The following is a 113,361-nucleotide window of genomic DNA, read 5'->3' as shown; positions in this document are numbered from 1 at the left end:
CTATCTTTCAAGCCATGACGACGAGCGAACAAAACCTGGCATCGGGGCAGGGCTGGCATGTGTCCGACGTGCTGTGCACGGCCGGCGCCGGCGACCGCCCGTTCGAGGAGGCGCACGACACCTTCTGCGTTGCCGCTGTCACCAGCGGCACCTTCCGCTACCGCACCAGGCAAGGCGCCGCCATGCTGGCGCCGGGCGCGATCCTGCTCGGCAATGTCGGCGCCTGCTATGAATGCGGGCATGAGCATGGCGCCGGCGACCGTTGCCTGTCCTTCCACTTCGCTCCGGCCTATCTCGACCGCATCGCCAGCGACGTGCCCGGCGCGAGCAAGCTCGCCTTCGGCGTGCCGCATATGCCGCCTTTGCCGGCGCTCGCATCGCTGCTGGCCGAGGCGGAAGCGGCGCGCGAGATGGTCGACATCGACGCCTTTGAGGAGCTTGGCCTGCGAATTGCCGGCGCAGCACTGGCTGTTGCCGGCGCAGCACTGCCTGTGGCCAGCGATGCGGTGCCGGGCGTCCGACCGCCGAGCCGCCGCGACCAGAAACGGGTTGCCGAGGCGGTGCGGCAGATCGAGCTCAATGCCGGCAGGCCGGTCTCGCTTTCCGAGCTTGCCTGCGCGACTGCGACCAGCCCGTATCATTTCCTGCGCACCTTCCGGCAGGTCGCCGGCATGACGCCCTATCAGTTTCTGCTGAGAACCCGGCTGCACCGCGCGGCGGTGCGGCTGCGCATGTCAGGCGATGCCATCTCGGAAATCGCCTTCGAGGCCGGTTTCAACGATTTGTCGACGTTCAATCGCCGTTTCCGGCGCGTCATGGGTGAGACGCCTGGCCACTATCGCTCCCGGCGGGTGGCTACCCGCTGACGCGTCTGTCTGCCTCCAGATACGCTCTTGACTTGGAAAACTGTCCTTCGCAGGCTTTTGCCCCTGGCGGCGGCGAATGCGTTATGGCCAAATCGTCGCAATCAGAGGTATCCATTTGAATTTACCGCTGAAATTGTCGTTGGAAAAGCACCACGAATATTGGAGTTTCGGCCGTGCTTCCTATATAAGCGGTCAATGATTCCTGATTAGATTGTGATCCGATTTGACCGACCAAAAACCCCCGCGCGGCGCCGACGGCGGCCCCACCGGCATCGAGCCCATCTCCATCATCGAGGAGATGCAGAGCTCCTACCTCTCTTATGCCATGAGCGTGATCGTCAGCCGTGCGCTGCCCGATGTGCGCGACGGCCTGAAGCCGGTGCACCGCCGCATTCTCTATGCGGCGCATGAGAGCGGTTACCACTGGAACCGCAAATATGTGAAGTCGGCCCGCCCGGTCGCCGACGTGATGGGCAAATACCATCCGCATGGCGACGCCTCGATCTACGACGCCTTGGTGCGCATGGCGCAGGACTGGTCGCTGCGCGTTCCGCTGATCGACGGGCAGGGTAATTTCGGCTCCATCGACGGCGATCCGCCGGCGGCGATGCGCTACACCGAATCGCGGCTGACCAAGGTCGCACATGAACTCTTGGAGGACATCGACAAGGAAACCGTCGATTTCCAGGAGACTTATGACGCATCCGACACCGAACCGAAGGTGCTGCCGGCCCGCTTCCCCAATCTTCTGGTCAACGGTTCCGGCGGCATCGCCGTCGGCATGGCCACCAACATCCCGCCGCACAATCTGGCCGAGATCTGCAACGGCGCCATCGCCATCATCGACAATCCGGCGATCGATTTGCCGGCGCTGATGGAGATCATTCCGGGTCCCGATTTCCCGACCGGCGGCATCGTGCTCGGCCGTTCCGGCATCTACAGCGCCTATGCGACTGGCCGTGGCTCTATCGTCATGCGCGGCAAGGTCAATGTCGAACAGCGCGGAAACGACCGTGAATCGATCATCATCACGGAAGTCCCGTACCAGGTGAACAAGGCCTCGATGATCGAGAAGATGGCCGAACTGGTGCGCGACAAGCGCATCGAAGGCATTTCCGACATTCGCGACGAAAGCGACCGCCAGGGCTACCGCGTCGTCATCGAGCTGAAGCGCGACGCCGTCGCCGACGTCATTCTCAACCAGCTTTATCGCTTCACGCCGCTGCAAACCTCCTTCGGCGCCAATATGGTGGCGCTGAACGGCGGCAAGCCGGAAGTGATGAACCTGACCGACATGCTAAAGGCATTTGTCGGCTTCCGCGAAGAGGTGATTAGCCGGCGCACGAAGTTCCTGCTGCGCAAGGCGCGTGACCGTGCCCATGTATTGGTCGGTCTCGCCATAGCCGTCGCCAACATCGACGAAGTGATCAAGCTGATCCGCACCGCGCCCGATCCGCAGACGGCGCGCGAGCAGTTGATGGAGCGGCGCTGGCCCTCCGGCGACGTCGAGTCATTGATTCTGCTGATCGACGATCCGCGCCATCGCATCAATGAGGATGGCACCTACAACCTGTCCGAGGAACAGGCGCGCGCCATCCTCGAACTGCGCCTGCAGCGCCTGACTGCGCTCGGCCGTGACGAAATAGCCGACGAGCTGAACACCATCGGCGACGAGATCAAGGATTACCTCGACATTCTGTCGTCCCGCGCCCGCATCCAGCAGATCGTCAAGGACGAGCTTGCCGCCGTGCGCGACGAGTTCGGCACGCCGCGCCGCACCGAGCTCACCGACGGCGGCGCCGACATGGAAGACGAGGATCTGATCCAGCGCGAGGACATGGTCGTCACCGTCAGCCATTCCGGCTACATCAAGCGCGTGCCGCTGTCGCTCTACCGGGCGCAACGCCGCGGCGGCAAGGGCCGCTCCGGCATGTCGACCAAGGAAGAGGATTTCGTCACCCGGCTGTTCGTCGCCAACACGCATACGCCGGTGCTGTTCTTCTCCTCGCGCGGCATCGTCTACAAGGAAAAGGTCTGGCGGCTGCCAATCGGCAATCCGCAGTCGCGCGGCAAGGCGCTGATCAACATGCTGCCGCTGGAGCAGGGCGAGCGCATCACCACCATCATGCCGCTGCCCGAGGACGAGACCAGCTGGGGCGAACTCGACGTCATGTTCGCCACCACGCGCGGCACCGTGCGCCGCAACAAGCTGTCCGAATTCGTCCAGGTCAACCGCAACGGCAAGATCGCCATGAAGCTGGAGGAGGAGGGCGACGAGATCCTCGGCGTCGAGACCTGCACAGACAATGACGATGTGCTTTTGACCGCCAGCTCCGGCCAGTGCATCCGCTTCCGCGTTGGCGATGTGCGCGTCTTCCAGAGCCGCAATTCGGTCGGCGTGCGCGGCATAAGCATGGCCGAGACCGACCGCATCATCTCCATGTCGGTGATCGAGCATGTCGATGCTTCGCCGGCGGAACGCTCCGCCTACCTCAAGCGGGCAGCACTGGAGCGGCGGCTTGCCGCCGAGGTGACCGGCGAGGAAGAAGAGATTGCACTCACCAATGAGGAGATTGGCGAGGAGACCGAGCTTTCCGACAGCCGTTACGAAGAGCTCAAGGCGCATGAGCAATTTGTGCTGACGGTGACCGAATATGGCTACGGCAAGCGCTCGTCATCCTACGATTTCCGCCTGACCGGACGCGGCGGCAAGGGCATCCGCGCCACCGACGTGTCGAAGGTGGCCGAGATCGGCCAGCTGGTGGCGACTTTCCCGGTCGGCAATGACGACCAGATCATGCTGGTTTCGGACGGCGGCACGGTCATCCGGGTGCCGGTCAACGGTATCCGTTTCGCCAGCCGCGCCACCAAGGGCGTGACCATCTTCAACACCGCCGAAGGCGAAAAGGTGGTTTCGGTCGAACGGATCTCGGAGCCGCAGGCCGACGAGGATGTCGAAGAGAGTGTCATTGAGGCCGTGGCCGGAGATGCCGTACCGGACAGCGCCGAATAGGTTTTGACCAACAACGCCGGCCCGATGGGCCGGCGCAAACAAGAAACTAGCAATAAATCAGGGGTGACGGTGGGGCCAGCGAGCGCCGAAACCTTCGAACCGCTTTGTCCGGACACGGACGCGCTCTGCCTCGCTATGCAATCCGAATGCGGTGGCGATCAGCATGACGACGGTCATTGCGGTGGCGAGCATGTAGATCAGCATGTGCGTGTTCTCCTGCGCCTATCCAACGGTTAGATCGGGTTTTGGTTTCATCTTCCGAAGTGCAAACTAGCGAACGCGGCGTGAAGTCTTCGTGATCAAGGCATTCATCTGTCGTTCATGTCTGCGAAAAGGTTCACGCAGATGTTCCCAATCGCATTTGCCTTCCGCCCAATGCCCCGCTAGAAGCACCTCCCATGACCGATCGCATCGCCCTTTATGCCGGCTCCTTCGACCCGCTGACCAACGGCCATCTCGATGTCCTGAAGGCATCGCTGGCTGTCGCCGACACGGTTTATGCGGCGATCGGCACTCACCCCGGCAAGACGCCGCTGTTTTCCTTCGACGAACGGGTGAAGCTGATCGAGGCCGCGACCAAGGCCGAATTTGGCCGCGACGGCGACCGTATCAAGGTCGTCGCCTTTGACGGGCTGGTCATCGACGCGGCCCGCAAGCATGGCGCCTCGATCATGATCCGCGGCCTGCGTGACGGCACCGATCTCGACTATGAGATGCAGATGGCTGGAATGAACGAGACGATGGCGCCGGAACTGCAGACGGTTTTTCTGCCCGCCAGCCCGTCGGTACGCACCATTACCGCCACACTTGTGCGCCAGATAGCCTCGATGGGCGGCGACATCCGTCCGTTCGTGCCGGCCGCCGTTGCCGGCGCGCTCACCGCCAAATTCGCGAAATAGTGCATGTCGCCCAAAAGTGGATGCCGGTTTTGGGGCAACGACATGCACCCTAACAAAGACCTTCGGAGATCCCTTATGCAGCTGAAAAAGCTCGCCTCGTTCCTCGTCGTGCTTGCCGGTCTCGTGACCGCATCCGTTTCGGCCTTCGCCGCCGAGCCGGAAAACACCATGATCATCACCTTGAAGAACGGCGACGTCACCATCGCGCTGCGCCCTGATCTGGCGCCCAAGCATGTCGCGCAGATCAAGAAGCTGGTGCGCGAAGGCGTTTACGACGATGTCGCCTTCCACCGCGTCATCAACGGCTTCATGGCGCAGACCGGCGACGTCAAGTTCGGCAACATGAAGAAGGGGTTCAGCCCCGAAGCCGTCGGCACCGGCGGTTCCGAGCTGCCTGATCTTCCGGCCGAATTCTCGCAGAGTGAGCATTTCAAGCGCGGCACGCTCGGCATGGCCCGCTCGCAGGATCCGAACTCCGCCAATTCACAGTTCTTCATCATGTTCGCGCCGGCGCCAAACCTCGATGGCCAGTACACCATCGTCGGCAATGTCGTCAGTGGCATGGAGCTGGTGGACAAGATCAAGAAGGGCGACGAGGCCGACAACGGCACGGTCAGCGACCCCGACCGCATGGTCAAGGTACGCATCGCCGCCGACAAGTAAACCTATCAAATCATTCTGTTTTCTGAGATAAAGGAGATCCGACATGGCTGAGATCAAGGACCGCGAAAACGCGCTCATCCTGGAAACGACCAAGGGCAAGGTCGTCATCGAACTGTTTCCCGACCTGGCCCCCGGCCACGTCGCCCGCATCAAGGAACTGGCCCGCGAAGGCGCCTATGACGGCGTGGTTTTCCACCGCGTCATCGAAGGCTTTATGGCGCAGACCGGTGACGTCAAGTTCGGCAATTCGACCAAGCCCACTTTTGCCCCCTCCCGCGCGGGCATGGGCGGTTCCGAGAAGCCTGACCTGAAGGCTGAATTCTCCAACGCCAACCATGGCCGCGGCACCTGCTCGATGGCCCGTTCGCAGAACCCGAACTCCGCCAATTCGCAGTTCTTCATCTGCTTCGACGATGCCGCTTTCCTCAACCGCCAGTACACGGTCTGGGGCCAGGTCATCGAAGGCATGGACAATGTCGACAAGATCAAGCGCGGCGAGCCGGTGGTCGATCCCGACAAGATCGTGTCGCTGAAGGTCGCGGCCGACGTCAAGTAAGGACAAACGACGATGATGGGCGTGGTCTGGTCGCTGCTCGGCATCCTGTCAGGCGCCTTCATCGCCGTCCAGGCGCCGATCAACTCGCAGCTGGCGCGCGGCCTGGGGCTCCCGGTCGCGGCTGCTGCGTTTTCGTTCCTGTCAGGCGCGATCGTGCTTGGTATCATCTCCATTGCCGTTGTGCGGCTGCAGGACATCTCGCTCGACTGGAAGGCGCCGGCGCCTTGGCTGTTCATCGCCGGCGGCATGCTCGGCGGTTTCTATGTTACCCTGTCAACCATTCTTACGCCGCGCATTGGTGCAGCCGCGTTGATGGCGTTCCTGGTTGCCGGCCAGTTGCTGGCCGGCATGCTGATCGATCGCGTCGGCTTTCTCGGCGTGGCGGTGCGCGAGATTTCGCTCGGCCGCATCGCCGGCGCGGTGCTGCTGTTGGCCGGAGCGCTGCTCGTCCGGCTCTACTGATGCGCGTCGATCTCTTCGACTTCGACCTGCCGGAGGAGCGCATCGCGCTGCGCCCGGCCGAGCCGCGCGACAGCGCCAGAATGCTGGTGGTCAGGCCAGGCGAAGACTTTGCGGACCGCGCGGTGCGCGACCTTCCGTCCTTGCTCAGAACGGGCGACGTGCTGGTCTTCAACGACACCAAGGTCATTCCTGCCCAGTTGAGAGGCATCAGGCGGCGCGGCGAAGCGCAGGCGCAGGTCGACGCCACGCTGCATATGCGCATGGCGCCGGACCGCTGGCTGGCCTTCATGCGGCCGGGCAAGCGCATCGCCGCCGGCGACCGCATCCATTTCGGCCATGACGGCAATTCCTGTTTCCTCGGCCAGCTCGACGCCACAGTGATCGAGAAGGGCGATGCCGGCGAGGTGCTGCTCGGTTTCGACCTGTCGGGGCCGTTTCTCGACGAGGCGCTGCATGCCGTCGGCCACATCCCGCTGCCGCCCTATATCGCCTCCAAGCGCGACGACGACGCGCGCGACCTGACGGATTACCAGACAATCTATGCCAAGGAGGAGGGCGCAGTCGCTGCCCCCACCGCAGGCCTGCATTTCACGCCGGAGCTGTTTGCCGCGCTGGATGCAAAAGGCATCGAACGCCGCTTCGTGACCTTGCATGTCGGCGCCGGCACCTTCCTGCCGGTCAAGGCGGACGACACCGCTCACCACAAGATGCATGCCGAGACCGGCTCGGTCAGCGAAGCAACAGCCGACGCTCTGAATGGCGCCAAGGCGCGGGGCGGGCGCATCATCGCTGTCGGCACCACCTCGCTGCGCTTGCTGGAGAGCGCGGCACGGCCTGATGGCTCGCTGACCGCCTGGTCCGGCCCGACCGACATCTTCATCACGCCGGGCTATCGGTTCAAGACCGCCGACCTGCTGATGACCAATTTCCATCTCCCGCGTTCGACGCTGTTCATGCTGGTTTCGGCCTTCAGCGGCCTAGACACGATGCGTGCGGCCTATGCTCATGCCATCGGGAACAATTACAGGTTCTATTCCTACGGAGATGCAAGCCTGCTTTATCGAGCGGAGATGAGCGATGGACGATGACCTGCAAGCCCTCGATCGCGAAAGCCTGATCGCCGAAGTGAAGAAATTGCGTGCCGGCATTCGCCAGCACCGAGATTCTACCGGCCATGATTTATGCTGGCATCATCCCAACCTGTGGGACCTGCTTGCCGGAAAAGACCGATCCGTCGATTGCCGTGCCGCCATGGCCGAAATTCATGCGCGGCTGCATCCAATACCGCCAGTCGCTCGACAGGCAGGCGCCACGCGCGCCTGTCCATGACAAGGAATTCAATGGCTGAAACATTCACCTTCAAGATCCTCGCCACTGACGGCAAGGCGCGGCGCGGTTCCATCACCATGCCGCGCGGCGAAATCCGCACGCCAGCCTTCATGCCGGTCGGCACCGGCGGCACGGTCAAGGCCATGTATATGGATCAGGTGCGCGGGGTCGGCGCCGATATCATCCTGGGCAACACCTACCATCTGATGCTGCGGCCCGGGGCCGAGCGCGTGGCGCGGCTTGGTGGCTTGCATGAATTCGCCCGCTGGCCGCAGCCGATCCTGACCGACAGTGGCGGTTTTCAGGTCATGTCGCTGTCGAAACTCAGGAAATTGACCGAGAAGGGCGTCACGTTTCGCTCGCACATTGACGGCGCTGCCTACGAGATGTCGCCGGAGCGCTCGATCGAGATCCAGGGCCTGCTCGATTCCGACATCCAGATGCAGCTCGACGAATGCACAGCGCTGCCGGCCGACCTCAAGCAGATCGAGCGCGCGATGGAGCTGTCGCTGCGCTGGGCCGAGCGCTGCAAGACAGCGTTCGGCGACCAGCCCGGCAAGGCCATGTTCGGCATCGTCCAGGGTGGCGACAACGCAGCACTCAGGGTGCGCTCGGCGCAGGCGCTGAGCGCGATGGAGCTGAAGGGCTATGCCGTCGGCGGCCTGGCCGTCGGCGAGCCGCAAGCGGTGATGCTGGATATGCTGGAGATCACCTGTCCGGAATTGCCTGACAACAAGCCTCGATATCTCATGGGCGTCGGCACGCCGGACGACATCGTGAAATCGGTGGCGCGCGGCATCGACATGTTCGACTGCGTGATGCCGACCCGCGCCGGCCGCCATGGCCTGGCCTATACCAGGCGCGGCAAGGTCAATCTCAGGAATGCCCGCCATGCGGACGATCCGCGGCCGCTGGACGAGGAGAGCGACTGCCCGGCGGCACGCGACTATTCACGCGCCTATCTGCATCATCTCGTGCGCTCGCAGGAGGCGCTGGGCGCGATGCTTCTGACCTGGAACAACCTGTCCTACTATCAGAAGCTGATGCAGGACATTCGCGCCGCGATCGAGGCCCGGGACTTTGAGGCGCGCACGGCTGAGATTTCCGAGGCATGGGCGAGGGGTGATATTCCGGTGCTGTAGCCGGGCCTCAGGTACTGAGCGAATTCGCTGCGCGCAAGCTGCAGCCGGTGATCTGAAAGCTGCCGTCGGGCTGCTGTTCCAGCGTGTAGACCGCCTCATAGTCCTTGCCGTCGGGCCCAACGATCAGCACTTGCTGGATTAGCGAAGTTGGCCCCATCTGCTCGACCTTGCCGAAGGAATAGCTCTGCGGCTGGCGCACCGGCGGATAGCCGTTGGTCACCATGTTCATGAAGGTGTCGACGGTCGGAAAGATGCGCTTCACATTTGGAGCGGCGAAACTGTACGCCTTGGCGCCATCATTGGCGATGAGCGCCTTCAACTGACCATCGATGACGGCCTGGCCGGCCTTGACTTCGGCGTCGCCGGCAAGGGCTGCCGACACGAACAACGCGAACAGCAATGAAACGACTGCGAATGCGGTGCGGCGCATGGCCTGTCTCCATTGTCCCCCAACAAAACCCGTCCCGGGACGCATCATACCATACGCTTTGCGGAGCCTCACGGTTTCAGCAACCGCAATATTCGCCACGCAAGTGCCACATGATCATGCTTAAGCCTCCTTTAACGCGGGGCGCGCATCGTAGGACGGGTGGGGACCCGTTCGCGCAACCAGGGGACAACCATGTTCAAGCAGCCGATCGACCGGCGCCTTTTGCTGAAGGGCGCGGCAAGCCTCGCAGTTTTGGCTCCCTTGCCCGCCTGGGCAAGCACCGGGCCGACCGTCACGGAAGTCGCCTTCGATCCCGCCATTCCAGCGCTCGGCAACCCCGATGGCGACGTCACCATCGCCGAATTCGTCGACTATCAGTGCCCGATCTGCAAGCTCGTCTTCGTCGAGCTGAAGAAGTTGATGGAAGAGGACAACGGCGTCCGGCTTGTGATGAAGGACTGGCCGATCTTCGGCGACGTGTCGCGCGACGCGGCGCGGGTGACGCTGCTGAGCGGCGAACACTATGGCGCGGCGGTCGATGCGCTGATGACCAACCAGCGCGGCCTTTCGGAACGCCGCACCAACGACATCCTTTCTTCCGTCGGTGTCGATGTGGCGATGGTGCGTGCCGACCTCGCCATCCGTGAACCCGACATCGACGCTGCCCTTGTCCGCACCGAAGTCCAGGCGACGGCGTTCAAGCTGCGCGGCACGCCAGCCCTGGTCATCGGCGGCAACTTGTATCGGCGCGGCATGCCGGTGTCCGAACTGAGACAAGCCGTCGCCAAGGCGCGCTCGGCCTGATGCTTGAAAGCCGGGCGGCAGTCTGCCACAAGGGCCGCTTGTGTGCTGAAGCTTGATCGGGACCGGCAATGAAGACGTTTTTCATGCAGATAAAGTGCGATCTGGGCAAATCCTACGAGGTCGCCAGCGCGCTCGCCGATGCCGAAATCGCCTCGGAAATCTACTCGACCGCCGGCAATTACGACCTGCTTGCCAAATTCTACGTCGACGACGAGGAAGATGTCGGCCACTTCGTCAACGAGAAGGTGCAGATTATTCCCGGAATCAAGGACACCTTCACGGTCGTCACTTTCCGCGCTTTCTAAAGCAATTCCAGGAAAAAAATGTGAAGCGGTTTTCCGTCCGGAATTGCGTCAAAGCACAAAGCCATGGCAGGTCGCCGTTTCCATGAAACGGTGAACTGCTATGGCCGCATCAGGCACTTGCCCGGCGACAAGGCAGAGCCTGATTAAGGTCCTGTTCCGACTGCCCGAATTTTGGGCAGTCGGAACATACTGGTCGCCGATATCCTCCAAATCACCGATTGCGCTTGATTTTCTCCCGCGACGCCAGTGAAATGGCGTCACAGGGGAGTATGCGATTGGCAGCGTTCGATGAAATGCTTCCGGAAGTTTCCGGGCTGAGACAACCGTATACGGCTTACGACCGCTGGCTGAAGGAGCAGGATCCGGCCAGGCTTACCGAAAAGATGCAGGACGCCGAGCGCGTCTTCCGCAAGACCGGCATTACCTTCGCCGTCTATGGCGAGCAGGAAGCCTCCGAGCGGCTGATCCCCTTCGACATCGTGCCGCGCATCATCTCCGGCAATGAATGGCGGAGGCTAACGCAAGGCATCGAGCAGCGCGTACAGGCGCTGAACGCTTTCCTCGACGACATTTACCACCGCCAGGAAATCCTGCGCGCCGGCCGCGTGCCGAGGGAGCTGATCGCCAGGAACGAGGCGTTCCTGCCGGAAATGATCGGAGTGCGGCCACCGGCCGGCGTCTACACCCACATTATCGGCGTCGACATCGTCCGGATCTCGGAGAACGAGTTCTACGTGCTGGAGGACAATGCGCGCACGCCGTCGGGGGTCTCCTACATGCTGGAGAACCGCGAGACGATGATGCAGCTCTTTCCCGAGCTGTTCCAGCGGATCAAGGTGCGGCCGGTGGAGAATTATCCGCAATTGCTGCGCCAGTCGCTGGCGGCAGTGCGGCCGCAAAGCACCAAGGGCGCACCGACCATTGCCGTGCTGACGCCGGGCAGCTTCAACTCCGCCTATTTCGAACATGCCTTCCTCGCCGACCAGATGGGCGTGCAGTTGGTCGAAGGCCAGGATCTGCGCGTTGTAGACGGCCACGTCGCCATGCGCACGACCGAAGGCTACAAGCAGATCGACGTGCTTTACCGGCGCGTCGACGATTCCTTCCTCGACCCGCTGACCTTCCGGCCGGACTCGGCCCTTGGCGTGCCCGGCATCATGGACGTCTACCGCGCCGGCAACATCACCATCGCCAACGCGCCGGGAACCGGCATCGCCGACGACAAGGCGATCTATTCCTACATGCCCGACATCGTCGAGTTCTACACCGGCCGCAAGGCCATCCTCGGCAACATCCCGACCTGGCGCTGCTCGGAGCCCGACAGCCTGAAATACGTGCTCGAACACATCCATGAGCTGGTCATCAAGGAAGTGCACGGCTCCGGCGGCTACGGCATGCTGGTCGGCCCGGCTGCGACCAAGAAGGAATGCCAGGATTTCGCCAAGAAGCTGCAGGCGAAGCCTTCCAACTACATCGCCCAGCCGACGCTGGCGCTGTCGACTTGCCCGATCCTGACCGAAAAAGGCCTGTCGCCGCGCCATGTCGATCTCAGGCCCTATGTTCTGGTCTCCGACCGAATCCAGATCGTTCCCGGCGGCTTGACGCGGGTGGCGCTGAAGGAGGGGTCGTTGGTCGTGAATTCCTCGCAAGGCGGCGGCACGAAGGATACGTGGGTGTTGGACGATTAGGTAGGGAATAGGGCAGTAGGCAGTAGGCAGTAGAGGGACAAGAAATGCCATATTCCACAGAGATTCAAATACTTACTAATCCCTACTCACTATTCCCTACTCACTAGCCCGAAGGGCCACTTCACATGCTTCTCGGCCGCACCGCCAACGGGCTCTACTGGATGAACCGCTATATCGAGCGGGCGGAAAACATGGCGCGTCTGGTCGATGCCGGCCTTCGCATGGCGCTGACCCGCACCCAGAGCGCGTCGGAAGAGTGGAATTCGGTGCTGCTCAGCGCCGGCTCCGACGTCACCTTCACGCAGAAATACAAGGACTATACCGCCGCCAACGTCGCCGACTTCCTGCTGCGCGACACCTCGAACCCGTCGAGCACGATGTCGGCGATCGAGACCGCTCGCAACAATGCCCGCATGGTGCGCACCGCGCTGACGCGCGAGACCTGGGAGAGCATCAACGAAGCCTGGATGGCCCTGAAGCGCATGCTGGCAAAGCCGATCGACGAGCGCGACCTGCCGAGTGTGCTCGACGCCATCAAACGCGAGACGGCGCTGATCCGCGGCTCGTTCTACGGCACGATGCTGCGCAACGAGATCTTCGACTTCTCGCAGCTCGGCACCTATGTCGAGCGGGCCGACAACACGGCACGCATCCTCGACGTGAAATACTACGTGCTGCTGCCGTCGATCTCCTGGGTCGGCTCGAGCCTCGACAACTACCAGTGGGAATCGATCCTGCGCTCGGTGTCGGCGCACCGTTCCTATCGCTGGGTCTATGAGGCCGACTACAAACCGACCAACATTGCCGACTATCTGATCCTCAATGTGCGCATGCCGCGCTCGCTGACCTTCTGTTATCGTTTTCTCGCCGAGCATCTGAAGTTCCTCGGCGACGATTATGGCGACCGTCATGCCTGCCACGCCACCGTCGACAGGACACAGGCGATGCTGCAGGCAGGGTCGATCAAGGACATATTCGACGCCGGCCTGCACGAATTCCTGGCCAGGTTCATTCAAGACAACACCAAGCTTGGTGAAGAGATCGCACAAGATTACCGGTTCAATTGAGCATGATCGCGAACCGGAGGACCGCGCTAGCGACAAGTGAGACCCGGTTTTCGGATAAGATCATGCTTGCAAACGGAAAATAGGGCATGCGGCTCAAGATCACCCACCGTACCGAATACCGCTACGACGCGCCGGTGCACTATCTGTTGCAGCGGCTGCGCCTGTTACCGGTCAGTGGCCCGACGCAGACCGTGCTGTCCTGGGCGCTGAAGATCGAGGGCGCGCGCGAGGAAGTCCGCTTTAACGACCATTTCGGCAACGATAACAGGCTGTTGAGCGTCGAGGGCGAGCGCGACTTCATCACCGTCGAGGCCTCCGGCGAGGTTGTCACGCGCGACACAGCGGGCGTCTCGGGTCCGCATCACGGCTTTGCGCCGCTGTGGCTGTTCAGCCAGGAGACAGCTTTGACCATCCCCGGCGAGGGCATAAGCGAGCTTGCCGCGGCGGTCGGCAAAGGTACCGACATCGAAAGGCTGCATCGGCTGATGGCGCTGATCGTCGAGCGCGTCGCCTACACGCCGGGCACCACCAGCGTGACGACCCCGGCGGAAGAGGCATTGGCGCTGAAGACCGGCGTTTGCCAGGATCACAGCCACATCTTTGTCACCGCAGCCCGCGTCATGGGTTTTCCGGCCCGCTATGTCAGTGGCTATCTGATGATGGATGCGGCCATCGAGCAGGCGGCGAGCCATGCCTGGGCCGAAGCCCATGTTCAGGGTCTCGGCTGGGTCGCCTTCGACGCCGCCAACGGCATTTCCCCCGATGAACGCTATGTCAGGGTAGCCACCGGCCGTGATTATCGCGACGCCTCGCCGGTGTCGGGAATTCGACTGGGACAGGCGGAGGAACAGCTTGCAGTCACCGTCACGGTAGAGCAGTAGTCTCCGGCAAGATTGCTGCCTGAAGAGATTCCATGACTTATTGCGTCGGCCTCAAGATCGATCGTGGGCTCGTGTTCATGTCGGACACGCGCACCAATGCCGGGATGGATTCGATCTCCACTTTCAAGAAGATGCATGTCTGGGAAGAGCCAGGCGAGCGCGTCATCGTGCTGATGTCGGCCGGCAATCTGGCCACGACGCAGGCCGTGGTCAGCCTGCTCGACGAGCGCACCAAAGCGGTGGCGGAACGCCACGCGACGCTGCTCGAGACCCCATCCATGTACCAGACGGTGCGGCTGGTCGGCGACACCGTCAAGGAAGTCATCGCCAGCTCGTCGCCTGCCGGCGAAAAGGCGGATTCCTATTTCAACGCCTCCTTCATCCTCGGCGGCCAGATCAAGGGCAGCCCGCCACGGCTGTTCATGATCTATCCCGAGGGCAATTTCATCGAATCCACCGACGACACGCCGTTCTTCCAGATCGGCGAGACCAAATACGGCAAGCCGATCATCATCCGTGCCTATGAAAGGACGATGAGCCTGGCTGAAACGGTCAAGCTCTTGCTGGTGTCGTTCGATTCGACGCTGAAATCGAACCTGTCCGTCGGCCTGCCTCTCGACCTGCTGTTCCTGGGGGAGGATACGTTCACGGTGGGTTTGAAAAAACGCATCGGCCAGGACGATCGATATTATCGTGCTATTTCCGAAGGCTGGTCGAACGCGTTGAAGACGGCCTTTGCCAGCCTGCCTGATTTTCCGGGGTAGCGCGGCAACCTTCGTCGCGGTTGCCTGTCTCTATTTAACATGTTAATCAAAAATTCAAACGGCTGGGCTGATCGGCACGTCGGGAGGATCCATGGACAACGAGCAATTCCGCGACTGGTCGAGGCGCGCCGCCGACTGGGGCGCTGATTACCGCGCCGGCCTTCGCGATCGGCCCGTGCGACCTGCCATAGCGCCGGGCGAGATCTTCAGGAGCATCGAAGCTTCTCCGCCGGAGGCCGCGGAATCGATGGAGACGATCTTCGCCGATTTCGAAGCCAAGATCGTGCCCGGCATGACGCATTGGCAGCATCCGCGTTTCTTTGCTTATTTCCCGGCCAATGCAGCACCCGTCTCGGTGGTTGCCGAATATCTGGTCTCTGCGATGGCCGCGCAGTGCATGCTGTGGCAGACTTCGCCGGCGGCGACAGAGCTTGAGACGCGCATCGTCGACTGGATGCGCCAGGCGCTCGGCCTGCCCGAAGGCTTTTCCGGCGTGATCCAGGACTCCGCATCATCGGCGACGCTGGCCGCCGTGTTGACCATGCGCGAGCGCACGCTCGACTGGCAGGGCAACAAGAAGGGTCTTTCCGGGCAGGGCAGGCTGCGCGTCTATTCCTCCGACCAGGTGCACACCTCGATCGACCGCGCCATCTGGGTCGCCGGCATTGGCGAGGAAAACCTCGTCCGCATTCCCGTCGCCGGCACCTACCGCGCCATGGATACCGCGGCTTTGGAAGCGGCGATTGTTGCCGACCGCGCGGCCGGCCTATTGCCGGCCGGCATCATCGCGTGCGTCGGCGGCACCAGCACCGGCGGCACCGACGACATCGCTGAAGTGGCCGCGGTGGCCAAACGCCAGGGGCTCTATCTGCATATCGACGCCGCCTGGGCCGGATCGGCCATGATCTGCCCGGAATACCGGCATTTCTGGACCGGTGTCGAGGGCGCGGACTCGATCGTCTTCAACCCGCACAAATGGCTGGGCGCGCAATTCGACTGCTCGATCCAGTTCGTCCGCCAGCCGGAGGATCTCGTGCGCACGCTGGCGATCAAGCCGGACTATCTGAAAACTCGCGGCCATGACGGCATCATCAACTACTCCGAATGGTCGGTGCCTCTCGGCCGTCGCTTCCGGGCGCTGAAGCTGTGGTTCCTGCTGCGCGCCCATGGCCTCGAGGCGCTGCGCACCATGATCCGCAATCACGTCGCCTGGAGCGAAGGCATAGCAGCGCGCCTGGCCGAGGAGGAGGATTTCGAGCTCGCCAGCCAGCCGATGCTGTCGCTGTTCTCGTTCCGGCATCGCGCCACATCCGGCGCTGACTGCGACGAGCACAATCTGCGTCTGGTCGACGCCATCAACAATGACGGCCGTATCTACCTGACGCAGACGCGTGTCGATGGGCGGGTCGCCATCCGCTTCCAGGCAGGCCAGTTCGAGACAACCGCGGCCGATGTCGATACCGCCTTCACTGTCATCTGCGAGTGTGCAAGATCCCCGAAGGACTGACAGGGATTGCCCGGGTGGTTGCCGCCGCCGGGGCAAGCCAGCAAGGACTTGCGAGCAAGCATATGGCCGGAAGGGCTGAAGGGGTTAGCCAGAATCTGACGGGCGTCTGGAGCGGGCGCTATTTCTATCCGCGCGAACTGCCGCCGGTTTCCTTCGTTGCAACGCTGATCGAGACGGCAACCAGCTTGACGGGGATGACCCACGAACCGGCGGCGACCAGCACGGCAAGATACGCAAGCCTGCAGGGGCAGCGAGAGGGCAACGCCGTCTCCTTTACCAAGACATACGACAAGGCCGAATTGAAGGCGCACCCGATTCACTACAGCGGCATCATCAACGGTGATGCAACCGAGATCAAAGGCACTTGGCGGATCCCGGGATACTGGTCCGGCAATTTCCTGATGATCCGCTCGCCAGGTAAAGTCGCGGCTGTCACCCGCAAGGTGGCGGAGCGGGTCTGAGCCGTATCTGCCCGGTTCGCCTTTGCAATCATCGATATTTCATTAGCCGGCGTCTCCCTTTTCATTGCTTTCGTTTTCAGCTACAAACAAGAAAAACGAAAACGGGAGGTTCTCAGTGTATTTGTCGCCGCGCCATGCCGAGATCATCCAGATGGCGAAGGACCATGGCCGTGTGCTGGTCGATGACCTCGCCACGCATTTCAACGTGACGCCACAGACCATCCGCAAGGACCTCAACGATCTCTGCGACCAGCGGCTGCTGACGCGCATCCATGGCGGGGCCCTGTTCCCGTCCGGCATCGAGAACATGGAGTATGAGGCGCGCCGCAAGATTGCCGCCGACGAGAAGGAGGCCATCGGCCGCGCGGCGGCCAGGCTGATACCCGACAACGCCTCCCTGTTCATCAACATCGGCACCACGACCGAGTCGGTCAGCAAGGCGCTGCTCGACCATACCGGGCTGATGGTCATCACCAATAATATCAATGTTGCCAACAGGATGCGCATCTATCCTTCGATCGAGGTGGTAATCGCCGGCGGCGTCGTGCGTGGCTCCGACGGCGGCGTTGTCGGCGAGGCCGCGGTCGATTTCATCAGGCAGTTCAAGGTCGACTATGCGGTGATCGGCGCCTCGGCCATCGACCATGACGGCGCGTTGCTCGATTTCGACTTTCGCGAAGTGAAAGTGGCGCAAGCCATTATCGCCAATGCCAGGCATGTCATCCTGGTCTCCGACCAGACCAAGTTCGAACGCACCGCGCCGGTTCGCATCGGCCATCTCTCGCAAGTCAACACCTTCATCACCGACCGTTGCGACATCCCGTCGGTGCGTAAGATCTGCGAGGAAGCGGAGGTTCAATTGATCGAAACGTCGCTCGGCTAGGCTATCGATCACGGTCCCGTTACATTTCGTTTGACATTCGTTCTTATTTCGAAATAATCCCGATACGGTTTCGTAACAACTCAAAAATGCTGCAATGCGAAATCGCGGGAGGGATTTGTGGACGCAGTCCGTGACATCTTCGTCATCGGTGGCGGCATCAATGGCTGCGGCATCGCCCGCGACGCCGTTGGGCGGGGCTTTTCGGTATTTCTCGCCGAGATGAACGATCTTGCCAGCGGAACCTCCTCCGGCTCGACCAAGCTGATCCACGGCGGTCTGCGCTACCTCGAATTCTACGAGTTCCGGCTGGTGCGCGAGGCGCTGATGGAGCGCGAGGTTCTGTGGAAGAACGCGCCGCACATCATCTGGCCGATGCGCTTCGTGCTGCCCTATGCCAAGGGCCTGCGCCCGGCCTGGCTGATCCGGCTCGGCCTGTTCCTCTACGATCATATTGGTGGCCGCAAATTGCTGCCGGCGACCCGGACACTGGACATGTCCAAGGATCCGGCGGGCAAGCCGCTGAAGCCGCTGTTTCACAAGGCCTTCGAGTACTCGGACGGCTGGGTCAACGATGCCCGGCTGGTGGTGTTGAACGCGCGTGACGCCGCCGACCGCGGCGCCACCATCCGCACCCGCACGAAAGTCGTCGGGGCGCGGCGCGAAGCCGATCTATGGGCGATCCGCGTGGAAGACGTGCGGACGGGAGATGCCGACGAGGTCAAGGCCCGGCTGCTGGTCAATGCCGCCGGTCCATGGGTCGACCACGTCCTGTCGACCACCGTGGGCCAGAACGACGTGCACAATGTGCGCCTGGTGCAGGGCAGTCATATCGTCATCAAAAAGAAATTCGATGATCCGCGCGCCTACTTCTTCCAGAACAAGGACGGGCGCATCATCTTCGCCATCCCTTACGAGGAAGAATTTACGCTGATCGGCACCACCGATCGCGACTATCCCGGCGATCCGCATGACGTGAAGATCAGCGACACCGAGATCGACTATCTCTGCGCGGCGGCGAGCGAATATTTTGCTGAAGCCGTGACGCGCCCCGACATCGTCTGGACCTATTCGGCCGTGCGCCCGCTCTACGACGACGGCGCTTCGAAGGCGCAGGAAGCGACCCGCGACTATGTGTTGAAAGCCGATGGCGGCGAGGGCAAGGCGCCGATCGTCAACGCTTTCGGCGGCAAGATCACCACCTACCGCCGGCTGTCGGAATCGATGCTGGAAAAGATCGAAGGTTTTCTCGGCAAGCGCGGCAAGCCGTGGACGGCGAACGCGCCCTTGCCAGGCGGCGATTTCCCGGCCACCGGTTTCGACGCCCAGGTGGCGAAGCTGAAGAGCGCCTATCCTTTCCTCGACCAGCGCCTGGCGCGTCGGTTGACCAGGCTTTACGGCACGCGCGCGCAAGTGCTGCTCGGCCTCGCCAAGTCGAACGCCGATCTCGGCCGCAATTTCGGCGCCGATCTCTATGAGGCCGAGGTACGCTACCTCAGCGAAAACGAATGGGCGCTGACCGCCGAAGATGTATTGTGGCGTCGCACCAAGCGCGGTCTGCATCTCAGCCGCGAACAGGCCTCGGCGCTTGACGAATTCATGCGCGGCATAAGCCGGCGCCATGTCGCGGCAGCGGAATAGGGAAGGCGATTGATGCACAAAGCCTGGGAGGAGGCATCATGCTGGAACTGAGAAACGTGACGAAGATGGTCGGCGCGGTGGAGCATATCCGCGACGTGTCGCTGACGCTTCAGCACGGCTCGCTCAACGTTTTGCTCGGGCCGACACTGTCGGGCAAGACCAGCCTGATGCGGCTGATGGCCGGGCTCGACGTGCCGACCACCGGTTCAGTCTGGTTCGACGGCCAGAATGTCACCGGCATGCCGGTGCAGCAGCGCAAGATCGCCATGGTCTATCAGCAGTTCATCAACTACCCCGCGATGACCGTCTACGAGAACATCGCCTCGCCGTTGCGCGTCGCCGGCACCGACCAGGCCAAGATCGACAAGGAAGTCCGCAACGCGGCAGGGCTTCTGAAGCTCACACCCTATCTCGACCGCACGCCGCTCAGCCTGTCCGGCGGACAGCAGCAGCGTACGGCGCTGGCCCGCGCCATCGTCAAGAATGCCAGCCTGGTGCTGCTCGACGAGCCGCTCGCCAATCTCGACTACAAATTGCGCGAGGAGCTGCGCGCCGAACTGCCCAAGATATTTGCCGCCGCCGGCACCATTTTCGTCTACGCCACGACTGAGCCGCATGAAGCCTTGCTGCTCGGCGGCAATACGGCGACGCTGTCCGAGGGGCGGATCACCCAATTCGGGCCGACCATCGACGTCTTCCGCAAGCCGATCGACCTGGTGACGGCGAAAACCTTTGCCGATCCGCCGCTCAACACCATCGTGCTGGCCAAGAAGGGCCCGGATTTCCTGCTCGAGGGCGGCGTCAAGCTGCCGGTGCCGGCCGAACTCGCCGGCATTGCCGACGCCAATTACACGATCGGCTTTCAGCCGCATCATCTGTCGCTGGAGCGGCCCAACGCTGCCGCGGTGCCGGTGCGCGCCAAGGTGACGATCACCGAGATCACCGGCTCGGAAAGCTTCATCCACCTCGATTTTGCCGATGCGCGCTGGGTCATGCTGACCCACGGCATCCGGGATTTCGAGCCGGACGCCGAGATCGAGGTGTTTATCGATCCGCGCCACATCATGGTCTTCGACAGCAACGGCAGCGCCGTCGCCGCGCCGAAGCTTGCGGCCTGAGGGGGAAGAGATGGCGCGCATCGACGTCAACCATGTCAGGCACTCCTACCTGCCCAATCCGCAGAAGGATGCCGATTTTGCGCTGCGGGAAGTGCACCACACATTCGAGGATGGCGGCGCCTACGCGCTGCTTGGGCCTTCGGGTTGCGGCAAAACCACGCTGCTCAACATCATTTCGGGACTTTTGCACCCCTCGCACGGTGAGTTGCTGTTCAACGGCAAGGACGTCACCAATCTGTCGACGCAGGAGCGCAACATCGCGCAGGTGTTCCAGTTCCCGGTCATCTACGACACCATGACCGTTTACGACAATCTTGCCTTCCCGCTGCGCAACCGCGGCGTGCCGGAGGCCGATGTCGACCGCAAGGTGCGCGAGACGCTGGAGATGATCGACCTGGCGTCGTGGGCGAAGAAGAAGGCGAGGGGCCTGACCGCCGACCAGAAGCAGAAGATCTCGCTCGGCCGCGGCTTGGTGCGCTCGGATGTCAATGCTATCCTGTTCGACGAACCGCTGACGGTTATCGATCCGCACATGAAGTGGGTGCTGCGCTCGCAGTTGAAGCAACTGCACCGCCGCTTCGGCTACACCATGGTCTATGTCACCCATGACCAGACCGAGGCGCTGACCTTCGCCGACCAGGTCGTCGTCATGTATGATGGCGGCATCGTCCAGATCGGCACGCCGGCTGAATTGTTCGAGCGCCCGCGCCACACATTCGTCGGTTACTTCATCGGCTCGCCCGGCATGAACGTCATGCCGGTGGCGATCGACGGCAAGACCGCGACCATTGGCAGCCAACGCATCGAGCTGCCCGGCGCGCCAAAGACCGCCGCTGGGAGCTCCGGCGCCATCGAACTCGGCATCCGCCCCGAATATGTCAGGCTCGGCCGTGACGGCATGGCGGTTAAAATCAGCAAGGTCGAGGATCTCGGCCGCCACAAGGTGGTGCGCGCCAGCCTCGAAGGCCGCGAGATCGCTGCCGTCATCGGCGAGGACGAGAGCGTGCCGGCCGACCCAAAGGTTCGCTTCGATCCGGCCGGCATCAACATCTATGCCGATTCCTGGCTGGTTGAGATGGGGCGTGTCGAGATGGGGGCATAGATGGAAAAGACCTGGAACAACAAGGCCTGGTTCCTGGTGCTGCCGGTGCTGGTGCTGGTGGCGTTCTCGGCCGTCATTCCGCTGATGACGGTCGTCAACTATTCGGTGCAGGACACCTTCGGCAACAACGTCTTCTTCTGGGCAGGCACCCAGTGGTTCGAGGAACTGCTGTCGTCCAGCCGCTTCTGGGAAGCGATGGTGCGCAACCTGATCTTCTCCTTCATCATTCTGGCCATCGAAGTGCCGCTCGGCATATTCATCGCGCTCAACATGCCGAAGAAGGGCTGGGGCGTGCCGGTCTGCCTAGTGCTTATGTCGTTGCCGCTGCTCATTCCGTGGAACGTCGTCGGCACCATTTGGCAGGTCTTCGGCCGCAACGACATCGGCCTGCTCGGCTACTACGTCAACGCGCTCGGCATCGACTACAATTACGTTCAGGATCCGTTCGACGCCTGGGTCACCATCATCATCATGGACGTCTGGCACTGGACCAGCCTTGTCGTGCTGCTCTGCTATGCCGGCCTGGTTTCGATCCCGGATGCCTTCTACCAGGCGGCCAAGATCGACGGCGCCTCGCGCTGGGCGGTGTTCCGTTATATCCAGCTGCCGAAGATGCAGCGTGTGCTTTTGATCGCCGTGCTGTTGCGCTTCATGGATAGCTTCATGATCTACACCGAGCCCTTCGTCGTCACCGGCGGCGGCCCCGGCAACTCGACCACCTTCCTGTCGATCGACCTCGTCAAGACCGCGCTCGGCCAGTTCGACCTCGGTCCGGCGGCCGCCATGTCGCTGGTCTACTTCCTGATCATCCTGTTGTTGTCGTGGGTGTTCTACACCGTGATGACCAACTACGACGCGGAGCGCTGAGATGAGCGGCGCCAACGAAAGAGCCGACAGAGTGAGCGAAACCACCGCTTCGGGAAAATTGGCGAGCACGCTTTCGCAGGATCAGGTCGCCCGGCTGATGCGCAAGCGCGGCGAGGAATCGCGCTGGTGGTGGATCGTGCCGACGATCTACATCATCGTGCTTCTGCTGCCGATCTACTGGCTCATCAACATGAGCTTCAAGACCAATGCCGAGATCGTCTCCTCGCTGACGCTCTATCCGCATCAGCCTACGATCGCCAACTACGTCACTATCTTCACCGATGCGTCCTGGTATTCGGGCTACATCAACTCGATCACCTATGTTGTCATGAACATGGTGATTTCCGTGGCTGCGGCGCTGCCGGCGGCCTACGCCTTTTCGCGCTACCGCTTCCTCGGCGACAAGCATCTGTTCTTCTGGCTGCTGACCAACCGCATGGCGCCGCCGGCAGTGTTCGCGCTGCCGTTCTTCCAGCTCTATTCGGCTTTCGGCCTGATCGACACCCACATCGCTGTGGCGCTGGCGCACTGCCTGTTCAACGTGCCGCTGGCGGTGTGGATCCTGGAAGGCTTCATGTCGGGCGTGCCCAAAGAGATCGACGAAACAGCCTATATCGACGGCTACTCCTTCCCGCGCTTCTTCGTCAGGATATTCATGCCGCTGATCGCCAGTGGCATCGGTGTCGCCTGCTTCTTCTGCTTCATGTTCTCATGGGTCGAGCTTTTGATCGCTCGCACGCTGACGACCACCGATGCCAAGCCCATCGCCGCCACCATGACCCGCACCGTTTCGGCCGCCGGCATGGATTGGGGCCTGCTCGCTGCCGCCGGCGTGCTGACGCTGATCCCCGGCGCGCTCGTCATCTGGTTTGTCCGCAACTACATCGCCAAGGGCTTCGCCCTGGGGAGGGTGTGATGAAACAAAAGCACGGGTTCACCCTCACCACCACCGCCAAGGGCTTTGCCCTGGGGAGGGTGTCACCATGAATCTCGACCTCACCTGGATGGCGTGGACGTGGCCGACGGCGGCGTTCTTCGGCACCATTCTTCTACTGCTGTGCGGCATGGCGTTTTGGGAATTTGCCTCGCCGGGCGGCAATCCGCGCGTCGGCATCCTGCGCTTCGAGACGACGCGCGGCGACCGTCTTTTTCTGTCGCTGCTTGGCAGCGCCTTTATCCATCTCGCTTGGCTGGGTCTTGTCGGATCCAACCTGTGGTGGGCTCTCGCTCTCTCCGTGGTCTACGCCGTTGGCGTGTTCCGCTACGTATAGAGGGGGAAACTGTTGGAGCGACCGCGTGCCGGCGGCCGTTCCAGATCACACTTGAAACCTAAATGTGGAGGAAACCTATGCGACGGCAATTTTTAACATCAACTGCCCTTGTCCTGTTGCTCGGGGTAGGCAACGCCTACGCCGGAATGGATGAGGCCAAGGCGTTTCTGGACAAGGAAATCGGCCCGCTGTCGACGCTCGACCGCGCCGGCCAGGAAGCAGAAATGCAGTGGTTCATCGATGCCGCGAAGCCTTTCGCCGGCATGGACATCAAGGTCGTGTCCGAAACCATCGCCACCCACCAGTATGAATCGCAGGTGCTGGCGCCGGCCTTTACCGCCATCACCGGCATCAAGATCACGCATGACGTCATCCAGGAAGGCGACGTCGTCGAGAAGATCCAGACCCAGATGCAGACCGGCCAGAACCTTTATGACGGCTGGGTCAACGATTCCGACCTGATCGGCACCCACTGGCGCTACCAGCAGGTCCGCAACCTGACCGACTGGATGGCGGGCGAGGGCAAGGACGTTACCAATCCGAACCTCGACCTGAAGGATTTTATCGGCACCTCCTTCACCACCGCGCCGGACAAGAAGCTCTATCAGCTGCCCGACCAGCAGTTCGCCAACCTCTACTGGTTCCGTTACGACTGGTTCAACGACGAGAAGAACAAGGCCGACTTCAAGGCGAAATACGGCTACGACCTCGGCGTTCCCGTCAACTGGTCGGCCTATGAGGACATCGCCGAGTTCTTCACCGGCCGCGAGATCGACGGCAAGAAGGTCTATGGCCACATGGACTACGGCAAGAAGGACCCGTCGCTCGGCTGGCGGTTCACTGATGCCTGGCTGTCGATGGCCGGCAACGGCGACAAGGGCCTGCCGAACGGCCTGCCGGTCGACGAATGGGGCATCAAGGTCAACGAGAAATCACAGCCGGTCGGCTCCTGCACGGCGCGCGGCGGCGACACCAACGGCCCGGCTGCCGTCTACTCGATCCAAAAATACCTCGACTGGCTGAAGGCCTACGCTCCGGCCGAAGCCCAAGGCATGACCTTCTCCGAATCCGGCCCGGTGCCGGCACAGGGTGCGGTCGCGCAGCAGATATTCTGGTACACCGCCTTCACCGCTTCGATGGTCGACGCCGGCGCCAAGGCGGTGCTGAACGACGACGGTACGCCGAAGTGGCGCATGGCCCCGTCGCCGCATGGCGTCTACTGGAAGGACGGCATGAAGCTCGGCTATCAGGACGTGGGTTCCTGGACGCTGATGAAGTCGACGCCGACCGACCGCGCCAAGGCCGCCTGGCTCTACGCGCAGTTCGTGACCTCGAAGACGGTCGACGTGAAGAAGAGCCATGTCGGCTTGACCTTCATCCGCGAAAGCACGATCCACGACAAGAGCTTCACCGAACGTGCGCCGAAGCTCGGTGGTCTGATCGAGTTCTACCGCTCGCCGGCCCGCGTTCAGTGGTCGCCGACTGGCACCAACGTGCCCGATTATCCGAAGCTGGCACAGCTCTGGTGGCAGGCGATCGGCGATGCCTCGTCCGGCGCCAAGACGGCGCAGGAAGCCATGGACTCGCTCTGCGCCGAGCAGGAAAAAGTCATGACCCGCATCGAGAAGTCGGGCGTCCAGGGCGATATCGGCCCGAAGATGGCCGAAGAGCATGACCTCGCCTACTGGAACGCCGACGCGGTCAAGAACGGCAATCTCGCGCCTCAGCTGAAGATCGAGAACGAGAAGGAAAAGCCGATCACCATCAACTACGACGAACTGGTGAAGAGCTGGCAGAAGTAATCTTGGCGTACGCGCCAGGATCATAGTGAACGGGGAGGCGGCATCTTGCCGTCTCCCCTGTTTGTATAGGCGAGCTACCGGGAGGACTAATGACCGGATACATCCTTGCAATCGACCAGGGTACGACATCGACCAGGGCGATCCTGTTCGACGGCGCGATGAAGGTCGCCGGCAGCAAGCAGCAGGAATTCACCCAGCATTATCCTGCCTCCGGCTGGGTCGAGCATGATCCGGAAGAGATCTGGGCAAGCGTCGTCGCGACGGTCAAAGGCGCGCTGAAGGCCGCCGGCCGCGAGGCCTCGGATGTGGCGGCGATCGGCATCACCAACCAGCGCGAAACCGTCGTCATCTGGGACAAGGCGACCGGCAAGCCGATCCACAATGCCATCGTCTGGCAGGACCGCCGCACCGCGCCGCTCTGCCAGAAGCTGAAGAAACACGGCCTGGAGAAAAAGTTCACCAAAAAGACCGGCCTACTGCTCGATCCCTATTTCTCCGGCACCAAGATCGCCTGGATGCTGGACAAGGTGAACGGTGCGAGAAAGCGCGCCGAAAAGGGCGAACTGCTCGCCGGCACCATCGACAGTTTTTTGATCTGGCGGCTGACCGGCGGCAAGGTACATGCGACGGATGCCACCAACGCCTCGCGCACGCTGGTCTACAACATCGAGAAAAATGTCTGGGACGACGAGCTGCTCTCCATCCTGCGCATCCCGGTGGCGATGCTGCCTGAGGTCAAGGATTGCGCCGACGACTACGGCGTGACGGAAAAAAGCCTGTTTGGCGCCGAAATCAAAATCCTTGGCGTGGCCGGCGATCAGCACGCAGCGACCATCGGCCAGGCCTGTTTCGAGCCAGGCATGATGAAATCGACCTATGGCACCGGCTGCTTTGCGCTGCTCAACACCGGCGCCGATCTGGTGCGCTCGAAGAACCGGCTGTTGACCACCATCGCCTATCGGCTGAACGGCAAGACTACCTATGCCTTGGAAGGCTCGATCTTCATCGCGGGTGCCGCCGTGCAATGGCTGCGCGATGGCATCAAGGTGATCGGCAAGGCCGAGCATAGCGGCGTATTGGCGGCAACCGCCGACCCTACGCAGAACGTCTATCTCGTGCCGGCTTTCGTCGGTCTCGGCGCGCCGCATTGGGACGCCGAGGCGCGTGGCGCGATCTTCGGGCTGACCCGCAACTCTGGCCCGGCGGAGTTCGCCCGCGCGGCGCTTGAATCCGTCGCCTACCAGACGCGCGATCTCCTCGACGCCATGCGCAAGGACTGGAAGGGGGCATCGGCCAAAACCGTGCTTCGCGTCGACGGCGGCATGGTGGCCTCCGACTGGACCATGCAGCGGCTGGCCGATATCCTCGATGCGCCGGTCGATCGCCCGACCATTCTGGAGACCACGGCGCTGGGCGCAGCGTGGCTTGCCGGCTCGAAGGCGGGTGTGTTGCCGAAGGCGAAGGATTTTGCCAGGAGTTGGGCGCTCGAGCGCCGCTTCAAGCCGGACATGGATGCCGACACCCGCTCGGCAAAACTGGCGGGTTGGCGCGACGCGGTGCGCCGGACATTGAGCGCGTCCTGATTTCGCACTTAAGACCAAGTCCGCGAAAAGACGAAGCCCGCGCCCGTTGCCGGCGCAGGCTCCGTCCTACCCTAACTTCGCCCTAAACACATCAATAGGGCGAATTACACTGCCGCCGAGGGCCGTAGTTGGGCTGGAATGTGTTGTCCGAGGCGCGGTAGGAGCGATAGCGGTCGTAGCACCACTGCACATGCGCATCGCCGCCGTAGACGCGGTTGTTCTCGCTGTTGACGATCGCACCGGTGATCAAGGCGCCGGTGGCGAAGGCAGCCAGCGGGAACCAGTAGTCGCCGTGACGGCGATAGCCGCGGTGATATTCGCGATAGCCGCGATGGCCATTCCAATAGCTGCCGCCATCATTGTTGCGCGAGAACTGGCGGCCTACGCGGAAATCGCGATTGCCGGAATTGCGGTTGCCGTGGCGCATCCACCGCCAGTTGTCATGACGAGAATCGCCCACATTCACGATGTCGGACGAAGTTGCTGATGACTGGGGCACGAACATCTGGGCGGCATTGGCCGGCATAGCGGCGGCCGCGGCAAACGAAATTGACAGGGTGGTCGCCAGTAGACCCGTTGCGATCTTGTTCATGATCTTCTCCTTGAAGGGTGGTTGACGTCCCTTGTGAGACGAAAACGGCCCGCTCGTGCGATGGTTCCCACCAAAACAGTAAGTTGCTGATTTGTAATGTTTCTCGAATTCGGCGCGTGAGAAAAGGCGCGTCTCGCGCGCCAACAGATCGAAGCGGCGACCACGTTGCGGGAGCGGCTCACCGGGCTGGTGACGACGCAATTTGCGGCGCGTCTGGCGATGGCTGAAACCCCGGTCGAAGGGCCATCTTTTTCCGGTTGACCGGTCGCGGCACTCTCCCTATGTTCCGCGCAATTTCGAGGGCGGCCTTTAGAGCCCGCGGGAGCGCGTAGCTCAGCCGGTAGAGCAACTGACTTTTAATCAGTAGGTCTCGGGTTCGAACCCCGACGCGCTCACCAGAAATACTTCGTGCGGAAGTTGCCCTGTCAGCAGCCCCCATCGCCCCTACAATCGTTGCCCGGTCTTGACGTCGAACAGATGAGCGCAGGCGCGGTCGATCTCGATGCGCATCTGCTCGCCCTGTTTCAGTGCCAGCCGCTCGCGGAAAAGGCAGGAGATTTCTTCTCCGGCGCAGTCGACCCTGGCAAAGATTTCCGAACCCGTTGCTTCCAGAAGCACGATCGTGCCGGGGATTCCTTTGGCGGTCGTCGCTCGGATGTGTTCGGGGCGGATGCCGTAGATGAGGTCGCCGCCGGGTATGTTTGCCAGGTCGATGCCTTCCGGCAGCGGCAAGATCAGTCCACCGGCGCTGCGGAAAACACCTTCCTCGACATGGCCCCGAATGAAATTCATCGCCGGCGAGCCGATGAAGCCGGCAACGAAGAGGTTGGCCGGGCGATCGTAGAGATCGAGCGGCGCGCCGATCTGCTCGACAAGGCCGTCATGCAGCACGACGATCTTGTCGGCCATGGTCATGGCCTCGATCTGGTCGTGGGTGACGTAGATGGTGGTGGTTCCCAGCCGCTGGTGCAGCGCCTTGATCTCGCCGCGCATCTGCACGCGCAATTTGGCGTCGAGATTGGACAGCGGCTCGTCGAACAGGAACACCTGCGGGTCGCGCACGATGGCCCGGCCCATGGCGACGCGCTGGCGCTGGCCGCCGGAAAGCTGACGCGGATAGCGGTCGAGCAGCTTGTCCAGGCCGAGAATGCTGGCGGCCCTGCCGACGCGGCCGGCGGTGTCGGCCGGATCGGCTTTCTTGATCTTCAGGGCAAAGCCCATATTTTCGGCCACCGTCATATGCGGATACAGCGCGTAGTTCTGGAACACCATGGCGATGTTTCGGTCGCGCGCCCTGAGATTGTTGACGACGCGATCGCCAATGGCGATCCTGCCGCCCGAGATCGTTTCCAGTCCGGCAATCATGCGCAGCAGCGTCGACTTTCCGCAGCCCGACGGCCCGACCAGGATGACGAATTCGCCATCGACGATGTCGACGCTGACATCGTGGATGATCTTGGCGGCTCCGAAAGCCTTCTGAACGTTGTTGATTGTTACCGATGCCATTGGATTTCTCCCGGAAATGAGTGATGTCGGGGCCGTGCCTCAGCCGCCCTTGACGGCGCCTGCGGTCAGCCCGGCGACGATCTGCCTTTGCGCGAACAGGGTCAGCACCAGCACCGGCAGCGTCACCACAAGTGCTGCGGCGGCGAGCGGACCCCAGCTCACCTGCTCGTAGGAAAGCATGTTGTAGACGGCGACCGGCAGCGTGCGGGTCTCGCGGCTGGCGAGCACAATGCCGAAGACGAAATTGTTCCATGAGAAGATGATCGACAGGATGAAGGCGACGACAATGCCCGGCTTGGCGATGGGCAAGGCGACCAGCCGGAACACCTGCCAGGAACTGGCGCCATCGATGTTGGCCGCTTCTTCCAGCTCCATCGGCGTGGTCTCGAAATAGCCGATCATCACCCAGACCACGATCGGCACCGTCACCACCAGATGGATGATGATCTGCGGCCACAGCGTGCCGAGAATGCCGACCCACTGGAACAGCAGGAACAGCGGAATGAGATAGGAAAGCCCCGGCGTCATGCGGGCGATCATGATGACCACCGCCGAGCGTTCGGCCTTGAGCCGCGCGATGCCATAGCCGGCCGGCACGCCGATCAGCAGCGCCAGCAACGTTGCCGTGCCCGTCACCAGAACCGAATTCCAGAAATAGAGCAGGAAATTGTTCTCCTCGAATACCTTTACATAGTTCGACCAGGCGAGATGTTCCGGGATCAGGATCGGCGGGTATGCACCGTTGTCGATCTCGAACTTCAGCGACAGCGAGATCATCCAGAGGAAGAACAGGATCGCCGGCGAGACGAAGACCAGAGCCGCGAAAAACAGCCCGATCCGGTTGAGCAGCCGTGAACTCATCTATTTGCCCTCCACCCCGATCCATTGGGAGCGCTGGCGCAGCATCAGCAGGATGAAGGACAGCGCGACGATGACGATGAAGAACACCACGGCCATGGCCGAGCCATAGCCGATGTCGTAGTAGGAGAAGGCGGTGTTGTAGAGATAGATGTTGATGGTTTCCGAGGCCGTGCCCGGTCCGCCCTGGGTCATGGCATAGATGATGTCAAAACTTTTCAGCGCATCGATGGTGCGGATGATCATCGCGATCATCAGGAACGGCGCGATCATCGGCAAGGTGAGATAGCGGAATTGCTGCCAGGCGTTGGCGCCATCGATCTCGGCGCTCTCGAAGGGCTCGCGCGGCACGGAGGCCAAGCCGCCCAGCACGATCAGCATCACCAGCGGCGTCCACTGCCAGGTCTCGACCGCAACCAGGGACGGGATGACCGTCCTGGCATTAAAGATCCATTCCTGCGCCGGGATGCCGACCAGCGACAACAGATAGTTGAGCACGCCAAGCTGGGGATGGAACATCATCGTCCAGACCAGCGCCACGGCGACTGGCGTTGCCATCATCGGCATGACGAAGACGCCGCGCAACAGGCCGCGCAGCGGAAATTTGGCGTCGAAGATCAGCGCCGCGACAGTGCCAAGGAACATCGGCGCCGCAACCGAAAGCGCCGTGTAGGTCAGCGTATGGAAAAGCGATTCCCAGAAGCGTTGGTCGACGGCCAGCCGCAGGTAATTTTCCATCCCGGCAAAGCTTCGCGCCTGGCCGAGGGTCCAGCGGTTGACGCTCATCCACAGCGTGAAGGCCCAGGGAAAGACGATCACGGCGCCGATGACGACGAGCGCCGGGGCGACGAAAGGCCAGTAGTTGGGAGCCAGACGGATGGTCTGGCTCCCTTCGATGGCTTGCGTCGTCACCCCGGTGCGTTCTGGGGTGATGGCGGACATCAGCCTTGCTCGCTCCGGTCGAGCACCGGCTGGAACTGCTCGGTGGCCTTCTTCAGTTCCTCCGCCGGATCGGCGCCGGCGATCAGATTGGTCAGCGCCACGCCATAGATGTCGCGGAACTCGGTGACCGGAATGATGACCGGCAGCGACAGCCGGCTGACATTGCCCGAGCCGACCACGGCATCGAGCCAACTCGCCGGCATGGTGACGCCTTCGCGCACCTTGGGATCTTCCAGCACCGACTTGCGGAACGGCACGCCGGCACCCGCCTGCAGCAGGCGCGCGCCCATGGCGGGCGAAATCGCCCACTGGCAGAAGAGGTAGGCGGCCTCCTTCTTCTCGCTGGTGGCCGTCACGCCGAGGCCGTCGCCAAAGGTGCCGGCGGCATGCGCCTTGGGCCCCTTGGGCATGACGCCGTAGCCAACCTTGCCGACCACTCGTGACTTTTCCGGATTTTCCATTGGCGGGGCAAAGCCGACGCCATCGAACCACATCCCGATCTTGCCTTGCAGGAAGGCGGACTGGGCTTCGGCCCAGTTGAATCCGGTGACGCCTGGAGGCGCCGACTTGGTCATCAGCCGCTGGTAGAGGCTGGCCGCCTCGACCGCCTCGGGCGAGGTCGTGCGCAGCTTGCCCTTGTCGTCGAGCGGCGTCATGTCGTAGCCGAGCATAAGCGACGTCCACACCGGCGTGTTGGCGTTCTTGAGGCCGCGGGCGACAAATCCATAGGTGTTGGTCGACGGGTCGGTCAGCGCTTCGGCCGCCGCCACCAATTGCTCGAAGGTTTCAGGGTATTTGAGGCCCTTGGCCTCGAACAATTCCTTGTTCCAGTAGACGATCCAGTAGTCGACTGAGAACGGTAGCGAGCGCAGCACGCCCTGGCCGTCCTTGGCAAACAGCATGCCGGCATCGGCGAAATCGGTTTCCACCAGCGCAGGATCGGTCAGGGTCGAGTCAGCGAGATAGCCTGATATGTCGGCCAGCCAGCCGCCCTTTTCGAACTGCCGCTTCTGCACGTGGTAGCTCAGATGCACGACATCGAAGCTCGGCTTGCCGGAGCTGAGTTCGATCACCGTCTTCTGGCGCTGCTGCTGTTCCGGCGTCGCTTCGGCATTGACCTTGATCCCGGTCAGTTCCTCGAACTCGGCGATGTATTTTATCAGCGTGTCGCTGCGCGGGCTTTTCACCAGATTGACGTCAAGCGTCGTTCCCGCAAAGCGCTTCCAGTCGACGCCGGCGGCAAAGCTTGGGCGAACACCGGCAAAGCCGGCGGCGGCAAGGGCGGCGGTTCCCTGGAGGAGTTGCCTCCTGGTTGGGTTGAACAGATTGGACGACATTTTCTTCCTCCCGGTTGTTGTCGTTGTCGATTGCGCCGCAGCGACCGCGGCGCGGCTCATGCTTCCTCAGATTTGCAGCGCCAGCCGGCGCGCCTTATCGATATGCTGGCTAATGGCCTCGACCGCCTTGCCAGGGTCGCGGCTCTGCATCGCATCGATCACCGCCAGGTGCTCGCGCATGACCGGCACGACGCGCCCGTCGATACGGAACCGTTCCTGGTGGATCAGGCGGATCTTCACCGAATTGACCAGATAGGCCTTGGCGATGATCTCGTTGCCCAGCGCATCGATGAACGTGTCGTGCATGGCCCAGTCGATGGTCTGCGCCTTGGCCTCCATCTCCGGCGTCGGGGTTTGCGCCAGCGCCTGGGCAAGCATGTCCTCATGCTCGCGCCGCAAGCGGGCAAGCTCGGCATCGGAGGCGCTTACCGTAAACAGCGCCACCGCTTCACGCTCCATGAACAGGCGGAACTGAAAGGCCTCGCGGATCAGGCTGATGTCTATATGGGCGATCTGCATGCCGCGCTGCGGGATGGTCGTCAGCAGTCCTTCCGCCTCGAGACGCGGCACGATCTCGCGAATGGCGCCGAGTGGCAGTCCGGTGAAGGCAACCAGCTCACGTTGCGACACGAACTGGCCCGGCTTGAAGTCGCGCGCCAGCAAATGCCGCGTGAAGCTGGCATAGGCCTTCTCCCTGAGGGTGGTCGGTTCGTTGCCGTCTTCCATTTCGGCGCGCTTCCCTTTGCCGGTCAGGCCGGTTCCCTGGCAAACAGGCTGTCATAGGCTGCGGCAAGCTGCTGCTGCCCTTGCAACGCAATCGGCTCCAGCGGCGGACGGACCGCCAGCCAGCGCTCGTCGCCGGTCTTGCGCGCCACCATGACCTTTACCGCGGGGGTGACCGGATATTTCAGCAATTCGAGCACAAAACTTTCGACGCGAGGATCGTCGCGCCCGTCCTCGGCCATGGCGCGGATTTCGTCCGGCACGAAATTGGCCATGCCCGAGATTGCACCTTGAGCACCCAGTCGCACCGCACGCGCCAGATGCCTTTCATCGCCGATCAGGATCACCAGATCGCCATAGGCGGCAAGCAGCGCCTCGCTGTAGCTCCAGTTTCCACCGGAATCCTTCACCCCGGCGACCACGTCGGGAAAAGCAGTGCGCAATCGGCCGATCAGGCCAAGCGAAAGCTGCACCATGGTAACCGAAGGGATGTTGTAGAGCAGCACGTCACGGGCGAGGGGGCCGAGCGCGGCAAAGACGGCGGAGAACCAGCCGAAAAGGCCCTCCTCGCCGACATTCTTGAAGTAGCTCGGCGGGGCCAGCAGAATGTTTCGGGCGCCTCGCTGCAAGGCATGCTGTGCCTGTTCGGCGGCGTCTTCGGCGGCGTCGACCAGCACGCCGGCAACGAGTTGATGCGGCAGGATTCCAGCAGCCAGCATGGCTTCGTTCACCGACCGCCGCTCCGTCGTGCCCACCGATGCGCCTTCCCCTGTGGTGCCGAAAAGCGTCACGCTGCCGCAACCCTGCGCCAGGCAACTTTTGGCCTGAGCGATCATGAGGGCGGTGGCGATCTGCCCTCGGGCATCGAAAGGTGTGGCGAGAGCGGCCGAAAGGCCAAAGCGTGATGTCACCGGAAGGTCTCCGAAGTAGGTGTGTATGCCGTGTTAGCACACTAACATGTTAGTCGTAAATTGGGGTGGTGCGCTTTTTTAACAGCGGAGGGCCTTATCGAGCGGTTCACGGGTTCGAAGCTCATGGCGGATCGAGACCATTGGCGAAACAGCAGGATGGCCCAGTGTTCGGGCGCGGAGCGGCAGCTCCAACCTTGTCCCCATCCCAGTCGATGGCTAAACTCAGCCTTTCCCAGGGGAGGGTTCTGACATGACACTTCAGCTTTCGGCGGATGCTGTCGCTCCTAAGGCGGCGGCGCCTCAAAAATACCTCTTCGGCCCGGTCGCCGATTTCCTCATGCTGGGCGGCAGCGCCTTTCTCATCCTGCCGGTGCTGTTTCTCGTTCCGCTCGAATATGAAGGTCCGGTGGCCGCAACGATGGTCTTCGTGGCCTATCTCGTGAACTATCCCCACTTCGCCCACTCCTACCAGCTCTTCTACCGCAATTTCGGGCGCAAGGTGACGGGCGACGGCTACGACAGGAGCCTGCAGCTCCGTTACATCTTCGCGGGCATTGTCGTGCCCCTGGTCATGGCCGGGTTCTTTGCCTATGGCGCCGCGGCGGCGAACACGCGCCTGCTCGGCTATGCCACCAACGCCATGTTCTTTTTTGTCGGTTGGCACTACGTCAAGCAGGGCTACGGCATGCTGATGGTGGATGCGGTGCTGAAGCGCAAATTCTTCGACGACCGCGACAAGAAGGTGCTGCTGGTGAACTCCTATGCGGTGTGGATCCTGGCATGGCTGCAGACGAATACGGCGGTCACCCAGGGCAAATATTATGGCCTGGACTATTACACATTCGCGGCCCCTTCCTGGATTACCGACATCGGCATGCTGGCGGCCGTTGCGTCGACGGCGGCCACGCTTTTGATGCTGGTCAATCGTTGGCGGAAGAACGGCGCCGGTCTGCCCTATAACGGTTTGGTGGCCTATGTCGCGTCGCTCTATCTCTGGATCCTGATTGCGCGCGTAAACCCGCTTTGGCTGCTGATCGTGCCCGCGCTCCACTCGCTGCAGTATCTCGCCGTGGTCTGGCGCTACCAGACGAACGTCGAGCGAGACAGTTCCGATGCCGAAGGCGATCCGCAGCCGAAAATCCTGTCCTTTCTTGGCCCCCTCTACAGGTTTCGGCTCCTCGGCTTCATCGTCGGCGGCACGGCCCTTGGCTATCTCGGCTTCTGGCTGATCCCATCCGCCCTGACGGCTTTGATTCCCTATGACAGGCAAGTGCTGGGGTCATCGCTGTTCTTCTTCATCGTGCTCATCTTCATCAATGTGCACCATTATTTTCTGGACAATGTGATGTGGCGCCGTGGCAATCCGGAGGTATCGAAGTATCTGTTCCGCTGACTGATGCGCAGACTGTCGAGCCCGGTTTTCGTCAGCTGTCGAGTATGCCATTGCGAGCGTGATCGTCAGTGCAACGGAGAGCCCTGGAATGGCGGAGTGTTTTTCCGAGAGCCGCCTGGAAAAATACCCTGCGGTGGCATCTGTACCGGCGTTGGCGCCGCCGGCGTGACCCTCGACGCGTGAGTTGCGGCCGACGTGCGGCGGGATCGGGTGGAACGTCACGAAACTAGTGAGACATTGCCGCCGGCATGGCGCTCGATGCGGCCGGCAAGGTCGAGTTCCAGCAGCACCATGGAGACTTGCGCGGAGTTGAGGCCGGTGTGGCGGATGATCTCGTCCACGCCCACCGGCGTTGGGCCCAGCACCTCGAGCACGCCGCTGCGTTCGTCCTCACCGGGTGGGGGAGTTGCCGAAAAATCGGGTGCCTTTTCTGGCGGCGCAATGCTTCGCGTTCGCGTACCCGCCAAGGGTGCGATCGCACCGGAAACATCGGCCGCCTCGGTGACCAGGGTGGCGCCGTCCTTGAGCAGGCCGTTGGAGCCGGCGCAGCGCGGATCGAGTGGCGAACCCGGTACGGCAAAGACCAGCCGGCCCATCTCGCCGGCCAGGCGCGCGCTGATCAGCGAGCCGGAGCGTTGCGCAGCTTCGATCACTACCAGTCCGAGGGCGGCGCCCGCGACAAGCCGGTTGCGGCGCGGAAAATCCTGCGCCCGCGGCTGCCAGCCGAACGGCATTTCCGAAATGACGGCGCCGCCACGCTCGGCAATGTCGTCGCACAAGCCGATATTTTCGGGCGGGTAGGGGACATCGAGCCCACCGGCCAGCACGCCGACTGTGCCAGTGGAAAGACTGCCTTGGTGTGCGGCCGTGTCGATGCCGCGCGCCAGGCCGGAAACGATGACGTAGCCGTCGCGGCCAAGATCCGCCGCCAGCATGCGCGCCATCTTGATGCCGGCGAGCGACGCGTTGCGGGCGCCGACGATGGCCACCGCCGGCAGGCGAAAGACGGCTGCCTCGCCCTTCACGGCAATCAGCGGCGGCGGATTGTCCATGTTTTTCAGCATCGGCGGGTAGTCGGCCTCGCCGATGCCGACGAAGCGGGCGCCGTTTTCACTGGCTGCGTCGAGTTCCGCTTCGGCTTCCTCGACGGAAGGAATGCGCATGATCCTTTTGGCTCCGCCCGAAATCATCAGCTCGGGCAGCATCTCCAACGCCGCCTCCGCCGAACCAAAGCGGTTGATCAATTCGCGAAACGAGGCCGGGCCGACATTTTGTGTGCGGATCAGCCGCAGCCAGCTCAGCCGCTGCCGGTCGCTGAGGCGCGGCCCGCCGGGGGGCTTGCTCAACCCTTGGCTCCGATCTTGCCTTCGGTGCCGGCAAGAAGGCGCGAAATGTTGGTGCGATGTTTGAAGATGACGATCAGGCTCATCACCAGGAACAGCCCGGCGGTCTCAGGTGTGCTCCAGAAATAAAGCGCGATCGGCACGATGACCGCCGCCGTCAGCGCTGCCAGCGAGGAATAGCGAAACAGAAAAGCCATCGCCAGCCAGACGACGATAAAGATCAGCGCCACATGCCAGCCGAGCGCGATCAGCACGCCGAGATAGGTCGCCACGCCCTTGCCGCCCTTGAAACCGAGCCAGACCGGAAACAGATGGCCAAGGAAGGCGCCAAGGCCCGCCCAGAGTCCAAGGCCGGCCCACAGTCCGTAGTCGTGTCCAAAATGGCGCGCGATCATCACCGCCGCCGTACCCTTCAACGCGTCGAGCACCAGCGTCGCGGCGGCGAGGCCCTTGTTGCCGGTGCGCAGAACGTTGGTGGCGCCGATATTGCCGGAGCCGATTTTGCGCACATCGCCGAGGCCGGCCGCGCGGGTGATCAAGAGGCCGAAGGGAATCGAGCCGAGGAGAGAGCCGAACAGCAATGCCAGGATAACGTTATAACTCATTGTTTGCCCCCGCATTTCCCCAGCAACATATCGGTCTGCGACGTGGCGCGATCGCTCTAGCTCGAAAACACTGTGCGGCCCGCCACCAGCGTTTGCAAGACCATGCCTTGCAGCCGCGCACCTTCGAAGCAGGTGTTTTTCGAGCGCGAGCGGATGCCGCTTTCACTCACGATCCAGGGTTCTTCAAGGTCGATCAGCGCAAGATCGGCCGGCGCTCCCGGCTTCAGCGTGCCGCCCGGCAGGCCGAACAGCCTTGCTGGTGCGGTGGACAGTGTTTCGACCAGCCGAAGTAGCGGCACGTCGCCATTGTGGTAGAGCCGAAGCGCTGCTCCAAGCAGCGTCTCCAACCCGATCGCGCCGGCAGCTGCATCGGCGAAGGGAAGGCGCTTGGTGTCGACATCCTGAGGGTCGTGCGAGGAGACGATGATGTCGATCGTGCCGTCCTTGACCGCCTCGATCATGGCCAGCCGGTCTTCCTCCGCGCGCAAAGGCGGCGTCAGCCGGAAGAAGGTGCGGTATTCCCCGACATCGTTCTCGTTCAGCGACAGATTGTGGATCGCCACGCCCGCCGTGACATTGGCCTTGTCGGCTTTCGCGCGCGTCATCGCTTGCGCTGCCATCGCCGTCGAGATCTTGGCCGCGTGGTAGGCGCCGCGCGTCAGCCGTGCCAGCGCCAGGTCGCGCTCCAGCGGGATGGACTCGGCCTCGCGCGGAATGCCGGCAAGGCCGAGCCAGCTGGCATACAGGCCTTCATTCATCACGCCTGCCGAAGCGAGGTCGCCATCCTGTGTCTCATGTGCGATGACGCCACCGAAATCGCGGGCATAGGTGAGAGCCCGGCGCATCACCAGTGCGCTGGATATTGTGTGCCGCCCATCGGTGAAGGCGACCGCACCGGCCTCGCGCAACAGGCCGAATTCGGTCATCTCGCGACCGGCGAGGCCTTTGGTGATCGCCGCCGCCGGAAAGATGTTGACGCTTGCCGTGTCCCGGGCGGTGCGCAGCACGAATTCGACCAGCGCGACATTGTCGATCACCGGGTCCGTGTCGGGCATCATAACGACGGAGGTAACGCCGCCGGCCGCCGCCGCAACGCTGGCCGAAGCGATGGTCTCGCGATGTTCGCCGCCCGGTTCGCCGATGAAGACGCGCGCGTCGATCAGGCCGGGAATGATTGCCTTGCCGGCGCAGTCGACCACGGTGGCTCCCGCCGGCAGGCCCTGGTTCAGGGCAGCCTTGCCGGCGGCAACGATCTTTTTCCCCTCGACGATCACGGTGCCGACCTCGTCGATGCCGCGTGACGGGTCGACGATGCGGGCGCGCTCAAAGACCGTCGTGCTCATGCCACCCGGCCCTCGTTGCGGCGCGGGTCGAGCAGCGCTTCCATCACCGCCATGCGCACGGCGACACCCATCTCGACCTGTTCCTGGATGACGCTTTGGGGACCGTCGGCGATTTCGGACGCAATCTCGACGCCGCGGTTCATCGGACCGGGATGCATCACCAGCGCGCCGTCCTTGGCGGCCTTCAGCTTTTCGGCATCGAGGCCGAAATAGCGGAAATATTCGCGTACCGAAGGCACGAAGGCGCCTTCCATCCGCTCACGCTGCAGGCGCAGCATCATCACCACGTCGGCGCCCTTGAGGCCCTCGGCCATCGAGCGCGAGACGATGACGCCCATTTTCTCGATGCCGGTGGGCAGCAGCGTCGACGGCGCCACGACCCGCACCTGCGCGCCAAGCGCGTTCAAGAGCATGATGTTGGAACGCGCGACGCGCGAATGCAGGATGTCGCCGCAGATCGCTACGATCAGTTTCGACAGCGGCCCCTTGGCGCGGCGGATGGTCAGCGCGTCGAGCAGCGCCTGCGTCGGGTGTTCATGCGCGCCGTCGCCGGCATTGACCACCGAGCAGCCGACCTTCTGCGCCAAACGGGCGGCGGCGCCCGCAGACTGGTGGCGGATGATCAGGATGTCGGGGCGCATGGCGTTCAGAGTCATGGCCGTGTCGATCAGCGTCTCGCCCTTCTTCACCGAAGAGCTCGCCACCGACATGTTCATGACGTCGGCGCCGAGCCGTTTCCCGGCCAGTTCGAACGACGACTGCGTGCGCGTCGAGGCTTCGTAGAAGAGGTTGATCTGGGTGCGGCCGCGCAGCGTCGAGGTCTTCTTTTCGGACTGCCGCGAAATGGCGACGGCGCGATCTGCCCGGTCGAGCAGGAGCTCGATATCACCGGGGGAAAGATCGCGGATGCCCAGAAGATGGCGGTGAGGATAAAGCGGCAGGGACGAAGCGTCGGTCATCTCAAGGCGCTGCTATAGGGGGGAGAATTCCTTGCCGCAAGCGTCAGCTTGGCATTGCGGCCTTTCTCCCCGGTATTTTCGTCGCGCGCGCCGCCTGCCTTGGGCTATATCTAGCCGATTGCTTCGGATTCGAAGCCTTGTGATGATAAGGCCTTTCTACCGTTAGAAGGCCCTTCTACTTTCAGAAGGATTGGGCGTGACCGACGACGTGACCAACCAGCCGCCGCCGCTGACGGGCGGCAACGCCTGGCGGGGCGATCCGTTGCTGATCCAGCTTGCCGAGCGTTTTTCCGATCCGGTGCGCAAGGACCTCGACGGGCTTGGCCGGTTCGTCCTGACGCAGGAGGCGCAGGAGCTGGCGCGCCTCGCCAATGTCGAGACGCCGAAGCTCCGCACGCATGACCGTCAGGGCCGGCGCATCGACCTCGTCGAATTCCATCCGGCCTATCATGCGCTGATGCGCCGCTCGGTTGCCGGCGGCCTGCATTCCTCGATCTGGGAAAACGGCGATAGCGAGATCGGCCGTCGCCATCAGGTGCGCGCCGCGCGTTTCTACCTGACCGCCGAACTCGAGACCGGGCATCTCTGCCCCATCACCATGACCAGCGCTTCGCTGGCCGCCCTGATGGCCAGCCCAAAGCTGTTTCGCGAATGGGCGCCGCGCGTGACGACGCGCAAATACGACCAGAGTCAGAAGCCGCCGGTCGACAAGACCGGGCTGACGCTCGGCATGGGCATGACCGAAAAGCAGGGCGGCACCGACGTGCGCGCCAACACCACACGGGCCGAACGCGCCGGCAGCGGCTTTTATCGCGTCACCGGCCACAAATGGTTCATGTCGGCGCCGATGTCGGACGCTTTTCTCGTGCTTGGACAGGCGCCGGAAGGGCTTTCCTGTTTTCTCGTCCCGCGCATCCTCGGCGACGGTTCCGGCAACGGCTTCCGCTTTCAGCGGCTGAAGGACAAGCTCGGCAACCGCTCCAACGCCTCATCGGAGGTAGAGTTCGTCAACGCCATCGGCGAGATGGTCGGCGAGCCCGGCGCCGGCATAAAGACGATCATGGACATGGTCACGCTGACCCGGCTCGACTGCGCCGTCGCCTCGTCGGCAATCATGCGAGCGGGGCTGGCTGAGGCCGTGCATCACGCCCGTCATCGCCAGGTGGCCGGCTCGACGCTGATCGAACAGCCGCTGATGCAGCGCGTGCTGGCGGACATGGCGCTCGATGTCGCCGCCGCCACGGCACTCTCGTTCCGACTGGCGCGCTCCTTCGACGAGGCTGCCGGCGACCGCGGCGAGGCTGCCTTTGCCCGCGCCATGACCCCGGTGGTCAAATACTGGGTCTGCAAGATCGCGCCGCCACTGCTCTATGAGGCGATGGAGTGCCTCGGCGGCAATGGCTATGTCGAGGAAGCGCCGCTCGCCCGCTACTACCGCGAAGCCCCGGTCAATGCGATCTGGGAGGGCTCAGGCAATGTCATGGCGCTCGACGTGCTGCGCGTGCTCGGCCGCGCGCCCGGCCTGTTCGAGGAGGTGCTGGCCGGCATCGACCGCGATCTCGGCGCCGGCGGACGCGGAACCATTGGCGTGCTCAAGGCGGCCATGCAGGTCGCCGGCACCGATGAGGGGTCGGCCCGCCTGCTGACCGAACAGCTGGCGCTGTCGGCGGCAGCTGCGGAATTGCGCCGGCTGGGGGCAGGGCGGATTGCGGACGCCTTCGTCGAGACGCGGCTCGCCGGCCAGTGGCGCAACACCTATGGCATGCTCGATTCGCGCCACGATGCGCGCATGATCATCGACACGCTCTATCCGCCGGTGAATTGAGGGCCTTCCGCCAGTCCGTGAACGAATTTGCCTGCCTGTGGACAGCCGTTAACCTTAACGAATGGTTTCCGTTGCAGCCGCAGGCCGCAGACCCCACTGTCTTTGTCACCAAAGCAGGAATGCCATGCGGCACATTTTGACGTCCTTTCTGGCCTTGCACTGGGCGCTGGTTTTCGCCCTGCTGGCGTTCATCTGTGTCGATGGAAACCGCGGCGTTGCGGGCGCTCTGGGCGTGCTCGGCGTCGTCGTGGAAAACACTCGTCTGGCCGATCTCGACAATGCTGCCGTCGTGGCGCCGCTGGCCATCGCCTTGCTGGTCGTGGCGGTGCTGTTTTGCTGGGTCTTCGTCGAGAGCCTGGTTAACGCCGCAGCGAGCCCGGACGGAGCCGACAGTGTGGCGCGGACCGCCTTCATTTCGGCATCCGCGGTGTTGTCGCTCATCCTGGTCGGCGGCGCGGCGCGAGGCATCAACGGCCTGTTTTTGGTTGTCGCCGTGCAATTGGCGGCACTTCTGGCCTCCTATGTCGCCATGCTGGCCGAGCGGAGGTCGGTCTTCGCCGTCATGGTTTCGCGGGAGGCAGAGAGCCGCGCCACCGCCCATGCCATGGCCAAGGGTGCCGCGCACGGCTCCTTGCTGTCGCGCATTTCCGGCCGTCCGGACATTGGTCCCAGCGGTCGCAGAGGCGGCTCCAGCCGCAGGGACGGTCACTGATGCGCACGCTGTTCGCATTGTGGGCCGCGCCACTCGCTCTGTTCTGGGGCTGGTTCTTCCTGTCGCTCAACGACATCAATTTCGGCTACGTCATGCTCAGCCGGCAGCTGCATGATTTCGTGTTTCAGCTCTACGGGCAGATGCTGGGCATCGATCCGGCGATCATTCCGGGCATGGTGGCAAGGGCCTGCATCTTCGACGGCTTCCTGCTGATGGCATTGTGGGCGTTTCGCCGCCGCCGCAACATCATGGCCTGGGTCAGGCGGCAGGCGGGGAATCCGGTTCCGTCCGATCGCGTGGGTCAAGCGACTGGAGCCGGTCCAGAACTCCCTGCAGAATAAAGGCCGCAGCCGCCGAATCGATCTTGCCGGCGCGCTTTCGGCGCGAGAAATCCATCTCGATCAGCGTCCGCTCCGCCGCCACCGTCGACAGCCGCTCGTCCCACAGCACGAAGGGCAGGTCGGTTATACCTGCCATGTTGCGCACGAAGGCGCGCGACTTCTGGGCGCGGGGACCTTCCGAACCGTCCATGTTGATGGGGAGACCGAGTACAAACGCGCCGACATTGTCCTTCTGCAGCTGGGCGAGCAGCGCTGCCGCATCCAGCGAAAACTTTTTGCGCAGGATGACCGCGCGCGGATGGGCGAAGGACAGGCCGCGGTCGGAAACGGCGACACCGATCGTCTTGTCGCCGAGGTCGAGCCCGGCCAGCGTCCTGCCGCCCTCCAGCCGTGCCGGCAGATCCTCGATTGCTATGATGCCCAACGGCTTTCCCCAACCAGTTTTACCGTGACCCAGTCTTAACCGTGACCCAGACTTACCGTGACCCAGACTTGCCGTCACAAAGAGCGCGACACGTTCTTTTGAACCGCGAGCACACTATGTCACTTTAATTTTGCTGCCGGCGTTCTATCTTCCGGCGCAACCAAAATCGAGGAACACGATCGATGAAATTGACCTGGTACGGACATTCCGCCTTCCGCGTCGAGACATCAGGCGCGAACATCCTGATCGACCCCTATCTCGTCGGCAACCCATCATGGACGAGCGGCTGGGAGGGGCCGGCGGAAGGCGTCACCCATGTGCTTCTGACCCACGGCCACAGTGATCATGTCAGCGGCGCGGTGGAGGTGCTGAAGAAGAGCGGCGCCCAGCTGGTCGCCAATTACGAGATCTGCATGTACCTGGTCGGCAAGGGCGTCGACGGCAAGAAGATCAATCCCGGCAATCATGGCGGCACCGTCGATTGCGGTGCCTTCACCACCACATTCGTGCAGGCACTGCATTCCTCGTCGTTTGGGCTCGATGGCGGCCAGAACGTCTACCTCGGCAATCCCAACGGGCTGGTCCTGCATTTCCCGGAGGACAAGACGCTCTACCATATGGGCGACACCGACATCTTCTCCGATATGGCGCTGATCGAGGAATTGCATGAGCCGAAGATCGGCCTCGTGCCGGTCGGCGACCGCTTCACCATGGGCGGCGCGGTGGCGGCCCTGGCCTGCCGGCGCTTCTTCCACTTCGACACCGTCGTGCCATGCCACTTCGGCACCTTCCCGATCATCGACGCGACGGCGGAGAAGTTCGTGGCCGGCCTCGAAGGATCAGGTGTCGACGTAGCCTTGCCAGCCATCGGCCAAACGATCACACTATAGAGCGATCGTTGAAACGATCCCTTGTCGCAAAGGGGAATTAAACCATGGGTTTGAGAGAGACTCTTTGCGTTTCGATGCTGGTCGCTGCGTCGCCCGCATCCGCCGCCGAGGACTTCATCAAGGGCGTTTACCTCCAGACCCAGGAGCTTTGCGCGCAAGCCAAAAAGGACACGCTGCAGACGCTGATCGACACCGGCAATGTCATCTTGTCGGCGGACGGCCTGCAAAGCGTCGAGTATCATTGCGAGTTCGTCCAGGTCACCAAGGCGACGCGCTCGCCGAGCTGGGCGGTCACTGCCATCTGCCAGGAGCCGGGCTTTCTCTTTCCAGATATACTGTCGATCACGCAAATGAACGCGACCCAAATCGACATCGTCTCGGTGCGCCCGACCGCCGACGAAGGCGAGCAGGCCGGCAATGGCGGCAGCTATTATCTGTGCGAGGGTGTATCGCTGCCCTAGGCTGAAATGCCGCCCTGGCATGAACGGGCTCTATCCCCAAGCACGATCGATGTTGCGCGGCACGCGCCACGCCGCTATAGCGCCATCTGGTTTTCCCAAAGGCTAAAGACATGTCCGTTGATCTGCAAACTGTGAAGCGCGTCGCGCGTCTCGCCCGCATTGCGGTGAGCGAGGAGGATGCCGAGCGCATGACCGGCGAGCTGAACGCCATTCTGGGCTTTGTCGAGCAGCTGAACGAGGTCGATGTCTCCGGCGTCGAGCCGATGACATCGGTGACGCCGATGGTGATGAAGAAGCGCCAAGACATCGTCACCGACGGCAACAAGGCCGCCGATATCGTCGCCAATGCGCCGGCCACTGACGAGAATTTCTTCCTCGTGCCGAAGGTCGTGGAGTAGGCGGCCGATGGCAATCGAGATCGCGATCGAAACGCCGCTGCAGGACGATGTCCGCGCTTTGGTCGAGGAGCTCAACGCGGCTCTGCTCGAACTGACGCCGCCGGAGCATTGCTACCATCTGACGGTCGAGCAGATGGCTGGCGACGACACCACCGTCTTTATCGCCCGCGACGACGGGCAAGCCATCGGCTGCGGCGCGCTGAAGCGCCATGATGCCCGCGTCGGTGAGGTCAAGCGTATGTACACGCGGCCTTCGCATCGCGGCAGGAAGATCGGCGCCAAGATCGTCGAACATGTCGAAACGCTGGCGCGCAGCGAAGGGCTGAAGCGTCTGGTGCTGGAAACCGGAGACCGCCATCCCGCCGCCTGGACCGTCTATGAACGCGCCGGCTTCTCGCGCTGCGGGCCGGTGCTGGATTATCCCGATTCCGAGTGGTCGGTGTTTTACGAAAAGAGCCTTTGATGAGCGAACTGACCCATCTGACAATTTCGCAGGCGCGCGCCAAGCTGCGCGCCAAGGAGATTTCTGCCGTCGAAATCACCGAGGCCTATCTCGGTGCCATCGAGCGCGCCAATCCGGTGCTCAATGCCTACATCGTCGTCACCGGCGACAAGGCGCGCGATATGGCCAAAGCTTCCGACGCCAGGCTCGCCAAGGGCGAGGGCGGTGCGCTGGAGGGCATCCCGCTCGGCATCAAGGATCTGTTCGGGACCGAAGGTGTCCACACCCAGGCCTGCAGCCATGTGCTCGACGGCTTCAAGCCGCGCTACGAATCGACAGTCACCGCCAATCTGTGGGCAGACGGCGCCGTCATGCTGGGCAAGCTCAACATGGACGAGTTCGCCATGGGCTCGTCCAACGAGACCTCCTATTACGGCCCGGTCGTCAATCCGTGGCGGCGCTCGCGCCTCGACACGGTGGTGATGCCGACCACGCATCAGGGTGATGGCGGTTTCGTTTCGGCCGGCGGCACCAAGACCGCGCGCACGCTGGACAATGCCCAACTGGTGCCCGGCGGCTCCTCGGGCGGCTCGGCTTCGGCCGTCTCGGCTTTCCTGTGCGCCGGCGCCACCGCCACCGACACGGGTGGCTCGATCCGCCAGCCAGCCGCCTTCACCGGCACCGTCGGCATCAAGCCGACCTATGGCCGCTGCTCGCGCTGGGGCATCGTCGCTTTCGCTTCGTCGCTCGACCAGGCCGGCCCGATCGCCCGGGACGTGCTCGATGCCGCGATCATGCTGAAGTCCATGGCCTCGGTCGACGCCAAGGACACCACTTCCGTCGACCGGCCGGTGCCGGATTACGAGGCGGCGATCGGCAAACCGATCAGGGGCATGAAGGTCGGCATTCCCCGGGAATACCGCGTCGACGGCATGCCGGAAGAGATCGAGGCGCTGTGGCAGAAGGGCATTGCCTGGCTCAGGGATGCCGGCGCCGAGATCGTCGACATTTCGCTGCCGCACACCAAGTATGCTTTGCCGGCTTATTATATCGTAGCGCCTGCCGAAGCATCGTCCAATCTGGCGCGCTATGACGGCGTCCGCTATGGCTTGCGCGTGCCAGGCCAGGACATTGTCGACATGTACGAAAAGACCCGAGCCGCCGGGTTCGGTCGGGAGGTCAAGCGTCGCATCATGATCGGCACCTATGTGCTGTCGGCAGGCTATTACGATGCCTACTATCTGCAGGCGCAAAAGGTGCGTAATTTGATCAAGCGCGACTTCGAGACGGTTTTTGCCGACGGCGTCGACGTCATCCTGACGCCGGCGACGCCGTCGGCCGCCTTCGGCATCGCCGACGAGGACATGGCCGCCGATCCGGTAAAAATGTACCTCAACGACATTTTCACGGTGACCGTGAACATGGCCGGACTGCCGGGCATTGCCGTGCCTGCCGGCCTCGATGCCAAGGGCCTGCCGCTCGGCCTGCAGCTGATTGGCCGTCCCTTCGACGAGGAAACCCTGTTCCAGACAGCCGCCGTCATCGAGCAGGCGGCGGGAACCTTCCAGCCGGAGAAGTGGTGGTAGCATGCCGCCTCCGTCTCGCATTTCCATCGTCGAGACGGGAAACGAACTGCTGATCGCGAACCCGCCACGCACCTCGGATTTCAGGACAGTCTTTGTCCTGATCGGGGCCGCGATTGTCGCCTACACCGGCTACATGGGATTGACGGATATGTCGTCCGCAACGCTCACCAGCGGCACGCTCGGCCTGCTGTCCTTCGTGGCGGTCATTGCCCTCTTCACCTATTTCCTGGGCAAGGATTTCATCTGGCGGGTGTTCGGCAGGGAAACCCTGCGGCTGACCGACACCGCAGCCGTGCGCTCGGTGAGGGGTTCCTTGCGAAATCGGTGGTCACTGCCTTTGAAAGGGCATCTTAGGGTCGAAATCCTCGACCATACCTATCCCACGGACGAAGTGGGACTGTCGGAAGTCATCAGCTTAACCAACGCGAACGGCGTCCTTGTTTTCGGCAGGGAGTTAAGCCGCCTCGAAGCGGAAGCGGTAGCGAGTGCGGTCGAGCACTTCACCGGCCGTCACAATTTGAGCTGGAGATAGGCAGGCAATGTTCTTCTATCTCTCCAAGGTATTCTGGTTCTTCGTCCAACCACTCAACCTGGCGATCTTCCTGCTGCTTGCCGGCTTGCTCGCGGCGCTGATCGGCCGCCGGCGATTGGCGGCGACGGGCAGTGTGTTCGCCTTCCTGATTCTGGCGCTGTCGGCCTGGACCTCGCTTGGCGCCATGATGCTCAATCCGCTCGAAGAGCGCTTCCCAAAGCCGCCGCTGCCGCGGAAGGTCGACGGCATTGTCGTGCTCGGCGGCGGCTTCGAGGGCGCCATCAACTTGGCGCGCGGCGGCTATGAGCTGAATTCCGGCGGCGACCGCATGGTGGAGGCGGCGATCCTTGCCCGGCGCTTTCCCGAGGCGAAAGTGGTTATCTCGGGCGGCACCGGTGAACTGTTCATCGATGGCGAGGGGGATGCGGCCACCGCGCCGCGGCTGCTCGGTGCGCTTGGCGTCGACGCCGATCGCCTGATGCTCGAGAGCAAATCCCGCAACACCTATGAGAATGCCGTCTTCACCAAGGAACTGGTAACGCCGAAATCGGGCGAAACCTGGCTGCTGGTGACCTCCGCCTTCCACATGCCGCGCGCCAAGGCGCTGTTCGACAAGGCCGGCTTTCACACGGTCCCGTGGCCGGTCGACTATCGCACCTCGGGCAAGGAAGGCTTTGGCCTGTTTCGCGACAACGCACCCGATTCGCTGCAGACCACGACCATGGCGATCCGCGAATGGATCGGGCTCGCCGCCTATTGGCTATCGGGCCGGATCGACCAGCTTTTCCCCGGCCCGGGCGGCTGACCGATCACCGCTTGTCGCGCCGCTGAAAAGAACTGGCGCCGCACCAGCACCGCCAGAAGCAGCAGCGTCGACAGCACGAACACGATCGGGTCGACGAACCAGCCGAGATAGCCGATCGAGAAGAACACCGCGCGCAGGCCTGAATTGAAATGCTTGCCGGCCAGCATGTTCATGCGCGCCGCGCGCCACACCGCCGTTTCGCTGACCGGGTTGCGTGACGCCTCGCCATAGGGGATCGGCACCGCGCCGATCAGGATCGTGCAGTAGTTGAAGAGACGGTAGGCCCAGCCGAACTTGAAGAAGGCGAAGGCCAGGATCAGCACCAGGCCAAAGACCTTGATCTGAAAGGCGGAGCGCGATGAGGTCGCGTTCAACGGCAGGTCGTTCAGCACGGCAAGAACCTGATCCGAGGCGCCAAGCAGCGCGAAACAGCCACCGAGCGCAATCAGCGAACTGGAGGCGAAAAAGGCGGTGCCTTGCTGCAGGCCGCTCATGATGGCGGTGTCGACGATGCGGATTTCGCGCTCGGCCATGGTGCGCATCCAGGCCTCGCGCTGCACGTTCATGGCCATCGTCAACGACACCCGGCTGACCAGTCTGCCGTCGGACGCCAGCGTATGCAGCAACCATGCGAGCAGGAAGAAAGCCAGCGCCGCCAGATCAGCCGTCGACAGATGGAAGGAATCGCCCATGCCCCCTTTTACCACAGGCAAAGCGGTCAGTTCGATGCTCCAATGCATGCCGCCCAGAAGTGAGCTGCGGTTCTGGGACAACGACATGCATTGAAACAAGAACTTAAAGCGCGTCGCATGAATCCGTTTCAGCGCGACGCGCTTTCAGCCGGTGATGTCGCTGCCGGAGCAAACAAGGTCGGCAGGTGCAGCGCCGCAATCCGCAAAACAGCACAAACATCATGGAAAGTCCTATATGTAGGTCTTGATCCCATTCCCGGAGACGGCGCAGCGTGTTTCTTTCGGTTTTCGACTTGTTCAAGATCGGCATCGGACCGTCGAGTTCGCACACGATGGGACCGATGACGGCGGCGCGGCGGTTTCTCGACGAGATCGCCGGCGATGACTGGCCGCGCCCGGCCGGCGTCAAGGTCGATCGCATTGGCGCCAGCCTGCACGGTTCGCTCGCCTATACCGGTATCGGCCATGGCTCGGATCGCGCCGTTATCCTCGGACTTGCTGGCCTGACACCGCAGACGGTCGATCCCGATCAGGCCGAGGGAATCGCCACGCGCATCGCCGCCGAGAAGCGGATATCGCCACGCGGCCATCCCTCCTATCGCTTCGACCCGGCGACGGATCTGGTGCTCGACCGCAAGACGCCGCTCACCGGCCACGCCAACGGCATGGCCTTCTACGCTTACGATGCCGGCGACCGGCTGCTGCTCAAGCGCATCTATTATTCCATCGGCGGCGGCTTCGTGGTGTCCGAGGAAGAGCTGCAGCGGATGAAGGTCAAGGGCTCGGTGACCACAGAAGGCAAGAAGGTGCCCTATCCCTTCAAGAACGCCGTCGAGATGCTGAAGATGGCAGGCAAAAGCGGCCTGTCTATCGCCGACATGAAGCGCATCAATGAAGAGACGCATATGTCGCGCGAGGAGCTCGACAGCGGCCTTGATGCGATCTGGGGCGCCATGAAGGGCTGCATCGACCGCGGCCTGTCGCAGGACGGCATCATGCCGGGCGGGCTGAAAGTGCGCCGTCGTGCCCGCATGCTGCACGACAAGCTGCAGGAGCAATGGCAGCAGAACAAGCCCAACCCTTTGCTGGCCAATGACTGGCTGTCGATCTACGCCATGGCGGTGAACGAAGAGAACGCGGCCGGTGGACGCGTCGTCACCGCGCCCACCAATGGTGCGGCCGGCACATTGCCGGCGGTGCTGCGTTACTGGCTGCATTTCCACCCCGAGGCTGACCAGCCGAGCATCCGTGACTTCCTGCTCACGGCGGCCGCCGTCGGCGGCATCATCAAGACCAATGCCTCGATCTCCGGCGCCGAAGTCGGCTGCCAGGGCGAGGTCGGCTCGGCCTCGGCGATGGCTGCCGCGGGTCTCTGCGCCGTCATGGGCGGCACGCCCGAGCAGGTCGAGAACGCCGCCGAAATCGCGCTCGAACATCATCTCGGCATGACTTGCGATCCAGTCGGCGGTCTGGTCCAAGTGCCTTGCATCGAGCGCAACGCGCTCGGCGCCGTCAAGGCGGTCACCGCCGCCTCTCTGGCGATCAAAGGCGACGGCGTCCATTTCGTGCCGCTCGACGCCGCGATCGAAACAATGCGCCAGACGGGCCTCGACATGAACGAGAAGTACAAGGAAACCAGCCTTGGCGGGCTCGCCGTCAATGTCGTGGAATGCTGACCGCGCAACGCCACTGGCACTGTGGAGAAGTCGGGCAGGGCCGTTGACGCAATCGCGCGCCGGACTAAACCTTAAGCGATGGCACTCAATCTCCTAAAACTGTGCGTCGGTTGCGACAGCGTCGAGGACCTCGAAGAATGGATCGCCTTTCGCGTCGATGAGCGCCGCCGCGCCGGCGAACCCGCCGAGCACTGGCACACCACCCGCATGGTGCCGGCGCGCGGCGCCGAGGTGACCGATGGCGGTTCGCTTTATTGGGTGATCAAGGGCAGCGTGCAATGCCGCCAGCTGATCACTGATATCAGGCCCTTCACCGACGACGAAGGCATCGGCCGTTGCCGCCTGATGCTCGACCTCGACGTCGTGCGCACCGACTGGCAGCCGCGCCGCGCCTTCCAGGGCTGGCGTTATCTCAAACCGTCGGATGCGCCCGCCGATATCGGCAAGGGCAAGGCCGGAATGGTCGAGATGCCGCCGAAACTGAAGCGCGAGCTCGCCGATCTGGGCTTGTTGTAAGGCCACGGCGCGGCCGCTTCTCCCAGAGCGTCGAGCGCTGGCCCTCCATCTTGTCCAAGGCTGGACTTGCAAGGGGCCCGACAACGCCACATCTTGATTCTTATGAGCGACAAGAAGCAGCGCGTGCCCGCAAGGGCCGATCCTGCGCCGGTCAAGCCTCAATCCAATGCCGGCGAGATCGACGCCTTCATCCGTCAGGCCCGGACGCTTGTCGCGTCCGCGACCGGCACGGGCCGGCTGATCCTTGCCCTCGACGCAACGATGAGCCGCCAGCCGACCTGGGATCTCGCCACCAAGCTGCAGGGCGAAATGTTCGACGCCGTCGGCAAGGCCGGAACTCTCAGCGTCCAACTGGCCTATTTTCGCGGGTTGGGCGAGTGCCGCTCGTCGGCTTTTGTCGCCGACACCAATGCCCTGAAGCAGCTGATGACGCGGATCGACTGCCGTGCCGGCCACACCCAGATCGGCAAGGTGCTGGCGCATGCGCTGAAGGAAACGGCGGCGGCCAAGGTCAATGCTCTGGTCTATATCGGCGACGCCATGGAAGAGGATATCGACGACCTGGCGCAGAAGGCCGGGGGCCTCGGTCTGCACGGCGTTCCCGTCTTCGTCTTCCAGGAAGGCCATGATCCCGGCGCAGAAAAGGCGTTCAAGGAGATTGCGCGGCTGTCCAAAGGGGCTTGGTTCCGATTTGATCGGCGGGCTGCCGCGACCTTGGCCGGGCTGCTTTCGGCGGTTGCCGTCTATGCGACGGGTGGATTGAAGGCGCTCGAGGCAAGGGACAGGCCGGGAGATCGGCTGCTGATCGAGCATCTCAGGGGCGGCGGGAATTGATGGGCGCTATCATTGCACTTGTTGCACTGTTTCTGGTGCTGCTCGGCGCGGCGACGATCTTTGTCCGTACCGATGCGCAAAAACTGGCAAGCGGCATGCGCACGCTCGGGCCGGTGCTTCTGGCGCTGGTTGGCCTTGCCGTGCTGGTGGTCGGGCGCGAAGGCATTGCCGGCCTCATCCTGGCCGCGGCCCTTGCCTGGTACGGTTCGATGCGAATGAAGCGGCCGTCGGTCGGGCCGGCGCCCGGCAAGCGCTCGACGGTGCGGACCGCCGCACTGGAAATGGAGCTTGATCACGATACGGGCGGGCTTGAAGGCCTGGTTCTGGCCGGCCGTCATGAAGGCAAGATGCTGGGCGCGATGGGCCTAGCCGAGCTGCAGCAGCTTTACCGCGAACTCCCCGGCGACCCGGAGAGCCGCCAACTCCTAGAGACGTATCTTGACGGCCGTTTTCCCGTCTGGCGCAAAGACGCTGAGGCGAACGGTGGCGAAGGGCTGGGTGTTGCGCCAGGTGCGGGCGCCATGACTAAGGAGGAGGCCTACAAGATCCTTGGTCTTGAAGCGGGGGCCGCCGCGGCGGATGTCCGCAAGGCGCACCGCCGCCTGATGCAGCGCCTGCACCCCGACATCGGCGGCACGTCTTTCCTGGCGGCGCGGATCAACGAAGCCAAGGACGTCTTGCTCTCCAATCACAACTAGTCTCCTTCGACGCAGTAAATTTCCGGGAGATGGTTCCGACGCCGCCCTACTGTTGGACGGCGTAGCAGGCGATTTTCTTTTTCTTCAGGGCATTGCAGGCATTCCAGGCCGCGTCCTTCGAGCGGAAGCCGCCGAACCGGGCGCGGTAATAGGTCTCGCCATCCTTTTCGAAGGCGACGGTGAAACCGGAAGCAGCCCCAAGAACTTTGGGCGCCTGCTTGGCGGTCTTGTCTAGGAAAGCCTGGGCTTCGGACTGCTTGGGCGACGACGCCACCTGCACCGCCCAACCAGCCGGCACCGAGGCCGTGTTGACCGGGTCGACCGCCTGTGGGGATACAGGCGTGGGTTCGGCATAGGCAGCCACAATCTGCGCAGTTTCGACCTTCGGCGCCGTCACGATGACGGTCTTGACCTTCCTGGTCTTGACGACGGGGGCGGGCTCTTCGACCGCGGCCACCGTCTGTTCGTCGGCAGACTGGCCTTCAGCGGACTGCTCGTCAGCGGATGTCGGATCGTCATTGGACGCTACGGCATCGTCTTCAATGATCGGCTTGCCATCCGGCGTCGGCGCGTCATGCTTGGGCAGGAAGACCTTGGCCAGCGCCTTGACCGGATTGTCGCCGCCGGCCTTGGCGACCAGGGCGCCGCCGCCGCGGGTCGATGCGCGCGGCATGTAGGCGTTGATCAGGCCGGCCATCTGGTTGTCGCGGCTGCGCCCCGAAGTGCCGCCCATGACGACGGCGACGAGGCGGCGGTTGCCATCCGAAACCGACGAGACGAGGTTGAAGCCGGAGGCGCGGGTATAGCCGGTCTTGATGCCGTCGACGCCCTTGATGCGGCCGAGCAGACGGTTGTGGCCATTGATGCGCTGGCGGCCGTAAAGGAAGGAGCGCTGCGAGAAATAGCCGTAATACTGCGGATAATGTTCCCTGAGCGCTATGCCAAGCATCGCCATGTCGTGGGCGGTTGTGAACTGGCCGGGATCGGGCAGGCCGTTGGCATTGCGAAACACGGTGCCGTCCATGCCGAGCGCGCGCGCCTTGGCGGTCATCATGCGGGCGAAATTGCTTTCGCTGCCGCCGAGCAGTTCGCCGAGCGCGGTCGCCGAATCATTGGCCGACTTGGTCACCATCGACAGGATGGCGGTCTCGACCGAAACCGCTCCGCCCGCCTTGACGCCGAGCTTGGTCGGCGGTTCGGCCGCCGCTTTGGCCGAGAACGGCACGGGCGTGTTCCTGCTGATCCGGCCCTTCGCCATGGCCTCGAAGGTCAGATAGAGCGTCATCATCTTGGTCAGCGACGCCGGGTAGCGCCGGCCGTTGGCATCGGACGAATAAAGCACCTTGCCGGTCTTGGCGTCGACGACGATCGCCGAAGACCTAGCGGCCATCGAGGACGCGGCATCCGCAACGACAAATGACATCGCCAAAGCGAGGATCATGATCGTTTTGAGGGAAGATGCGGATTTTGAACCAAAGACCGACAACGCCTGACGCACTGATAGTTCCTTTGAAACTCATTGCCCTGGAGGCGGCAAAGGGATCCGACCTCACTTGTCGTCAAACTATCGCAGCCAGCGTTACCAATCCGTTTATGGTAACCGGCGCGTTCACCATTTTCCTCGGGCTTGAGCCTTTCTTTATTCGAATTTTAGCTGTTGCCGGCGCAGCGCGGCCTGATGCCGCTGAAATCTTGACTTTTGTGCAGCGCACAATATATTCTCGTGCATTGCACAATCGCGCTCAGGCAAGGGCGCTTCAAAACGCCAAGGGAAACGTCAAATGACCCAGACCTACGAGGACTTCTCGAAATACGGCAAGGAGTTTGCCGATACCGGATTGAAGAGCTTCACCTCGCTCTCCAAGGGGGCGCAGGCGATCGCCGCTGAAGCTGGCGAATACACCAAGAAGAGCTTCGAAGCCGGCAGCGCCGCGGTCGAAAAGCTGTTCTCCGCCAAGTCGCTGGAAAAGGCGGTCGAGATCCAGTCCGACTTCGCCAAGCAGAGCTATGAGAGCTTCGTTGCCGAGGCGACCAAGTTCGGCGATCTCTATGCCGATCTCGCCAAGGAGGCTTACAAGCCCTTCGAATCGATTGTCGCCAAGGCGAAGTAATTTCGCTCGAGAATACCAGGCACGGCCTTTCGGGCTTGCAAAACAGACCCGGTCGCGGATGCGCGGCCGGGTTTTTTCATGCCGGTTTCAATTCCGGGGCTTTGGCGGTTCACGATTTTGAAAATCCCCTCGGTTTGCCCACCTAGCCATATTGTCAGCTAACAAGAAGGGCTTAAAATCGTCCATCGAACACCTACATATCGAACTCGCATGGGGATTCGAAAGAGGCAGGATTACGTGACTTCAGGTTTGACTGCCACGAGAAGCGTGGTGCGGATGCAAAGTGACGGCGACGGCAATGAGGCCGGTCGCGGCACGGCCGTCATTACGCGCACCAAGACCAAGACCAAGAAGCCCAGCCTTTACAGGGTCCTCATCCTCAACGACGACTACACGCCCATGGAGTTCGTGGTTCACGTCCTGGAGCGTTTTTTTCAAAAGGACCGCGAAGCCGCCACACGCATCATGCTTCATGTTCACAATCATGGGGTGGGCGAGTGCGGGGTCTATACATTCGAGGTGGCCGAGACCAAAGTGTCTCAGGTCATGGATTTCGCCCGACAGAATCAGCATCCGCTGCAATGCGTGATGGAGAAGAAGTGAGGTAACATGCCGGCTTTCTCCCAAGGCCTGGAAAAGGCGCTTCACCAGGCGCTGACGCTCGCCAATGAGCGGCACCATGAATATGCAACCCTAGAACATCTGCTGCTCGCCCTCATCGACGACACCGAGGCGGCCGCCGTCATGCGCGCCTGCAACGTCGATCTCGACGAGCTGAAGCACACCGTTCTGACCTATATCGACACCGAACTCGACAATCTGGTCACCGGTTACGATGAGGATTCCAAGCCGACCGCCGGCTTCCAGCGCGTCATCCAGCGCGCCGTGATCCATGTGCAGTCATCCGGCCGCGAGGAAGTGTCCGGCGCCAACGTGCTCGTCGCCATCTTTGCCGAGCGCGAGAGCCATGCCGCTTATTTCCTGCAGGAACAGCAGATGACCCGCTACGACGCGGTCAACTACATCTCGCACGGCATCGCCAAGCGCCCCGGCGCATCGGAGACGCGCTCGCCGCGCGGCGCCGATGACGAGCAGGGCGGCCAGAACGGCGCCGAGCCGCAGGAGGAAGGCGGCAAGAAGAAGCAGCAGCAGGATGCGCTGACGGCTTATTGCGTCAACCTCAACAACAAGGCCAAGGCCGGCAAGATCGATCCGCTGATCGGCCGCGAGAGCGAAATCAACCGCACCATCCAGGTGCTGTGCCGCCGCTCCAAGAACAACCCGCTCTATGTCGGCGATCCCGGCGTCGGCAAGACGGCGATTGCCGAAGGTCTGGCCAAGCGCATCGTCGAAGGCGACGTGCCCGAAGTGCTGCAGGACGCCACCATCTTCGCGCTCGACATGGGCACGCTTCTGGCCGGCACCCGCTACCGTGGCGATTTCGAAGAGCGGCTGAAGCAGGTTGTCAAGGAGCTAGAGGATTATCCCGGCGCCGTGCTGTTCATCGACGAGATCCACACCGTCATCGGCGCCGGTGCGACGTCCGGCGGCGCGATGGATGCGTCGAACCTGTTGAAGCCGGCGCTGTCTTCGGGTGCCATCCGCTGCATCGGCTCGACCACTTACAAGGAGTTCCGCCAGTTCTTCGAGAAGGACCGCGCTCTGGTGCGGCGCTTCCAGAAGATCGACGTCAACGAGCCGACCATCGAGGACGCCATCGAGATCATGAAGGGCCTCAAGCCCTATTATGAGGAATTCCACAAGGTGAAGTTCACCAACGAGGCGATCAAGGCTTCGGTGGAACTGTCGGCCCGCTACATCAACGACCGCAAGCTGCCGGACAAGGCGATCGACGTGATCGACGAGACCGGCGCCTCGCAGATGCTGGTGCCGGAAGCCAAGCGCAAGAAGACGATCGGCATCAAGGAGATCGAAGCCACGATCGCCACGATGGCCCGCATCCCGCCGAAGACGGTTTCGGCAGACGACGAGAAGGTGCTGCAAGGCCTCGACATCGAGCTGAAGCGCGTCGTCTATGGCCAGGACACCGCCATCACCGCGCTGACCTCGGCGATCAAGCTGGCACGTGCCGGCCTGCGCGAACCGGAAAAGCCGATCGGCTCCTACCTGTTCTCAGGCCCGACCGGCGTCGGCAAGACCGAAGTCGCCAAGCAGTTGGCTGCCTCGCTCGGCGTCGAGCTGATCCGCTTCGACATGTCGGAATATATGGAACGCCACACCGTCTCGCGGTTGATCGGCGCGCCTCCCGGCTATGTCGGCTTCGACCAGGGCGGTCTGCTTACCGACGGGGTCGACCAGCATCCGCACTGCGTGCTCTTGCTGGATGAAGTCGAGAAGGCGCATCCGGACCTGTTCAACATCCTGTTGCAGGTCATGGACCACGGCAAGCTGACCGACCACAACGGCAAGCAGATCGACTTCCGCAATGTCATCCTTATCATGACCACCAATGCGGGCGCATCCGATGCGCAGCGCGCGGCGATCGGTTTCGGATCGACCAAGCGCGAAGGCGACGATGTCGAGGCCATCAACCGGTTGTTCACGCCGGAGTTCCGCAACCGTCTCGATGCGATCATCCCGTTCGGCTCGCTGCCGGTGCCGGTCATCCATCAGGTGGTGCAGAAGTTCGTCATGCAGCTCGAGGCCCAGCTCTCCGAGCGGGGCGTCACCTTCGACCTGTCGTCCGCCGCGATCGCCTGGCTGGCCGACAAGGGCTATGATGAGCGCATGGGTGCGCGGCCGCTCGGCCGGGTCATCCAGGAGCACATCAAGAAGCCGTTGGCCGACGAGGTGCTGTTCGGCAAGCTCAAGAAGGGCGGCACGGTGCGCGTCACCGTCGAGAAGAAGGAAACCGGCGAAACCGGCCTGAAGCTCGAATCACTGGCCGACGAAGCCCCGGTGCAGCCGAAGCAGGAGCCGGAAGAGACGCCGAAAGCCCGCAAGGCGGTGGCCAAGAAGCCCGTCGCCAAGAAGGCGGTGGCGCAGAAGCCTCAGCCCAAGGGCAAGGACGAGCCTGAGCCCAAGGGCAAGGATGGCGGCAAGCGCAGCCTGGTGCCGCAACTGCCGCGCAAGAGCTGAAAGGTTCGCCTATGAAGGGCCCGGTGACGGGCCCTTTTTTCATTGGCTGGCCGGTTTGCCGACACAGCGCCCCTGCTTTTCAGGGCAGATGTTGTTAGGTCAGGCGGCGACGCCCTCGGGTGCAAACTTGCCCAGGAAGTACCCGCACGCCTTCCAGATGGCGATCGAAATCAGAACGCTCGCATAGCCATCCACGGCATAATGCCAGCCAAGGACGACCGAGCCGACCATGATGATTGCGGCGAATGCCCACATCAAAAGGCCGGCCAACCGTGAGCGGCGTGTTGCATAAAGCGCGAAAAGCACCGCCATCGCTACATGCATGGACGGGAAGGCGGATATGCCGAGACTGCCTGGCGTCGCCCCGATATAGCCGCTCCACACAAGGTCCTGCGTGCTGAGCGCCCAGATCGGATAGATGCGATCGGCGGCGGCGAGTGCTTGCATCAGGGAATGATAGTCGCTGCCCAGCCCCAGTCGCTCGTAAAAGCACGGCCCTGCCGAAGACAGGCCCATCGCCAGGAAAAAACCCGCCAGTATCCACACGAGCATGAAGCTCATCAGGAACTGGTGACGCAGCTTCGTGTCCCTGCGCGTGATGCAAGCGATGAAGACCGAGGCGATAAGGACGACGAACCAGGAATTGTAAGCCAGGTTGAACGATCTTACGGCGAGCGGCGACTGGACGATAAACCATAGCCATTCATGGGGCGCTCGGCCGAAATGCAGCACCCGGTCGGCCTGAGCCAATGCGTGATCCCATGCGAATGGCGAAAGGATCGCGACCGCGCCTTTCAACACACCGAAAGCGGATATGAGCGCAATGCACGCGGCCAGACCATTCAGGCTGTTGGCGTTGCGCTCGGCGTCGCCGAAGACGCCGCCGATCGATCGCAGAAAAGTGCCGAGCGGCTCGGGATCCCGCTTGATGAGTGCAAGGTGAAAAAAGCTGCCGAGTGCGAAGGCGCAGCCACCGATCCAGAAAGCGAAAAGAAGGTATTGGGCATAGTCTTCCAGCACGCCGAAATCCGGCATGTTTCCGGTGCGCAGGCCGACCGCGGCTGCCAAAAGCAGGGCAGCGATGGCCATCGCATGCAGCAGGCGGTGTCGCCGGTACGCGTCCGCCAAGGTGCGCAGAAAGGCCCGCCCGGCAGCTGCTTTTACCAACGGCTCTGATGTCGCAACCGAATGTTCCACGATTTTTAAAACCCAAACGCATCCCGGTACGGCACTTTATCACGGGGTGGTTTGATATTTTCCTAACCGACGTGGTGGATTGTGGCTGAGCGCATCGCCCTGAGGCGCGCGCCACCTCAACCGTTCAGCGCTGCTCGGATCTTCGCCGCGTTCTCCGTCAGCACTTCGGGCTTCTCCATCTGCCCCGTATGCGGCTTGAGCGCGATGCCTTCGAACCGCGGGATGACATGGACATGTAGGTGGTAGACGGTCTGGCCGGACGCCGGTTCGTTGAACTGCAGGATGGTGACCCCGTCAGCGCCGAAACCCTTTTTGACCGCCAGCGCGACCGTCTGGACCGTGGTGAACAGCCGGCCGAGCGTCGCCGGATCGGCATCGAGCAGATTGCGCGACGGTACTTTGGGCACCACCAGCGTGTGACCGGGGCCTTGCGGCATCACATCCATGAAGGCGACCACGGCATCATCCTCGTAGATGCGGTGCGAGGGGATTTCGCCGCGCAGGATCTTTGCGAAGATATTGCTGGGGTCGTAGGCCTCGGTCATGGCGGCGCTCCGGGAGTATGCTCCCGGTGTAGCGAAGCTGTCCTGGACCGGCAAGATGGTCAGGTAAGATGGTCAGGCGAGGGCAGGCGCGGATCGCTATTCCTCAAGATCCTTGCGGAACGGCGTATGCTCTTCCAGAATTTCGCCCATCCGCTCGACCTCGCGCCGCTCACGCCGGAGATAATCGGCCACAGCATTGCGCAGGCCGGGATGTGCGATGTAGTGCGCCGAATGCATGGTCACGGGACGATAGCCGCGCGCCAGTTTGTGCTCACCCTGCGCGCCGGCCTCGATCACCTTCAGCTTGCGCTCGATGGCGAAGTCGATGGCCTGATGGTAGCAGACTTCGAAATGCAGGAACGGGTGGTCCTCGATGCAGCCCCAATTGCGGCCGTAGAGCGCATCGGAGCCGATGAAGTTGATGGCGCCGGCGACATAGCGGCCATTGCGCTTGGCCATGACCAACAGGATGTCCTGGGACATGCGCTCCCCGATCAGCGAGAAGAACTTGCGGTTGAGATAGGGCCGGCCCCATTTGCGGCTGCCGGTATCCATATAGAAGGCGAAGAAATCGTCCCAGGCCCTTTCGGTCAGGTCCTTGCCGGTCAGCCGGTCGATCGAGATACCGTTGGCGAGCGCCTCGCGGCGCTCCTTCTTCATCGCCTTGCGCTTGCGCGATGCCAGCGTGGCGAGAAAGTCGTCATAGGTCGAAAAGCCTTCGTTGAAGAAATGGAACTGCTGGTCGGTGCGGTGCAGGAAGCCGGCTGCTTCCAGCGTTGCAACGTCGCTTTCATTGGCGAAGGTGACATGCGCGGAGGACACGCCGAGCTTTTCCGTCACCGCCTTCAGGCCCGCTGCGAGACCGGCCTTCACAATGGCGCTGTCCTCGCCCTTGCTGACCAGCAGGCGAGGGCCGGTGACCGGAGAGAACGGCACGGCGCATTGCAGTTTCGGATAGTAGTTGCCGCCGGCGCGTTCGAACGCATCGGACCAGCCGTGGTCGAAGACATATTCGCCCTGGCTGTGCGATTTGAGATAGCAGGGCACGGCGCCCAGCAATCTGCCTTGGGCATTTTCCAGTCTGAGATGATGACCTTGCCAGCCGGTGCGCCGCACGGCGCAGCCGGAATCTTCAAGCGCGCTCAGAAAAGCATATGAAACGAGAGGGTTATAGCCGTTTTCTGTGTCGCTGCGGGTTGTGCCGGTAAAGCCGTTCCACTCGTCGCATGTGAAGGCATTGATGCCGGCGGCGACGCGGATGGAGAACTCCGCATTCGCCGTTTGCCCATCGCCTTCGTCACCCTGATCCATGAGGCTTATTTAAGCTCTGTCGGGGCCGCTACAAGTCACGTTTCAGGCACTCCCATCAGGCGACTTTGACCAGATCGGGTTCGAACCCTTCGAACGTCATCTGGTCGGCGTATTTGAAGGTGAGATCCACCGCCGGCTGGTCATGCACCGTCCAGGTGATGACAGGCATTTTAAGCCTTTCGCGCACGAAGCTGACGAACGGGTTCGGCAGATCGCCCGCGGCATAGGAGGTGAAGGCGAGGTCATGCGCCAGCATGGCGAAATGCGCCTCGATCAACTGGTTGTCCTTGCCATAGGCCGTGAGCCCGCCCGGAATTCCTGGCGCATCCCTGGGGAAATCGCGGACCAGCCAGTGGTCGAACGACATGATCGCCGCCTTGCCCTTGTAGCGCTCCAGCATCTTGCCGACGCTCGCCACCAGGCCCTCGTCGTAGCCGGGCACGCCCTTCAATTCGACCACCAAAGGCACGCGGCCGTCGACCAGGTCGAGCACCTCCTGAAGTGTCGGCACATGGTCCTTGGTGCCGCCGATCCTGAGCGCCGCCAGTTCCGCTGCCGTGCGCTGCCAGACGAAGCCGTCCTGGCCGGTCAACCGCCTGAGATCGCCGTCATGAATGATGACGGGGACGCGGTCGGACGACAAATGCACGTCGCATTCGATCGCATAGCCGCGCTCGGCGGCAGCAGCGAAGGCCGACAGCGTGTTTTCCCAGCGCGTCTTGTTCATGTCGTGAAAGCCGCGATGCGCCACCGGGCGGGCGGTCAGCCAGGAAAGGTCGGTCATTGTCTTGGTCCTGCTCATGCGACCTCGAAGACGGCTTCGATTTCCACTGCGGCATTAAGCGGCAGACAGGCGGTGCCGACGGCGGAGCGGGCATGCTTGCCGCGCTCGCCAAGGGCGGCGACCAGGAAATCGGAGGCGCCATTGGCGACCAGATGCTGCTCGACGAAATCCGGCACTGATGCAACAAAGACGGTGATCTTGACCAAACGCTGGATTTTTTCGAGATCGCCAAGTGCTGCTTTTGCTTGGGCCAAGACATTGATTGCGCAGTACTTTGCGCCTTCCTTGCCGGTTGCGGTATCGACGTCGCGGCCGAGCAGGCCGCTTGCCTGCAGCTTGCCGTCCTTGAGCGGCAACTGCCCGGCGGTGAACAAAAGATTGCCGGACCTGCAATAGGGCACATAGTTCGCGGCGGGCGCTGCGGCGGCAGGTATTGTCACGCCGAGATCGCTTAGCCGCTTTTCGATTGTTTCACTCATGGTATTTCCCTATTGCTTGGAGACGCCGCGCTGGCCGGGCCGAAATTGCTATTTTTGCCTCGCTTCCGCCACGACTTTTTTTAAACTGGACCATCTTTACCTGCGGCCTGCCATCAGCTGCGACGATCGGAGCCCCTTATGCGCGCAACGCGCCTTGCCTTCCACGCCGTTCTCTTTCCGGTGCTGTTCTCGATGGCTCCAGCCTTTGCCGTGCCGGCGCTGCAGGCGCATCGCGCCGTCTACGATCTTACCCTCGACAAGGCGTCGGACCGCTCGGGCATCACCGGGATTTCCGGCCGCATGGTCTATGAGTTCAACGGCTCGCCCTGCGAGGGCTATACGGTAAAATTCCGTTTCGTCACCCAGATCGCCACCGGCGACAACACCAGGCTGACCGACCAGCAGACGACCACGTTCGAGGACGCCGAAGGCAAGACCTTCTCGTTCGTGACCAAATCCTTCGTCGACCAGAACCTCGACAAGGAGGTCAAGGGCACCGCCACGAAAGAGACCAAGGGCCTCAAAGTCGACATTGACAAGCCCGAGAAGAACAGCCTGGAACTTGCCACCACCCAGTTCCCGACCCAGCATCTGGTCGAACTGATCGGCAAGGCCGAGAAGGGCGAGAATTTCTACGAAACCAGCCTTTTCGACGGTTCGGAGGATGCCAACAAGGTGATGACCACCACCGTCATCGTCGGCAAGAAGGCCGAGGGCGACAAGGCCGACCCCGAAGCGCCGGCGCTGGCCAAGCTTGCAGGCGACAAATACTGGCCGGTCGACATCGCCTATTTCGACGAGACCGACAAATCGGGCGAAGAGGTGCCGGAATACCGCATCAGCTTCAAGCTGCACGAGAACGGCATCACCCGCGACCTCACAATGGACTATGGCGAGTTCTCGATGACCGGAAAGCTGGTCAACCTGTCGCTGTTCGATCAGACCAAGCCTTGCCCCGTCTCGAAATAGCAACAATGCGGCGCTGGCCACGGCAGGCTTGATGGCAGTTCCCGATGGCGGTCTATGTCGATGCGGCAATCTGGAAATGGGCCGGCCATCGCTGGTGCCACCTGATGGCCGACGATACGGACGAACTGCATCGTTTCGCCGCCGAGCTTGGCGTCAAGCGTTCGTCCTACCAAGGGCCGCCCAGGACATCGGCGCCGCACTATGACATAACCGGCTTCGAGCGCGACCGGGCGGTGCGGCTCGGCGCCATCGAATGCAGCCGCGAGGAGATCGTTGCGATCTTCAGGCGCGTACGGGTACCCAACGGAAAGGGCCGATCGTGACGCTAACGGCATTCTTGGCTTATTGCCTTGCCATCACACTTGCCGCCGCCACGCCGGGACCGGCGATGTTCACGGTGATCACCAACGGCGTGGCACGCGGCTTCCTGCGTGCGTTCGTCGCCGGAAATGGGCATTGCCGCCGGCGATGCCGTGCTGGTCACCCTGGCACTGCTCGGGCTGGTGGCGCTGGCCCAGACCTTCGAATGGGTGTTTCTCCTGTTGAAATACGCCGGTGCGGCCTACCTGATTTTCCTCGGCATCAAGATGTGGCGGGCCGCGGCCGCGCAATCGGCTGCGCAAGGAATCCCCCAAACCGGATTGTCGCGGTCGTTCCTGCTTGGCGCCTCCGTGGCGCTCGGCAACCCGAAGGCGATCCTGTTCCACGCCTCGATCATGCCGCTGATCCTCAACCTCGACACCATGACGTTTGCCGACGGCCTGCTGGTGGTGGCAGTCGTCGTCGGCGCCAATATTCTCACCATGGGCATCTACGCCGCGCTGGCGGGCAGGGCATCCGGCTGGTTCAGGACGCCCGGACGCATGCGGCTGATTAACCGGTTCGCCGGCAGCGCCATGATCGGCACCGGAGCGCTGATTGCCGCACGCTGAGCGATGAAGCACCTCACCGCTTGCGTTTGCAGCGCTTCCCCTCTATATGCGCGCTCATTCCACACACGGACTTTGGTGTCTGCCCGGGAGAAATCCGGCTGAAACCTCCGGTGGCGTTCGAGGACAAAGTCCAAAAATGCCTGTGTCCGTGGAGGCTAACCGGAAAAGGAACTAAGAATGGCACTGCCTGATTTCAGCATGCGCCAGCTTTTGGAAGCTGGCATTCACTTCGGCCACCAGACCCACCGCTGGAACCCGAAGATGGCGCCTTACATCTACGGCGCCCGCAACAACATCCACATCATCGACCTGTCGCAGACGGTGCCTTTGCTGCACCAGGCTCTGAAGCAGGTTTCCGACACCGTTGCCAAGGGCGGCCGCGTGCTGTTCGTCGGCACCAAGCGCCAGGCGTCCGACATCGTCGCCGACGCCGCACAGCGTTCGGCCCAATACTATGTCAACTCGCGTTGGCTCGGCGGCATGCTGACCAACTGGAAGACGATCTCGAATTCGATCCAGCGCCTGCGCAAGCTCGACGAGATGCTGGCCGGTGAGGCCCAGGGCCTGACCAAGAAGGAACGCCTGAACCTCGACCGCGAGCGCGAGAAGCTCGACAAGGCGCTCGGCGGTATCAAGGACATGGGCTCGACGCCCGACCTGATGTTCGTCATCGACACCAACAAGGAAGCGATCGCCATTCTCGAGGCCAAGCGCCTCGGCATTCCGGTCGTCGCCATCATCGATTCGAACTGCGATCCGGACAAGATCGACTTCCCGATCCCCGGTAATGACGACGCGGCGCGCGCCATCCAGCTCTATTGCGACCTGATCGCCAAGGCTGCCATCGACGGCATCGCCCGCCAGCAGGGCGCGCTCGGCGTCGACATCGGCGCCTCGGTCGAAGCTCCGGTCGAACCGGCGCTTGATCCGGCTCCGGCCCCGGCTGCGGACGCTCCGGAAGCTTGACAGTCGAAGGCCGGTTGCGGCCTTCATCATTCTCATATTTGGCACGCTAGACGGACGCATCACCGAGTACCGGTGGTGCGTCGGTGCATTTAAAACAAAGAGGCGACAATGAGCATTTCGGCTGCACAGGTCAAAGAACTCCGCGACTTGACCGGCGCGGGCATGATGGACTGCAAGGCGGCGTTGACCGAGACCAACGGCAACATCGAAGAGGCCGTCGACTGGCTGCGCAAGAAGGGCATTTCCAAGGCCGACAAGAAGGCTGGCCGTACTGCCGCCGAAGGCCTGATCGGCGTCGACTCCGGCGTCCGCGAGGCCGCCATCGTCGAGGTTAACTCCGAGACCGATTTCGTGGCCCGCAACGAGCAGTTCCAGGAGATCGTTCGCAATGTCGCCAAGGTCGCGCTTGCTTACGGCACGACGGAGGCTGTCTCTGCCGCAAAGTATCCGGGTTCGGACAAGTCGGTCACTGACACCATCAAGGACGCCGTTGGCACCATTGGCGAGAACATGAGCTTCCGCCGTTCGGCCAAGCTCACCGTCCCGCACGGTGCTGTCGCAACCTACGTCCACAATGCGGTTGCCGATGGTCTTGGCAAGCTCGGCGTTCTGGTCGCGATCGAGACGACGGGCAATGAGCATGCCGCCAACGCCTTTGGCCGCCAGGTCGCCATGCATGTCGCCGCCACCAACCCGCTGGCGTTGACCGCCGAGCAGATCGATCCGGCAGCGGTCGAGCGCGAGAAGGCGATCTTCGCCGACCAGGCGCGCCAGTCCGGCAAGCCGGAAGCGATCATCGAAAAGATGGTCGAAGGCCGCCTGCGCAAGTTCTACGAGGAAGTCGTGCTCCTCAAGCAGGCCTTCGTGCTCAATCCCGACATCACTGTCGAGCAGGCGCTGAAGGATGCCGAGAAGGACATCGGCGCTCCGGCCAAGATCTCCGCCTATCTGCGCTTTGCGCTGGGCGAAGGCATCGAAAAGGAAGAGACCGATTTCGCGGCGGAAGTCGCGGCGGCCGTGAAGAAGTAGTTTTAAAAATAGCCCCGAAAAGGGCTTCTCAGCTCAGGCAACTCGGCCGGGTGTCCGCAAGGATGCTCGGCCGATTTCTTGTGCGGTGTCGATGAAGGCCCTGAGCTTTGGCGCCGTCGACGCCCTGCGCGGGAAGTAAAGGAAGAGGCCGGGCTCCTCGATCGCCGTTTGCGGCAGGATCTGAACGAGGCGGCCGGCTGCCAATTCCGCGCGCACCAGCGGCTCGAACACATAGGTCAGCCCGACGCCGGCAAGCGCAAGGTCGATCGCGGCCAGCGAATCGGTGACGATGACCGTACCCTTCGTCTCGGCCACGACATCCTTGCCGTCCTCGGTCAGGTCCCAGCGATAGAGTGCGCCGGAGCGCACAAGCCGGTAGCCGATGCAATTGTGGTCCGAAAGATCCGCCACACTGCGCGGACGGCCATGCCGGCCGACATAGGCGGGGGAGGCGACGATCACGGCGTTGAATGGCGGCGTCAGCCGGACCGTGACCATGTCCTGTGCGATCATCTCGCCCAGCCGGATGCCGGCATCGAAACCCTCGCCGACAATGTCCACCAGCCCCTGGTCGGTGAGCAATTCGATGGTCACATCAGGATAGCGTTCAGCCATCGCGGCGACCACGGGAGTGACGGCAAGTGGAACGGCGATGTTGGGAACGTTCAACCTGAGCAAGCCGGAGGGCCGGCCCTTGATGGCTCGGATGCGGTCCATCCGGTCGGCGATATCCTGGAGGGCAGGGGCTGCCGTGTCCACCAGCGCCTTGCCGGCTTCCGTCAGCGAGACGCTGCGCGTGGTGCGCGCAAACAGCGGCTGGCCGATCCGCTCCTCCACGAGGCGCACCGCATGGCTGACGGCGGATGGGGACATGCCCAGTTCGGCCGCGGCAAGCGCAAAGCCGCCGCGTCGCGCAACGGCGACGATGACAGGCAAATGGCTGAGCAGATCCCGGTCCATTCGTGCATGATATCGCATAGTCCTTGCGAACAATTCAATCTTCTCGATGCCGACTGGCTGGCCCACATTGCCGTCACCGATGCACAAAGGATAAAAGACATGAATGCCTTGAAATACGCTACCTTCGCCGCAGGCCTTGCTCTGGCGCCGGTCGATGCCGGCGGCGCCGAGCCGTCCGGTCAGCGCGCGCTCGCCGACGAACGCGCCGTCATCCGCATCGCCGATGCCATCGACCGTGCCGTCGATGCGCAGGACTGGAAGCTTGCCCGCTCCTATTTCGCCGACCGTGTCACCGTCGACTTCAGCAGCCTGTCAGGACAGCCTGCCGCCACCATCCCCTCCGACGATCTGATCGGTACCTGGGCCGGCAACCTGAGGGGCAGCAAGACCAGCCTGCATCTGCGCACCAATCACCAGGTGATCTTTGAGGCGGACGCGGCGACCGTCTCTTCGAACGGCTATGCCTGGAACCGGATGGAAGGCAATGGCGACCCGCTGTGGGAAGTCTGGGGCACTTACGAGCACCATCTGGTTCGCTCCGGGACCGGCTGGAAAGTCGACGGCTTCATTTTCCGCGCCACGCATCAGCGCGGCAATCCCTGGGTCAAGACGACGCCTGGCCAATGAGCCGGCGTCAATAAAAGTCGGGATAGGAAAACACCATGACCATGAGCTATTACACACTGGGCAACAGCGGCCTGCGCGTCAGCCGGCTGGCACTGGGCACCATGACCTTTGGCACCGAATGGGGCTGGGGCGCGGACAGGGAAACCGTGCGCGCCATGGCCGACGCCTATGTCGAGGCCGGCGGCAATTTCTTCGACACCGCCGACCTCTACACCGGCGGCACAGCCGAAACCTGGCTCGGCGAATTCATCGCCGAGCGAGGCTTGCGCGACAAAGCGGTGATCGCCACGAAATTCACCTTCAACGCGGAGCCCGGCAATCCGAACGCCGGCGGCAATGGCCGCAAGAACATCTTGCGCGCCGTGGACGCCTCGCTGAAGCGGTTGGGCACTGACTATATCGACCTCTACCTCCTCCATGTCTGGGACGGGCTGACGCCGGCCGAGGAGGTCATGCGCACGATGGATGATCTCGTGCGTGCGGGCAAAATTCGCCATGTCGGCCTGTCCGATGTGCCGGCCTGGTATGCTGCCCGCGCGCAGACGATCGCCGAGTGGCGCGGCTACGAGCCGGTGTCGGCCCTGCAGCTTGAATATTCGCTGGTGGAGCGTTCGATCGAAAATGAGTTCGTGCCCTTCGGCACCCGCCATGGCGCAGGAATCATGGTGTGGAGCCCGCTGGCAAGCGGGCTGCTCAGCGGCAAGTACCGGCCGACGCAGGAAGGCCATGCCGGCCGGCTCGACGGCTTTCGCAACACCACTCATCCGGGGTTCCAGAAGTTCACCGAGCGCAACTGGGCGATCGTGGCGGAGCTCGAAAAAGTTGCCGCCGAACTCGGACGCAGCATGGCGCAGGTCGCGCTCAACTGGGTGGCAACGCAACCGGGCATCGCCACCGTGATTCTTGGCGCCACCAAGCTGGCGCAGTTGCAGGACAATCTGGCGGCGTTGGATTTCACTTTACCCGCCGAGCTTCGCGCGCGGCTGAATACGGTCAGCAAGACACCGCCGCCATTCCCGTACGCCTATTTCGGTTCCGACATACAAGCCCGGGTTACCGGCGGCGCCGTGACCGGCGACAAGCCGTTGGGTTATGCGCCGCCGCTGCTGGTCGAGGGCGACGCCGTCAGCATCACCAGCAACTGACGGGCCGCGACGGGAAGGCGGAATTGGGCGAGGGGCGCCGCGTGTCATAGCGGGGCCCGTCGTGTATCGGGACTCGGCATCGCGCCACCGGCGGCGCCCCCGCCAGGGCGGGCTGCCCAGGCTGCCACACGCAACAATGACGAGGTCCAGATGACGGCAAAGCCCCTCTATCGACGTGTCCTGCTGAAAGCGTCGGGCGAAGCGTTGATGGGCGAGCAGCATTTCGGCATCGATGTCTCGGTGGTCGACCGAATCGCGGCCGACATCGCCGAAGCCCGCGCACTTGGCATCGAGGTCGGCGTCGTCATTGGCGGCGGCAATATCTTTCGCGGCGTGGCGGTGGCATCCAAGGGCGGCGACCGCGTCACCGGCGACCACATGGGCATGCTGGCCACCGTCATCAACTCGCTGGCGCTGCGCACCTCGCTGAACAAGATCGGCGTCGATGCCGTCGTGCTGTCGGCCATCGCCATGCCCGAACTTTGCGAGAGTTTTTCCCAGCGCCAGGCCACCGCCTATATGAACCAGGGCAAGGTCGTCATTTTCGCCGGCGGCACCGGCAATCCGTTCTTCACCACCGATTCGGCCGCGGCCTTGCGCGCCGCCGAGATCGGCGCCGACGCGTTGTTCAAGGGCACCCAGGTCGACGGCGTCTATTCGGCCGATCCCAAGAAGGATCCGAATGCGACCCGCTTCGAGCGCATCAGCCATGCCGAAGTCATCAACAAGGGCCTTTCGATCATGGATACCGCCGCAATTGCACTTGCGCGCGAAAACAACATCCCGATAATCGTCTATTCGATCCACGAAAAAGGTGGTTTCGGCGATATTCTGCGGGGCGGTGGCCGTTGCACGATCGTCGCCGACGAGTGACCCGGAGTATACTCTCCTAAAAAGGGGATCAGTTTTCGAAAGCGGGTCCGAATATAGGCCCTAAGCACTGAACCCGGATCAAACGGGTCGAGGAGACTAAGATGAGTGGTGAGTTCGACGACCTCAAGCGGCGCATGGATGGCGCGATCGCCGCCTTCAAGCACGATCTGGCTTCGCTGCGCACCGGCCGTGCCTCCAGCAATCTGCTCGACGCCATCCAGGTCCAGGCCTACGGCACCACCATGCCCATCAACCAGGTGGCGAACGTGTCGGTGCCGGAGCCGCGCATGATTTCGGTTTCGGTCTGGGACAAGTCGATGGTCGGCGCGGTCGATCGTGCCATCAGAGAATCCAATCTGGGCTTCAATCCGATCGTCGACGGCACCAACCTCAGGATTCCGCTGCCCGAGCTCAACGAGCAGCGCCGCAAGGAACTGGTCAAGATCTCGCATGGCTACGCCGAGAACGCCCGCGTTGCGGTGCGCCATGTCCGTCGCGACGGCATGGACTTCTTGAAGAAGGCGGAAAAGGACGGCGACATCAGCGAGGACGATCAGCGGAAGCGCTCCGATCAGGTCCAGAAGCTGACCGACGAGACGATCAGCACCATCGATCACCTGCTTTCCGATAAGGAAGCTGAAATCATGCAGGTTTAGGGTCGGCCCACACCGGCCCGAAAGCGAGACAATGGCAACGCCGGCGCATGTCGCGATCATCATGGATGGAAACGGACGCTGGGCCAAGGCGCGCGGCATGCCGCGGCTTGCCGGCCATCGCGCCGGCGTCGAAGCGCTGCGCAAGACGGTGCGCGCCGCGCCCGGTCTCGGCATTTCCTTCCTGACCGTCTACGCCTTTTCATCGGAAAACTGGTCGCGGCCCAAGGCCGAAGTGAGCGACCTGATGGGGCTTTTGAAGCTGTTCATCCGCCGCGATCTGGCCGAACTGCACCAGAACGGCGTGCGCGTCAGGATCATCGGTGACAGGGCGGGGCTGCAGCCGGACATCAGGGGCCTGCTCGAAGAGGCCGAATCGCTGACTGCGCGCAATGAATCGCTGACCTTGGTCATCGCCTTCAACTATGGCGGGCGCGACGAGATCGTGCGCACGGCACGCAAGCTCGCAGCCGCAGTGGCGCGCGGCGAGATCGACGCAGAGGCGATCACGGCAGACACTTTTGCCGGCGCCCTCGACACCGCAGGCATTCCCGATCCGGAGCTGGTCATCCGCACCAGTGGCGAGCTTCGGCTGTCGAACTTCCTTCTGTGGCAGGCAGCCTACAGCGAACTGGTTTTTCTGCCTTGCTACTGGCCTGACTTCAGCCGCGAACACCTGGCCGACGCATTGCGCGATTTTGCTGGCCGCGAGCGCCGTTTTGGCGGGCTTGCCGCTCAAGATGTCGCTGCCTCGTGATCGGCGGCGGGATGAACAATCTTCAGCTTCGCATCGTCTCGGCGCTGGTGCTGGCCGCAATAGCGCTTGGCCTGACCTGGTTGGGAGCGCTGTGGTTCCGCCTGCTTTGCGCCGGGATATCGGCGGTCATCTTCTATGAATGGGCGCGCATGTCGCGCCCCTTGGCCGGTGCGACCCTCGGCTTCATTCCCGAAGCGCTGCTTCTGGTTTTCGTCGTCGCCCTGGTTGCAGGCGTGCCGGCATCGTGGCTTCTGTCTCTTGTCCTGGCCATGGTTGTGGTCGCTGCTGTCGGCGCCCGTATGCATGGAGCGGCGCAATGGGATGCAGCCGGTCTTGCCTACGCGGCTTTGTCCGGCTTATCGCTGGCGCTGCTGCGCGGCGGCGACCATCCCGGCCTGGTCGCAATCCTGTTTCTGTTCGCCGTGGTCTGGGCGACCGACATCTTCGCCTATTTCGTCGGCCGCTCCGTCGGTGGGCCCAAGCTCGCGCCATCTATATCCCCCGGCAAGACGCAGAGCGGCGCGCTTGGCGGCGCTGTCGGCGGCGTGGCCGCCGGCGTGCTTCTGGCTGCCGCCGCCGGGGCCGGCAATCTTGGCGTCCTCGCCTTGGTTGCGCTGGTGCTGTCGATTGTTGCCCAGGCTGGCGATCTCTTCGAATCCTGGGTCAAGCGCCGCCACGGCCGCAAGGATTCAAGCGCGTTGATACCCGGGCATGGCGGTGTCATGGACAGGGTGGACGGGCTTGTCGCGGCGGCTTTTGCCCTATACGTGATCGGCTGGATTTCGGCGGGCGCCGATCATCCGGCGCAGGGGCTGTTTCCGGCTTGAGTGATATTTCACGGCGAAGAAATGGCGCACGCCACGGATTCGCCTGGATTGATGTCACAGTCGCGGCGACACCTTTTGCCGCGGGTGAATTTGAGGGCATGACTTGAACGAAATTCTTCACGCGTTGTTCAGCACGGAAGGCTTTGTCCTCGGCACGCTGGTGCCGTTTCTGTTCGTGCTGACCGTGGTCGTCTTCATTCACGAAATGGGCCATTACCTGGTCGGCCGCTGGTGCGGCATTGGCGTGAAGGCCTTTTCGATCGGCTTCGGCCCCGAACTTCTCGGCTTCAACGACAGCCACGGCACGCGCTGGAAGCTCTGCGCCATACCGCTCGGCGGTTATGTCAAATTCGTCGGCGACATGAGCGCCACGTCGAGCCAGCCGAGTTCGGAAGATCTGGAAACGCTGACTGACGCTGAACGCAAGGTCGCCTTCCACACGCAACCCATCTGGAAACGCGCCGCCACGGTGGTGGCCGGACCGTTGTTCAACTTCCTTTTGACCATTGCCGTCTTTGCCGTGCTGTTTTCCCTCTATGGCCGCCCTGTGTTTGAGCCGATGGTGGCGGCGGTCACCGCCGGCAGTCCAGCCGCAAGGGCCGGCATTTTGCCAGGCGACCGATTCGTCGCCGTCGACGGCAGCAAGGTTGAGACCTTCGCCGACGTCCAGCGCCTAGTTTCGGGCCGCGGCGGCGACGCCATCACCTTCACCATGTTGCGCGACGGCAAGGAGGTCACGGTCGTCGCGACGCCGGAGCCGATGGAGCAGCTGGACGCACTGGGCAACAAGGTCAAGGTGGCCGTCATCGGCGTCGTCAACAACAAGGATGTCGGCCAGCCCAGGCTGATCACCTACAGCCCTGTCGGAGCAGTCGGCGCCGCGGTCGAGGAGACGGGGCACGTCATTCAGCGCACCGGCCAGTTCCTGCAGCGATTCGTTGTCGGCCGCGAAGACAAATGCCAGCTGGGCGGCCCGATCAAGATCGCCAAGATGTCGGGGCAGGCGGCAAAGCTTGGCTTCCTGTGGCTGGTGCAACTCGTCGCCGGACTGTCGGTCGGGATCGGAATTCTGAACCTTTTGCCGATTCCCCCCCTCGACGGCGGCCACCTCCTGTTCTACGCACTCGAAGCCGTTTTCCGGCGTCCGGTATCGGAGCGGATGATGGAAATGGGATACCGGGCCGGCCTCTTTCTGGTGCTGGGATTTATGGGCTTCGTCTTCTGGAACGATCTGTTTGGGTGCTGAAATCATGAAGAAATTTGGCTTCAGCACCGGCAATGTTGAGACGCCGTTTACCATGCACGGGGGTATGCGTGACGCGAAAGCCACGCATCAGGGTTAAGTAATTACAAATTAACCTGAAGCCTTGCGTGTAGGGAAAATCCGGTTAATACGGTAGGAGAAATTACCGCACGTCCGGTTTTCTCGCCGTGGGGACTTCGAGAAAAGGTACAAAAGCCCGATGAAGGCAGCATCCAAATTTTTGAGCGCCGCGTCCGCGGTGGCTATGTCCGCCGCTCTGGTTGTACCAGGTGCGCTCGCCGTGCAGTTCGTTGCCACATCTGCGGCGCAAGCAGCCGTTGTCTCGAGAGTCGAGGTCAACGGCAACCAGCGCGTAGACGCCGACACCATCCGCAACTACATCACGATCAAGCCGGGCAAGGCGTTTTCCAGCGCCGATATCGACGATGCGGTCAAGGCACTGTTTGGTACCGGGCTGTTCTCGGACGTTCAGATCAATCAGGTCGGTTCGACGCTGGTGGTCAAGGTTGCCGAATATCAGGTCGTGAACCAGGTTCTGTTCCAGGGCAACAAGAAGCTCAAGGACAATGCGCTGGCAATCGCCGTGCAGTTGAAGCCGCGCGGAACGTTCTCGCAGGCAACGCTGGACTCCGATGTCGAGGCGGTGAAAGCTGCCTACAAGCGAATTGGCCGCGACGATGCCGCCGTGACGACGCAGATCATGGACCTCGGCGACAACCGCGTGAACGTGGTCTTCAACATCAACGAAGGCGGCCGCACCAAGATCGCCGCAGTCAATTTCGTCGGCAACAGCGCCTATTCGAGTCGCCGCCTGTCCGACGTCATCGCCACCAAGCGCTCAAGCTTCCTGTCCTTCGTGCTGCGTGACGACGTCTATGACGAGGACAAGCTTCGCGCCGACCAGGAATCGCTTCGCCGCTTCTATTACAATCACGGCTATGCTGACTTCCAGGTGGTCTCTGCTGTCGGCGAGCTCGACGACACGACCAACCAATACACCGTTACCATCACCGTCCAGGAAGGGGACCGCTATACGTTCGGCGACGTCAGCGTCGAGAGCACCATTCCCGAAGTCGACTCGAAGGCGCTGGAATCGGTGGTTCAGACCCACAAGGGCGACGTCTACAACGCCAAGGATGTCGAGGACACCATCATCGCGCTGACCGAGAAGGTGGCGGGTTCTGGTTATGCCTTCGCCCAGGTGACGCCGCGCGGCGACCGTAACTTCGAGAATCACACCATTTCGGTCGTCTACACGATCGACCAGGGCACCAAGGCCTATGTCGAGCGCATCGAAATCCGCGGCAACGACCGCACGCGCGACTATGTCATTCGGCGCGAATTCGATGTCAGCGAAGGCGACGCCTTCAACCAGGTTCTCATTCAGCGCGCGAAGAAGCGGCTGGAAGCGCTGGATTATTTTGAGAAAGTCGACATTTCGACTGTTCCGGGTTCCGAGCCTGACCAGGTCGTGCTTGTGGTCGACGTGGTCGAGAAGTCGACTGGTGAGTTCTCGATCGGCGCCGGTTATTCGACCGGTGGCGAGACTGCAGGTCCGTCCGTCGAGGGATCGGTTGCGGAGCGCAACTTCCTCGGTCGCGGCCAGTACATCAAGGTCTCGGCCGGCGGCGGCAAGAATTCGCGCGACTACAGCCTGTCCTTCACCGAGCCCTATTTCCTCGGGCGCCGTATCGCCGCCGGTTTCGATATCTTCCAGCAGACGCGAAATTATTCGGACTACGACAGCGAGACGCTGGGTGCGACGGTTCGCTTCGGCCTGCCGATCACCGATAATATCTCGACGCAGCTAGCGTACAATATCGCGCAGGAAAAGTATAAATATGATGATGACTGCTTGACCAGCGGCACCTATGATCCCTCGAAATGCGACGTTTCTGCCGCAATTCGAGAGGGTATTGATGAAAGCCCTTGGATCAAATCGTCCGTCAGTCTCGGCTTGGTCTACAACACCATAGACGACATGAAGAGCCCGCATGAAGGCATCTACGCCACCACGACTGTGGAAGTGGCCGGCCTTGGTGGCGATGCCAAATTCGTCAAGGTTACCGGTCGCGGCACCGTCTACCAGACTCTATCAGAACAGTTGGATCTGGTCGGCCTGATCTCCGGCGGTGCTGGCCATATCGCGGGCTATGGCGATAATGGACTGCGTATCTTCGATCAGTTCAAGAGCAGCGACCGCATGATCCGCGGCTTCGAGTATGGTGGCATTGGCCCTGTGGATATTGCAACAGGTGACCACCTCGGCGGCACCACCTATTTCAATGCTTCGGCGGAAGCTCAGTTCCCGATACCGGTCATTCCGGAAAGCTTTGGCGTGCGTGGCGCTGTGTTTGCTGATGCCGCCACACTGTACGGCAGCAAGATTGATACTCCTGGCGTCACTCAGGCCTCGGTTGATATGAAGTTGCGCGCGTCGGTTGGTGTCGGCTTGTTGTGGTCATCGCCCTTCGGCCCGATCCGCATCGACTACGCGATGCCCGTCAAGAAGGAAAAGACCGACGACGTGCAGGAATTCAACTTCGGCATGTCGAGCCGCTTCTGATCTTGCGGTAACGATGCTTCCGGGCCGTTGGGGTCCGGAAGAGAATTGATCCGACCTAGCTGGATATTGCTTCTGGAATGACCGATCCGGTGTTCTTCGCGCCATCACGCCGGTATACGGCTGGCGAAGTCGCGAATCTGACCGGCGCATCGCTTGTCGATTCCGATTTTGCCCACATATCGATCGATGCGTTGGCGCCAGCCAATGAAGGCGGCGAGGGTGCGCTCGTCTTCGTCGACGGCAAGCGCAATTTCGCGCTGATGCAGTCGCTGAAGGCGGCGGCCGTGTTTTGTCCCGCCGAGTTCGCGGGCAAGGCGCCGGCCGGCATCGCGGTTCTGGTTCATCCGCGCCCGCAGCAGGCCTTCGCCATGATCGGCCGGCTGCTGTTCCCGACGGCGGCTACGCCGGGACCGATGACCAGCGAAACCGGGGTCTCGCCGCAAGCTCATGTCGATGCCTCGGCGCATATCGAGGCCGGGGCGATCATCGAGGCCGGAGCGGTCATCGGCCCCCGCGCTTCCATCGGCAGCGGAACGGTCATTGCCCCCCACGCCGTTATCGGCCCCTCCTGCCAGATCGGCCGTGACGGCTACATTGGGCCGGGTGTCAGTGTTCAGTATGCGCTGATCGGCAACCGCGTCATCATTCATGGCGGCGCCAGGATAGGCCAGGACGGCTTCGGCTTTGTCGGCGGCGCCAAAGGCCCTGAGCGTGTGCCGCAGGTCGGCCGCGTCATCATCCAGGACGATGTCGAAATCGGCTCGAACACGACCGTCGATCGCGGCGCCATGTCGGATACGGTCATCGGTCAGGGCACCAAGATCGACAATCTGGTGCAGATCGCCCATAACGTTCGCATCGGCCGCAATTGCATTATTGCCGGGCTCTCTGGTATTTCCGGCTCCGTCACTGTCGGCGACGGTGTCACCATGGGCGGCGGCGTTGGCCTTGCCGATCATTTGACCATCGGATCAGGGGCCAAGCTTGCTGCAAGAAGCGGGTTCATGAGCAACGTGCCGGCGGGCGAGATCTGGGGAGGCTATCCGGCGCAGCCGATGGCGGAAGCCATGCGCGAGATCGCCATGCTGAGGAAGCTCGCCAGGACGCGCAAGCAGGGCGAAGGGGGAAGTAGCTGAGATGGTGCCGGCGACGCTCGAAGCGGTCGATATATTGGGTTTGATGAAGCTTTTGCCGCATCGCTATCCCTTCCTGATGATCGATCGCATCATCGAAATCGACGGCAATGATTCTGCCATCGGCATCAAGAACGTGACCATCAATGAGCCGCATTTCCAGGGCCATTTCCCGGATCAGCCGGTGATGCCGGGCGTGCTCATCGTCGAGGCCATGGCGCAGACCGCCGGCGCGATCTGCATCCGTAACCTCAACACGGAAAAGCCGTCGCTGGTCTATTTCCTGACCATCGATAATGCGAAATTCCGCAAACCGGTCGTCCCGGGCGACCAGTTGAAAATCCACGTCAAGAAAATCAAGATGCGCGGCAACCTGCTCAAATTCGCCTGCGAGGCCATGGTGGAGGGCACAAAGGCCGCCGAAGCCGAGATCGCGGCAATGATGGTTACCGGCTGACGGTTCGAAATGCTCATGAAAATACAGACTTCAATCCACCCCTCGGCCGTCATCGAGGCCGGCGCTCAGATCGGCGAAGGCGCCGCAATAGGACCTTTCTGCTATGTCGGCGCTGACGCCGTGATCGGTGACCGCGTCGAACTGGTCAGCCATGTCTCGGTGCTGGGCGCGACAACCATTGGCGCCGCGACCAAGGTCTATCCAATGGCGACACTGGGCGGACCGCCGCAGAACACCAAGCACAAGGGCGGCCGCACCACTTTGGTCATCGGCCAGAACTGCACGATCCGCGAAGGCGTGACCATGCATCTCGGCACCGATTCCAGCCGCGGCGAGACGACCGTCGGCGACAACGGCAATTTCCTTGCCTATGCTCACATTGCCCATGATTGCGTCGTCGGTAAAAACGCCACCTTCGCCAATGGCGCGACCCTGGGCGGCCATTGCGAGGTCGGTGACAGCGTCTATATTGGCGGCCTCAGCGCCGTTCATCAGTTCGTGCGTGTTGGTGACAACGCCTTTCTCGGCGGCTGCTCGGCTTTTGTCGGCGATGTCATTCCCTACGCCATTGCGGTGGGCAATCGCGCCAGCCTGCGTGGACTCAACATCATCGGCCTGAAGCGCGCCGGGTTGCCGCGCGCCGAAATCTACCTGCTGCGCAAGGCTTACAAGACCATCTTCGACCGCTCCCGCACTGTCGGCGAGAACATCGAATTCGCCAAGGCCGAGTTTGAGTCGTCGCCGACGGCCATGAAAATCATCGATTTCATCACCAGTCGCGGCAAGCGGCATTTTGCCGTCCCGTCGCTTAAGGGTGGCGACGGCGACGATGCCGATGACGAAGGCTGAGGCCACTTCAACGGGCCTCGATCTTGCGCCGGACGCCAGGGTCGGCATCATTGCCGGCGGCGGTAGCTTGCCGGTCGAAGTTGCCGCCGGCCTGGCGGAGGCCGGACATCCGCCCGTCATCATCCTGGTCGAAGGTCAGGCCGACCGTCAGTCCGACCTCACAATCTATGAGCATGAAAGCCTTGCGCTGGAAGACATCGGCTCGCTGGTTGCGTTGCTGAGGCGCCGGCGGATCACCCATCTTGTGCTTGCCGGCGAGATCAGGCGCAGGCCGCGGTTGGTCGACATGCGTCCGAACCTTGGGCTACTGGCACTTATACCCTCGCTCGCCATGGCGCTTGCCCGCGGCGATGACGGGCTGTTGAAGATATTGACCCGCGGCCTGGAGGCACGGGGCGTCAAGGTTGTCGGTGCGCATGAAGTCGTGCCCCGGCTCGTCGCGGCCGAAGGGCCGCTGACCAAAGCAGTGCCGCGAAAGTCCGACTGGCGCGATATCGAGGCGGCACACGCGGCGGCAAAGGCCATCGGCGCGCTCGACATTGGTCAGGCGGCAATTGCCATCGGTGGCCGCACTGTTGCCCTGGAAGGCGTCGAGGGCACCCACGGACTGCTCGAGCGGACGCAGCAGTTGCGCGGCCATGGCAGGCTGGCCGGCAAGACGCGCGGTGTCCTGGTCAAATGCGCCAAGCCTGGCCAGGAATTGCGTGCCGATCTGCCATCTATTGGCCCCCAGACCGTCGAGGCGGCGCATGCCGCGGGGCTCGCCGGCATTGCCGTCGAAGCCGGCCGTTCGCTCATCCTCGAAGGCCCCGCCGTTCTCGCGCGCGCCAATGCGCTCGGCCTGTTCGTGTTCGGCCTGCCGGCTGCGGAGTCTGTCCATGGCAGCTGAGAAGCCGCTGAAGATTGCCATCGTCGCCGGCGAAGAATCCGGCGACCTGCTGGGCGCCGACATCGTGCAGGCGCTGAAGCGCATGACCGGGCGCGAGGTGCAACTCGTCGGCACTGGCGGGCGGCATCTGCAGGCGCTCGGACTGGCGCCGCTGTTCGACGGCGCCGAGATCGCGCTGATGGGGCTCAGCGCCATCCTGCGTGACTTGCCGCGCCTGATGCGGCGGATCAGCCAGACCGCAAGTGCTGTCGCCGCCGAAAAACCCGACTGTCTGATCACCATCGACAGCCCCGATTTCTCGCTGCGCGTCGCCAAAAAGATCCGCGCCGCCGATCCGTCGATCCCGATCGTCCATTATGTCTGCCCGAGCGTCTGGGCGTGGCGGCCGGGTAGGGCGGCAGCGATGAAGCCCTATGTCGACCACATACTGTGCATCCTGCCTTTCGAGGTAAAGGAGCTCAGCCGTCTCGGCGGCCCGCCTGGCACTTACGTCGGACATCGCCTCACGCATGATCCAGGCGTGCAGGGCGCGGCCAGGGCGCAAGCCCAGCCGCGCGGTCTCTCGGCCGATCGCGTCAAGACGCTGCTCGTCCTGCCGGGGTCGCGGCGCGGCGAGGTCAGCCGGCTTATCGGTCCGTTCGGCGAGACGGTGTCGGCGCTGCGCGCGCGCGGCCACCGGCTGCGGCTGTTGCTGCCGACGGTGCCGCACGTCGCCGAACTGGTCAAGACATCGGTGGCGCGCTGGGACCAGGAGCCGGAAATCATCCTCGATCCCGAGCGCAAATGGCAGGCCTTCGGCAAGGCCGATGCGGCGCTGATTGCGTCTGGAACGGTGTCACTGGAACTGGCGTTGTCGGGTGTACCGATGATCTCTTGCTACAAGTTCGATCCGATCATGCTGATGGCGCAGAGCCTGATCACGGTGTGGAGCGCTGCTTTGCCCAACCTTATTGCCGACCGGCCGGTCGTGCCGGAAAGCTACAACCAGTATGTGCGGCCGCACTATCTGGCGCGGCAGCTCGAGGCACTGTTCTCAGACACCGCCTACCGCGCTTGGCAAAAGGACGGCTTTGGCGAGGTTGCCAGACGCATGGCCACCGACAGGCCCTCCGGCGACATCGCCGCCGATGTCGTTCTTCGCCACATCGGGAGAGCGAATAGGCCTTAGTGAATGGTGAATAGTGAATAGTGAATAGTGAATAGTGAATAGTGAATAGTGAATAGTGAATAGGATTAACGCGCTCTCGCCTATAATCAAGCTGCTACTTACTACCTGCTATTCACTACTTACCATTCACCATTCACTCTCTTTCACCTTTTCGCAATCGGCACGTAGTCGCGTTCCGGCGCGCCGGTGTAGAGCTGGCGCGGACGGCCGATCTTCTGGTGGGGATCCTCGATCATTTCCTTCCACTGCGCGATCCAGCCGACGGTGCGCGCGACCGCGAACAGCACGGTGAACATGGTGGTGGGGAAGCCCAGCGCCTTCAGCGTGATGCCGGAATAGAAATCGACGTTCGGATAGAGCTTCTTCTCGATGAAGTAGGAATCCGTCAGCGCGATCTTTTCCAGCTCCATGGCGATGTCGAGCAGCGGATCGTCCTTGATGCCGAGTTCGCCGAGCACCTCATGCGCCGTCTTCTGCATGATCTTCGCGCGAGGATCGTAGTTCTTGTATACGCGGTGGCCGAAGCCCATCAGCCGGAACGGATCGTTCTTGTCCTTGGCGCGGGCGATGAATTCCGGGATGTGGTCGACATGGCCGATCTCGCCCAGCATGTTGAGCGCGGCCTCGTTGGCGCCGCCATGCGCCGGGCCCCACAGGCAGGCGATGCCGGCGGCGATGCAGGCGAACGGATTGGCGCCCGACGAGCCTGCAAGCCGCACGGTCGAGGTCGAGGCGTTCTGTTCGTGGTCGGCATGCAGAATGAAGATGCGCTCCATGGCGCGCGCCAGCACCGGATTGATCTTGTATTCCTCGCACGGCACCGCAAAGCACATATGCAGGAAGTTGGCGGCGAAGTTCAGCTCGTTCTTCGGGTAAATGAAGGGCTGGCCGATATGGTATTTGTAGGCCATGGCCGCAATCGTCGGCATCTTGGCGATCAGCCGCATCGAGGCGACCATGCGCTGATACGGATCCGAAATGTCGGTGGAGTCGTGATAGAAGGCCGACAGCGCGCCGACCACGCCGCACATCACAGCCATCGGATGCGCGTCGCGGCGAAAGCCGGTGAAGAAGCGCGACATCTGCTCGTGCACCATGGTGTGGCGCGTTACCCGGTAGTCGAAATCGTCCTTCTGCGCCTTGGTCGGCAGTTCGCCGTAGAGCAGGAGGTAGCAGACTTCGAGGAAGTCGCCATGCTCGGCCAGCTGGTCGATGGGATAGCCGCGGTGAAGCAGGATGCCGGCATCGCCGTCGATGAAGGTTATCGCCGACTCGCAGCTCGCCGTCGAAGTGAAGCCGGGATCGTAGGTGAAGGCGCCGGTGGTGTTGTAGAGCGCACCGATGTCGATGACGTCGGGCCCGACCGACCCGCTTCGCACCTTGAATTCATGCGTCTTGCCGGCCAGTTCGAGCGTGGCAGTCGACGGGTGCGTCGTCTTGCTGCCGGTTTCCAGTCTTGTCGCAGCTTCGCTCATTCTCAAACTCCTTCATGTTCCTCATGCCGGCAAGGCAATTCCTGCAAACGACACGTCGAAATCACCGGAATGCGCGAACTCGCCACCGCATTTTGGGAGGTGCGTGCCTGATTGGGCCAAGGCCTAATGTTGCACTGCGAAACCCGCCTTTCAATGCCAATCTTTTTGGGCCAGCTCGCTCCTAATCGATTTGATCCGCAATCCGGGCCAGGCTTTCCTCGCGGCCAAGCACGGCAAGCACGTCGAACACGCCGGGCGAGGTGCTACGGCCGGTCAGGGCCGCCCGGAGCGGTTGGGCCACGGCGCCGAGCTTGTGGCCGCCGGCCGTTGCGAACTCGCGCACCGCGGCTTCAGCCGCGGCAGCCGACCAATCGCCCGAAACAGTCTGCAAAGCGGCATGTGCGCCGCGCAGGATCGCGCGCGCGTCGGCACTGAGCAGTGCTGCCGCCTTCTCGTCGATCGGCAGCGGCCGCTCGACGAACAGGAAGGCCGCGCCATCGGCCAGTTCCACCAGCGTCTTGGCGCGCTCTTTCAGGCCCGGCAAGGCGGCCAGCAGCTGCGCCTTCCTGGCGTCGTCGAGACGGGCGGCGATAGCAGATCCGCTTTCCAGGTATGGCAGAGTGGCGACGAAAATGTCGAACAGCTCGGTATCGGCCATCTTGCGCATATGCGCGCCGTTGATTGACTCGAGCTTGGCGAAGTCGAAGCGCGCCGCACCCTTGTTGACATCGCCGATGTCGAACCACGAAATCATGTCCTTGATCGACATGATCTCGTCGTCGCCATGGCTCCAGCCGAGCCGCGCCAGATAGTTGAGCAGTGCCTCGGGCAGATAGCCCATGGCGCGATAAGCCTCGACACCGAGTGCGCCGTGCCGCTTCGACAGCTTGGCGCCGTCGGCGCCGTGGATCAGCGGGATATGCGACATCGACGGGACGTCCCAGCCCATGGCGTTGTAGATCACCGTCTGGCGCGCGGCGTTGGTCAGATGGTCGTCGCCACGGATGATGTGGGTGACGCCCATGTCATGGTCGTCGACGACGACGGCATGCATGTAGGTCGGATTGCCGTCCGAGCGCAGGATGATGAAATCGTCGAGGTCCTTGTTGGGGAAGCGCACCTCGCCCTGCACACGGTCGTGCACCACGGTTTCGCCCTCGGTCGGCGCCTTGATGCGGATGGCGCCCTTGACGCCGGGAGGCGCCTCCGAGGGGGCACGATCGCGCCACGCGCCATTGTAGCGCGGCGGCAGGCCCTTGGCGCGTGCGGCCTCGCGCATCGCCTCAAGTTCGGCAGGCGTCTCGTAGCTGTAATAGGCCTTGCCCAGGCGCACCAGCTCCTCGGCCACCTCACGGTGGCGCGGCGCGCGCTCGAACTGCGATATGGCCTCACCGTCCCAGGAAAGGCCGAGCCAGGTCAGCCCATCCAGAATGGCCTGTGTCGCCGCCTCGTTGAAGCGTTCGCGGTCGGTGTCCTCGATGCGCAGCACCATCGTGCCGCCGGTGTGCTTGGCGTACAGCCAGTTGAACAGCGCCGTGCGCGCGCCGCCGATATGCAGATAGCCGGTGGGCGAGGGGGCAAAACGGGTGACGACTGTGTCGGACATGGAATTCTCGGGAACCTTGGAAAGCGGGGCGTGATCGCGCGGACTTTCGCGCTTTGCGCGTTCATGTAGCATAGGGGGTCTGGGGCGCAAGGGGCAGACCCGATGGCTGGACGTGGCCGGGGCACGTCGGCAATTATCGGTTGCGTCAACTGGCGCTGGAGCCTTGTAGCACAAAATCTGTTCGCACCTCCGCGCAACCTCGTTTGGCAGCAGCGTCAATGTCTGGGTTTCATTCGGCTGCAGCGTCCGTCACAGTGCCTGGAACATCGCTGCGACGGTGGTGCCCCCTCTGACGAGCGGACATTTCTTCACGGAGGCGGCACTGCCCGACTACAACGCCGCCGTGACAGCGTTGGCTTGGTCACGCATATTGACCTTTCTGCAATCATTATCGTGAACACCGCAACCTGTGTGCAGTCCGGTCTCGCCACTAAGGAGGCATGATTGAAAGAAGGACTACCGATGACCAGAAACGCCGACCATACGGAGGGTGATCCGTTCTACCATGGTACCCGGGCGGATTTGAAACCCGGGGATCTGCTGAGCGTCGGCCACCCTTCTAATTTCAGAGGTAAACCACTGTCATGGATCTATTTCACCCAGACACTGGAAGCCGCCATCTGGGGAGCAGAGCTTGCAACGGGTGACGGTCGTCAAAGGATTTACATCGTAAAGCCGACGGGGTTTTTTATGGATGACCCTAACCTGACCGATAAAAAATTTCCCGGTAATCCGACGAAATCCTACCGCTCCCGTGATCCGTTACTCATCCTGGGGGAGCTCGCTGAATGGCAGGGTCATACACCCGAACAATTGAAGGCAATGCACGATGGGCTTGCTCGCCTGAGGGCGGAGGGCCGAGATATGATTGAGGATTGAGCGTCCTTGGCGGGTCAATTCCGGCGCGGTGGACGCGACCGCACGGACTTTCGCGCTTTGCGCGTTCATGTAGCATAGGAGGTCTGGGGCGCAAGGGGCAGACCCGATGGCTGGACGTGGCCGGGGCACGAAGGAAGGCGAAGGCGCCGAGGCAAGCGTCAGCGAACGCTCGCTGTTTGCCGATAGTCCCTATGCCGAGCCGCTGCCCCTCGCGCTGCCTGAGCCGCATCCCGGCGTCGCTCCTGCGCTGCCCGGTCACGCGTTGCCGGCGCAAGTCACAGCGCCCGGATCTATCGCCCGTCTGCGCAGACGGCTTCGCCGTCCGTCATGGCCCGCGCTCCGCCGCAGCCTTGCCGTGGCCGCCAACACGGAGCTCGACCGGGGCGTCGCCTTCCTGCTGGTGCCGGTTTTCCTGGCGGCCGGCGTCATCATTTATTTCTCGCTGGCCGGCGAGCCCGGCTTTGCGCAGCCAATCGCCATTGTGGTGCTGGCGACATGTTGCGCTGTCGCCACGCGACCTCGGCCGAGGACGCATCTGTTCTGCATGGCCGCGATGCTGTGCGCGCTCGGCGTCGTCGCCGCCAAAGTCGAGACCTGGCGCGCCGGAACGCAGATGCTCGGCTCCGAGATCCAGACACGGCTGACCGGCCGCGTCGTCAGTCTCGAACAGATGGAGAGCGGGCGCATCAGGCTGACGCTTGACGTGGTTTCGACCGCTTACCCCAAGCTGCGCTACGCCCCGGAGCGGGTCAGGCTCTCGGCGCGGACCGTTCCCGCCGATATGACCGCCGGCTCCCTGATCACCGGCTATGCCAGGCTGTTGCCGCCGACCGGTCCGGTGCGGCCGGAGAGCTACGATTTCTCCTTCGACAGCTATTTCACCGGTATCGGCGGCAGCGGCTTCTTTCTCGGCAATCCGAAAACCATTGCTACGCAGGGACCGCCGCCGCTGACCGCGCGGCTTTCCTCGGCAATCGAGAACGCGCGCGAAAACATTGCCGACCATATCAGGGGCAAGATCGGCGGCGCCGAAGGCGAGATTGCCGCGGCGCTGATTGTCGGCGTGCGCGCCGGCATCCCGGACGAGGTCAACGAAGCGATGCGGCGCACCGGCATCTACCACATCATCTCCATCTCCGGCCTGCATATGGCGCTGGTTGCCGGCACCATCATGGCGTTGCTGCGCGGCGCCTTTGCGCTGTTTCCGGATTTCTCCTCGCGCCGGCCGGTGAAGAAATATGCAGCAGTGGCAGCACTCGTCTCCATCGCCGCCTATCTCGTCATTTCAGGCATCGTGGTGGCTGCCGAGCGCAGTTTCATCATGCTGGCGGTCATGCTTGTCGCCGTGCTGTTTGATCGCGCCGCACTCACCATGCGCAATCTGGCGATCTCCGCCATGGCCGTCATCCTGGTGTCGCCGCACGAGGTGGTCGGTCCCAGCTTCCAGATGTCGTTTGCCGCCACTGCCGCCCTTGTCGGCGCCTATGCCGGCTGGGCCGATTACCGCGCCGACAAGGTGAGAACGCCACCGGCAAAGCGCTCCTTCGTCGGCTTCCTGTCGCGAAAATTCGCGCTGGCCATGGGCGGCCTCGCCATGACCTCGATCATCGCCGGCAGTGCAACCTTGCTGTTCGCCATCTGGCATTTTCAGCGTGTGTCGCCGCTCAGCCTGATCGCCAATCTGGCCGTGATGCCGATTGTATCGTTGATCGTCATGCCGTTTGCCGTGCTCAGCGCGCTGGCGATGCCGTTCGGCGCCGACGGACCGTTCCTCTATGTGATGGGCAAAGGCCTGACGGCGATGATCGCCATATCGGCCTGGATTTCCGAGCGCTCGCCGGTCGATGCCGTCGGGTTGATTTCCATCCGCTCGGTGCTGCTGGTGACGGTCGCCCTCGTCATCGCCACCATGGCCACCACCTGGCTCAGGCTGGCGGCCGTGCCTTTCGCGCTGGCCGGCCTGTTGACGGTGCCGCAGGTGCTTACGCCCGACGTGCTCATATCCGAGGATGCGCATCTGGTGGCCATGCCGATCGGTGGCGGCGAACTCGCCCTCAACCGCGAACGCTCCAACGAATTCACCACGGACAATTGGAAACGGGCGCTGCGGGCCGAAACCATTATCCCACCTGAGATTTTCGAGGCAACAGATACGCGGTTCGATCTCGATCCGCTCGATCTGCCGCCCGGCTCGCCCTTCTATTGCACCGGCGATCTCTGTATCGCCCGGCACCCTTCCGGAGCCATTGTAGCGCTTGCGAAAGACCGCAAGACGGCGCGGCCGGCCTGTGCCTTCGCGAGCCTGATCGTCATCGATGACGCCACCGCCTACAATCCGTGCCGCGACCCGCTGGTCTTGGTCGTGACGAAGAAACAACTCGCCCGCGACGGCAGCGCCGCCGTCTTCTTCGATCCACAATCGGCAGCGATAGCGCCAACGATCCACTTCGCCGTCGACAAGCCTTATCGCCCCTGGCACGAGCAGCGCCGCTTCTCACGCGAAGCCCGAGGCCTGCCGCCCTACAAGCAGCGTGAAAAGTACAAACCTAAGCCGGCTCAGTAACGCCTGATCAGCCCCACCAGCTTGCCTTGCACCTTGACCCTGTCGGGGCCGAAGATGCGGGTTTCGTAGGCCGGGTTTGCGGCTTCCAGCGCGATCGAGGCGCCCTTGCGGCGGAAGCGTTTCAGGGTCGCTTCCTCGTCGTCGACCAACGCCACCACGATCTCGCCGGGGCTGGCAGTGTCGGCATTGCGGATGATGACCGTATCGCCGTCGAAAATGCCGGCTTCGATCATCGAATCGCCCTTGACCTCGAGCGCGTAGTGTTCGCCGCCCATGATCATGTCGGGCGGCACCGAGATCGAATGGGTCTGATGCTGGATGGCGTCGATCGGCACGCCGGCGGCGATGCGTCCCATCACCGGGATTGAAATCGAGGAAACGGCATCGTCATTGCCGGCAGACATCGAACGCGACGGCGAGCCCGGCTTGATCTGGCGGCCGAGACCGCCTTGGCCCATCCCGCCTTGTCCCTGGCCGCCTTGCCCTTGGCCGGCTTGACCAAGACTGCCCTGAATGACGCTCGGTGAAAACTTCCTCGCCGCGTTGAGGCCTGGCGCGATCGAGTCGGGTAGCCGCAGCACTTCCAGCGCGCGCGCCCGGTTCGGCAGCCGGCGAATGAAACCGCGCTCCTCAAGCGCTGTGATCAGTCGGTGGATGCCGGACTTGGAGGCGAGGTCGAGCGCTTCCTTCATCTCGTCGAAGGACGGCGGGATTCCGCTCTCCTTCAGGCGTTCATGGATGAACATCAGAAGCTCATGTTGTTTGCGCGTCAGCATCGCGGCCCCCAAGGGTTCTGAAACCAGAATCAGAAAAAACAAACCCAGAACAAACACTATCTGTTCCAGTTGTGTTCCGCAACCTTTTAAAGTTTAATGAATGTGTTGACGTTTTGTTCAGCGTAACGTTCGGCACCGCGAGCGGCGCTCGTAGTCGTTGGCCGGCAACGCGGTGAAACGAAGACAAAGTGCCCTGCGTCGTCGGCTATGATCGCCGCTTCCCTTTCGGACGGGGCTGCGCAGCATCCGCGCCGGGTTCGCTCTGGGCATAGACCTGCAGCGTGTAGCCGATGTGAGCGGTCATCAGAGTTTTCGCACGTTCGACGTCGCGATCGAGGGCCGCTTCCATCAGGGCGGTATGGTGTTCGATCGCCACGGCGTCGCGCAGGGCCGCCACGGCCTTCCGGTGTCCATCCGTGCGGCCGGCGGCGGCGCGCAGCGTCGGGGCCAGACCCAGAAAGCGGTGATGGCGATGCAATTGGTCGGAAATCGTTGCATTGAAGCGCAGCAGCCAGCTGGATGTCGCGGCACTGAGCAGCGCCGCATGGAAGGCATCGTGTTTTTCGTACCACCCGTCGACCGCATCATCCGATGGATCGTCGAGAACAGACCCGCACCGTGAGAGACGATAGTGGGCGGCAACGACCGCGTCTTCCCACTCACGGTCGCCCTTCTCGATCGATTCCACCAGCAGGGGCAGTTCGACCACCAGCCGCGCACGCGCCAAATCCTCGAGCTCCGCCCGAGAGACGGGAGCGACCGCAAACCCGCGGTTGCTGATGGCGGTCACAAGCCGTTCCGCCTCCAGCCGCGACAGCGCCTCGCGCAACGGCGTCCAGCCGATGCCGTAGGTGTTGCGCAGCGTGCTCAGCTTCAACGGCGCGGCAGGCGCCAGCCGGGTCGCAAGAATATCGCGCCTGAGCAGGCGATAGGCCACTTCCGTCTTCGAGGTCTGCTCGTCATCCAGCATCGTGATCCATCAGACATAAACGCTCGGCGGATCATTATATATCAAAGCCTTTCAATGGGTGAATTATATATAATGTTTGACAGCTCAAGGGCGACCACTCAAGATCGCCGGCATGTTTGGGCGGCAGGCTCCGCCGCGCGCGTTTGTCCATGGAGGGGCGCCGGATCATGAGCACGACACCCGATCTCGCTACAATCGAAGCAATGGATGCCGCCGATCCGCTGCGCTCCATGCGTGAACGCTTTGTCTTGCCGCAAGGCGTGATTTATCTCGACGGCAATTCGCTGGGTGCCGCGTCACCAGCCGTCTTCAGCGAATTGCAACAGGCCGCCACGCAGGAATGGGCGCACGACCTCATTCGCGCCTGGAACACGGCTGGCTGGTTCAACATGCCGGTGGAACTGGGAGATCAGCTCGGACGACTGATCGGCGCGGCTGACGGGCAGACGGTGGTCTGCGACACAACCTCGATCAACATCTACAAGCTGCTGCACGCCGCGCTCGGCATGCGGCCGAATCGGTCGGTCATCGTTGCCGAGGGCGACAGTTTCCCGACCGACCTCTACATGGCCGAAGGCGTCGCCTCGACCCGGCCGGGAACGCGGCTGCGGCTGGAGGGCGTCGACGCGGCCGCAATCGAGGATCTGATCGACGACAGCGTTGCCGTCATCCTGGTCAACCACGTCAACTACAAATCCGGCCAGTTGCGCGACATGGCGGCGCTGACGCGCAAGGCACATGACGCCGGCGCGCTGATCATCTGGGATCTCTGCCACACCGCCGGTGCCTTGCCGGTCGAACTCGACCGTGCCAATGCCGATTTCGCTGTCGGCTGCACCTACAAATACCTCAATGGCGGCCCGGGCTCGCCGGCCTTCATCTACGCGGCCGAGCGCCACCATGGTGACATCAGGCAGCCGCTCAGCGGCTGGTGGGGCCATGCGCGGCCGTTTGCCTTCGAGCAGGGCTTTGCCGTTGGGAGCGGGATCCGCCGCTTCCTGTGCGGAACGCAGCCGGTGCTGTCGATGCGGGCGCTCAAAGGCGCGCTCGATATCTGGAACGACGTCGACATGGCGGCGGTGCGCAGAAAAAGCATCGCGCTGACCGACCTGTTTATCCAGCTCGTCGAAGCCAGATGCGGCGCCTACGGGCTTGAACTGGAAAGTCCTCGCGACGGCAGCCAGCGCGGCAGCCAGGTGTCGTTCCTCCACCCGCATGGCTACCAGGTGATGCGGGCGCTGATCGAGCGCGGCGTGATCGGCGATTTTCGGGCGCCGTCGACCATCCGTTTCGGCTTCACGCCGCTCTATGTCGGTTATGGCGATGTCTGGCAGGCGGTCGAAGCGCTGGAGGATATTTTGCGCACCGGCGCCTGGCAGGACGCCCGCTTCGCGGTGAAGACCGCGGTTACCTGAGAAACTAGAGCAATTTCAGGAAAAGTGTGAAGCGGTTTTCCGTCCGAAATTGCGTCAATCAAAGAGCTAGAGCATTTCGCCGTTTCCGTTAAACGGTGAAATGCTCTAGAGCCGGGTGCGGACCGTCCAGAGCTCCGGAAACAGCACGACCTCCAGCATCTTCTTCAGATAGGAGGCGCCTGAGGTGCCGCCCGTGCCGCGCTTCAAGCCGATGATGCGCTCGACCGTGGTGACGTGGTTGAAGCGCCAGCGGCGGAAATAATCCTCGAAGTCGACCAGCTTCTCGGCCAGTTCGTAGAGCATCCAGTAGCGCTGCGGGTCGCGGTAGACGGTTTGCCAGGCAGCCAGCACTTCTTCGTTCTCGACGCGCGTCTCGCGCCAGTCCGTGCGACTGGCGTCGGCGCCGATGTCGAAGCCATTGCGCGCCAAAAGCAGAAGCGCCTCGTCATAGAGCGACGGCGTGGCCAGGATGGCTTCCAGCCTGTCCGTAAGGTCGGGCCGGTGCTTGTGCGGCCCGAGCATGGCAAGGTTGCGGTTGCCGGCCATGAACTCGATAGCGCGGTACTGCCACGACTGGAAGCCCGAGGATTGGCCGAGCGCGTCGCGAAACTCGGTGTATTCGCTTGGCGTCATCGTGCGCAGCACGTCCCAGGCATTGTTGAGCTGCTCGAAGATGCGCGCGACGCGAGACAGCATCTTGAAGCTCGGTTCGAGGCGGTCGGCGCGGATAGAGCGGATCGCGGCGCCGATCTCGTGCAAAGCGAGCTTCATCCACAATTCCGATGTCTGATGCTGGATGATGAACAGCATCTCGTCATGGGCCGAAGACAGCGGCGCCTGCGCATCGAGCACCTTGTCCAGCTGCAGATAGTCGCTGTAGGACATCCGCTCCTTGAACGACATCTGCGCGCCATCGGACGCCGGATCGTGCGGCTTAATCAATTGCTCTTCTCCGCGCGCAACCGGAATCGCTGGATCTTGCCGGTCTGGGTTTTGGGCAAGGCGTCGATGAACTTCACCGAACGCGGATATTTGTAGGGCGCGATCGTTGCCTTGACGTGGTCCTGCAGGCGTTTGACGGTCAATGCGTCCGGCGAAACACCTTGCACAAGCACGATATGCGCCTCGACGATCTGGCCGCGTTCACCGTCGTCGGCGCCGGTCACCGCGCATTCGGCGACGTCGGGATGCGAGAGCAGCGCCGCTTCGACCTCGGGGCCGGCGATGTTGTAGCCGGCGCTGACGATCATGTCGTCGGAACGCGCGGCGAAGTGGAAGAAGCCATCCTCGTCCTGCGTGAACGTATCGCCGGTGAGATTCCAGCCGTCGCGGACATAGTCCTTTTGCCTGGCATCGGCCATGTAGCGGCAGCCGGTCGGGCCGCGCACCGCCAGCCGGCCAGTAGAGCCGCGCGGCAACTCCCGCATCTCGTCATCGACGATGCGTGCCTGATAGCCGCCGACGGGTTTGCCGGTGGAGGCCGGCTTCATGTCGTCGAAGCGGTTGGAGATGAAGATATGCAGCATCTCGGTGGCGCCGATCCCATCGAGGATCGGCTTGCCGGTCTTCTCAGTCCATTCCTCGAAGACAGGCGCCGGCAGCGTCTCGCCCGCCGAAACCGCGACGCGCAGCGAGGACAGGTCAGCGCCTTGATCCATGGCCTTGAGCATGGCCCGATAGGCGGTTGGAGCGGTGAAGGAAATGGTCGCTTTGTAGGTCTCGATGATGTGGATCATGTTGGGTGGCGTCGCCTGTTCCAGCAGCGTCGCCGCGGCGCCGAAACGCAGGGGGAAGATGGCGAGCCCGCCAAGACCGAAGGTAAAGGCAAGGGGCGGGGAGCCGACGAAGATGTCGTCGGGCGTCACCTCCAGGATTTCGCGGGCATAGGCGTCGGCGACGATCAGCAGGTCGCGGTGGAAATGCATCGTCGCCTTCGGCACGCCGGTGGTGCCGGAGGTGAAGCCGAGCAGCGCGACATCGTCGCGGCCGGTGTTGACGGCAGTGAAGGTGACCGGCTTGTCGAGGGCGGCTCGGTCGAGTTCCGCGTCATGGTTGGCCGTGCCGTCGAAGCCAATGACCTGCTTGAGATACGCATTGCCCTTGGCGCAGGCGGTCATCTCGTCCATCAGCCTCGTATCGCAAAGTGCGACCGTGATTTCCGCCTTGTCGACGATCTTGGCGAGTTCGCCGGCACGCAACATCGGCATGGTGTTGACGACCACCGCGCCCACCTTGGTGGCGGCCAGCCAGCAGGCGACCATGGCCGGATTGTTGGCCGAGCGGATCAGCACCCGGTTGCCCGGCTTGACACCGTAATTCTCGACCAACGCATGGGCGAGCCTGTTGGTCCAGTCGGACAGTTCCTTGTAGGTGCGGCGGCGGCCATTGCCGATCAGCGCGGTGTGGTCGCCGAGGCCTCTTTCGACCAGCCTGTCGGTCAATTCGACGCCGGCATTTATGTGGTCGGGATAGTCGAAGCCGTCGAGCAAAAACTCCGGCCATTGCTCCGGCGGCGGCAGGTTGTCACGCGTGAATGTGTCGATATGCGCTGATGGCCCAAGCATTTTCGGCTGCCCCTGTCTGCCTCGCGCCCATGGCTGAACAAGGCGCAGGATCGCACCAGTCGAAATTTGTTTCAAGCCTAAAATGTTTTTAGGTCGCAGCATTGACGCCGCCCTGTTCGGCGGCCATTCCTGTCGACTGAACTGAAGCCATCCGGGAGGGATGCAGATGCTCCAACATCGTGTTGCCGATTGGGACAATGCCTACGCCAACGGCGACAACATTGCCGGCAGCAATCGCTGGCCGGCCGCGTGGGACACACCGGCACAGGGTTTTCGCGACACAATGTCGGCGTCCGGTCGGGCCAAGCTCGACATCGCCTATGGCGACAGCCCGCGCAACCGGCTCGATCTGTTCCTTCCCGATGTCATGCCCAAAGGGCTCGTCGTCTTCATCCATGGCGGTTACTGGAAGGCGTTCGACAACAAGCCATGGTCGCATCTGGCCAACGGCGCGGTTGCCAATGGCTTTGCCGTGGCAATGCCGACTTACACGCTTTGTCCCGACATACGCATTTCCGGCATCGTCAGGGAAATCGCGGCGGCGATCGGCAAGGCGGCGACGATGGTCGGCGGGCCGGTGATCCTGACCGGGCATTCCGCCGGCGGCCATCTCGCCTCCAGGATGGTGACGACAGCGACGCCTCTGGCCGCCGATGTGGCCGGCCGCATAAGCAATGTCGTCTCGATCTCCGGGGTTCATGATCTGCGGCCGATCATGCGGACGGGGATGAACGCGACACTGGCCATCGATGAAGCGGAAGCACTGGCCGAAAGCCCGGTTCTGCTGCGCCCCATGCAGGGCGCGCGCATCACCTGCTGGGCCGGCGGCGGCGAGCGGGCGGAGTTCCTGCGCCAGAATGCGCTGCTTGCCAACATCTGGATCGGCCTCGGCGCCACGACCAGCACAGTGGTCGAGCCGGACCGGCATCATTTCAGCATTGTCGACGGGCTGGCCGATCCGACACATCCGCTGACGCGGACATTGCTGGCGGAGTGATAACCGGTTTATCTGTTAGAATTAAAGCCTTGAATGCGCGACCTTCAGCGCAACATCAGAACGCTGCAAGCAGCGCCTGCTTCTGCCGCCGGAGCGAAGGGCTCGCGCACGATCAGGCCGTTGGCGTCGGCCAGCATTCTCAGCATCGAGGAATCCTGGATGCCGAATGGCGTCGCCACCAATGCGCCGGCTTCTTCCCGGACCACGGCGCGCACATAGTCTTGCCTTAGATCATTGGCCGGCATCGCGGCGCCAAGCTGAGCCTGGCGGATGTCCTGCCGGTGGGGACGGCCGCCGAGCTGCGCCAACAGCGGCTTCAGGAACAATTGCGAGCAGACCAGGCTCGCCACCGGATTGCCGGGCAGGCCGATGCACCTGATATCGCCCAGCCGCCCGAACATCAGCGGCTTGCCCGGGCGCATGGCGAGCTTCCAGAAGTCGAGCTTCATGCCTTCGCCGGTCAGCACGTCATGAATGAGATCATGGTCGCCGACCGAGGCGCCGCCGAGCGTGACGATGACGTCGGCTTTCGCATCGACCGCCTTTTTCACCAGCGCCGCGATCGCTTCCTTGCGATCGGCCGCTATACCGAGATCGAGCGCGCGAGCGCCGACCGACTGCGCCACAGCAGCGACGCCATAGGCGTTGGACGAGATGATCTGGTCGGGGCCAGGTTCGCTGCCCGGTGGCAGCAATTCGTCGCCGGTGGCGATGATGGCGACCAGCGGCCGTTGCACCACGTTCAACCGGGGATGATTGGCCGACGCCGCCAGCGACAATGCAGCCGGATCGAGCACGCGGCCTTTCTCCAGCAGCACGTCGCCTTGCGCAAAATCCAGTCCAAGGCGGCGGATATTGCGGTTCTTCGCCGTCGGCTCGGTGACCTCGATCCGGCTACCGCCGAGATCGCGGACATTTTCCTGGATGACGATGGTGTCTGCGCCTTCCGGCAGCGGCGCGCCGGTGAAGATGCGCACGGCTTCCGCCTTACCTACAGTGCCGTTAAAGCCCCGCCCTGCGGGCGCCATGCCGATCACCGAAAGCCTCGCCGGAGCGGACGCCACATCCTGCGCCCGTGCGGCATAGCCGTCCATGGCAGATGCATTGAAAGGCGGCTGGGTACGCAGCGCCACGACCGGCTCCGCCATCACCCGGCCGGCCGCATCCGCCAGCGCGACGCTTTCACCGGGCAACGCCACAGCGCCGTCGAGTAGGCGTTGAAGCGCCTCGGCGACCGGAACCAGCGCCATTTACGAACCCGCCTTGTAGCCGCCTGACTTGCCGCCGGTCTTTTCCACCAGCTTTATACCGGAAATCACCATGGCGCGGTCGACCGCCTTGGCCATGTCGTAAATGGTCAGGCACGCGACAGATGCCGCGGTCAGCGCCTCCATCTCGACCCCGGTCTTGCCTGTGACGCGGGCGAGCGCGGTGACCCTGAGGCCGGGCAGCGTGGTGTCCGGTTCGATGTCGACCGACACCTTGGTCAAAAGCAGCGGATGGCAGAGCGGAATCAGCTCATGCGTCTTCTTGGCCGCCATGATGCCGGCAATGCGCGCGGTACCCAGCACATCGCCCTTCTTGGCGTCGCCGTCGAGGATCATCTTCAGGGTTTCGGCCCGCATCGAGACAAAGCCCTCGGCGACCGCCGTGCGCGTCGTCTCCGCCTTCTCGCCGACATCGACCATGTTGGCCTCGCCCTTGGCGCCGAGATGGGTGAGGGCGGCTGCCATCCTCAGATGGCCTCTGCCTTCGCCTTGCCTGTCAAAAGCAGCCGCGTCGCCGCAGCGACATCCTCTTGCCGCATCAGGCTCTCGCCGACGAGGAAGGTGCTGATGCCGGTCTTTTGCATCCTGAAGCAATCGTCGTGGGTGAAAATGCCGCTCTCGCTGACCAGCAATCGGCCGCCCGGCACCATCGACGCCAGCCGTTCCGAGGTCTCGAGGCTGGTCTCGAATGTTCTCAGATTGCGGTTGTTGATGCCGATCAGCTGCGACGAGAGTTTTACCGCGCGCTGCGTCTCGGCCTCGTCATGCACCTCGATCAGCGCGTCCATGCCGAGTTCGAACGCGGTCGCTTCCAATTCGCTCGCCAAGGCATCATCGACGCTGGCCATGATGATCAGGATGGCATCGGCGCCCCATGCGCGAGCCTCGTAGACCTGGTAAGGGTCGAACAGGAAATCCTTGCGCAGCGCGGGCAGGGACACTGCGTTGCGTGCATTGGTGAGAAATTCCGGCGCGCCCTGGAAGGATGGCGCATCGGTCAGCACCGAAAGACAGGCGGCACCGCCTTTCTCATAGGCCTGCGCCAGTGCGGGCGGGTCGAAATCGGCACGGATCAAGCCTTTGGATGGGCTTGCCTTTTTGATCTCGGCGATAAGGCCGAAGCTGCCCGATCTGCGCTTCGCCTCAAGCGCCCTCCGAAAGCCACGCGGTGCGTCGGCATCCTTGGCTCGCGCCTTGATCTCGGCCAACGGTATCCGCGCCTTCGCCGCCGCGATCTCGTCGCGCTTGTAGGCCTCGATCTTGCGCAGAATGTCAGCCACGGCTCATCCGTTCGAAATCTCGACCAGCCTGTCGAGCACGCCCAGCGCCCGGCCGCTGTCGATGGCCTGTGTGGCCGCGGCCATGCCGTCGGCAAGCGTCGTCGCCTTGCCGGCCACCACCATGCCGGCGCCGGCGTTCATCAGCACCGTATCGCGATAGGCCCCGGCAGCACCTCTCAGCATGTCGCGCAACGCCGTGGCATTGTAGGCGGCGTCGCCGCCGCGCAACTCGTCCTTGGTGTGGCGCTGCAGGCCGACGGCTTCCGGGGTGAGCGTGAAATGGCGGATCTCGCCGCCGGCCAGTTCCGCCACCTGCGTTTCGCCGGTGGTGGTGATTTCGTCATAGCCATCCCCATGGACCACCCAGGCATGCTCGGTGCCCAACGCCTTCAATGTCTCGGCCACCGGCACGATCCATTCCGGCAGGAACACGCCGACCATCTGCCTGCTGACGCCAGCCGGATTGGACAGCGGTCCGAGCAGGTTGAAGATGGTACGCGTGCCGAGCTCGACGCGGGTCGGGCCGACATGCTTCATCGCAGGGTGGTGCGCCGGCGCGAACATGAAGCCGACGCCGGCCTCCTGGATGCAGCGGCCGATCACCTCTGGCAGGATATCGATCTTGACGCCGAGCGCGACCAGCACATCGGCAGCGCCCGTCAGCGACGACAGGCCGCGATTGCCGTGCTTGGCGACCGGCACGCCGCAGCCGGCAATGACGAAGGCCGAAGCGGTCGAGATGTTGACTGAATGCGAATTGTCGCCGCCCGTGCCGACAATGTCGATGGCGCCCTCAGGAGCTTCGACGCGCAGCATCTTGGCACGCATGGTGGCGACGGCGCCGGAAATCTCGCTCACGGTCTCCCCGCGCACGCGCAACGCCATCAGGAAGCCGCCGATCTGGCCCGGCGTCGCGTCGCCAGACATGATGATGTCGAAAGCTTCGCGCGCTTCCTCGAAGGTAAGCCCGGTTCCCGTGGCGACCTTGGCGATATGGGTCTTCAGGGCGCTCATTGGGCCAAGACGTTCATTGGGCTAAGGCCATTCATTGGGCGAGGGCTTGGGAAACGGCGGCCTGGTCGACGCTGACGGCGTACTGCGTCTGCAACTGCGCCACCAGCTGGTCGAGCAGATCGTCGGACATGCCTTGCGTGAAGGATTTTTGCGCATCGTCGGGTACCGAGCTGGCGTCGGCTCCGGCCGGCTCGAACACTTCGGCGACCTTGAACAGGATCTGGCCGTCGCCGGTGGGCGAGGGGATCAGCCCGGTGCCGCCTTCGCCGACCCCGAACATCGCAGCAGCACCCTCCTTGCCGAAATCGACATCGTCGGCCTCGCGCTTCACGCCGCGCTTGGTCTGCTTTTCAAGCTTCAGTTCGCCGGCGATGACGTCGAGTGTGGTGCCAGCCTTGAGGCGCTTGTCGAGTTCGTCTGCTTTCGCGGTCAGCCGCTTGGTCGTTTCCTCTGTCGTCCAGTCCGCCACCACGCGCTGGCGGACTTCGTCCAGCGTGCGGTCGCGAGCCGGCGTGATCGATGTCAGTTCATAGAACACGAAGCCGTTGTTAGGCGTGGTCAGGGCTTGATTCTCGGTGTTGGGCTCGGCCTCGAACACCGCCTTGATCAGGTCCGGCGATGCCGGCAGGTCCTTGATGATGGTGCCGTCCGGCTTGAGGCCGGTGCGGTCTATGGCCTCGACGGTGACGTCCTTGAGCTTCAGTTTGGCGGCGGCTTCGGCCAGCGTGCTGCCGGCGGCGCGGGTGTCTTCGTAATTGTCGTGCACGTCGAGCAGGATGCGGCTTGCTTCGCCGAGCGCCAGATCCTTTCGGATCTGGTCTGACACTTCCGCCAGCGGCTTCACCGTTTCCGGTTTGATCTCGGTGACGCGCAAAAGCACCGGACCGAACGCGCCCTGGACGACCGGGCTGACTTCGTTGACGGCAAGCGCGAATGCGGCATCGGCGACCGCCTTGTCGGTAATCTTATCCTTGGAGAGCGTGCCGAGCAGCGTGTCGGCCGGGGTCTTGCCCTGCGCGGTGACGATCTTGTCGAAAGTGGCGCCCGTCTTCAGCGAATCGGATGCCGCCTTGGCGGCGTCCGCGGAAGGGAACACCAGCTGTTCGATGGTGCGCATTTCCGGCGTGGTGTAGCGGCCCTTGTTCTTGTTGTAGTCGTCGCTGACCTGCTGGTCGGTCACGGCGCTGACATCCATGATGTCTTCGGGCTCGAGCCGGACATAGGAGAATTTGCGGTATTCTGGCGCCGCGTAGGTTTTCTTGTTGGCCTCGAAATAAGCCTGAAGCACGCTGTCGGATGGCGCCTCGATCGGCTCCACCAACGCCTTTGGCAAGATCAGATAGTCGATGGTGCGGTCTTCGCCGCGATAGAGCGCAACTGCCTTGAAGAAGGTATCCGGAGCCTTGAGCCCGTCCGAAACCGCTTCGACGATCTGCTGGCGCACCGCCACCTGAGCCCGGTTCTTCAGATAATCCTCCGGCCGCATTCCCAGTTCGCGCAGGCGGGATTCGAACAGCCGGCGGTCGAACTGGCCATTCGGGCCCTGGAAGGCGGGTTCCTGCCGCGTCAGTTCGGCCAGCCTGTCCTTGGAGAAGCCAAGCCCGAGCTTGCGCGCCTGTTCGTCAAGGACGGCGCCGGACACCAACTGAGCCAGCACCTGGTTGTCGATGCCATAGGCCTTGGCCTGGTCGCGGCTGATGTGCTGGCCGATCTGCTGCTGCAGCATGGCGATCTGGCGATCATAGGCGAGGCGGTACTCGGTGATCGACACTGTGGTGCTGCCGGCGGTGATCACCGCATGATGGCCAGCCAGGAAGCCGCCCGTCATCCGCGTGGTGACGCCCCAGGCAAGGAAACTCAACACCAGCAGCGACAGCAGGGCTTTCGCGACCCAGGTCCCTGCCGCGCTTCTTAATATACCAAGCATTGTTACTTCCGATTTTTGCGCAGTTTTGCGTGCGCCCGAGTCTGAAACAAGCGCAATAGCGCCCTTCCGGCTCACTGTCGATTGCTTTGTGGCCTGATTTTGATAGGGAGGGCGAGACCCCAATGTCGCCCGGAGAACCAGATCCCCATGACGCCAGGAATTCGACCGCTCGTTGCCGGTAACTGGAAAATGAACGGCACCAGCGCTTCGCTGAACGAGCTCAGGATGATCGGCAACGGCTTCATGAGCGGGCTCGATGCCGAGACCGAAGCATTGGTCTGCGTGCCGGCGACCTTGCTGTCGCGCGCCGTCGAAATTCTGTCGCGCACGCCGGTGCGGGCCGGTGGCGAGGACTGCCACATCAAGGAAAGCGGCGCCTTCACCGGCTGTGTCTCAGCCGAGATGCTGAAGGATGCGGGCGCCAGCCACGTCATTGTCGGCCATTCCGAGTGCCGCGAACAGCGTAGCGAGGACGATGCCATCGTCCTCGCCAAGGCCTCGGCGGCGTGGCGGGCAGGGCTCGTCGCCATCATCTGCATCGGCGAGACCAAGGCGGAGCGTGAAGCGGGCACAGCACTCGACGTGTTGTCGCGGCAGGTCGCCGGCTCGGTGCCACCGAGCGCAACGCCCGCCAACACCGTTATCGCCTACGAGCCGGTATGGGCTATCGGCACCGGCCTGACGCCGACCGCCGAAGACGTGGCGGAGGCGCACGCGCATATCCGCCAAAAACTGGCGGAAGCGCTCGGCGCAGCCGTGGCCGGCAAGATGCGCATCCTCTATGGCGGCTCGGTCAAGGCGTCCAACGCGGTCGAACTGCTGGGCGTCAAAAACGTCGATGGCGCGCTGGTTGGCGGCGCCAGCTTGAAGGCGTCCGACTTTCTCGCCATCGCCGAGGCATACCAGAATATCGCGTAGGCCCCGGAATATCGTTGCCGACCAGTTCCGTCATCGACTTATGAACGCAGCAGTTCGGCGGAAATCGTTGCAAAGGGCGCATTGCTTCCCATATTCCGGCCACGGGCTTGGAAATGCCGTTAAAGCATTGTATGGAGCCGCCTCCAAATCACCGGCCCTGATCGCCAGGGAGCGGCAGGGCTTGCCAGGATAAAATATGGAAACCGTACTGATCGTCATCCACCTCATGGTCGTGCTCGCCCTTGTCGGCGTGGTACTGCTGCAACGCTCCGAAGGCGGTGGTCTCGGCATTGGCGGCGGTTCCGGTTTCATGACCGCGCGTGGCGCCGCCAATGCGCTGACGCGGGCGACGGCGATCCTGGCCGCGGCCTTCTTCGTGACGTCGCTGACACTCTCGATCGTTGCCCGCTATGGCGAAAAACCGATCGACATTCTCGACCGCGTGCCGGCCGACAGCGGCAACGGCGTGCTCAATCAGTTGCCCGGCACGACGGCGCCGACGCCGCCTTCGGGCAACACCGCACCGGCCGCGCCCGCGGCCAACGGCGCCGCCACGACGCCGCCCGCCACCACAGCCCCGGCGACGGCTCCATCTCCGGCGACGCCACCTGCAACCGATTCGGCTGCGCCGCCGGCTACCAATGGCGTTACCTTGCCGGTCACGCCGCAGGTTCCGAACCAGTAGTCGGTAGGGTCGGATGCCGCGATCTGTTGTTGTTTCAACACAGTCGCGGCAAATGGCACACGATCACGAAGATTCGACCGCACCCCGTGCTTGAGGCCCGTACGCCACTTCGATTATAGATTGCCGGCGGCACTTTCTGCGCCCTTGGGGGGCGCCGGGCGACGCCGTGGGCAACAAGCATTGAACGATCGGATCTTCGCCATGCAGCTTCGCAGCTTCATTTTCATTTGTGCCGTATTCGGCATGAGCTCCGCGGCCTTCGCCGGCACTCCGGCAATGACCTCACCGCAGGCGGTTGGCAAAACCGCTGTCATCAACGTCGCCGCCAAGAGCGATGCGGCGCAGCTGAAGCTTCTCAAGAAGAAGAAAAACCCGAGCCCGGACGATCTGGCTCAGATCAGCAAGCTCGAAGACAAGATCGCCGCCGACAGGGATCTCGCCCGCGTCAAGGCGCTCGAGGCCCGCAAGGTGGCAATGCGCGATGCGGCGAAAGCCAGGGCCGATGCCCAGCGCCAGGCGTTCCTGGCCAGCAAGGGCAAGCCGGTGGTGATCGCTGACGCCAAGCCAGGCAAGAAGACCACCAAGATCATCGCTCCGGTTGACCCGATCGCGCCGATCGAGCCGATCGAATCGGCTGAACCGCTTCCGGCCGAAGCGATGAATATCGCGCTGACCGGCAACAATGGCGAATTGCGCAGCGAGGCCCCAGGCCAGAAGCCGACGAGCGGCGGACTGTTCGCCGGCCTGTTCGGCGGCACGTCCTCTGCCTCGTCGATTGCCTATCTCCCCGAAACGCGCGCGCTCGACCAAGCTCTCGCCAAGCGGCAAGCCAAGAAACAGTTCAAGGTGAAGCCGGAATTCGTGCCGCAGGACGTCGAATTCAGCGGCTATGAGCCGGGTACGATCGTCATCGATACCAGCGCGCGCCGCCTCTACCTCGTCGAATCGGCTTTCACCGCCCGCCGCTATGCGATCGCGGTCGGCCGCGAAGGCCTGCAGTTCAAGGGCAAGGTTGCCGTTGGCGACAAGCAGGAATGGCCGCGCTGGATCCCGACGCTCGACATGCAGAAGCGAGAACCCAAGCATTATGGCCAGTACAAGGACGGCATGCCCGGCGGCGGCCAGAACCCGCTCGGCGCCCGCGCCATCTATCTCTACGACGGCAAGAAGGACACGCATCTGCGCATCCACGGCACCATCGCGCCGCAGTCGATCGGAACCAGCGCCTCCAATGGCTGCTTCCGCATGATCAACGAGCACGTCATGGACCTCTACAGCCGCGTCAGGGTCGGCACCAAAGTCGTCATCATCTGACGCTTTCACAAACCTGCCGAAAGGGCCGGCTTTTGCCGGCCCTTTTGTTTTGACCAAAACACCAGTCTCGAACCTCGGGACTATCGCCCCTTCTATGGAAAAAGCCTCAGCGGCGGTTTTTTCTCTGGCGGAATCAATTCGGCCGCGTTAAGCGATGACTCCCATGGCGCGATATGTATTCATCACAGGCGGCGTGGTTTCCTCACTTGGAAAAGGCATCGCTGCAGCGGCCCTTGGGGCTCTCTTGCAGGCGCGAGGCTATCGCGCACGCATCAAAAAGCTCGATCCCTATCTCAATGTCGATCCCGGAACGATGTCGCCTTACCAGCATGGCGAGGTTTTCGTCACCGATGACGGCGCCGAGACGGATCTCGATCTTGGCCATTACGAGCGCTTCACCGGCCGCTCGGCCAACCAGCAAGACAACATCACCACCGGCCGCATCTACAAGAACATCATCGAGCGCGAACGGCGCGGCGACTATCTCGGTGCCACCGTGCAGGTCATTCCGCATGTCACCGATGAGATCAAGAATTTCGTGCTCGACGGCAATGACGACTATGATTTCGTGCTGTGCGAGATCGGCGGCACGGTTGGCGATATCGAGGCGATGCCGTTTCTCGAGGCGATCCGCCAGCTCGGCAACGATCTGCCGCGCAACAACGCCGTCTATGTCCACCTGACCTTGATGCCTTACATCCCCACGGCCGGCGAGTTGAAGACCAAGCCGACCCAGCATTCGGTCAAGGAACTGCGCGGCATCGGCATCGCGCCCGATATCCTGCTGGTCCGCGCCGACCGCGCCATCCCCAAGGAAGAGCGCAGAAAACTGTCGCTGTTCTGCAATGTGCGCGAGAGCGCCGTCATCCAGGCGCTCGACGTGCCCCACATCTATGACGTGCCGATGGCTTACCACAGGGAAGGGCTCGATTCGGAAGTGCTGGCCGCCTTCGGTATCGATCCGGCTCCGAAGCCGCGTATGGAGCCCTGGCAGGCCGTGTCCAACCGCATCCACAATCCGGAGGGCGAGGTGACGATTGCCATCGTCGGCAAATACACCGGCCTCAAGGATGCCTACAAATCGCTGATCGAGGCTTTGTCGCATGGCGGCATGGCCAACCGCGTCAAGGTCAAGCTCGACTGGATCGAGAGCGAGATTTTCGAGAAGGAAGACCCGACGCCGTGGCTGGAAAAGGTGCATGGCATCCTGGTGCCCGGCGGCTTCGGCGAGCGCGGCTCGGAAGGCAAGATCCTGGCGGCGAAATTCGCCCGCGAGCGCAAGGTGCCGTATTTCGGCATCTGCTTCGGCATGCAGATGGCCTGCATCGAGGCAGCGCGCTCGCTGGCCGGCGTCGAACACGCCTCGTCGACCGAATTCGGTCCGACCGACGAGCCGGTCGTCGGCCTGATGACCGAATGGCTGAAAGGCAACATGCTGGAGAAGCGCCGCGAAACGGGCGATCTCGGCGGCACCATGCGGCTTGGCGCCTATCAGGCTGAACTCGCCGAGGGTTCGAAGATCGCCGACATCTATGGCGACACCCAGATTTCCGAGCGCCATCGCCACCGCTACGAGGTCAATATCGACTACAAGGAGCGGCTCGAAGATTGCGGCCTGGTGTTTGCCGGCATGTCGCCCGACGGCGTGCTGCCGGAAACGGTCGAATACCCCGACCATCCCTGGTTCATCGGCGTCCAGTACCATCCGGAGCTGAAGAGCCGGCCGCTTGAGCCGCATCCCCTGTTCGCCAGCTTCATCTCGGCCGCGGTGGACCAGTCGCGACTGGTCTAGGGCCACGGTGAGGTTTCGCAGTTGATGCAGACCTATGTTGCGCTGCTCTACAGCATTATCCTCGGCGAAGGCCGCCGGGTCGTCATGGCCGACCTCAAGGCGATGGCTGAACAGCTTGGGCTGAAGAACCCGCGCACCCTGGTGGCGACCGGCAATCTGGTCTTCGAGACACGGGCGACTGGCATCGCCAAGCTGGAACAGCGGTTGGAAACGGCCTTCGAAAAAACCTTCGGCCGCAATGTCGTCATCATCGTGCGCACTGCCGAGGATTGGCTGAAACTTGCCGCCGGCAACCCATTCCCGGCCGACTCTGCCGAGGCAGGCGATCAGGTGGCCGTGCGGGTGATGCGCGAGCCAGTGCCAGCGGATGGTGTGGCCGCGCTCCAGGCCTATGCCGCCGAGGACGAGAAGGTGGCTTCGGTCGACGGTGACATCTGGGTCGTCTTTTCGCGCCAGCGACCAAGCTCGCGGCTGCTCGCTGCCATGAACCACAAGCGCATGGGCATCGGCACCGCACGCAACTGGAACACGGTGCGGAGGTTGGCTGAGATGGTAGGGAGTAGGGAGTAGGGAGTAGGGGTTATACTATTCCCTACTGACTACTGACTACTGACTACTCCCTATCTCTCATTTCACGCCTTCGCCGTCCTTGCCCCTGCGCCAAGGGCGGCGGTGCGAAGGACGTAGTAGATGACCCCTGCAATGCCGACGCCGAAAAACCAGCCATAAACGCCCCACCATGCCGGCAGCAGGTTGGTGAAGTTCGGCAGGACCGAGGAGAAGATGGCGCCGATGCCGGCGGCTATGAAGGCGTTGACGTGCCAGCCGCCCTGGAAGCGGAACTCGCCATCTTCGCGGTACAGTGCCTCGACGTCGACCTCGCCCTTCCGGATCAGATAGTAGTCGACCATCATCACCCCGAAGATCGGCCCCATCGTCGCGCCGATGACGTTGACGAAAGACGCGGCACTGCCTTCCCACGGCGCGAAGGGATAAAGCACCAGCGCGATCACAGCTGCGATATAGCCGCCCTTCTTGAAGTCGATCTGCCGCGGAAAGACGTTGGAGAAGTCGAAGGCCGGCGAGACGAAGTTTGCCACCACATTGATGCCGAGCGTCGCCACGGCAAAAGTCAGGGCTGCAAGCGCTGCCAGGAACCAGCTGTCGAATTTCGCCGAGATCTGGTCGGGATGCAGAAGCACTTCGCCATACACGTCGAAGGCAGCGATGGTGGTCACGCCGGCGACCAGCGAGAACAGGATGAGATTGATCGGCAGGCCCCAGATGTTGCCCTTGCGCAGCGATGCCTTGTCTGGGGCATAGCGGGCGAAATCGCAGAAATTGAGATAGAGCGCCGAGAAATAGGTGACCCAGATCGCCGCCACCGCAAACAGCGACGTCCAGGAGCCAGGGGTTCCGGGTACGCCGGCATCCTTTGTCTTGTCGAGCAGCACATCCATCGGGATGTCGCTGGTGAAGGCAAATCTCCCGGATTTTACACAGAGATAGATCGCCAGGATCAACATCATCACCCACACCGCCGGGCCGGCCCAATCCTGGAAGCGGCGCACCGTTTCCATGCCGTTCTGGATGATCAGCAATTGCAGTGCCCAGATGACCACAAAACAGATCACTTCCAGACCCGTATGGCCGAGGAAATGCGTGTTGGCGTTGAAATCGGCGAACCATTGCGAGCGGATCAGCAACGCCACGATCGCGCCCGATGCCGCCGCCGTCTGCGCGCCGTACCAGAAGCAGGCTACGATGGCGCGCACCAGGGCCGGAATGTTGGCGCCCCAGATGCCGAAGGAGGCGCGCGCCAGCACGGGGTAGGGCACGCCGGTCTTCACGCCGGCATAGCCGACCATGTTCATCAGCGCGTAGATGATCAGCGAACCGATGCCGATGGCGATGATGAAATTGACGAAGCCGCCGCAAAACAGGAACAGGCTTGCGGCGAGATAATAGCCCCAGAGGCTGTGGACGTCCGACGTCCAGACGTTGAAGATAGAGAACGGCCCCCAGTTTCGGACTTTGGCCGGAGCCAGATCCTCATTGTATAGATCAGGTGATGCGCCTTGTATGGTCACTGCGATGTCCTCCCCTTGATGCCGCACGCGCCCTCACGCGTCGACTGCGCAGGTTATGCCTGACGCAGGGGAACCGGCAAGCAATCCATTTGCCGGCTTTGGCCTTAAAGATATTCAATGAGAACAGCGCTTATCGATCGGCTTTTGGCGAAGGTCGGCGCAAACGCGGCGATCTTGATTCGATCCGCAGGGGCAGCGATCAGGACGCTTTGCGGTTGAGGGCCGGTGATGCGTCGAAATTGGCGGCAAGCCAAGCTATCGCGCAGGTGACATCATCGAGCCTGTATTGGGCCACGGTCGGCCCACGCGGCTTGACCCGGATCGAGATGCCGCCGGCCTCGTTGATCGCCTCGAAACCGTTTTCGTCGGCGGTGTCGTCGCCGAGAAAGACCGGCCGCCGTCCGGCAAAGGGCGGGATTGCCATGAAACGCCGCACGGCAGCGCCCTTGGCCGCTTCGAGCGGCATGAGTTCGACGCCGGCGTTGCCCGGGATAACCCGATAGCCCTTGGGAAGCTCGGTCAATGCCTGTTCGGCGAGATGCGTTGCCCTGGCCAGCAGATGCGGCGCCGCACGCGTATGGATGGCGAGGATCGGACCCTTGCGCTCGATATGAACAAGGCCATCATCCAGTTCGGCTTCGATGGCGTCGGCAAGGGCAGCGATATCGGCGGGAGCATCGGCGGTAACGACCGGGCCGTCCGGCGTCAGCCGGTGTTCCAGCCCATAGAGACCGGCAACACGCAGCTTCAACGGATGAAACAGGCGGTCGGCGCCTTCGACCGAGCGGCCGGTGATAAAGGCGACGGCGCCGTCCAGCCGTTTGTCGACGGCGCCTAGGAGGTTGCGCAGTTCGTCGCTCACGGACACGGCGTCGGGGTGCGCGGCGTGCGCCAGCAACGTGCCGTCGATGTCGAGGAAAAGCGCCCATTGTCCTTCCGGCAGGTCGGGTGCGGTTGGCAGGCCCGGTGCTTTCGACAGGCTATTCATGACGCCACCTTCCGCATGCGGTCGAACAGCGAGACGATGTTGCTGCCGGTGTTTGCGGGCCGCTCGGCGACACTTGTCGCTCTTTCGAGGTCGCCGCGTTTGCGCAGGCGCGCCGCATCGAGCAGCATGCTGCCGGCCCAGCGAAAGACATTGTTGTCGCGCACTATTTCGCGCATCGGGCGCATGCGCTCGCGTTGTTCGTCCGGTGACATGGTCAGCGCCTGGAACAGCACCTGGCTCATCATCGCCGCGTCGTAAGGATTTACGATGAGCGCTTCCAGCAGTTCGCGCGACGCGCCGGCAAACGTGCTGAGCAACAGCACGCCCTGTTCGTCGTCACGCGCGGCGACGAATTCCTTGGCTACGAGGTTCATGCCGTCATGCAGGCTGGTGACCATGCAGATGTCGGCGGCGCGATAGATCTCATAGACCTGTTGCTGCGAATGGTGCTCAGCCACCATGACCACGGGCCTGTAGCCGTCATGACCGTAGCGCTGGTTGAGCTCGTTGGCATAACGCAGGCATTCATCGTGCAATTGCTGGTAGGCCGGCAACGTGCCGCGGCTTGGGGCAGCAATCTGCAGGAACACTACCTTGCCGATCCACTCGGGGTGGCGCGTAAACAATTCGTCCAGCGCATGGAAGCGGTCGAGGATGCCCTTGGTGTAGTCCAGGCGCTCGACGCCGACGCACAGCTTGACGTCCGCCGACAGGCCGAACCGCTCACGCAGGCGGGCGCGGCTTTCCTCGACCGGTGGCAGTTTGGCCAGGAGTTCGGCCGGCCATTCGATGGAGATGGGATAGGCGTGCACCAGTGTCGTCCGCCCGCCATACGAGATCGCGGCGTCGGCGCGCTCGATCCGGCTTTCCAGGAACCTGTCTACGCTTTCAGTGAAATTATTGGCATGAAACTGGGTGTGAAACCCGATGATCGAGCTCCCGAGCAGTCCATCAAGAACGCGTTCGCGCCATGGGCAGATGCTGAACACTTCGGAGTTCGGCCACGGGATGTGCCAGAAGGTGATGATGATCGCCTCCGGCAGGCGCTCGCGGATCATGCGCGGCAGGAGCGCGAAATGGTAATCCTGAACCAGCACGATCGGCCGCTCATTGCGAGCCTCGGCAACCACCGTATCGGCGAATTTGCGGTTGACGGCCTCATAGGCCTCCCAGTCAGAGGCACGAAAGACCGGCCGGGTGAAGGCGATGTGGCAGAGCGGCCAAAGCCCTTCATTGGCAAAGCCGAGATAATAGCCCTGATATTCGTCGTCGCTCAGCCACACGCGGCGCAGCGTGTAGGACGGATTGTCCGGCGGCACCTGAACCCGATCGTTGCTGTCGACCGTCAGACGATCCGCTGATCCGCCACCAAAGGCGATCCAGGTGCCGCTGCAGGCGCGGGTGATAGGCTCAAGCGCCGACACCAGGCCGCTGGCCGGCACCAGAAGCTCGACGCCGTCGTCCTTGATGTTGTGGATATAGGGTTCTCGGTTCGAGACGACGATGACCTGCGCGTCCGGCAGGTCGTCGGCAAGTATCTTGCGCAAGGTGTCGGGCGACCAGTTCACCAGCGCCGCGTCGGGAGATTGTCCGTTCTTCTCGAACTCCCGCAAGACCTTGCGCGTCGCTTCCGATGCGACGTCCTCGCCGGCAGTCGGTGCAACCGTCAAGCTATGGCTACGACGTTGCCTGGAGATCGATAACAGAACGGCTAGAATCGAAAGGCCAAGGCTTGCAAGGATCAAGACCCAGAGCAGGGCCATGCCATAATCAGTCATTCCAATTCCAACTCAATTTTGGCCGTCAAGGCCATTTTCTTCATGGTTCGATTTGAGTGTTCGCAGCCGACGATCGCCCGTGAGAACCTGTGTTTTTGCAACGCACAAACCCTGGGATCGGTTCCCGTTGAAAGCCGTTCCGATCATGTCCGCACGATCAGCGGAACCAGCCCTTCATGGCGGTCGGCGAGAAAGGCGACGACGCGGTCGCCGACGCGCTGGAAGGTAAGATCGACCCTCTTTTCGCCGACACCCAGATGCCTGAGCGTCAGCGTATCGATGCCGATCGGCAAACGGGGTCGAGTGACGTGGATTTCGCCGTTCCAGCCGTCGATTTCCAGACCGAGGCACGCTTGCATCAGCATGAAGGCCGAGCCTGCCGACCAGGCTTGCGGCAGGCAGGCGACGGGGTAGGCGATCGGCGCTTCACCCGGCGAGCGGGTAAAGCCGCAGAACAGTTCCGGCAGCCGCATGTTGAAGTGCACGGCGGATTCGAACGTGCCGCTCATCAGCCGCACCACGCTGTCACGCTCGCCGAACCGCGCCAGGCCGGCGCCGCACATCGCCGTGTCATGCGGCCAGATGGAACCATTGTGGTACGACATCGGGTTGAACAGCACAGCATCGTCGGAAAGCGTTCGCACCCCCCAGCCGGAGTGGAAGGAGGCCGAAAGCAACTGGTCGGCGACCATCTTCGCCCGCGCCGGTTCGGGCAGGCCGACATAGAGCAGGTGTCCGGCATTCGACGTGCGCACCTTGCACGGCTCTCCGGCGCCGTCGATCGCCAGCGCATAGAAGCCGAGATCGTCCAGCCAGAAATCACGCTCGACGGCGATCCGCATCTCTTCGGCGCGATTTTCCCAGTGCTCGGCCTGTGCGAACTCGCCCCGGCGGCGGGCGAGAGCGGCAAGGCCCCTGAAGGCGGCGAAGACATAACCCTGCACTTCGACCAGCGCGATCGGCCCCTTGGGAATGCGCCCGTCGGCGTGGAAGACCGAGTCGAAGCTGTCCTTCCAGCCCTGGTTCGCAAGGCCGGATTCGGCAGCGCGCTGATAGGTGACGAAGCCGGTTGCGCGGCTCGCCTCTTCCGTCCACTTGGCGGCGGCGCAGAGAGACGGCCACAGGCTGGCGATGAAGTCCATGTCGCCGGTGCGCTCGGCATAGGCGCAAGCGAGGTGGATGTAGAGCGGCGTGGTATCAACGCCGCCATAGTAGCGGCCGAAGGGTAGCTCCTGCAGCGCCACCATCTCGCCCTTGCGCGTCTCGTGCATGATCTTGCCGGGCTGCGAGTCGCTGAAAGGCGATGTCTCGGTCGCCTGGTGCTGGGCGAGGAAGGCAAGCACGCCGCGCGCCAGGCCGGGGTTGAGCCATAGCATCTGCAGCGCCGAGATGACGCCGTCACGGCCGAAGGCCGTCGAAAACCAGGGGATGCCGGCATAGGGGTAGGGGCCGGTCGACAACTCGGTGGTCAGCAAGGCGACATCCGCGCGGGCGCGTTCGACCCAATCGTTGAAGACGCGACCCGAACTGTGCACCGTCGCGCCATGGCGGCGCTTGGCCCGCATGCCGAAACGGGCGCGCGCCGCGGCCGCCCGGAAGCGGTCGCGGTCGGGCGTTTCGGTCAGTTCCGCGCCGACCTCGACGTAAAGCATCTTGCTGCTGCGCTTGGTCACTGCGATGAGGAAATCCGCGCGCTCGGCGCTCAACTGGTCTGGCGGCTGCGAGAACGAGATCGCAGACACCCGCGCCAGCCCGTCCAGTCCGTCATAGCGCAGCAGCACCGAGGCAGGCGCGATCTCCGCTGCATGCGCCATTCCGCGCTTCGGCCGGGTCGAACCGCGCACCTCGAACATGTCGCGGAAATCGGCGGCAAAATGCAGCGAGACGCGGATTGCCGAATGCTCCTGGCTGTAGTTGGAAAGGGTGATGCGCTCGAACAGCCGGTCCTGCCACAACAGCCTGACGCGCTCGATATGGATGGCGCCCTGCGGGATGTCGCGGCCACCGACGCTTTGCATCGGCAAATTGGTCATATTGCTGGTGAACAGCACATTGTCCTGGCTGAGCGAGGCGCCGAGCAGCGATGTCTGCCGGCCGCCGACGGTGAGCCTGAACTCCGACAGCACCCGGGTGTCGTCACGGAAGAAACCGTCGCCCGCACCCCTGATATCGCCGTAGGCATCGGCCACGGCAAAACAGTCGCCTTGCTTCAGGGCAAACAGCCGGTGCGGCTCGCGCGGCGCGGTTTCGTCCAGGGAGGCAAGGGCCACGGCAGGGTCGAGCTTGCGCTCGTCAAGTTCGGTCATCAGTCACAAATCTCTGTTTCGGGCTCGGAACGTCCGCCGTCGTTCACGACGCTTTCGATTCAGCCGGGGCGCCGATGAGACGCGCATAGGCAGTGAGATAGTCGCGCGCCATCCTGTTGGCGGAGAACCGACTTTCGAAGACGGCGCGCACGTTTCGCCGGTCGAGTTGCAGCAAGGCCGGCACCGCGGCGACCGCGGCGTCGAGAGAATCGACGACAAATCCGGTAACGCCATGGTCGATGACTTCCGGCAACGCACCGCAGTTCCAGCCGATGGTTGGCGTACCGCACGCCATCGCCTCGATCGCGGCAAGGCCGAACGGCTCGGGCCAGTCTATCGGAAACAGCAGACCAGCGGCATTGCCGAGGAATTCAGTCTTCTCACTCTCGGCGATCTCGCCGACATAGTCGATGCGGTCGCCATCGATCAACGGCTCGATCGTCTCATGGAAATAGGCGCGATCATCGTCGCCGATCTTGGCCGCCAGCTTGAGTTTCATGCCCGAGCGCAAGGCGATGTCGATGGCCCGGTCCGGCCGCTTGTCGCGCGAAAGCCGGCCGAGAAAGGCGAGGTATGGTTCGCCTGCCGCCGTCTCGAAGGTCGGCGGATAGAGACCCGTCGGCAGCCCGTGATGGATGGTGGCCAGCCAATTGGCATTCGCAAGCCCGGTCTTCTGGCTATGCGAGATCGAGATCAGCGGAAAGCGCGGAAAACGCTCATAGGCTGGCGCCAGATCGACATAATCGAGCCGGCCATGAGGCGTTGTCACCGTCTTGTCCGGCATGGTCTCGAAGAACGAGAAATGCAGGAAATGGCTGAGATGAAAATGAATGATATCAAAGTCGTGGGCTCGGTTCCTCACATCGGCAAGCATCGCAAGATGCGCCGCCGTGTCCGATTTCAGTGGACGCGGATCGAGGCGTAGCGCGCGTTCGCGACCTGGTATCAGTCTGGCCGACGTCCGGCTGTCGCCGCTGGCGAACAGCGTCACCTCATGGCCGAGTTCGACCAGCCCTTCGGTCAGATAGGAAACGATGCGCTCGGTGCCGCCATAGAGAAGGGGTGGCACCGATTCGTGCAAAGGGGCGACATGGGCTATGCGCATGGTTTGAACGTGTCCCTCAAGGCAATCACGAGAGCGAAATGCATCAGCCGGCCTAACGTTCCGGACAAAAGCGGGCGTCGGCAACCCAAGCCCACCAGCGCAGATTTTTTTGCAATAAGCGGAACAAACGCGCCATCCGCGAATTTAGTAGGGTTGGTTCGCGCTGCGGCCGACCAGGGAGAGAACAAAATGGACCGCTTGCATTTCTTTACGCCCGTGCGCATTGCGCGCGGGCAGGGACACCCCGTCGAGGAAGTCGATAGCGTTGCCGAAGCGATGGTCTTTTTGCAGAAATGGCCATTGGGACGGCGTGGGCCTGTGTATCAGTGCGCCGTGAATTGCTGCTCCGCGGCCCTGTCGGGCAGAATGTCGGCCGAAGCAGCCAGGAAGGCGTTTACGGGCTTTGCCCGCATCACCCGGCTGCTCGATGATGACATGGCCCTGCCGATGGGCGGCGAAAGCATGGCGGAAGTCCACGCGCTGAGGCGCTAGGCGCCGGTCCAGCCATTTGGCTATTGAACACCCGGGCTTTGGCGGCGCGGGCATCATCTTTTTCGCACCGGAGTATTCCGGCGCGGCCCTTCACCTCATGGGCCACACTGTGCTTTCATGCAGCGTTTCGCATGACCGGTGGGTGACGACCATCCACGGGCGGTCCGAACGTGGAGGGGTAGACAATGCCGAGACTGATCCTGGGAACACTCGGCGCTATCGTGATCGCCCTCATCTGGGCGGTCCTTGCCAGTTTGATGGGCGCGCCATCGATCGTGATCACGGTCGGCGCGGTCGCCATTGGGGCCGGCGTCTACACCTACGTCGACCGACGCTCGACTTGACGCGTCCCCGGTCTGCCGCGCGCTCGACCAATTGCACGCCGGTGTTTGACGCGCGCGGCAGTCGCGGCGGGCACATTCTTCAAGGATGAGCTTGCTGGCCGCATAGAGAGCCAAGGCGCAGACAGGGCGCCACACGTCGGACCGGGCTCCGCGAGAACTTGGGAGAGATCGTCAGAGATATTTCAATCCGGCCAATGTAGATCGAAACGGCGAATCCGTGGATTTCCGGTGGAACATCGTCGCCTCGAAACACTTCGGGCGTTGCACTGCCCCATCAGTGCACGTTCCCTTGTTCTGTTGGAACTGGCCGGCTGCCGAAAGGTGGCCGGCTTTTTTGTATATAAGCGGAACCTGAAATTACGGGGCTTGTTCTGGATGCGGCAGCGAGCCCCTCGCTGCTGGTCGAGGGCCGTAACCCTTGGCCGGGCCCGCATCGCTCCGCCAGTGGTGCGGGCCCACGGCCTCCGGTTTTTCCGGGCGTCTGGACTCGCTGATCCTCACCCTGGTCCGGCTATGCATGTCACTCAAAAAAAGGCTCGGTTGTGAGACAATGACATGCACACGCGGCGCGCTTTAGCACAATCATTCACAAAGCCGTGGGTTCAACTGTTGCTACCCTTCTTGGCTGGATTGTGCGAATGATGACTGTCCTTTTCACCGCCACCCCTGAAACTCGGGGTTGTGTGCGTCAAGTTCTGCAAAATGGGGCAGCCATGATGCTGGTCATGCGGCTTGGCGCAGAGCGAGCTTCTTGTGCTCGCGCAGGTCGTCCATGTTGAT

At 62.7% G+C, this 113,361-nt stretch carries 111 protein-coding genes, 1 tRNA gene and 1 pseudogene; 75 read left to right on the top strand and 38 right to left on the bottom strand.

Features of this window, described 5'->3' with window-relative positions; translation table 11 throughout:
* Positions 1-14: 14 nt before the first annotated feature.
* Both NKJ57_RS04730 and gyrA read left to right on the top strand, forming a co-directional pair.
* Positions 15-866: a helix-turn-helix transcriptional regulator gene (locus tag NKJ57_RS04730; protein WP_352512613.1), complete on the top strand. Its 852-nt coding sequence runs from the start codon at positions 15-17 to the stop codon at positions 864-866.
* A 223-nt stretch (positions 867-1,089) separates the two neighbouring features.
* A complete protein-coding gene (gyrA, locus tag NKJ57_RS04725) occupies positions 1,090-3,879 on the top strand; it encodes a DNA gyrase subunit A (RefSeq protein ID WP_023734322.1) in 2,790 nt (929 codons plus the stop codon).
* A 57-nt stretch (positions 3,880-3,936) separates the two neighbouring features.
* On the opposite strand, the gene NKJ57_RS04720 is transcribed toward gyrA, so the two are convergent.
* Positions 3,937-4,083 carry a hypothetical protein gene (locus NKJ57_RS04720; protein WP_352512612.1) on the bottom strand — a complete coding sequence of 49 codons (147 nt, stop codon included), beginning with the start codon at positions 4,081-4,083 and terminating at the stop codon, positions 3,937-3,939.
* Between the two features lie 194 nt (positions 4,084-4,277).
* Here NKJ57_RS04720 and coaD point away from each other — a divergent pair, with 194 nt between their 5' ends.
* The 7 genes and pseudogenes from coaD to tgt all read left to right on the top strand — a co-directional run bounded on the left by coaD (position 4,278) and on the right by tgt (position 8,930).
* Positions 4,278-4,778, top strand: a complete 501-nt coding sequence (gene coaD / locus NKJ57_RS04715; protein WP_023670954.1) for a pantetheine-phosphate adenylyltransferase — start codon at positions 4,278-4,280, stop codon at positions 4,776-4,778.
* 75 nt (positions 4,779-4,853) lie between these two features.
* Positions 4,854-5,441: a peptidylprolyl isomerase gene (locus tag NKJ57_RS04710; protein WP_023734323.1), complete on the top strand. Its 588-nt coding sequence runs from the start codon at positions 4,854-4,856 to the stop codon at positions 5,439-5,441.
* Between the two features lie 43 nt (positions 5,442-5,484).
* Positions 5,485-5,997, top strand: coding sequence for a peptidylprolyl isomerase (locus NKJ57_RS04705; RefSeq protein WP_023730156.1), 513 nt, complete (start codon positions 5,485-5,487; stop codon positions 5,995-5,997).
* Positions 5,998-6,009: 12 nt separating this feature from the next.
* Positions 6,010-6,459, top strand: coding sequence for a DMT family transporter (locus NKJ57_RS04700; RefSeq protein ID WP_023693398.1), 450 nt, complete (start codon positions 6,010-6,012; stop codon positions 6,457-6,459).
* Positions 6,459-7,547, top strand: coding sequence for a tRNA preQ1(34) S-adenosylmethionine ribosyltransferase-isomerase QueA (gene queA / locus NKJ57_RS04695; protein WP_023746162.1), 1,089 nt, complete (start codon positions 6,459-6,461; stop codon positions 7,545-7,547). Before NKJ57_RS04700 ends, queA begins: the two co-directional genes overlap by 1 nt.
* A pseudogene (locus tag NKJ57_RS04690) lies at positions 7,537-7,807 on the top strand (hypothetical protein). Before queA ends, NKJ57_RS04690 begins: the two are co-directional and overlap by 11 nt.
* Positions 7,800-8,930: a tRNA guanosine(34) transglycosylase Tgt gene (gene tgt, locus NKJ57_RS04685; RefSeq protein WP_352512609.1), complete on the top strand. Its 1,131-nt coding sequence runs from the start codon at positions 7,800-7,802 to the stop codon at positions 8,928-8,930. Before NKJ57_RS04690 ends, tgt begins: the two are co-directional and overlap by 8 nt.
* A gap of 7 nt (positions 8,931-8,937) precedes the next feature.
* Here tgt and NKJ57_RS04680 read toward each other — a convergent pair whose 3' ends face one another.
* Positions 8,938-9,360, bottom strand: coding sequence for a DUF4864 domain-containing protein (locus tag NKJ57_RS04680; RefSeq protein ID WP_023684643.1), 423 nt, complete (start codon positions 9,358-9,360; stop codon positions 8,938-8,940).
* 192 nt (positions 9,361-9,552) lie between these two features.
* Here NKJ57_RS04680 and NKJ57_RS04675 point away from each other — a divergent pair, with 192 nt between their 5' ends.
* From NKJ57_RS04675 to glpK, 17 genes are all read left to right on the top strand, one after another.
* Complete coding sequence (locus tag NKJ57_RS04675) at positions 9,553-10,164, top strand: DsbA family protein (protein ID WP_352512608.1); 612 nt, start codon at positions 9,553-9,555, stop codon at positions 10,162-10,164.
* 68 nt (positions 10,165-10,232) lie between these two features.
* Positions 10,233-10,469 carry an Lrp/AsnC family transcriptional regulator gene (locus NKJ57_RS04670; protein WP_023670963.1) on the top strand — a complete coding sequence of 79 codons (237 nt, stop codon included), beginning with the start codon at positions 10,233-10,235 and terminating at the stop codon, positions 10,467-10,469.
* A 275-nt stretch (positions 10,470-10,744) separates the two neighbouring features.
* Positions 10,745-12,157, top strand: a complete 1,413-nt coding sequence (locus tag NKJ57_RS04665; protein ID WP_352512606.1) for a circularly permuted type 2 ATP-grasp protein — start codon at positions 10,745-10,747, stop codon at positions 12,155-12,157.
* 125 nt (positions 12,158-12,282) lie between these two features.
* Positions 12,283-13,224, top strand: a complete 942-nt coding sequence (locus NKJ57_RS04660) for an alpha-E domain-containing protein (protein WP_023693403.1) — start codon at positions 12,283-12,285, stop codon at positions 13,222-13,224.
* Positions 13,225-13,310: 86 nt separating this feature from the next.
* On the top strand, positions 13,311-14,105 hold the full coding sequence (locus tag NKJ57_RS04655) for a transglutaminase family protein (protein WP_023670966.1): 795 nt from the start codon (positions 13,311-13,313) through the stop codon (positions 14,103-14,105).
* A gap of 32 nt (positions 14,106-14,137) precedes the next feature.
* Entirely contained in the window at positions 14,138-14,869 is a 732-nt protein-coding gene (locus NKJ57_RS04650; protein WP_023742489.1) for a proteasome-type protease, read from the top strand.
* Positions 14,870-14,960: 91 nt separating this feature from the next.
* A complete protein-coding gene (locus NKJ57_RS04645) occupies positions 14,961-16,376 on the top strand; it encodes a pyridoxal phosphate-dependent decarboxylase family protein (protein WP_023815793.1) in 1,416 nt (471 codons plus the stop codon).
* Positions 16,377-16,390: 14 nt separating this feature from the next.
* Positions 16,391-16,837 carry a hypothetical protein gene (locus tag NKJ57_RS04640; protein WP_023693406.1) on the top strand — a complete coding sequence of 149 codons (447 nt, stop codon included), beginning with the start codon at positions 16,391-16,393 and terminating at the stop codon, positions 16,835-16,837.
* A 115-nt stretch (positions 16,838-16,952) separates the two neighbouring features.
* Positions 16,953-17,720, top strand: a complete 768-nt coding sequence (locus NKJ57_RS04635) for a DeoR/GlpR family DNA-binding transcription regulator (RefSeq protein ID WP_023670971.1) — start codon at positions 16,953-16,955, stop codon at positions 17,718-17,720.
* Positions 17,721-17,837: 117 nt separating this feature from the next.
* A complete protein-coding gene (gene glpD, locus NKJ57_RS04630) occupies positions 17,838-19,358 on the top strand; it encodes a glycerol-3-phosphate dehydrogenase (RefSeq protein ID WP_352512604.1) in 1,521 nt (506 codons plus the stop codon).
* 38 nt (positions 19,359-19,396) lie between these two features.
* A complete protein-coding gene (locus NKJ57_RS04625; RefSeq protein WP_023684650.1) occupies positions 19,397-20,476 on the top strand; it encodes an ABC transporter ATP-binding protein in 1,080 nt (359 codons plus the stop codon).
* 10 nt (positions 20,477-20,486) lie between these two features.
* A complete protein-coding gene (locus tag NKJ57_RS04620) occupies positions 20,487-21,578 on the top strand; it encodes an ABC transporter ATP-binding protein (RefSeq protein ID WP_023730147.1) in 1,092 nt (363 codons plus the stop codon).
* The gene (locus tag NKJ57_RS04615; protein WP_023670975.1) at positions 21,579-22,445 is read left to right on the top strand and encodes a carbohydrate ABC transporter permease; all 867 of its coding nucleotides are present in this window, start codon (positions 21,579-21,581) and stop codon (positions 22,443-22,445) included.
* A 1-nt stretch (position 22,446) separates the two neighbouring features.
* A complete protein-coding gene (locus NKJ57_RS04610; RefSeq protein WP_023670976.1) occupies positions 22,447-23,361 on the top strand; it encodes a carbohydrate ABC transporter permease in 915 nt (304 codons plus the stop codon).
* A 67-nt stretch (positions 23,362-23,428) separates the two neighbouring features.
* Positions 23,429-23,716, top strand: a complete 288-nt coding sequence (locus NKJ57_RS04605; protein ID WP_023670977.1) for a DUF2160 domain-containing protein — start codon at positions 23,429-23,431, stop codon at positions 23,714-23,716.
* Between the two features lie 77 nt (positions 23,717-23,793).
* Complete coding sequence (locus tag NKJ57_RS04600; protein ID WP_023748726.1) at positions 23,794-25,518, top strand: ABC transporter substrate-binding protein; 1,725 nt, start codon at positions 23,794-23,796, stop codon at positions 25,516-25,518.
* 89 nt (positions 25,519-25,607) lie between these two features.
* Entirely contained in the window at positions 25,608-27,101 is a 1,494-nt protein-coding gene (gene glpK, locus NKJ57_RS04595) for a glycerol kinase GlpK (RefSeq protein WP_023754891.1), read from the top strand.
* A 91-nt stretch (positions 27,102-27,192) separates the two neighbouring features.
* On the opposite strand, the gene NKJ57_RS04590 is transcribed toward glpK, so the two are convergent.
* The gene (locus tag NKJ57_RS04590) at positions 27,193-27,693 is read right to left on the bottom strand and encodes a BA14K family protein (RefSeq protein ID WP_023724353.1); all 501 of its coding nucleotides are present in this window, start codon (positions 27,691-27,693) and stop codon (positions 27,193-27,195) included.
* A 322-nt stretch (positions 27,694-28,015) separates the two neighbouring features.
* Between NKJ57_RS04590 and NKJ57_RS04585 the strand changes: the two genes are divergently transcribed.
* Positions 28,016-28,091, top strand: a tRNA-Lys gene (locus NKJ57_RS04585).
* 46 nt (positions 28,092-28,137) lie between these two features.
* Here the strand turns inward: NKJ57_RS04585 and NKJ57_RS04580 are convergent.
* From NKJ57_RS04580 to NKJ57_RS04555, 6 genes are all read right to left on the bottom strand, one after another.
* Positions 28,138-29,199, bottom strand: a complete 1,062-nt coding sequence (locus tag NKJ57_RS04580; protein WP_352512602.1) for an ABC transporter ATP-binding protein — start codon at positions 29,197-29,199, stop codon at positions 28,138-28,140.
* Between the two features lie 39 nt (positions 29,200-29,238).
* The gene (locus NKJ57_RS04575; protein WP_023700756.1) at positions 29,239-30,060 is read right to left on the bottom strand and encodes a carbohydrate ABC transporter permease; all 822 of its coding nucleotides are present in this window, start codon (positions 30,058-30,060) and stop codon (positions 29,239-29,241) included.
* Positions 30,061-30,999 carry a carbohydrate ABC transporter permease gene (locus tag NKJ57_RS04570; RefSeq protein WP_352512600.1) on the bottom strand — a complete coding sequence of 313 codons (939 nt, stop codon included), beginning with the start codon at positions 30,997-30,999 and terminating at the stop codon, positions 30,061-30,063.
* Positions 30,999-32,336, bottom strand: a complete 1,338-nt coding sequence (locus tag NKJ57_RS04565; protein WP_023819934.1) for an ABC transporter substrate-binding protein — start codon at positions 32,334-32,336, stop codon at positions 30,999-31,001. The genes NKJ57_RS04570 and NKJ57_RS04565 overlap by 1 nt, the downstream gene beginning before the upstream one ends.
* A gap of 66 nt (positions 32,337-32,402) precedes the next feature.
* The gene (locus NKJ57_RS04560) at positions 32,403-33,062 is read right to left on the bottom strand and encodes a GntR family transcriptional regulator (RefSeq protein ID WP_352512598.1); all 660 of its coding nucleotides are present in this window, start codon (positions 33,060-33,062) and stop codon (positions 32,403-32,405) included.
* A gap of 23 nt (positions 33,063-33,085) precedes the next feature.
* Positions 33,086-33,970, bottom strand: coding sequence for a dihydrodipicolinate synthase family protein (locus NKJ57_RS04555; RefSeq protein ID WP_352512597.1), 885 nt, complete (start codon positions 33,968-33,970; stop codon positions 33,086-33,088).
* 250 nt (positions 33,971-34,220) lie between these two features.
* Here NKJ57_RS04555 and NKJ57_RS04550 point away from each other — a divergent pair, with 250 nt between their 5' ends.
* Positions 34,221-35,363 (top strand): hypothetical protein, encoded by a 1,143-nt coding sequence (locus tag NKJ57_RS04550; protein ID WP_352512596.1) that lies wholly within the window; start codon positions 34,221-34,223, stop codon positions 35,361-35,363.
* 218 nt (positions 35,364-35,581) lie between these two features.
* Here the strand turns inward: NKJ57_RS04550 and dprA are convergent, their stop codons facing one another.
* The 4 genes from dprA to NKJ57_RS04530 are packed head-to-tail and all read right to left on the bottom strand — an operon-like array spanning position 35,582 to position 39,613.
* On the bottom strand, positions 35,582-36,709 hold the full coding sequence (gene dprA / locus NKJ57_RS04545; RefSeq protein ID WP_023738699.1) for a DNA-processing protein DprA: 1,128 nt from the start codon (positions 36,707-36,709) through the stop codon (positions 35,582-35,584).
* On the bottom strand, positions 36,706-37,311 hold the full coding sequence (gene plsY / locus NKJ57_RS04540) for a glycerol-3-phosphate 1-O-acyltransferase PlsY (protein WP_023738700.1): 606 nt from the start codon (positions 37,309-37,311) through the stop codon (positions 36,706-36,708). The genes dprA and plsY overlap by 4 nt, the downstream gene beginning before the upstream one ends.
* Before the next feature lie 56 nt (positions 37,312-37,367).
* The gene (locus NKJ57_RS04535) at positions 37,368-38,654 is read right to left on the bottom strand and encodes a dihydroorotase (protein ID WP_023706213.1); all 1,287 of its coding nucleotides are present in this window, start codon (positions 38,652-38,654) and stop codon (positions 37,368-37,370) included.
* Complete coding sequence (locus tag NKJ57_RS04530; protein ID WP_352512594.1) at positions 38,651-39,613, bottom strand: aspartate carbamoyltransferase catalytic subunit; 963 nt, start codon at positions 39,611-39,613, stop codon at positions 38,651-38,653. Before NKJ57_RS04530 ends, NKJ57_RS04535 begins: the two co-directional genes overlap by 4 nt.
* A 196-nt stretch (positions 39,614-39,809) precedes the next feature.
* Between NKJ57_RS04530 and NKJ57_RS04525 the strand changes: the two genes are divergently transcribed.
* The 3 genes from NKJ57_RS04525 (at position 39,810) to NKJ57_RS04515 (ending at position 42,491) form a co-directional block, all read left to right on the top strand.
* A complete protein-coding gene (locus NKJ57_RS04525) occupies positions 39,810-41,438 on the top strand; it encodes a DNA alkylation response protein (RefSeq protein WP_023724362.1) in 1,629 nt (542 codons plus the stop codon).
* 124 nt (positions 41,439-41,562) lie between these two features.
* Entirely contained in the window at positions 41,563-42,150 is a 588-nt protein-coding gene (locus tag NKJ57_RS04520; protein WP_023706215.1) for a hypothetical protein, read from the top strand.
* Positions 42,150-42,491, top strand: coding sequence for a DUF6105 family protein (locus NKJ57_RS04515; protein WP_023670995.1), 342 nt, complete (start codon positions 42,150-42,152; stop codon positions 42,489-42,491). Before NKJ57_RS04520 ends, NKJ57_RS04515 begins: the two co-directional genes overlap by 1 nt.
* Here NKJ57_RS04515 and ruvX read toward each other — a convergent pair.
* Complete coding sequence (ruvX, locus tag NKJ57_RS04510; protein WP_023688595.1) at positions 42,409-42,915, bottom strand: Holliday junction resolvase RuvX; 507 nt, start codon at positions 42,913-42,915, stop codon at positions 42,409-42,411. The genes NKJ57_RS04515 and ruvX overlap by 83 nt on opposite strands.
* A 182-nt stretch (positions 42,916-43,097) precedes the next feature.
* Here ruvX and NKJ57_RS04505 point away from each other — a divergent pair, with 182 nt between their 5' ends.
* From NKJ57_RS04505 to NKJ57_RS04475, 7 genes are all read left to right on the top strand, one after another.
* The gene (locus NKJ57_RS04505; RefSeq protein ID WP_023670997.1) at positions 43,098-43,805 is read left to right on the top strand and encodes a metal-dependent hydrolase; all 708 of its coding nucleotides are present in this window, start codon (positions 43,098-43,100) and stop codon (positions 43,803-43,805) included.
* A gap of 44 nt (positions 43,806-43,849) precedes the next feature.
* Positions 43,850-44,266, top strand: coding sequence for a hypothetical protein (locus NKJ57_RS04500; RefSeq protein ID WP_352512593.1), 417 nt, complete (start codon positions 43,850-43,852; stop codon positions 44,264-44,266).
* Positions 44,267-44,376: 110 nt separating this feature from the next.
* Complete coding sequence (gene gatC, locus NKJ57_RS04495; RefSeq protein WP_352512591.1) at positions 44,377-44,664, top strand: Asp-tRNA(Asn)/Glu-tRNA(Gln) amidotransferase subunit GatC; 288 nt, start codon at positions 44,377-44,379, stop codon at positions 44,662-44,664.
* Between the two features lie 7 nt (positions 44,665-44,671).
* A complete protein-coding gene (locus tag NKJ57_RS04490; protein ID WP_023671000.1) occupies positions 44,672-45,127 on the top strand; it encodes a GNAT family N-acetyltransferase in 456 nt (151 codons plus the stop codon).
* On the top strand, positions 45,127-46,692 hold the full coding sequence (locus tag NKJ57_RS04485) for an amidase (RefSeq protein WP_352512590.1): 1,566 nt from the start codon (positions 45,127-45,129) through the stop codon (positions 46,690-46,692). The genes NKJ57_RS04490 and NKJ57_RS04485 overlap by 1 nt, the downstream gene beginning before the upstream one ends.
* Before the next feature lies 1 nt (position 46,693).
* Positions 46,694-47,224, top strand: a complete 531-nt coding sequence (locus NKJ57_RS04480; RefSeq protein WP_023693430.1) for a hypothetical protein — start codon at positions 46,694-46,696, stop codon at positions 47,222-47,224.
* A 7-nt stretch (positions 47,225-47,231) separates the two neighbouring features.
* Positions 47,232-48,029 (top strand): YdcF family protein, encoded by a 798-nt coding sequence (locus NKJ57_RS04475; RefSeq protein WP_023693431.1) that lies wholly within the window; start codon positions 47,232-47,234, stop codon positions 48,027-48,029.
* Here NKJ57_RS04475 and NKJ57_RS04470 read toward each other — a convergent pair.
* Positions 47,978-48,721 (bottom strand): DUF599 domain-containing protein, encoded by a 744-nt coding sequence (locus tag NKJ57_RS04470; protein WP_023671004.1) that lies wholly within the window; start codon positions 48,719-48,721, stop codon positions 47,978-47,980. The genes NKJ57_RS04475 and NKJ57_RS04470 overlap by 52 nt on opposite strands.
* Positions 48,722-48,993: 272 nt before the next feature.
* Here NKJ57_RS04470 and NKJ57_RS04465 point away from each other — a divergent pair, with 272 nt between their 5' ends.
* The 4 genes from NKJ57_RS04465 (at position 48,994) to NKJ57_RS04450 (ending at position 52,445) form a co-directional block, all read left to right on the top strand.
* Positions 48,994-50,397 carry an L-serine ammonia-lyase gene (locus tag NKJ57_RS04465; RefSeq protein WP_352512589.1) on the top strand — a complete coding sequence of 468 codons (1,404 nt, stop codon included), beginning with the start codon at positions 48,994-48,996 and terminating at the stop codon, positions 50,395-50,397.
* 78 nt (positions 50,398-50,475) lie between these two features.
* The gene (locus NKJ57_RS04460) at positions 50,476-50,913 is read left to right on the top strand and encodes a DUF1489 family protein (RefSeq protein ID WP_023815779.1); all 438 of its coding nucleotides are present in this window, start codon (positions 50,476-50,478) and stop codon (positions 50,911-50,913) included.
* 102 nt (positions 50,914-51,015) lie between these two features.
* Positions 51,016-51,747 carry a VWA domain-containing protein gene (locus NKJ57_RS04455; protein ID WP_352512588.1) on the top strand — a complete coding sequence of 244 codons (732 nt, stop codon included), beginning with the start codon at positions 51,016-51,018 and terminating at the stop codon, positions 51,745-51,747.
* Positions 51,747-52,445, top strand: coding sequence for a DnaJ domain-containing protein (locus NKJ57_RS04450; protein WP_023742449.1), 699 nt, complete (start codon positions 51,747-51,749; stop codon positions 52,443-52,445). The genes NKJ57_RS04455 and NKJ57_RS04450 overlap by 1 nt, the downstream gene beginning before the upstream one ends.
* 46 nt (positions 52,446-52,491) lie before the next feature.
* Here NKJ57_RS04450 and NKJ57_RS04445 read toward each other — a convergent pair whose 3' ends face one another.
* Complete coding sequence (locus tag NKJ57_RS04445; protein WP_502882099.1) at positions 52,492-53,886, bottom strand: SPOR domain-containing protein; 1,395 nt, start codon at positions 53,884-53,886, stop codon at positions 52,492-52,494.
* 17 nt (positions 53,887-53,903) lie between these two features.
* Here NKJ57_RS04445 and NKJ57_RS04440 point away from each other — a divergent pair, with 17 nt between their 5' ends.
* From NKJ57_RS04440 to clpA, 4 genes are all read left to right on the top strand, one after another.
* Positions 53,904-54,230, top strand: coding sequence for a hypothetical protein (locus tag NKJ57_RS04440; protein WP_352512715.1), 327 nt, complete (start codon positions 53,904-53,906; stop codon positions 54,228-54,230).
* A complete protein-coding gene (locus tag NKJ57_RS04435) occupies positions 54,227-54,556 on the top strand; it encodes a phasin family protein (protein ID WP_352512585.1) in 330 nt (109 codons plus the stop codon). The genes NKJ57_RS04440 and NKJ57_RS04435 overlap by 4 nt, the downstream gene beginning before the upstream one ends.
* Before the next feature lie 276 nt (positions 54,557-54,832).
* Complete coding sequence (gene clpS, locus NKJ57_RS04430; RefSeq protein WP_023671012.1) at positions 54,833-55,159, top strand: ATP-dependent Clp protease adapter ClpS; 327 nt, start codon at positions 54,833-54,835, stop codon at positions 55,157-55,159.
* Positions 55,160-55,165: 6 nt separating this feature from the next.
* A complete protein-coding gene (gene clpA, locus NKJ57_RS04425) occupies positions 55,166-57,655 on the top strand; it encodes an ATP-dependent Clp protease ATP-binding subunit ClpA (protein ID WP_352512584.1) in 2,490 nt (829 codons plus the stop codon).
* 99 nt (positions 57,656-57,754) lie between these two features.
* On the opposite strand, the gene NKJ57_RS04420 is transcribed toward clpA, so the two are convergent.
* The 5 genes from NKJ57_RS04420 to NKJ57_RS04400 all read right to left on the bottom strand — a co-directional run bounded on the left by NKJ57_RS04420 (position 57,755) and on the right by NKJ57_RS04400 (position 61,971).
* Positions 57,755-58,690, bottom strand: coding sequence for a phosphatase PAP2 family protein (locus NKJ57_RS04420; RefSeq protein ID WP_352512583.1), 936 nt, complete (start codon positions 58,688-58,690; stop codon positions 57,755-57,757).
* Between the two features lie 278 nt (positions 58,691-58,968).
* Positions 58,969-59,397 carry an HIT family protein gene (locus tag NKJ57_RS04415; protein ID WP_352512582.1) on the bottom strand — a complete coding sequence of 143 codons (429 nt, stop codon included), beginning with the start codon at positions 59,395-59,397 and terminating at the stop codon, positions 58,969-58,971.
* A 96-nt stretch (positions 59,398-59,493) separates the two neighbouring features.
* The gene (locus NKJ57_RS04410) at positions 59,494-60,708 is read right to left on the bottom strand and encodes a GNAT family N-acetyltransferase (protein ID WP_352512581.1); all 1,215 of its coding nucleotides are present in this window, start codon (positions 60,706-60,708) and stop codon (positions 59,494-59,496) included.
* Positions 60,709-60,763: 55 nt separating this feature from the next.
* The gene (locus NKJ57_RS04405; RefSeq protein WP_352512579.1) at positions 60,764-61,492 is read right to left on the bottom strand and encodes a glycerophosphodiester phosphodiesterase; all 729 of its coding nucleotides are present in this window, start codon (positions 61,490-61,492) and stop codon (positions 60,764-60,766) included.
* Between the two features lie 14 nt (positions 61,493-61,506).
* Complete coding sequence (locus NKJ57_RS04400; protein ID WP_023684686.1) at positions 61,507-61,971, bottom strand: RidA family protein; 465 nt, start codon at positions 61,969-61,971, stop codon at positions 61,507-61,509.
* A 138-nt stretch (positions 61,972-62,109) separates the two neighbouring features.
* Here NKJ57_RS04400 and NKJ57_RS04395 point away from each other — a divergent pair, with 138 nt between their 5' ends.
* The 5 genes from NKJ57_RS04395 (at position 62,110) to tsf (ending at position 65,867) form a co-directional block, all read left to right on the top strand.
* The gene (locus NKJ57_RS04395) at positions 62,110-62,940 is read left to right on the top strand and encodes a cell envelope integrity EipB family protein (RefSeq protein ID WP_023724373.1); all 831 of its coding nucleotides are present in this window, start codon (positions 62,110-62,112) and stop codon (positions 62,938-62,940) included.
* Positions 62,941-62,984: 44 nt separating this feature from the next.
* On the top strand, positions 62,985-63,263 hold the full coding sequence (locus NKJ57_RS04390) for a DUF4031 domain-containing protein (protein ID WP_023671020.1): 279 nt from the start codon (positions 62,985-62,987) through the stop codon (positions 63,261-63,263).
* Positions 63,264-63,371: 108 nt separating this feature from the next.
* A complete protein-coding gene (locus tag NKJ57_RS04385; RefSeq protein WP_352512577.1) occupies positions 63,372-63,872 on the top strand; it encodes a LysE family translocator in 501 nt (166 codons plus the stop codon).
* Between the two features lie 177 nt (positions 63,873-64,049).
* Positions 64,050-64,838, top strand: coding sequence for a 30S ribosomal protein S2 (rpsB, locus tag NKJ57_RS04380; protein WP_023671022.1), 789 nt, complete (start codon positions 64,050-64,052; stop codon positions 64,836-64,838).
* 108 nt (positions 64,839-64,946) lie between these two features.
* Entirely contained in the window at positions 64,947-65,867 is a 921-nt protein-coding gene (tsf, locus tag NKJ57_RS04375) for a translation elongation factor Ts (protein WP_023684688.1), read from the top strand.
* A gap of 33 nt (positions 65,868-65,900) precedes the next feature.
* Here the strand turns inward: tsf and NKJ57_RS04370 are convergent, their stop codons facing one another.
* Entirely contained in the window at positions 65,901-66,827 is a 927-nt protein-coding gene (locus tag NKJ57_RS04370) for a LysR family transcriptional regulator (protein ID WP_352512576.1), read from the bottom strand.
* Positions 66,828-66,926: 99 nt separating this feature from the next.
* Here NKJ57_RS04370 and NKJ57_RS04365 point away from each other — a divergent pair, with 99 nt between their 5' ends.
* From NKJ57_RS04365 to lpxB, 13 genes are all read left to right on the top strand, one after another.
* Complete coding sequence (locus tag NKJ57_RS04365) at positions 66,927-67,454, top strand: nuclear transport factor 2 family protein (protein WP_352512575.1); 528 nt, start codon at positions 66,927-66,929, stop codon at positions 67,452-67,454.
* Positions 67,455-67,489: 35 nt separating this feature from the next.
* The gene (locus NKJ57_RS04360; RefSeq protein ID WP_352512574.1) at positions 67,490-68,599 is read left to right on the top strand and encodes an aldo/keto reductase; all 1,110 of its coding nucleotides are present in this window, start codon (positions 67,490-67,492) and stop codon (positions 68,597-68,599) included.
* 150 nt (positions 68,600-68,749) lie between these two features.
* Entirely contained in the window at positions 68,750-69,472 is a 723-nt protein-coding gene (gene pyrH / locus NKJ57_RS04355) for a UMP kinase (RefSeq protein WP_023671026.1), read from the top strand.
* A 101-nt stretch (positions 69,473-69,573) separates the two neighbouring features.
* Positions 69,574-70,128 (top strand): ribosome recycling factor, encoded by a 555-nt coding sequence (frr, locus tag NKJ57_RS04350; RefSeq protein WP_023671027.1) that lies wholly within the window; start codon positions 69,574-69,576, stop codon positions 70,126-70,128.
* Positions 70,129-70,159: 31 nt separating this feature from the next.
* On the top strand, positions 70,160-70,882 hold the full coding sequence (locus NKJ57_RS04345; protein ID WP_023748403.1) for an isoprenyl transferase: 723 nt from the start codon (positions 70,160-70,162) through the stop codon (positions 70,880-70,882).
* 11 nt (positions 70,883-70,893) lie between these two features.
* Positions 70,894-71,709 (top strand): phosphatidate cytidylyltransferase, encoded by an 816-nt coding sequence (locus tag NKJ57_RS04340; protein WP_352513709.1) that lies wholly within the window; start codon positions 70,894-70,896, stop codon positions 71,707-71,709.
* 103 nt (positions 71,710-71,812) lie between these two features.
* Positions 71,813-72,955 carry an RIP metalloprotease RseP gene (gene rseP, locus NKJ57_RS04335; protein WP_352513708.1) on the top strand — a complete coding sequence of 381 codons (1,143 nt, stop codon included), beginning with the start codon at positions 71,813-71,815 and terminating at the stop codon, positions 72,953-72,955.
* A 217-nt stretch (positions 72,956-73,172) separates the two neighbouring features.
* Positions 73,173-75,539 (top strand): outer membrane protein assembly factor BamA, encoded by a 2,367-nt coding sequence (gene bamA / locus NKJ57_RS04330; protein WP_023693445.1) that lies wholly within the window; start codon positions 73,173-73,175, stop codon positions 75,537-75,539.
* Positions 75,540-75,616: 77 nt separating this feature from the next.
* Entirely contained in the window at positions 75,617-76,675 is a 1,059-nt protein-coding gene (gene lpxD / locus NKJ57_RS04325; protein WP_023684695.1) for a UDP-3-O-(3-hydroxymyristoyl)glucosamine N-acyltransferase, read from the top strand.
* 1 nt (position 76,676) lies between these two features.
* Positions 76,677-77,129: a 3-hydroxyacyl-ACP dehydratase FabZ gene (gene fabZ, locus NKJ57_RS04320; protein WP_352459337.1), complete on the top strand. Its 453-nt coding sequence runs from the start codon at positions 76,677-76,679 to the stop codon at positions 77,127-77,129.
* Between the two features lie 15 nt (positions 77,130-77,144).
* Positions 77,145-77,978 (top strand): acyl-ACP--UDP-N-acetylglucosamine O-acyltransferase, encoded by an 834-nt coding sequence (gene lpxA / locus NKJ57_RS04315; RefSeq protein ID WP_352459336.1) that lies wholly within the window; start codon positions 77,145-77,147, stop codon positions 77,976-77,978.
* Positions 77,965-78,867, top strand: coding sequence for an LpxI family protein (locus tag NKJ57_RS04310; RefSeq protein ID WP_023824869.1), 903 nt, complete (start codon positions 77,965-77,967; stop codon positions 78,865-78,867). The genes lpxA and NKJ57_RS04310 overlap by 14 nt, the downstream gene beginning before the upstream one ends.
* A complete protein-coding gene (lpxB, locus tag NKJ57_RS04305) occupies positions 78,857-80,035 on the top strand; it encodes a lipid-A-disaccharide synthase (RefSeq protein ID WP_352459335.1) in 1,179 nt (392 codons plus the stop codon). Before NKJ57_RS04310 ends, lpxB begins: the two co-directional genes overlap by 11 nt.
* Before the next feature lie 143 nt (positions 80,036-80,178).
* Here lpxB and gltA read toward each other — a convergent pair whose 3' ends face one another.
* Both gltA and gltX read right to left on the bottom strand, forming a co-directional pair.
* Positions 80,179-81,510 (bottom strand): citrate synthase, encoded by a 1,332-nt coding sequence (gene gltA / locus NKJ57_RS04300; RefSeq protein ID WP_023671037.1) that lies wholly within the window; start codon positions 81,508-81,510, stop codon positions 80,179-80,181.
* Between the two features lie 181 nt (positions 81,511-81,691).
* Entirely contained in the window at positions 81,692-83,116 is a 1,425-nt protein-coding gene (gene gltX, locus NKJ57_RS04295; protein WP_352513707.1) for a glutamate--tRNA ligase, read from the bottom strand.
* Between the two features lie 462 nt (positions 83,117-83,578).
* Between gltX and arr the strand changes: the two genes are divergently transcribed.
* Both arr and NKJ57_RS04285 read left to right on the top strand, forming a co-directional pair.
* A complete protein-coding gene (gene arr / locus NKJ57_RS04290; RefSeq protein WP_023696562.1) occupies positions 83,579-83,995 on the top strand; it encodes an NAD(+)--rifampin ADP-ribosyltransferase in 417 nt (138 codons plus the stop codon).
* Between the two features lie 106 nt (positions 83,996-84,101).
* The gene (locus tag NKJ57_RS04285) at positions 84,102-86,558 is read left to right on the top strand and encodes a ComEC/Rec2 family competence protein (protein ID WP_352513706.1); all 2,457 of its coding nucleotides are present in this window, start codon (positions 84,102-84,104) and stop codon (positions 86,556-86,558) included.
* On the opposite strand, the gene lexA is transcribed toward NKJ57_RS04285, so the two are convergent.
* A complete protein-coding gene (gene lexA, locus NKJ57_RS04280; protein ID WP_023715817.1) occupies positions 86,552-87,334 on the bottom strand; it encodes a transcriptional repressor LexA in 783 nt (260 codons plus the stop codon). The two genes, NKJ57_RS04285 and lexA, sit on opposite strands and share 7 nt — an antisense overlap.
* A 205-nt stretch (positions 87,335-87,539) precedes the next feature.
* A complete protein-coding gene (locus NKJ57_RS04275) occupies positions 87,540-88,304 on the bottom strand; it encodes a GntR family transcriptional regulator (protein ID WP_352513705.1) in 765 nt (254 codons plus the stop codon).
* Between the two features lie 167 nt (positions 88,305-88,471).
* Between NKJ57_RS04275 and kynU the strand changes: the two genes are divergently transcribed.
* On the top strand, positions 88,472-89,719 hold the full coding sequence (kynU, locus tag NKJ57_RS04270) for a kynureninase (protein WP_352513704.1): 1,248 nt from the start codon (positions 88,472-88,474) through the stop codon (positions 89,717-89,719).
* A 105-nt stretch (positions 89,720-89,824) separates the two neighbouring features.
* Here kynU and kynA read toward each other — a convergent pair whose 3' ends face one another.
* Entirely contained in the window at positions 89,825-90,661 is an 837-nt protein-coding gene (gene kynA / locus NKJ57_RS04265; protein WP_027049448.1) for a tryptophan 2,3-dioxygenase, read from the bottom strand.
* Positions 90,658-92,283 (bottom strand): AMP-binding protein, encoded by a 1,626-nt coding sequence (locus NKJ57_RS04260; RefSeq protein WP_352513703.1) that lies wholly within the window; start codon positions 92,281-92,283, stop codon positions 90,658-90,660. The genes kynA and NKJ57_RS04260 overlap by 4 nt, the downstream gene beginning before the upstream one ends.
* Before the next feature lie 160 nt (positions 92,284-92,443).
* Between NKJ57_RS04260 and NKJ57_RS04255 the strand changes: the two genes are divergently transcribed.
* On the top strand, positions 92,444-93,280 hold the full coding sequence (locus tag NKJ57_RS04255) for a hormone-sensitive lipase (protein ID WP_502902079.1): 837 nt from the start codon (positions 92,444-92,446) through the stop codon (positions 93,278-93,280).
* 44 nt (positions 93,281-93,324) lie between these two features.
* On the opposite strand, the gene NKJ57_RS04250 is transcribed toward NKJ57_RS04255, so the two are convergent.
* Genes NKJ57_RS04250 through NKJ57_RS04230 form a run of 5 tightly spaced genes read right to left on the bottom strand, consistent with a single transcriptional unit; the run spans position 93,325 to position 98,769 of the window.
* Positions 93,325-94,530 carry a molybdopterin molybdotransferase MoeA gene (locus NKJ57_RS04250; RefSeq protein ID WP_352513701.1) on the bottom strand — a complete coding sequence of 402 codons (1,206 nt, stop codon included), beginning with the start codon at positions 94,528-94,530 and terminating at the stop codon, positions 93,325-93,327.
* Positions 94,531-95,013 carry a cyclic pyranopterin monophosphate synthase MoaC gene (gene moaC / locus NKJ57_RS04245; protein WP_023738722.1) on the bottom strand — a complete coding sequence of 161 codons (483 nt, stop codon included), beginning with the start codon at positions 95,011-95,013 and terminating at the stop codon, positions 94,531-94,533.
* Positions 95,014-95,015: 2 nt separating this feature from the next.
* Positions 95,016-95,828 (bottom strand): indole-3-glycerol phosphate synthase TrpC, encoded by an 813-nt coding sequence (gene trpC / locus NKJ57_RS04240; protein WP_352513700.1) that lies wholly within the window; start codon positions 95,826-95,828, stop codon positions 95,016-95,018.
* A gap of 3 nt (positions 95,829-95,831) precedes the next feature.
* Entirely contained in the window at positions 95,832-96,842 is a 1,011-nt protein-coding gene (trpD, locus tag NKJ57_RS04235) for an anthranilate phosphoribosyltransferase (RefSeq protein ID WP_023684712.1), read from the bottom strand.
* A gap of 31 nt (positions 96,843-96,873) precedes the next feature.
* A complete protein-coding gene (locus tag NKJ57_RS04230) occupies positions 96,874-98,769 on the bottom strand; it encodes a peptidylprolyl isomerase (protein WP_352513699.1) in 1,896 nt (631 codons plus the stop codon).
* A 147-nt stretch (positions 98,770-98,916) separates the two neighbouring features.
* Between NKJ57_RS04230 and tpiA the strand changes: the two genes are divergently transcribed.
* From tpiA to NKJ57_RS04205, 5 genes are all read left to right on the top strand, one after another.
* A complete protein-coding gene (gene tpiA, locus NKJ57_RS04225; protein WP_023671052.1) occupies positions 98,917-99,687 on the top strand; it encodes a triose-phosphate isomerase in 771 nt (256 codons plus the stop codon).
* A 196-nt stretch (positions 99,688-99,883) separates the two neighbouring features.
* Positions 99,884-100,372 carry a preprotein translocase subunit SecG gene (gene secG, locus NKJ57_RS04220; protein WP_023724397.1) on the top strand — a complete coding sequence of 163 codons (489 nt, stop codon included), beginning with the start codon at positions 99,884-99,886 and terminating at the stop codon, positions 100,370-100,372.
* A 201-nt stretch (positions 100,373-100,573) separates the two neighbouring features.
* Positions 100,574-101,686 (top strand): L,D-transpeptidase, encoded by a 1,113-nt coding sequence (locus NKJ57_RS04215; protein WP_352513698.1) that lies wholly within the window; start codon positions 100,574-100,576, stop codon positions 101,684-101,686.
* A gap of 154 nt (positions 101,687-101,840) precedes the next feature.
* Complete coding sequence (gene pyrG, locus NKJ57_RS04210; protein WP_084014310.1) at positions 101,841-103,478, top strand: CTP synthase; 1,638 nt, start codon at positions 101,841-101,843, stop codon at positions 103,476-103,478.
* Positions 103,479-103,502: 24 nt separating this feature from the next.
* Positions 103,503-104,048, top strand: a complete 546-nt coding sequence (locus NKJ57_RS04205; protein WP_352513697.1) for a DUF1697 domain-containing protein — start codon at positions 103,503-103,505, stop codon at positions 104,046-104,048.
* Between the two features lie 62 nt (positions 104,049-104,110).
* Here NKJ57_RS04205 and NKJ57_RS04200 read toward each other — a convergent pair whose 3' ends face one another.
* The 5 genes from NKJ57_RS04200 to NKJ57_RS04180 form a co-directional block, all read right to left on the bottom strand.
* Entirely contained in the window at positions 104,111-105,568 is a 1,458-nt protein-coding gene (locus NKJ57_RS04200) for an NCS1 family nucleobase:cation symporter-1 (protein WP_023688556.1), read from the bottom strand.
* Between the two features lie 199 nt (positions 105,569-105,767).
* Positions 105,768-106,556, bottom strand: coding sequence for a trehalose-phosphatase (otsB, locus tag NKJ57_RS04195; protein WP_032998676.1), 789 nt, complete (start codon positions 106,554-106,556; stop codon positions 105,768-105,770).
* Complete coding sequence (locus NKJ57_RS04190; RefSeq protein ID WP_352513696.1) at positions 106,553-108,334, bottom strand: alpha,alpha-trehalose-phosphate synthase (UDP-forming); 1,782 nt, start codon at positions 108,332-108,334, stop codon at positions 106,553-106,555. The genes otsB and NKJ57_RS04190 overlap by 4 nt, the downstream gene beginning before the upstream one ends.
* Positions 108,335-108,477: 143 nt before the next feature.
* Positions 108,478-110,640: an amylo-alpha-1,6-glucosidase gene (locus tag NKJ57_RS04185; protein WP_023672688.1), complete on the bottom strand. Its 2,163-nt coding sequence runs from the start codon at positions 110,638-110,640 to the stop codon at positions 108,478-108,480.
* Between the two features lie 43 nt (positions 110,641-110,683).
* Positions 110,684-111,745, bottom strand: coding sequence for a glycosyltransferase family 4 protein (locus tag NKJ57_RS04180; protein ID WP_352513695.1), 1,062 nt, complete (start codon positions 111,743-111,745; stop codon positions 110,684-110,686).
* On the opposite strand from NKJ57_RS04180, the gene NKJ57_RS30865 reads away from it, so the two are divergent.
* A complete protein-coding gene (locus NKJ57_RS30865; protein WP_373432840.1) occupies positions 111,731-112,237 on the top strand; it encodes a DUF982 domain-containing protein in 507 nt (168 codons plus the stop codon). The two genes, NKJ57_RS04180 and NKJ57_RS30865, sit on opposite strands and share 15 nt — an antisense overlap.
* Before the next feature lie 185 nt (positions 112,238-112,422).
* Positions 112,423-112,581, top strand: a complete 159-nt coding sequence (locus NKJ57_RS04170; protein ID WP_352513694.1) for a hypothetical protein — start codon at positions 112,423-112,425, stop codon at positions 112,579-112,581.
* Positions 112,582-113,361 lie beyond the last annotated feature (780 nt).

The organism is Mesorhizobium sp. M0077, from assembly GCF_040322955.1.
GTDB lineage: Bacteria > Pseudomonadota > Alphaproteobacteria > Rhizobiales > Rhizobiaceae > Mesorhizobium.
The sequence above is the reverse complement of the archived record's forward strand: the minus strand, read 5'-3'. Positions and strand labels throughout refer to the sequence as shown.

Coding starts and splice junctions, on each gene's coding strand:
- NKJ57_RS04615 (WP_023670975.1), top strand. CDS start 21,579: ATGGAAAAGACCTGGAACAACAAGGCCTGGTTCCTGGTGCTGCCGGTG.
- NKJ57_RS04340 (WP_352513709.1), top strand. CDS start 70,894: ATGAACAATCTTCAGCTTCGCATCGTCTCGGCGCTGGTGCTGGCCGCA.
- NKJ57_RS04675 (WP_352512608.1), top strand. CDS start 9,553: ATGTTCAAGCAGCCGATCGACCGGCGCCTTTTGCTGAAGGGCGCGGCA.
- NKJ57_RS04605 (WP_023670977.1), top strand. CDS start 23,429: ATGAATCTCGACCTCACCTGGATGGCGTGGACGTGGCCGACGGCGGCG.
- NKJ57_RS04230 (WP_352513699.1), bottom strand. CDS start 98,769: ATGCTTGGTATATTAAGAAGCGCGGCAGGGACCTGGGTCGCGAAAGCC.
- NKJ57_RS04455 (WP_352512588.1), top strand. CDS start 51,016: ATGAGCGACAAGAAGCAGCGCGTGCCCGCAAGGGCCGATCCTGCGCCG.
- NKJ57_RS04360 (WP_352512574.1), top strand. CDS start 67,490: ATGACCATGAGCTATTACACACTGGGCAACAGCGGCCTGCGCGTCAGC.
- NKJ57_RS04180 (WP_352513695.1), bottom strand. CDS start 111,745: ATGCGCATAGCCCATGTCGCCCCTTTGCACGAATCGGTGCCACCCCTT.
- NKJ57_RS04670 (WP_023670963.1), top strand. CDS start 10,233: ATGAAGACGTTTTTCATGCAGATAAAGTGCGATCTGGGCAAATCCTAC.
- fabZ (WP_352459337.1), top strand. CDS start 76,677: ATGGTGCCGGCGACGCTCGAAGCGGTCGATATATTGGGTTTGATGAAG.
- NKJ57_RS04470 (WP_023671004.1), bottom strand. CDS start 48,721: ATGGGCGATTCCTTCCATCTGTCGACGGCTGATCTGGCGGCGCTGGCT.
- NKJ57_RS04485 (WP_352512590.1), top strand. CDS start 45,127: ATGAGCGAACTGACCCATCTGACAATTTCGCAGGCGCGCGCCAAGCTG.
- NKJ57_RS04390 (WP_023671020.1), top strand. CDS start 62,985: ATGGCGGTCTATGTCGATGCGGCAATCTGGAAATGGGCCGGCCATCGC.
- NKJ57_RS04400 (WP_023684686.1), bottom strand. CDS start 61,971: ATGAGTGAAACAATCGAAAAGCGGCTAAGCGATCTCGGCGTGACAATA.
- NKJ57_RS04505 (WP_023670997.1), top strand. CDS start 43,098: ATGAAATTGACCTGGTACGGACATTCCGCCTTCCGCGTCGAGACATCA.
- gltX (WP_352513707.1), bottom strand. CDS start 83,116: ATGTCCGACACAGTCGTCACCCGTTTTGCCCCCTCGCCCACCGGCTAT.
- gatC (WP_352512591.1), top strand. CDS start 44,377: ATGTCCGTTGATCTGCAAACTGTGAAGCGCGTCGCGCGTCTCGCCCGC.
- NKJ57_RS04185 (WP_023672688.1), bottom strand. CDS start 110,640: ATGACCGAACTTGACGAGCGCAAGCTCGACCCTGCCGTGGCCCTTGCC.
- plsY (WP_023738700.1), bottom strand. CDS start 37,311: ATGAGTTATAACGTTATCCTGGCATTGCTGTTCGGCTCTCTCCTCGGC.
- otsB (WP_032998676.1), bottom strand. CDS start 106,556: ATGAATAGCCTGTCGAAAGCACCGGGCCTGCCAACCGCACCCGACCTG.
- NKJ57_RS04480 (WP_023693430.1), top strand. CDS start 46,694: ATGCCGCCTCCGTCTCGCATTTCCATCGTCGAGACGGGAAACGAACTG.
- NKJ57_RS04440 (WP_352512715.1), top strand. CDS start 53,904: ATGCGGATTTTGAACCAAAGACCGACAACGCCTGACGCACTGATAGTT.
- NKJ57_RS04170 (WP_352513694.1), top strand. CDS start 112,423: ATGCCGAGACTGATCCTGGGAACACTCGGCGCTATCGTGATCGCCCTC.
- NKJ57_RS04580 (WP_352512602.1), bottom strand. CDS start 29,199: ATGGCATCGGTAACAATCAACAACGTTCAGAAGGCTTTCGGAGCCGCC.
- NKJ57_RS04310 (WP_023824869.1), top strand. CDS start 77,965: ATGACGAAGGCTGAGGCCACTTCAACGGGCCTCGATCTTGCGCCGGAC.
- tpiA (WP_023671052.1), top strand. CDS start 98,917: ATGACGCCAGGAATTCGACCGCTCGTTGCCGGTAACTGGAAAATGAAC.
- NKJ57_RS04680 (WP_023684643.1), bottom strand. CDS start 9,360: ATGCGCCGCACCGCATTCGCAGTCGTTTCATTGCTGTTCGCGTTGTTC.
- NKJ57_RS04250 (WP_352513701.1), bottom strand. CDS start 94,530: ATGGCGCTGGTTCCGGTCGCCGAGGCGCTTCAACGCCTACTCGACGGC.
- lexA (WP_023715817.1), bottom strand. CDS start 87,334: ATGCTGACGCGCAAACAACATGAGCTTCTGATGTTCATCCATGAACGC.
- NKJ57_RS04565 (WP_023819934.1), bottom strand. CDS start 32,336: ATGTCGTCCAATCTGTTCAACCCAACCAGGAGGCAACTCCTCCAGGGA.
- NKJ57_RS04575 (WP_023700756.1), bottom strand. CDS start 30,060: ATGAGTTCACGGCTGCTCAACCGGATCGGGCTGTTTTTCGCGGCTCTG.
- NKJ57_RS04255 (WP_502902079.1), top strand. CDS start 92,444: ATGCAGATGCTCCAACATCGTGTTGCCGATTGGGACAATGCCTACGCC.
- NKJ57_RS04420 (WP_352512583.1), bottom strand. CDS start 58,690: ATGCCGGATTTCGGCGTGCTGGAAGACTATGCCCAATACCTTCTTTTC.
- NKJ57_RS04620 (WP_023730147.1), top strand. CDS start 20,487: ATGGCGCGCATCGACGTCAACCATGTCAGGCACTCCTACCTGCCCAAT.
- lpxD (WP_023684695.1), top strand. CDS start 75,617: ATGACCGATCCGGTGTTCTTCGCGCCATCACGCCGGTATACGGCTGGC.
- NKJ57_RS04730 (WP_352512613.1), top strand. CDS start 15: ATGACGACGAGCGAACAAAACCTGGCATCGGGGCAGGGCTGGCATGTG.
- NKJ57_RS04260 (WP_352513703.1), bottom strand. CDS start 92,283: ATGCTTGGGCCATCAGCGCATATCGACACATTCACGCGTGACAACCTG.
- pyrH (WP_023671026.1), top strand. CDS start 68,750: ATGACGGCAAAGCCCCTCTATCGACGTGTCCTGCTGAAAGCGTCGGGC.
- NKJ57_RS04500 (WP_352512593.1), top strand. CDS start 43,850: ATGGGTTTGAGAGAGACTCTTTGCGTTTCGATGCTGGTCGCTGCGTCG.
- NKJ57_RS04415 (WP_352512582.1), bottom strand. CDS start 59,397: ATGACCGAGGCCTACGACCCCAGCAATATCTTCGCAAAGATCCTGCGC.
- tgt (WP_352512609.1), top strand. CDS start 7,800: ATGGCTGAAACATTCACCTTCAAGATCCTCGCCACTGACGGCAAGGCG.
- NKJ57_RS04520 (WP_023706215.1), top strand. CDS start 41,563: ATGCGGCACATTTTGACGTCCTTTCTGGCCTTGCACTGGGCGCTGGTT.
- NKJ57_RS04490 (WP_023671000.1), top strand. CDS start 44,672: ATGGCAATCGAGATCGCGATCGAAACGCCGCTGCAGGACGATGTCCGC.
- kynU (WP_352513704.1), top strand. CDS start 88,472: ATGAGCACGACACCCGATCTCGCTACAATCGAAGCAATGGATGCCGCC.
- NKJ57_RS04460 (WP_023815779.1), top strand. CDS start 50,476: ATGGCACTCAATCTCCTAAAACTGTGCGTCGGTTGCGACAGCGTCGAG.
- gltA (WP_023671037.1), bottom strand. CDS start 81,510: ATGAGCGAAGCTGCGACAAGACTGGAAACCGGCAGCAAGACGACGCAC.
- NKJ57_RS04625 (WP_023684650.1), top strand. CDS start 19,397: ATGCTGGAACTGAGAAACGTGACGAAGATGGTCGGCGCGGTGGAGCAT.
- NKJ57_RS04435 (WP_352512585.1), top strand. CDS start 54,227: ATGACCCAGACCTACGAGGACTTCTCGAAATACGGCAAGGAGTTTGCC.
- NKJ57_RS04710 (WP_023734323.1), top strand. CDS start 4,854: ATGCAGCTGAAAAAGCTCGCCTCGTTCCTCGTCGTGCTTGCCGGTCTC.
- NKJ57_RS04285 (WP_352513706.1), top strand. CDS start 84,102: ATGGCTGGACGTGGCCGGGGCACGAAGGAAGGCGAAGGCGCCGAGGCA.
- clpA (WP_352512584.1), top strand. CDS start 55,166: ATGCCGGCTTTCTCCCAAGGCCTGGAAAAGGCGCTTCACCAGGCGCTG.
- lpxB (WP_352459335.1), top strand. CDS start 78,857: ATGGCAGCTGAGAAGCCGCTGAAGATTGCCATCGTCGCCGGCGAAGAA.
- secG (WP_023724397.1), top strand. CDS start 99,884: ATGGAAACCGTACTGATCGTCATCCACCTCATGGTCGTGCTCGCCCTT.
- clpS (WP_023671012.1), top strand. CDS start 54,833: ATGCAAAGTGACGGCGACGGCAATGAGGCCGGTCGCGGCACGGCCGTC.
- NKJ57_RS04705 (WP_023730156.1), top strand. CDS start 5,485: ATGGCTGAGATCAAGGACCGCGAAAACGCGCTCATCCTGGAAACGACC.
- NKJ57_RS04365 (WP_352512575.1), top strand. CDS start 66,927: ATGAATGCCTTGAAATACGCTACCTTCGCCGCAGGCCTTGCTCTGGCG.
- NKJ57_RS04645 (WP_023815793.1), top strand. CDS start 14,961: ATGGACAACGAGCAATTCCGCGACTGGTCGAGGCGCGCCGCCGACTGG.
- NKJ57_RS04590 (WP_023724353.1), bottom strand. CDS start 27,693: ATGAACAAGATCGCAACGGGTCTACTGGCGACCACCCTGTCAATTTCG.
- frr (WP_023671027.1), top strand. CDS start 69,574: ATGAGTGGTGAGTTCGACGACCTCAAGCGGCGCATGGATGGCGCGATC.
- NKJ57_RS04600 (WP_023748726.1), top strand. CDS start 23,794: ATGCGACGGCAATTTTTAACATCAACTGCCCTTGTCCTGTTGCTCGGG.
- NKJ57_RS04345 (WP_023748403.1), top strand. CDS start 70,160: ATGGCAACGCCGGCGCATGTCGCGATCATCATGGATGGAAACGGACGC.
- NKJ57_RS04530 (WP_352512594.1), bottom strand. CDS start 39,613: ATGACCGACGCTTCGTCCCTGCCGCTTTATCCTCACCGCCATCTTCTG.
- NKJ57_RS04405 (WP_352512579.1), bottom strand. CDS start 61,492: ATGACCGACCTTTCCTGGCTGACCGCCCGCCCGGTGGCGCATCGCGGC.
- moaC (WP_023738722.1), bottom strand. CDS start 95,013: ATGGCAGCCGCCCTCACCCATCTCGGCGCCAAGGGCGAGGCCAACATG.
- NKJ57_RS30865 (WP_373432840.1), top strand. CDS start 111,731: ATGGGCTATGCGCATGGTTTGAACGTGTCCCTCAAGGCAATCACGAGA.
- NKJ57_RS04215 (WP_352513698.1), top strand. CDS start 100,574: ATGCAGCTTCGCAGCTTCATTTTCATTTGTGCCGTATTCGGCATGAGC.
- rpsB (WP_023671022.1), top strand. CDS start 64,050: ATGGCACTGCCTGATTTCAGCATGCGCCAGCTTTTGGAAGCTGGCATT.
- lpxA (WP_352459336.1), top strand. CDS start 77,145: ATGAAAATACAGACTTCAATCCACCCCTCGGCCGTCATCGAGGCCGGC.
- NKJ57_RS04190 (WP_352513696.1), bottom strand. CDS start 108,334: ATGACTGATTATGGCATGGCCCTGCTCTGGGTCTTGATCCTTGCAAGC.
- NKJ57_RS04535 (WP_023706213.1), bottom strand. CDS start 38,654: ATGAGCACGACGGTCTTTGAGCGCGCCCGCATCGTCGACCCGTCACGC.
- trpD (WP_023684712.1), bottom strand. CDS start 96,842: ATGAGCGCCCTGAAGACCCATATCGCCAAGGTCGCCACGGGAACCGGG.
- NKJ57_RS04660 (WP_023693403.1), top strand. CDS start 12,283: ATGCTTCTCGGCCGCACCGCCAACGGGCTCTACTGGATGAACCGCTAT.
- NKJ57_RS04275 (WP_352513705.1), bottom strand. CDS start 88,304: ATGCTGGATGACGAGCAGACCTCGAAGACGGAAGTGGCCTATCGCCTG.
- coaD (WP_023670954.1), top strand. CDS start 4,278: ATGACCGATCGCATCGCCCTTTATGCCGGCTCCTTCGACCCGCTGACC.
- bamA (WP_023693445.1), top strand. CDS start 73,173: ATGAAGGCAGCATCCAAATTTTTGAGCGCCGCGTCCGCGGTGGCTATG.
- pyrG (WP_084014310.1), top strand. CDS start 101,841: ATGACTCCCATGGCGCGATATGTATTCATCACAGGCGGCGTGGTTTCC.
- NKJ57_RS04700 (WP_023693398.1), top strand. CDS start 6,010: ATGATGGGCGTGGTCTGGTCGCTGCTCGGCATCCTGTCAGGCGCCTTC.
- NKJ57_RS04610 (WP_023670976.1), top strand. CDS start 22,447: ATGAGCGGCGCCAACGAAAGAGCCGACAGAGTGAGCGAAACCACCGCT.
- NKJ57_RS04720 (WP_352512612.1), bottom strand. CDS start 4,083: ATGCTGATCTACATGCTCGCCACCGCAATGACCGTCGTCATGCTGATC.
- NKJ57_RS04650 (WP_023742489.1), top strand. CDS start 14,138: ATGACTTATTGCGTCGGCCTCAAGATCGATCGTGGGCTCGTGTTCATG.
- NKJ57_RS04570 (WP_352512600.1), bottom strand. CDS start 30,999: ATGTCCGCCATCACCCCAGAACGCACCGGGGTGACGACGCAAGCCATC.
- tsf (WP_023684688.1), top strand. CDS start 64,947: ATGAGCATTTCGGCTGCACAGGTCAAAGAACTCCGCGACTTGACCGGC.
- queA (WP_023746162.1), top strand. CDS start 6,459: ATGCGCGTCGATCTCTTCGACTTCGACCTGCCGGAGGAGCGCATCGCG.
- NKJ57_RS04515 (WP_023670995.1), top strand. CDS start 42,150: ATGCGCACGCTGTTCGCATTGTGGGCCGCGCCACTCGCTCTGTTCTGG.
- NKJ57_RS04205 (WP_352513697.1), top strand. CDS start 103,503: ATGCAGACCTATGTTGCGCTGCTCTACAGCATTATCCTCGGCGAAGGC.
- glpK (WP_023754891.1), top strand. CDS start 25,608: ATGACCGGATACATCCTTGCAATCGACCAGGGTACGACATCGACCAGG.
- NKJ57_RS04475 (WP_023693431.1), top strand. CDS start 47,232: ATGTTCTTCTATCTCTCCAAGGTATTCTGGTTCTTCGTCCAACCACTC.
- arr (WP_023696562.1), top strand. CDS start 83,579: ATGACCAGAAACGCCGACCATACGGAGGGTGATCCGTTCTACCATGGT.
- NKJ57_RS04655 (WP_023670966.1), top strand. CDS start 13,311: ATGCGGCTCAAGATCACCCACCGTACCGAATACCGCTACGACGCGCCG.
- NKJ57_RS04550 (WP_352512596.1), top strand. CDS start 34,221: ATGACACTTCAGCTTTCGGCGGATGCTGTCGCTCCTAAGGCGGCGGCG.
- NKJ57_RS04560 (WP_352512598.1), bottom strand. CDS start 33,062: ATGGAAGACGGCAACGAACCGACCACCCTCAGGGAGAAGGCCTATGCC.
- NKJ57_RS04395 (WP_023724373.1), top strand. CDS start 62,110: ATGCGCGCAACGCGCCTTGCCTTCCACGCCGTTCTCTTTCCGGTGCTG.
- NKJ57_RS04410 (WP_352512581.1), bottom strand. CDS start 60,708: ATGGATCAGGGTGACGAAGGCGATGGGCAAACGGCGAATGCGGAGTTC.
- NKJ57_RS04370 (WP_352512576.1), bottom strand. CDS start 66,827: ATGGACCGGGATCTGCTCAGCCATTTGCCTGTCATCGTCGCCGTTGCG.
- NKJ57_RS04445 (WP_502882099.1), bottom strand. CDS start 53,886: ATGATCCTCGCTTTGGCGATGTCATTTGTCGTTGCGGATGCCGCGTCC.
- NKJ57_RS04450 (WP_023742449.1), top strand. CDS start 51,747: ATGGGCGCTATCATTGCACTTGTTGCACTGTTTCTGGTGCTGCTCGGC.